The sequence below is a fragment of the Azospirillum sp. B2RO_4 genome (genome assembly GCF_051124815.1).
Taxonomy (GTDB): domain Bacteria; phylum Pseudomonadota; class Alphaproteobacteria; order Azospirillales; family Azospirillaceae; genus Azospirillum.
In genome coordinates, this window is the sequence record NZ_CP118485.1 from 1015613 (window position 1) to 1125844 (window position 110232).

114 protein-coding genes and 2 tRNA genes (1 of these 116 running past the window's edge) are annotated in these 110232 nt (G+C 67.5%); 66 read left to right on the forward strand and 50 right to left on the reverse strand.

Annotated features, from left to right (window positions below):
- Positions 1 to 677: the 5' portion of a DUF502 domain-containing protein gene (locus PWS46_RS04715; RefSeq protein WP_434618704.1), read on the reverse strand. Its footprint begins 61 nt before the window's first position; 677 of the gene's 738 nt are visible here — the first part of the coding sequence; the start codon lies at positions 675 to 677; the stop codon falls past the left edge of the window.
- A gap of 203 nt (positions 678 to 880) precedes the next feature.
- Positions 881 to 1282: a hypothetical protein gene (locus PWS46_RS04720; protein ID WP_434618707.1), complete on the reverse strand. Its 402-nt coding sequence runs from the start codon at positions 1280 to 1282 to the stop codon at positions 881 to 883.
- Between the two features lie 202 nt (positions 1283 to 1484).
- Here PWS46_RS04720 and PWS46_RS04725 point away from each other — a divergent pair, with 202 nt between their 5' ends.
- Entirely contained in the window at positions 1485 to 2231 is a 747-nt protein-coding gene (locus PWS46_RS04725; protein WP_434618710.1) for a Crp/Fnr family transcriptional regulator, read from the forward strand.
- Positions 2232 to 2344: 113 nt separating this feature from the next.
- Here the strand turns inward: PWS46_RS04725 and PWS46_RS04730 are convergent, their stop codons facing one another.
- Together PWS46_RS04730 and PWS46_RS04735 are read right to left on the reverse strand one after the other, a co-directional pair.
- A complete protein-coding gene (locus PWS46_RS04730) occupies positions 2345 to 2542 on the reverse strand; it encodes a hypothetical protein (RefSeq protein ID WP_434618712.1) in 198 nt (65 codons plus the stop codon).
- A 43-nt stretch (positions 2543 to 2585) separates the two neighbouring features.
- A complete protein-coding gene (locus PWS46_RS04735) occupies positions 2586 to 2780 on the reverse strand; it encodes a hypothetical protein (RefSeq protein ID WP_434618715.1) in 195 nt (64 codons plus the stop codon).
- A 239-nt stretch (positions 2781 to 3019) separates the two neighbouring features.
- Here PWS46_RS04735 and hisE point away from each other — a divergent pair, with 239 nt between their 5' ends.
- Positions 3020 to 3493, forward strand: a complete 474-nt coding sequence (gene hisE, locus PWS46_RS04740; protein ID WP_434618718.1) for a phosphoribosyl-ATP diphosphatase — start codon at positions 3020 to 3022, stop codon at positions 3491 to 3493.
- Here hisE and PWS46_RS04745 read toward each other — a convergent pair.
- The gene (locus tag PWS46_RS04745) at positions 3490 to 5184 is read right to left on the reverse strand and encodes a sensor histidine kinase (protein WP_434618721.1); all 1695 of its coding nucleotides are present in this window, start codon (positions 5182 to 5184) and stop codon (positions 3490 to 3492) included. The genes hisE and PWS46_RS04745 overlap by 4 nt on opposite strands.
- Before the next feature lie 478 nt (positions 5185 to 5662).
- Between PWS46_RS04745 and PWS46_RS04750 the strand changes: the two genes are divergently transcribed.
- The 4 genes from PWS46_RS04750 (at position 5663) to PWS46_RS04765 (ending at position 9566) form a co-directional block, all read left to right on the forward strand.
- The gene (locus tag PWS46_RS04750) at positions 5663 to 7423 is read left to right on the forward strand and encodes an ATP-binding response regulator (protein ID WP_434618724.1); all 1761 of its coding nucleotides are present in this window, start codon (positions 5663 to 5665) and stop codon (positions 7421 to 7423) included.
- A gap of 96 nt (positions 7424 to 7519) precedes the next feature.
- On the forward strand, positions 7520 to 8092 hold the full coding sequence (locus tag PWS46_RS04755) for a SiaB family protein kinase (RefSeq protein ID WP_434618727.1): 573 nt from the start codon (positions 7520 to 7522) through the stop codon (positions 8090 to 8092).
- Between the two features lie 23 nt (positions 8093 to 8115).
- The gene (locus tag PWS46_RS04760; RefSeq protein ID WP_434618730.1) at positions 8116 to 8514 is read left to right on the forward strand and encodes a DUF1987 domain-containing protein; all 399 of its coding nucleotides are present in this window, start codon (positions 8116 to 8118) and stop codon (positions 8512 to 8514) included.
- Positions 8511 to 9566, forward strand: coding sequence for a sensor histidine kinase (locus PWS46_RS04765; RefSeq protein WP_434618733.1), 1056 nt, complete (start codon positions 8511 to 8513; stop codon positions 9564 to 9566). The genes PWS46_RS04760 and PWS46_RS04765 overlap by 4 nt, the downstream gene beginning before the upstream one ends.
- Before the next feature lies 1 nt (position 9567).
- Here PWS46_RS04765 and PWS46_RS04770 read toward each other — a convergent pair whose 3' ends face one another.
- The 4 genes from PWS46_RS04770 to ftsH all read right to left on the reverse strand — a co-directional run bounded on the left by PWS46_RS04770 (position 9568) and on the right by ftsH (position 14761).
- Positions 9568 to 10326, reverse strand: coding sequence for a response regulator transcription factor (locus PWS46_RS04770; RefSeq protein ID WP_434618735.1), 759 nt, complete (start codon positions 10324 to 10326; stop codon positions 9568 to 9570).
- Between the two features lie 165 nt (positions 10327 to 10491).
- Complete coding sequence (locus PWS46_RS04775) at positions 10492 to 12078, reverse strand: SpoIIE family protein phosphatase (RefSeq protein WP_434618738.1); 1587 nt, start codon at positions 12076 to 12078, stop codon at positions 10492 to 10494.
- Positions 12075 to 12863, reverse strand: a complete 789-nt coding sequence (locus PWS46_RS04780; RefSeq protein WP_434618741.1) for a substrate-binding periplasmic protein — start codon at positions 12861 to 12863, stop codon at positions 12075 to 12077. The genes PWS46_RS04775 and PWS46_RS04780 overlap by 4 nt, the downstream gene beginning before the upstream one ends.
- Positions 12864 to 12979: 116 nt before the next feature.
- Positions 12980 to 14761 carry an ATP-dependent zinc metalloprotease FtsH gene (ftsH, locus tag PWS46_RS04785; RefSeq protein ID WP_434618744.1) on the reverse strand — a complete coding sequence of 594 codons (1782 nt, stop codon included), beginning with the start codon at positions 14759 to 14761 and terminating at the stop codon, positions 12980 to 12982.
- Positions 14762 to 15029: 268 nt separating this feature from the next.
- Between ftsH and PWS46_RS04790 the strand changes: the two genes are divergently transcribed.
- From PWS46_RS04790 to PWS46_RS04805, 4 genes are all read left to right on the forward strand, one after another.
- Entirely contained in the window at positions 15030 to 15851 is an 822-nt protein-coding gene (locus tag PWS46_RS04790; RefSeq protein WP_295827800.1) for an ABC transporter ATP-binding protein, read from the forward strand.
- 7 nt (positions 15852 to 15858) lie between these two features.
- The gene (locus tag PWS46_RS04795; RefSeq protein WP_434618748.1) at positions 15859 to 16659 is read left to right on the forward strand and encodes an ABC transporter permease; all 801 of its coding nucleotides are present in this window, start codon (positions 15859 to 15861) and stop codon (positions 16657 to 16659) included.
- 21 nt (positions 16660 to 16680) lie between these two features.
- Positions 16681 to 17709 (forward strand): ABC transporter substrate-binding protein, encoded by a 1029-nt coding sequence (locus PWS46_RS04800; RefSeq protein WP_434618751.1) that lies wholly within the window; start codon positions 16681 to 16683, stop codon positions 17707 to 17709.
- Positions 17710 to 17859: 150 nt separating this feature from the next.
- A complete protein-coding gene (locus tag PWS46_RS04805) occupies positions 17860 to 18294 on the forward strand; it encodes an ArsC/Spx/MgsR family protein (RefSeq protein WP_434618754.1) in 435 nt (144 codons plus the stop codon).
- Between the two features lie 6 nt (positions 18295 to 18300).
- Here the strand turns inward: PWS46_RS04805 and PWS46_RS04810 are convergent, their stop codons facing one another.
- Positions 18301 to 18696 carry an acyl-CoA thioesterase gene (locus PWS46_RS04810; RefSeq protein WP_085089201.1) on the reverse strand — a complete coding sequence of 132 codons (396 nt, stop codon included), beginning with the start codon at positions 18694 to 18696 and terminating at the stop codon, positions 18301 to 18303.
- A gap of 108 nt (positions 18697 to 18804) precedes the next feature.
- Between PWS46_RS04810 and parE the strand changes: the two genes are divergently transcribed.
- The 5 genes from parE to PWS46_RS04835 all read left to right on the forward strand — a co-directional run bounded on the left by parE (position 18805) and on the right by PWS46_RS04835 (position 23488).
- Positions 18805 to 20793, forward strand: a complete 1989-nt coding sequence (parE, locus tag PWS46_RS04815; RefSeq protein WP_434618758.1) for a DNA topoisomerase IV subunit B — start codon at positions 18805 to 18807, stop codon at positions 20791 to 20793.
- A gap of 51 nt (positions 20794 to 20844) precedes the next feature.
- Entirely contained in the window at positions 20845 to 21477 is a 633-nt protein-coding gene (locus PWS46_RS04820; RefSeq protein ID WP_434618761.1) for a hypothetical protein, read from the forward strand.
- The gene (locus tag PWS46_RS04825; RefSeq protein ID WP_434618764.1) at positions 21419 to 21913 is read left to right on the forward strand and encodes a hypothetical protein; all 495 of its coding nucleotides are present in this window, start codon (positions 21419 to 21421) and stop codon (positions 21911 to 21913) included. The genes PWS46_RS04820 and PWS46_RS04825 overlap by 59 nt, the downstream gene beginning before the upstream one ends.
- Before the next feature lie 124 nt (positions 21914 to 22037).
- On the forward strand, positions 22038 to 22844 hold the full coding sequence (locus PWS46_RS04830; protein ID WP_434618767.1) for a hypothetical protein: 807 nt from the start codon (positions 22038 to 22040) through the stop codon (positions 22842 to 22844).
- 89 nt (positions 22845 to 22933) lie between these two features.
- A complete protein-coding gene (locus PWS46_RS04835) occupies positions 22934 to 23488 on the forward strand; it encodes a hypothetical protein (RefSeq protein ID WP_434618770.1) in 555 nt (184 codons plus the stop codon).
- Positions 23489 to 23494: 6 nt separating this feature from the next.
- Here PWS46_RS04835 and PWS46_RS04840 read toward each other — a convergent pair whose 3' ends face one another.
- Positions 23495 to 24220 (reverse strand): alpha/beta fold hydrolase, encoded by a 726-nt coding sequence (locus tag PWS46_RS04840; protein WP_434618773.1) that lies wholly within the window; start codon positions 24218 to 24220, stop codon positions 23495 to 23497.
- A gap of 16 nt (positions 24221 to 24236) precedes the next feature.
- On the reverse strand, positions 24237 to 24782 hold the full coding sequence (locus PWS46_RS04845; protein WP_434618776.1) for a hydrolase: 546 nt from the start codon (positions 24780 to 24782) through the stop codon (positions 24237 to 24239).
- A 257-nt stretch (positions 24783 to 25039) separates the two neighbouring features.
- On the opposite strand from PWS46_RS04845, the gene PWS46_RS04850 reads away from it, so the two are divergent.
- Positions 25040 to 26605 carry a DEAD/DEAH box helicase gene (locus PWS46_RS04850; RefSeq protein WP_434618779.1) on the forward strand — a complete coding sequence of 522 codons (1566 nt, stop codon included), beginning with the start codon at positions 25040 to 25042 and terminating at the stop codon, positions 26603 to 26605.
- Positions 26606 to 26609: 4 nt separating this feature from the next.
- Positions 26610 to 26852, forward strand: a complete 243-nt coding sequence (locus PWS46_RS04855; protein WP_085089209.1) for an Lrp/AsnC ligand binding domain-containing protein — start codon at positions 26610 to 26612, stop codon at positions 26850 to 26852.
- A gap of 69 nt (positions 26853 to 26921) precedes the next feature.
- Here the strand turns inward: PWS46_RS04855 and PWS46_RS04860 are convergent, their stop codons facing one another.
- The 3 genes from PWS46_RS04860 to PWS46_RS04870 all read right to left on the reverse strand — a co-directional run bounded on the left by PWS46_RS04860 (position 26922) and on the right by PWS46_RS04870 (position 30268).
- On the reverse strand, positions 26922 to 27341 hold the full coding sequence (locus tag PWS46_RS04860) for a winged helix-turn-helix domain-containing protein (RefSeq protein ID WP_434618783.1): 420 nt from the start codon (positions 27339 to 27341) through the stop codon (positions 26922 to 26924).
- A gap of 17 nt (positions 27342 to 27358) precedes the next feature.
- Positions 27359 to 28486 carry a PLP-dependent cysteine synthase family protein gene (locus PWS46_RS04865; protein WP_434618786.1) on the reverse strand — a complete coding sequence of 376 codons (1128 nt, stop codon included), beginning with the start codon at positions 28484 to 28486 and terminating at the stop codon, positions 27359 to 27361.
- 93 nt (positions 28487 to 28579) lie between these two features.
- Entirely contained in the window at positions 28580 to 30268 is a 1689-nt protein-coding gene (locus PWS46_RS04870; protein ID WP_434618789.1) for a cache domain-containing protein, read from the reverse strand.
- A 234-nt stretch (positions 30269 to 30502) separates the two neighbouring features.
- Between PWS46_RS04870 and PWS46_RS04875 the strand changes: the two genes are divergently transcribed.
- A complete protein-coding gene (locus PWS46_RS04875) occupies positions 30503 to 31234 on the forward strand; it encodes a DUF6065 family protein (protein ID WP_434618792.1) in 732 nt (243 codons plus the stop codon).
- On the opposite strand, the gene gmk is transcribed toward PWS46_RS04875, so the two are convergent.
- Both gmk and PWS46_RS04885 read right to left on the reverse strand, forming a co-directional pair.
- Complete coding sequence (gene gmk, locus PWS46_RS04880; RefSeq protein ID WP_434618795.1) at positions 31235 to 31882, reverse strand: guanylate kinase; 648 nt, start codon at positions 31880 to 31882, stop codon at positions 31235 to 31237. It abuts the gene before it with no gap.
- 22 nt (positions 31883 to 31904) lie between these two features.
- Positions 31905 to 32771: a YicC/YloC family endoribonuclease gene (locus PWS46_RS04885; RefSeq protein WP_434618798.1), complete on the reverse strand. Its 867-nt coding sequence runs from the start codon at positions 32769 to 32771 to the stop codon at positions 31905 to 31907.
- Between the two features lie 142 nt (positions 32772 to 32913).
- Here PWS46_RS04885 and PWS46_RS04890 point away from each other — a divergent pair, with 142 nt between their 5' ends.
- Positions 32914 to 33675 carry an SDR family NAD(P)-dependent oxidoreductase gene (locus PWS46_RS04890; protein ID WP_434618801.1) on the forward strand — a complete coding sequence of 254 codons (762 nt, stop codon included), beginning with the start codon at positions 32914 to 32916 and terminating at the stop codon, positions 33673 to 33675.
- A gap of 218 nt (positions 33676 to 33893) precedes the next feature.
- On the opposite strand, the gene PWS46_RS04895 is transcribed toward PWS46_RS04890, so the two are convergent.
- Positions 33894 to 35180 carry a hypothetical protein gene (locus tag PWS46_RS04895; RefSeq protein ID WP_085089217.1) on the reverse strand — a complete coding sequence of 429 codons (1287 nt, stop codon included), beginning with the start codon at positions 35178 to 35180 and terminating at the stop codon, positions 33894 to 33896.
- A 284-nt stretch (positions 35181 to 35464) separates the two neighbouring features.
- The gene (rnd, locus tag PWS46_RS04900; protein WP_434618805.1) at positions 35465 to 36655 is read right to left on the reverse strand and encodes a ribonuclease D; all 1191 of its coding nucleotides are present in this window, start codon (positions 36653 to 36655) and stop codon (positions 35465 to 35467) included.
- A 343-nt stretch (positions 36656 to 36998) separates the two neighbouring features.
- Here rnd and aspS point away from each other — a divergent pair, with 343 nt between their 5' ends.
- The 16 genes from aspS to gloA all read left to right on the forward strand — a co-directional run bounded on the left by aspS (position 36999) and on the right by gloA (position 53241).
- The gene (gene aspS, locus PWS46_RS04905; protein WP_434618808.1) at positions 36999 to 38825 is read left to right on the forward strand and encodes an aspartate--tRNA ligase; all 1827 of its coding nucleotides are present in this window, start codon (positions 36999 to 37001) and stop codon (positions 38823 to 38825) included.
- Positions 38826 to 39066: 241 nt separating this feature from the next.
- Positions 39067 to 39849: a 30S ribosomal protein S2 gene (gene rpsB / locus PWS46_RS04910; protein WP_109155550.1), complete on the forward strand. Its 783-nt coding sequence runs from the start codon at positions 39067 to 39069 to the stop codon at positions 39847 to 39849.
- Between the two features lie 133 nt (positions 39850 to 39982).
- The gene (tsf, locus tag PWS46_RS04915; protein ID WP_434618811.1) at positions 39983 to 40915 is read left to right on the forward strand and encodes a translation elongation factor Ts; all 933 of its coding nucleotides are present in this window, start codon (positions 39983 to 39985) and stop codon (positions 40913 to 40915) included.
- A 67-nt stretch (positions 40916 to 40982) separates the two neighbouring features.
- A complete protein-coding gene (gene pyrH / locus PWS46_RS04920) occupies positions 40983 to 41738 on the forward strand; it encodes a UMP kinase (protein ID WP_434618814.1) in 756 nt (251 codons plus the stop codon).
- A 40-nt stretch (positions 41739 to 41778) separates the two neighbouring features.
- Positions 41779 to 42300: a ribosome recycling factor gene (gene frr, locus PWS46_RS04925; RefSeq protein WP_432264202.1), complete on the forward strand. Its 522-nt coding sequence runs from the start codon at positions 41779 to 41781 to the stop codon at positions 42298 to 42300.
- 6 nt (positions 42301 to 42306) lie between these two features.
- Positions 42307 to 43047 (forward strand): isoprenyl transferase, encoded by a 741-nt coding sequence (locus PWS46_RS04930; RefSeq protein ID WP_434618816.1) that lies wholly within the window; start codon positions 42307 to 42309, stop codon positions 43045 to 43047.
- Positions 42989 to 43879, forward strand: a complete 891-nt coding sequence (locus PWS46_RS04935; protein WP_434618819.1) for a phosphatidate cytidylyltransferase — start codon at positions 42989 to 42991, stop codon at positions 43877 to 43879. Before PWS46_RS04930 ends, PWS46_RS04935 begins: the two co-directional genes overlap by 59 nt.
- Positions 43870 to 45078 (forward strand): 1-deoxy-D-xylulose-5-phosphate reductoisomerase, encoded by a 1209-nt coding sequence (locus PWS46_RS04940; protein ID WP_434618822.1) that lies wholly within the window; start codon positions 43870 to 43872, stop codon positions 45076 to 45078. The genes PWS46_RS04935 and PWS46_RS04940 overlap by 10 nt, the downstream gene beginning before the upstream one ends.
- 36 nt (positions 45079 to 45114) lie before the next feature.
- Positions 45115 to 46248: an RIP metalloprotease RseP gene (rseP, locus tag PWS46_RS04945; protein WP_434618825.1), complete on the forward strand. Its 1134-nt coding sequence runs from the start codon at positions 45115 to 45117 to the stop codon at positions 46246 to 46248.
- A 27-nt stretch (positions 46249 to 46275) separates the two neighbouring features.
- Positions 46276 to 48615 (forward strand): outer membrane protein assembly factor BamA, encoded by a 2340-nt coding sequence (gene bamA / locus PWS46_RS04950; protein ID WP_434618828.1) that lies wholly within the window; start codon positions 46276 to 46278, stop codon positions 48613 to 48615.
- A 1-nt stretch (position 48616) separates the two neighbouring features.
- Positions 48617 to 49261 (forward strand): OmpH family outer membrane protein, encoded by a 645-nt coding sequence (locus PWS46_RS04955; protein WP_434618831.1) that lies wholly within the window; start codon positions 48617 to 48619, stop codon positions 49259 to 49261.
- A gap of 215 nt (positions 49262 to 49476) precedes the next feature.
- Complete coding sequence (gene fabZ / locus PWS46_RS04960) at positions 49477 to 49959, forward strand: 3-hydroxyacyl-ACP dehydratase FabZ (protein ID WP_085089229.1); 483 nt, start codon at positions 49477 to 49479, stop codon at positions 49957 to 49959.
- A complete protein-coding gene (lpxA, locus tag PWS46_RS04965; protein WP_434618834.1) occupies positions 49956 to 50750 on the forward strand; it encodes an acyl-ACP--UDP-N-acetylglucosamine O-acyltransferase in 795 nt (264 codons plus the stop codon). The genes fabZ and lpxA overlap by 4 nt, the downstream gene beginning before the upstream one ends.
- A gap of 12 nt (positions 50751 to 50762) precedes the next feature.
- Entirely contained in the window at positions 50763 to 51620 is an 858-nt protein-coding gene (locus PWS46_RS04970; RefSeq protein WP_434618837.1) for an LpxI family protein, read from the forward strand.
- A complete protein-coding gene (lpxB, locus tag PWS46_RS04975; protein ID WP_434618840.1) occupies positions 51617 to 52828 on the forward strand; it encodes a lipid-A-disaccharide synthase in 1212 nt (403 codons plus the stop codon). The genes PWS46_RS04970 and lpxB overlap by 4 nt, the downstream gene beginning before the upstream one ends.
- A 17-nt stretch (positions 52829 to 52845) precedes the next feature.
- The gene (gene gloA, locus PWS46_RS04980) at positions 52846 to 53241 is read left to right on the forward strand and encodes a lactoylglutathione lyase (RefSeq protein WP_434618842.1); all 396 of its coding nucleotides are present in this window, start codon (positions 52846 to 52848) and stop codon (positions 53239 to 53241) included.
- 12 nt (positions 53242 to 53253) lie between these two features.
- On the opposite strand, the gene ftrA is transcribed toward gloA, so the two are convergent.
- The gene (gene ftrA, locus PWS46_RS04985; protein ID WP_434618845.1) at positions 53254 to 54312 is read right to left on the reverse strand and encodes a transcriptional regulator FtrA; all 1059 of its coding nucleotides are present in this window, start codon (positions 54310 to 54312) and stop codon (positions 53254 to 53256) included.
- A 59-nt stretch (positions 54313 to 54371) separates the two neighbouring features.
- Here ftrA and PWS46_RS04990 point away from each other — a divergent pair, with 59 nt between their 5' ends.
- Positions 54372 to 54770: a rhodanese-like domain-containing protein gene (locus PWS46_RS04990; protein ID WP_434618848.1), complete on the forward strand. Its 399-nt coding sequence runs from the start codon at positions 54372 to 54374 to the stop codon at positions 54768 to 54770.
- A gap of 9 nt (positions 54771 to 54779) precedes the next feature.
- On the opposite strand, the gene PWS46_RS04995 is transcribed toward PWS46_RS04990, so the two are convergent.
- From PWS46_RS04995 to gltX, 3 genes are all read right to left on the reverse strand, one after another.
- On the reverse strand, positions 54780 to 54953 hold the full coding sequence (locus tag PWS46_RS04995) for a hypothetical protein (RefSeq protein WP_434618850.1): 174 nt from the start codon (positions 54951 to 54953) through the stop codon (positions 54780 to 54782).
- Positions 54954 to 54975: 22 nt separating this feature from the next.
- A complete protein-coding gene (gene gltA, locus PWS46_RS05000; protein WP_149197138.1) occupies positions 54976 to 56289 on the reverse strand; it encodes a citrate synthase in 1314 nt (437 codons plus the stop codon).
- 100 nt (positions 56290 to 56389) lie between these two features.
- Positions 56390 to 57796, reverse strand: a complete 1407-nt coding sequence (gene gltX, locus PWS46_RS05005) for a glutamate--tRNA ligase (RefSeq protein ID WP_434618853.1) — start codon at positions 57794 to 57796, stop codon at positions 56390 to 56392.
- 156 nt (positions 57797 to 57952) lie between these two features.
- On the opposite strand from gltX, the gene PWS46_RS05010 reads away from it, so the two are divergent.
- On the forward strand, positions 57953 to 60106 hold the full coding sequence (locus PWS46_RS05010; protein ID WP_434618856.1) for a ComEC/Rec2 family competence protein: 2154 nt from the start codon (positions 57953 to 57955) through the stop codon (positions 60104 to 60106).
- 147 nt (positions 60107 to 60253) lie between these two features.
- Here the strand turns inward: PWS46_RS05010 and lexA are convergent, their stop codons facing one another.
- The 8 genes from lexA to PWS46_RS05050 all read right to left on the reverse strand — a co-directional run bounded on the left by lexA (position 60254) and on the right by PWS46_RS05050 (position 66395).
- Entirely contained in the window at positions 60254 to 60979 is a 726-nt protein-coding gene (gene lexA / locus PWS46_RS05015) for a transcriptional repressor LexA (RefSeq protein WP_434618859.1), read from the reverse strand.
- Positions 60980 to 61178: 199 nt separating this feature from the next.
- On the reverse strand, positions 61179 to 62408 hold the full coding sequence (locus PWS46_RS05020) for a molybdopterin molybdotransferase MoeA (RefSeq protein WP_434618862.1): 1230 nt from the start codon (positions 62406 to 62408) through the stop codon (positions 61179 to 61181).
- 4 nt (positions 62409 to 62412) lie between these two features.
- Positions 62413 to 62910, reverse strand: coding sequence for a cyclic pyranopterin monophosphate synthase MoaC (gene moaC / locus PWS46_RS05025; protein ID WP_434618865.1), 498 nt, complete (start codon positions 62908 to 62910; stop codon positions 62413 to 62415).
- Complete coding sequence (locus PWS46_RS05030; protein WP_434618868.1) at positions 62907 to 63380, reverse strand: GNAT family N-acetyltransferase; 474 nt, start codon at positions 63378 to 63380, stop codon at positions 62907 to 62909. The genes moaC and PWS46_RS05030 overlap by 4 nt, the downstream gene beginning before the upstream one ends.
- Positions 63381 to 63384: 4 nt before the next feature.
- Positions 63385 to 64188, reverse strand: a complete 804-nt coding sequence (gene trpC, locus PWS46_RS05035) for an indole-3-glycerol phosphate synthase TrpC (protein ID WP_434618870.1) — start codon at positions 64186 to 64188, stop codon at positions 63385 to 63387.
- Positions 64188 to 65222 carry an anthranilate phosphoribosyltransferase gene (gene trpD / locus PWS46_RS05040; RefSeq protein ID WP_434618873.1) on the reverse strand — a complete coding sequence of 345 codons (1035 nt, stop codon included), beginning with the start codon at positions 65220 to 65222 and terminating at the stop codon, positions 64188 to 64190. Before trpD ends, trpC begins: the two co-directional genes overlap by 1 nt.
- Positions 65219 to 65827 (reverse strand): anthranilate synthase component II, encoded by a 609-nt coding sequence (locus PWS46_RS05045; RefSeq protein ID WP_434618876.1) that lies wholly within the window; start codon positions 65825 to 65827, stop codon positions 65219 to 65221. The genes trpD and PWS46_RS05045 overlap by 4 nt, the downstream gene beginning before the upstream one ends.
- A gap of 112 nt (positions 65828 to 65939) precedes the next feature.
- Positions 65940 to 66395 (reverse strand): STY0301 family protein, encoded by a 456-nt coding sequence (locus PWS46_RS05050; RefSeq protein WP_434618879.1) that lies wholly within the window; start codon positions 66393 to 66395, stop codon positions 65940 to 65942.
- A gap of 127 nt (positions 66396 to 66522) precedes the next feature.
- On the opposite strand from PWS46_RS05050, the gene PWS46_RS05055 reads away from it, so the two are divergent.
- The 3 genes from PWS46_RS05055 to PWS46_RS05065 all read left to right on the forward strand — a co-directional run bounded on the left by PWS46_RS05055 (position 66523) and on the right by PWS46_RS05065 (position 68204).
- On the forward strand, positions 66523 to 67650 hold the full coding sequence (locus PWS46_RS05055; RefSeq protein WP_434618881.1) for a divergent polysaccharide deacetylase family protein: 1128 nt from the start codon (positions 66523 to 66525) through the stop codon (positions 67648 to 67650).
- A gap of 27 nt (positions 67651 to 67677) precedes the next feature.
- The gene (locus tag PWS46_RS05060) at positions 67678 to 67884 is read left to right on the forward strand and encodes a heavy-metal-associated domain-containing protein (protein ID WP_109151369.1); all 207 of its coding nucleotides are present in this window, start codon (positions 67678 to 67680) and stop codon (positions 67882 to 67884) included.
- A gap of 89 nt (positions 67885 to 67973) precedes the next feature.
- The gene (locus PWS46_RS05065; RefSeq protein ID WP_434618885.1) at positions 67974 to 68204 is read left to right on the forward strand and encodes an FmdB family zinc ribbon protein; all 231 of its coding nucleotides are present in this window, start codon (positions 67974 to 67976) and stop codon (positions 68202 to 68204) included.
- A 7-nt stretch (positions 68205 to 68211) separates the two neighbouring features.
- Here the strand turns inward: PWS46_RS05065 and PWS46_RS05070 are convergent, their stop codons facing one another.
- The gene (locus PWS46_RS05070; RefSeq protein WP_434618888.1) at positions 68212 to 69018 is read right to left on the reverse strand and encodes an alpha/beta hydrolase; all 807 of its coding nucleotides are present in this window, start codon (positions 69016 to 69018) and stop codon (positions 68212 to 68214) included.
- Positions 69019 to 69184: 166 nt separating this feature from the next.
- Between PWS46_RS05070 and PWS46_RS05075 the strand changes: the two genes are divergently transcribed.
- The 4 genes from PWS46_RS05075 to PWS46_RS05090 are packed head-to-tail and all read left to right on the forward strand — an operon-like array spanning position 69185 to position 72263.
- Positions 69185 to 69646, forward strand: a complete 462-nt coding sequence (locus PWS46_RS05075; protein ID WP_434618891.1) for a cupin domain-containing protein — start codon at positions 69185 to 69187, stop codon at positions 69644 to 69646.
- A complete protein-coding gene (cobU, locus tag PWS46_RS05080) occupies positions 69643 to 70167 on the forward strand; it encodes a bifunctional adenosylcobinamide kinase/adenosylcobinamide-phosphate guanylyltransferase (RefSeq protein WP_434618894.1) in 525 nt (174 codons plus the stop codon). The genes PWS46_RS05075 and cobU overlap by 4 nt, the downstream gene beginning before the upstream one ends.
- The gene (gene cobO / locus PWS46_RS05085; RefSeq protein ID WP_434618897.1) at positions 70164 to 70778 is read left to right on the forward strand and encodes a cob(I)yrinic acid a,c-diamide adenosyltransferase; all 615 of its coding nucleotides are present in this window, start codon (positions 70164 to 70166) and stop codon (positions 70776 to 70778) included. Before cobU ends, cobO begins: the two co-directional genes overlap by 4 nt.
- An 18-nt stretch (positions 70779 to 70796) precedes the next feature.
- The gene (locus PWS46_RS05090; RefSeq protein ID WP_434618900.1) at positions 70797 to 72263 is read left to right on the forward strand and encodes a cobyric acid synthase; all 1467 of its coding nucleotides are present in this window, start codon (positions 70797 to 70799) and stop codon (positions 72261 to 72263) included.
- A 50-nt stretch (positions 72264 to 72313) separates the two neighbouring features.
- On the opposite strand, the gene PWS46_RS05095 is transcribed toward PWS46_RS05090, so the two are convergent.
- The 7 genes from PWS46_RS05095 to PWS46_RS05125 all read right to left on the reverse strand — a co-directional run bounded on the left by PWS46_RS05095 (position 72314) and on the right by PWS46_RS05125 (position 77963).
- Positions 72314 to 72931 carry a GNAT family N-acetyltransferase gene (locus PWS46_RS05095; protein WP_434618903.1) on the reverse strand — a complete coding sequence of 206 codons (618 nt, stop codon included), beginning with the start codon at positions 72929 to 72931 and terminating at the stop codon, positions 72314 to 72316.
- The gene (locus tag PWS46_RS05100) at positions 72907 to 73341 is read right to left on the reverse strand and encodes a GNAT family acetyltransferase (RefSeq protein ID WP_434618906.1); all 435 of its coding nucleotides are present in this window, start codon (positions 73339 to 73341) and stop codon (positions 72907 to 72909) included. The genes PWS46_RS05095 and PWS46_RS05100 overlap by 25 nt, the downstream gene beginning before the upstream one ends.
- Positions 73338 to 74225, reverse strand: coding sequence for a rhodanese-like domain-containing protein (locus PWS46_RS05105; protein ID WP_434618909.1), 888 nt, complete (start codon positions 74223 to 74225; stop codon positions 73338 to 73340). The genes PWS46_RS05100 and PWS46_RS05105 overlap by 4 nt, the downstream gene beginning before the upstream one ends.
- Positions 74226 to 74277: 52 nt before the next feature.
- Positions 74278 to 74985 (reverse strand): alanyl-tRNA editing protein, encoded by a 708-nt coding sequence (locus tag PWS46_RS05110; RefSeq protein WP_434618912.1) that lies wholly within the window; start codon positions 74983 to 74985, stop codon positions 74278 to 74280.
- Between the two features lie 18 nt (positions 74986 to 75003).
- Positions 75004 to 76005 carry a cysteine synthase A gene (locus tag PWS46_RS05115; protein ID WP_109151359.1) on the reverse strand — a complete coding sequence of 334 codons (1002 nt, stop codon included), beginning with the start codon at positions 76003 to 76005 and terminating at the stop codon, positions 75004 to 75006.
- 248 nt (positions 76006 to 76253) lie between these two features.
- Positions 76254 to 76865 (reverse strand): NUDIX domain-containing protein, encoded by a 612-nt coding sequence (locus tag PWS46_RS05120; protein ID WP_434618915.1) that lies wholly within the window; start codon positions 76863 to 76865, stop codon positions 76254 to 76256.
- A 78-nt stretch (positions 76866 to 76943) separates the two neighbouring features.
- Complete coding sequence (locus PWS46_RS05125; protein ID WP_434618918.1) at positions 76944 to 77963, reverse strand: S1C family serine protease; 1020 nt, start codon at positions 77961 to 77963, stop codon at positions 76944 to 76946.
- 241 nt (positions 77964 to 78204) lie between these two features.
- Here PWS46_RS05125 and PWS46_RS05130 point away from each other — a divergent pair, with 241 nt between their 5' ends.
- Together PWS46_RS05130 and PWS46_RS05135 are read left to right on the forward strand one after the other, a co-directional pair.
- Positions 78205 to 78384, forward strand: a complete 180-nt coding sequence (locus tag PWS46_RS05130; RefSeq protein ID WP_434618921.1) for a hypothetical protein — start codon at positions 78205 to 78207, stop codon at positions 78382 to 78384.
- 68 nt (positions 78385 to 78452) lie between these two features.
- Positions 78453 to 78695, forward strand: a complete 243-nt coding sequence (locus PWS46_RS05135; RefSeq protein WP_434618924.1) for a hypothetical protein — start codon at positions 78453 to 78455, stop codon at positions 78693 to 78695.
- Positions 78696 to 78702: 7 nt separating this feature from the next.
- On the opposite strand, the gene PWS46_RS05140 is transcribed toward PWS46_RS05135, so the two are convergent.
- The 3 genes from PWS46_RS05140 to PWS46_RS05150 all read right to left on the reverse strand — a co-directional run bounded on the left by PWS46_RS05140 (position 78703) and on the right by PWS46_RS05150 (position 79597).
- A complete protein-coding gene (locus PWS46_RS05140; RefSeq protein WP_434618927.1) occupies positions 78703 to 78954 on the reverse strand; it encodes a hypothetical protein in 252 nt (83 codons plus the stop codon).
- 262 nt (positions 78955 to 79216) lie between these two features.
- Positions 79217 to 79292: transfer RNA gene (locus PWS46_RS05145), tRNA-Asn, on the reverse strand.
- A 231-nt stretch (positions 79293 to 79523) separates the two neighbouring features.
- Positions 79524 to 79597, reverse strand: a tRNA-Cys gene (locus PWS46_RS05150).
- A 306-nt stretch (positions 79598 to 79903) separates the two neighbouring features.
- Here PWS46_RS05150 and PWS46_RS05155 point away from each other — a divergent pair.
- The 5 genes from PWS46_RS05155 (at position 79904) to PWS46_RS05175 (ending at position 85887) form a co-directional block, all read left to right on the forward strand.
- Complete coding sequence (locus PWS46_RS05155; RefSeq protein ID WP_434618930.1) at positions 79904 to 80560, forward strand: protein-L-isoaspartate O-methyltransferase family protein; 657 nt, start codon at positions 79904 to 79906, stop codon at positions 80558 to 80560.
- A gap of 102 nt (positions 80561 to 80662) precedes the next feature.
- The gene (locus tag PWS46_RS05160; protein WP_085089264.1) at positions 80663 to 80989 is read left to right on the forward strand and encodes a rhodanese-like domain-containing protein; all 327 of its coding nucleotides are present in this window, start codon (positions 80663 to 80665) and stop codon (positions 80987 to 80989) included.
- Between the two features lie 2 nt (positions 80990 to 80991).
- Entirely contained in the window at positions 80992 to 82395 is a 1404-nt protein-coding gene (locus tag PWS46_RS05165) for a TolC family outer membrane protein (RefSeq protein ID WP_434618933.1), read from the forward strand.
- 96 nt (positions 82396 to 82491) lie between these two features.
- Positions 82492 to 83187 carry a DUF2497 domain-containing protein gene (locus PWS46_RS05170; protein ID WP_434618936.1) on the forward strand — a complete coding sequence of 232 codons (696 nt, stop codon included), beginning with the start codon at positions 82492 to 82494 and terminating at the stop codon, positions 83185 to 83187.
- A 51-nt stretch (positions 83188 to 83238) separates the two neighbouring features.
- Positions 83239 to 85887: a valine--tRNA ligase gene (locus PWS46_RS05175; protein WP_434618939.1), complete on the forward strand. Its 2649-nt coding sequence runs from the start codon at positions 83239 to 83241 to the stop codon at positions 85885 to 85887.
- Positions 85888 to 86029: 142 nt separating this feature from the next.
- On the opposite strand, the gene PWS46_RS05180 is transcribed toward PWS46_RS05175, so the two are convergent.
- The 3 genes from PWS46_RS05180 to purM form a co-directional block, all read right to left on the reverse strand.
- On the reverse strand, positions 86030 to 86173 hold the full coding sequence (locus tag PWS46_RS05180) for a hypothetical protein (RefSeq protein ID WP_158282093.1): 144 nt from the start codon (positions 86171 to 86173) through the stop codon (positions 86030 to 86032).
- 125 nt (positions 86174 to 86298) lie between these two features.
- Complete coding sequence (gene purN, locus PWS46_RS05185; protein WP_434618943.1) at positions 86299 to 86952, reverse strand: phosphoribosylglycinamide formyltransferase; 654 nt, start codon at positions 86950 to 86952, stop codon at positions 86299 to 86301.
- Positions 86953 to 86974: 22 nt separating this feature from the next.
- Positions 86975 to 88036: a phosphoribosylformylglycinamidine cyclo-ligase gene (gene purM / locus PWS46_RS05190; protein ID WP_434618946.1), complete on the reverse strand. Its 1062-nt coding sequence runs from the start codon at positions 88034 to 88036 to the stop codon at positions 86975 to 86977.
- A gap of 142 nt (positions 88037 to 88178) precedes the next feature.
- On the opposite strand from purM, the gene PWS46_RS05195 reads away from it, so the two are divergent.
- The 7 genes from PWS46_RS05195 to PWS46_RS05225 all read left to right on the forward strand — a co-directional run bounded on the left by PWS46_RS05195 (position 88179) and on the right by PWS46_RS05225 (position 95578).
- A complete protein-coding gene (locus PWS46_RS05195) occupies positions 88179 to 89519 on the forward strand; it encodes a DUF2066 domain-containing protein (RefSeq protein WP_434618949.1) in 1341 nt (446 codons plus the stop codon).
- Positions 89516 to 90076: a CDP-alcohol phosphatidyltransferase family protein gene (locus PWS46_RS05200; RefSeq protein ID WP_434618952.1), complete on the forward strand. Its 561-nt coding sequence runs from the start codon at positions 89516 to 89518 to the stop codon at positions 90074 to 90076. Before PWS46_RS05195 ends, PWS46_RS05200 begins: the two co-directional genes overlap by 4 nt.
- On the forward strand, positions 90073 to 91140 hold the full coding sequence (locus tag PWS46_RS05205) for an AI-2E family transporter (RefSeq protein ID WP_434618955.1): 1068 nt from the start codon (positions 90073 to 90075) through the stop codon (positions 91138 to 91140). The genes PWS46_RS05200 and PWS46_RS05205 overlap by 4 nt, the downstream gene beginning before the upstream one ends.
- 13 nt (positions 91141 to 91153) lie before the next feature.
- A complete protein-coding gene (locus tag PWS46_RS05210; RefSeq protein ID WP_434618958.1) occupies positions 91154 to 91876 on the forward strand; it encodes an HdaA/DnaA family protein in 723 nt (240 codons plus the stop codon).
- A gap of 22 nt (positions 91877 to 91898) precedes the next feature.
- Positions 91899 to 92678, forward strand: a complete 780-nt coding sequence (locus PWS46_RS05215) for an SDR family oxidoreductase (RefSeq protein WP_434618961.1) — start codon at positions 91899 to 91901, stop codon at positions 92676 to 92678.
- A gap of 231 nt (positions 92679 to 92909) precedes the next feature.
- Positions 92910 to 93392 carry a MarR family winged helix-turn-helix transcriptional regulator gene (locus PWS46_RS05220; protein ID WP_295834647.1) on the forward strand — a complete coding sequence of 161 codons (483 nt, stop codon included), beginning with the start codon at positions 92910 to 92912 and terminating at the stop codon, positions 93390 to 93392.
- A gap of 674 nt (positions 93393 to 94066) precedes the next feature.
- Complete coding sequence (locus PWS46_RS05225; protein WP_434618964.1) at positions 94067 to 95578, forward strand: AAA family ATPase; 1512 nt, start codon at positions 94067 to 94069, stop codon at positions 95576 to 95578.
- A gap of 88 nt (positions 95579 to 95666) precedes the next feature.
- On the opposite strand, the gene hutG is transcribed toward PWS46_RS05225, so the two are convergent.
- Positions 95667 to 96491 (reverse strand): N-formylglutamate deformylase, encoded by an 825-nt coding sequence (gene hutG, locus PWS46_RS05230; protein WP_434618967.1) that lies wholly within the window; start codon positions 96489 to 96491, stop codon positions 95667 to 95669.
- A gap of 368 nt (positions 96492 to 96859) precedes the next feature.
- On the opposite strand from hutG, the gene PWS46_RS05235 reads away from it, so the two are divergent.
- Genes PWS46_RS05235 through PWS46_RS05255 form a run of 5 tightly spaced genes read left to right on the forward strand, consistent with a single transcriptional unit; the run spans position 96860 to position 101991 of the window.
- On the forward strand, positions 96860 to 97375 hold the full coding sequence (locus tag PWS46_RS05235; RefSeq protein ID WP_434618970.1) for a hypothetical protein: 516 nt from the start codon (positions 96860 to 96862) through the stop codon (positions 97373 to 97375).
- Positions 97376 to 97406: 31 nt separating this feature from the next.
- A complete protein-coding gene (locus PWS46_RS05240) occupies positions 97407 to 98639 on the forward strand; it encodes a hypothetical protein (protein WP_434618973.1) in 1233 nt (410 codons plus the stop codon).
- 43 nt (positions 98640 to 98682) lie between these two features.
- The gene (locus tag PWS46_RS05245; RefSeq protein WP_434618976.1) at positions 98683 to 99936 is read left to right on the forward strand and encodes a glycosyltransferase family 4 protein; all 1254 of its coding nucleotides are present in this window, start codon (positions 98683 to 98685) and stop codon (positions 99934 to 99936) included.
- The gene (locus PWS46_RS05250) at positions 99929 to 100933 is read left to right on the forward strand and encodes a hypothetical protein (RefSeq protein WP_434618979.1); all 1005 of its coding nucleotides are present in this window, start codon (positions 99929 to 99931) and stop codon (positions 100931 to 100933) included. Before PWS46_RS05245 ends, PWS46_RS05250 begins: the two co-directional genes overlap by 8 nt.
- Positions 100930 to 101991, forward strand: coding sequence for a glycosyltransferase family 2 protein (locus tag PWS46_RS05255; RefSeq protein ID WP_434618982.1), 1062 nt, complete (start codon positions 100930 to 100932; stop codon positions 101989 to 101991). Before PWS46_RS05250 ends, PWS46_RS05255 begins: the two co-directional genes overlap by 4 nt.
- On the opposite strand, the gene PWS46_RS05260 is transcribed toward PWS46_RS05255, so the two are convergent.
- The 3 genes from PWS46_RS05260 to PWS46_RS05270 all read right to left on the reverse strand — a co-directional run bounded on the left by PWS46_RS05260 (position 101901) and on the right by PWS46_RS05270 (position 106137).
- Entirely contained in the window at positions 101901 to 102368 is a 468-nt protein-coding gene (locus tag PWS46_RS05260; protein WP_085089280.1) for a helix-turn-helix domain-containing protein, read from the reverse strand. The two genes, PWS46_RS05255 and PWS46_RS05260, sit on opposite strands and share 91 nt — an antisense overlap.
- A gap of 134 nt (positions 102369 to 102502) precedes the next feature.
- Positions 102503 to 103297, reverse strand: a complete 795-nt coding sequence (locus tag PWS46_RS05265) for a glycosyltransferase (RefSeq protein WP_434618986.1) — start codon at positions 103295 to 103297, stop codon at positions 102503 to 102505.
- Positions 103294 to 106137 (reverse strand): SLBB domain-containing protein, encoded by a 2844-nt coding sequence (locus PWS46_RS05270; RefSeq protein WP_434618989.1) that lies wholly within the window; start codon positions 106135 to 106137, stop codon positions 103294 to 103296. Before PWS46_RS05270 ends, PWS46_RS05265 begins: the two co-directional genes overlap by 4 nt.
- A 330-nt stretch (positions 106138 to 106467) precedes the next feature.
- Between PWS46_RS05270 and PWS46_RS05275 the strand changes: the two genes are divergently transcribed.
- Together PWS46_RS05275 and PWS46_RS05280 are read left to right on the forward strand one after the other, a co-directional pair.
- The gene (locus tag PWS46_RS05275) at positions 106468 to 107502 is read left to right on the forward strand and encodes a histone deacetylase family protein (RefSeq protein ID WP_434618992.1); all 1035 of its coding nucleotides are present in this window, start codon (positions 106468 to 106470) and stop codon (positions 107500 to 107502) included.
- Positions 107503 to 107594: 92 nt separating this feature from the next.
- Positions 107595 to 108182: a putative metalloprotease CJM1_0395 family protein gene (locus PWS46_RS05280; RefSeq protein ID WP_434619909.1), complete on the forward strand. Its 588-nt coding sequence runs from the start codon at positions 107595 to 107597 to the stop codon at positions 108180 to 108182.
- Between the two features lie 52 nt (positions 108183 to 108234).
- Here PWS46_RS05280 and aguB read toward each other — a convergent pair whose 3' ends face one another.
- Complete coding sequence (gene aguB, locus PWS46_RS05285; protein WP_434618995.1) at positions 108235 to 109143, reverse strand: N-carbamoylputrescine amidase; 909 nt, start codon at positions 109141 to 109143, stop codon at positions 108235 to 108237.
- Between the two features lie 536 nt (positions 109144 to 109679).
- Between aguB and PWS46_RS05290 the strand changes: the two genes are divergently transcribed.
- On the forward strand, positions 109680 to 110195 hold the full coding sequence (locus PWS46_RS05290) for a MarR family winged helix-turn-helix transcriptional regulator (RefSeq protein ID WP_434618998.1): 516 nt from the start codon (positions 109680 to 109682) through the stop codon (positions 110193 to 110195).
- The last annotated feature ends 37 nt before the right edge of the window (positions 110196 to 110232 follow it).

Here is a 110232-nt window from a genome sequence, read left to right on the forward strand (position 1 = left end):
TCCTGGTTGGGGCCATCCTGGCCAGGGTTGGGGCCGGGACCGGACGGCGGCTCCACCAGAGTCGGGCGCCGCTCGGGCGGGACGACGATGCCGCCGGACATCACCAGCTTCAGCCCGTCCTCGACGCTCATGTTCAGCACGGTCACCTCGCGGCGCGGCACCATCGCCAGATAGCCGGCGGTGGGCGGCGCGCAGGGGATGAAGACGTTGACGATGTCGTCCGCCACTCCGGCCAGCTGCAATTGCACCTCCGGATGGGCGCCGCCGGTGATGAAGCCCAGCGACCACACGCCGGGGCGCGGATACTGGATCGCCACCACCTCGCGGAAGGCATTGGACTTCTTGGCCAGCACCGTCTCGAAGATCTGCTTCACCCCGCCATAGACGGAGCGGACGACCGGCATGCGCCCGACCACCCCCTCGCCGACGCCCAGAACCAGGCGTCCGACATAGCCGGCGGTGAAAGCGCCGATCAGGGTGACGGCGACGATGACCACCAGCACGCCGATGCCGGGAATGGAGAAGGGCAGGTAGTTTTCGGGATTGTAGGTGCTGGGGATCAGCGGCCGGATATAGCCGTCGATCAGCGAGACGAACCACCACGCAATATACACGGTGATGGCGATGGGGGCCGTCACCAGGATGCCGGCCAGGAAATAGGCGCGCAGGCGTCCCATGAACCCGATGCCTTCGCGGCGGTGCCGTGACTCCGCCGGCTGGGCCTTGGCAGGCTGGGCCTTCTGGGCTTTCGCCTGACCCTTTCCGGGGACCTTCGGTTCAGTCTGATCTCCGCTCACGCCCGCCCATCCGCCGATCGTCTGTCCGCGCCATAGTGGGGCAAGCGCGGTTCTCTCTCAACTGCCGTTTGGCGGCGGAAGGATCAGCCGACCAGCGATCCGGCGATCACGCACAGCAGGGTAACGGCCCCGGCGATGGCGGCGCCGTCGACATGGTTGGGGAAGGCGCGCCAGAATTCTTCGCGCGACATCGGTTCCGGCGCGTCGAACTCGTCCATCGACAGGCCGGCGGCCATGCTGCCGCAGGTGCGGTCGGCGATGGCGCCGGACAGATGGGCCATGGCGACGGCCAGATAGCAGAACTTCACGAAATCCAGCAGGAAGCCCAGCGTGCTGTTCGCCTCGCCCAGCGGGCTGGCGGTGAATCCGGTGGCGGCGACGGTGCTCGCCATGGCGATGGCCGCGGCGAAGGGGATCAGGGCGACCGACAGCAGCCGTTGCGAATCGACGCGGCGGGCGGTGGGCACGGTGAACAGGCTGGTCATGGTCGGCGCTCCGGCAACGATGAACGGGGGCGGTTGGGGGACGGGTCGGCGAGGCGTCGTTCCCTTCTGCGCGTTCGGCGTTAACGGAGGGTTGACACCGGCCATTGGTCACAGCGCCTTCCACCTTTGCGCAGGTCACGCTATCCTTTGGCGCAACAAACAGTCCGGGGCGGCTCCGGAACTTCCAGTACCGAAGGCCGAAATGAGCAAATCCGACAGTCTGGCCGATGCGCTGCCCGACACCCCGGCCGACCCTCCGGCCGCCGGGCTGGACCGCATCGAATTGCTGCGCCCGCTTTCCGCCGATCAGCGCGCCGCGGTGGCGCGCCAATGCCGCTGGCGCCGCTTCGGTCCCGACGAGCAGTTGATCGACCATTGGGCGGAGACGCGCGACGTTGCCTTCGTGGTGGAGGGGCAGGTGCGGGTGCTCAGCCATTCGGCCGGCGGGCGCGAAATCAGCTTCAGCGATATCGATGCGGGGGAACTGGTGGGGGAGATGTCGGCGTTGGACGGCCGGCCGCGCTCCGCGTCGGTGGTGGCGCTGGAGGAGGGGGCGCTGATCGCCTTCCTGCCGGCGAAGCCCTTCCAGACTCTGGTCACCGTCCATGCGGAACTGGCGATGGCGATGATGCTGCGCCTGTGCGACAAGCTGCGCGGCGCCACCGACCGCATCATGGAACTGTCGACCCTCGGTGCCAACAACCGCGTGCATGCGGAACTGCTGCGGCTTGCCCGGCGCGCGTCGCGGCAGGGCGCGTCCGCGATCATCACGCCGATCCCGGTCCATTCAGACATTGCCGCGCGTGTCAGCACCACCCGCGAGACAGTGGCCCGCGTGTTGAGTGACCTGACCCGTGACGGGATGCTCGAACGCCGCTCCGACGCGCTGGTGGTGCGCGATCTGCCGCGGCTGGAGTTGCTGGTCGAGGATGTCCGCGGCGGCGCCTGAGGCGCAGGCCGAAAGCGGACCTCCAAAAAAGAAAAGGCCGCGGCCGCCCGAATTGTTGGGCTGTGCCGCGGTCGCCTTTCAAACCCTCAGATTTTCTTGTTCTTGCGCTGTGATCAGCGATGCAGAGACTGGAACAGGATCACCGCCGGGGTGGACTTCACCCAATCCGCCAGGAACGCACCGACCGGACGCAGCAGGATGGCGGCGGGAGTGGCTTCCAGCCAGTCGGCGATGAAATCGCGAACCGGGTGCAGCATTTGGGCTTCGCCATGGATGCCGTGGTCGCCGCGATGAAGGCTGAGGATGCTCATGATCGTCTCCGTTGATTGGCGGTGGAAGGCGGCTGGCCGAGCGTCAGCGCTTCAGCAGGCTCAGGATGAAGCCCACCGGGGAGGCGGCGATCCATTCGCGGAGGAAGGCGCCGATCGGGCTGAGGACCAGATAGGCCGGGGTGGCTTCGAACCAGGCCACCGGAAATTCGGCGACCGCGTGCAGGGCGTCGTTCGAAGCGTGGTTGTCGGTGCCGGGCTGGAAAGTGGTGGTGGTCATGATCGTCTCCATCGGGCTGTTGAGGAGACTATATACTGGTATACCCAATGCCAAATACGTTGCCTTTGCATTGCTGAATGCTGCAAAAATTACAGCTATACAGAGATTTCCTTCAGCCAATGGTCGAATCCCAAATCAATCAGTGCTACTGACGATTTCCCGCTACTGGAACTGCTTGGGCAGCTTCGTGACGCCGGTGAAATGTTCGGTCGACCAACCAACGTCTTGACAGCGCCGGATTGAAAAACGATTTCAGGAACATGGTTCAATACATTGGTCCCGATCCGCTCCGCAGCCTGCACGAGGCCGTGCAAACCCTGCGGCGCGAGCCTTCCTCCGTCCCCGAAGCCTCGCGCACGGCAAAGCTGCTGGCTCAGGGCCGGGCCCGCATGGCGCGAAAGGTGGGGGAGGAGGCGATCGAGGTCGCGATCGAGGCGATGCGGGGCGACCGCGGCGCATTGGTGATGGAGGCGGCCGACCTGCTGTATAACCTGGTCGTCCTGCTGGCCGACTTCGACATTTCCCCCGACGAGATTCTGGCTGAGTTGCGGCGGCGCGAACTGGCATTCGGCATCGCAGAGAAGCTTCCGAAGTCCGAAGATCCGGCCGCCGGCCCGGCCAACGGCTCAAACAATGGCTCCACCGGCGGCTCCACCGGCGGAGTGGAGGCCAATGGTCAGAAGACGGGATCCGCCAAACGCTGCAAACGCTAAACGGCCTCGTTCTCCTGCGGGAAGACCAGATCGAACCGTGTGCCGGCCTCCCTGGTGAAATGATACTCGCCGCGTATCTGCCGGGCGAACGCCCGGATCAGGTCCATCCCCATCGACCGCCGCCCGGGGGTGGCGGGATCCTCCGGTTCGGGGGCACCGTTGCCGTCGTCCTGGATCACCAAGTGCAGCGATCCGTTCTCCGCCGTCACCACGATGTCGATGGTGCCGGTGCAGCGGCCGGTGAAGGCATGCTTGAAGGCGTTCGACACCACCTCGTTCAGGATCAGGGCGAAGGGCACCACACGGTTGAGGTCGAGGCTGAGCGGTTCCACCTGATGCCTGATGGTGATCGTCCTGCCCGGACGGCTGTGGAAGCTGCGCAGATGCCCTGCCAACGCTTCGATGAAGCTGTCGAGCGCGACCGCAGATACACCGGTGGCGCGGTAGATCTGCTCGTGGATCAGCCCCATGGTGTTGATGCGGGTCAGCGCCTCGCTGAAGGGCGCCTCCAGTTCCGGCGCGCGTTGCGCCTGCAACTCCAGCAGGCTGAGGATCACCTGCAGATTGTTCTTCACCCTGTGATGGATGTCGCGCAGCAACACCTCCTTGTCCGCCAGCGCCTGGTCGAGGTGCCGGGTGCGTTCGGTGATCCGGTCCTCCAGCGCCTCGTTGGCCCGGTACAATGCCTCCTGCGCCTCGGCGGCCTGACGCGAGCGGTGCAGCGCGATCCCACCCAGCAGCCCAAGCAGTCCCAAAGCCGGGATCGCGAACAGCGCGTAGGGCATCACCCGGTCGCGCCACGCCCTTTCGATGGAGCCGACGTCGGTGCCGTAGACCACATAGATCGGCATGTCCGGCACCTTGCGGCGGGCCATCAGCCGCTCGATCCCGTCGGAGGGCGTTACCGCGTGGAAGACGCCGTTCCTGTCGGGGATCGTGATCAGTTCCGGCAAACGCCCGATGTCGGCGCGGTTCTCCGGGGCGTTCGGCGGGGTCCGGACCAGCACCTCTCCGTCTTCTCGCATCAGCAGGATCACGTCGCTCGACCCTCGGAGGACCGATCTGTAGAAGTCGGCGAAATAGCTGGGCAGGAGAGAGATCTGCGTCACCCCCTGGAACTGGTGGTTCGGCAGCTCCATCCGGCGGCTGAGGGTAAAGAAAACCTCTGAGTTGATCTTGCCCGTCAGACGCGGGCCGACGTGGATGCTGCTGCCTGGGTTCAGAAGGGCGCGGAAATATTCGCGGTCGCTTGCATTGAGCGGGCGTAACGGCCATTCGAAGCTGCTGACCCGGACGCGTCCGCTTTCGTCGGTGATCCAATAGGACTGCACCTCCGGCGTCTGGGACGCCATGGTTTTCAGACGTTCGTGCAGCAGCGGGGAACTGTCGATCCGGTCCCATCCCAGATCGTCGACCATCCATTCCATGTGCGACAGCGTGGAGGCGTGAATGCCAAGGGTCTTGGCCGCATGCTCCTCCAGCACGCGGGCGATGGCGACGCTGCGGACTTCCGCCTCGGTGATCACTTGGGTGCGGTATTGATAGGCCGCAAACACCAGCAGGGCGGCTGTAAGGGCGAGGGCGACCGCCAGCAGCGCGAGAATCGCCGGTGATACGGCCTTGCGTCCCCCACGGACGGTGTCCGGGCGTCCTGCGGCATGTGCATTCTGTTCGAAGCCGGCAGGAATCATCGGGGTGAGGTCGTCCGTTCAGTCGGGCTGGCAGGGCTCAAGAATAGCGCAATGATCGATATCCGTCACTCAACAACCATGTCGTGATAAAACGGCATACAAATTCTCCGAATGGTCGGTGTTTTCCGTATCGCTTCGATTCTGGGCATCGATCCGCGGCCCCACATCGGTGCCGGTTCGGTTGAGCATCCCGGTGAAGCGCAAAGGCGAAACGACCATGGCGGGACCGTCCGGCCGGCACGTCGTGGTCGTCGACGCTTCACACTCTTACTTTCCGGCCATTCCGTTATGCACCATCGTAATAAATCTTTGCATAACATTGGCATCTTCGTACATGACTCTTCGTTCATATGCGACAAATTGAAACGAATGCTGCCAATTTGGCTTATCGGTCTTGGAAGCGGCACCGTACGGTGGTTCCATTGCGGCAGGGCATAGGCAATCGCGCATAGTGTGACGGGGGCGGCGGATGGCGGGGATGGACGGGGGGCTGGACGACGAACTGCTGTTCGGCCCGGAGGACGGCGCCGCGACGGCGGCAAGTTCCCAACGGCCGTCCGGTACGCCCTGGCCCATCCTGGTGGTGGACGACGATCCCCAGGTTCACGCCATGACCGCGGTGCTGCTGCGCGACTTCGACTTCGACGGACGCCCGTTCGAGGTGGTGAGCGCCCTGTCGGCGGAAGAGGCGAAGACGGTCCTTGCCCAGCGGCCCGACCTGCCCGTCGCCCTTCTCGACGTGGTGATGGAGACGGAGGACGCCGGCCTGAAGCTGGTCCGCCACATCAGGGAGGATTTGGGCAACCGCCGCATGCGGATCATCCTGCGTACCGGCCAGCCGGGTCAGGCGCCGGAGCGGGACGTGATCATCGGCTACGACATCAACGACTACAAGGCCAAGAGCGAGCTGACCGCGCAGCGTCTGTTCACCACGCTGGTCAGCAGCCTGCGCGCGTGGCGCGACATCGTGACGATCGAGCGCAACAGGCAGGGGCTGGAACGGATTCTCAGCGCTTCCGCCCCGCTGTTCGAAATGCGGCCGATGCGCGCCTTCGTCGAACGGCTGGTGGAGCAGATCGCCCGCGTCGTCGATCACGGCAGCGCGCCGGCGGTTCTGGCCTGCCGGCCGGTCGACCGCGCCGACGGCAGCCGGACGGTCGCCGTGGTGGCGGGATTGGGTGTCTTTTCCGGCTGCATCGGGCTGCCGGCCGCCGATGTCCTGTCGGCTGGCGCGGTGGCGGAGGTGGCGGACGCCTTGCTGACCCAGCGCAACCTCTATCACGGCGACCGTTGCGTCCTGGTCTTCCGCACGCGCGAGCATGGCGTGACCGTCTTCCGGCTTGAACGGGCGGAGCCCTACACCGCGGACGAGCACCGCCTGCTGGAGCTGTTCTGCAACCGCGTCGCCATCGGTTTCGACAATGTCTGCCTGTACGAGGAACTGGTGGCGCTGAACCAGTCGCTGGAGCAGCGGGTGGAGGAGCGCACGCTGGAGCTGGCCGCCAACCAGAAGGCGCTGATCCTGGTCAAGGAACGGGTGGAGCGGGCGCTGGAGCGCGAACTGCTCGCCCGCGACCGGCAGCGCCAGTTCCTGGGCATGGTCAGCCACGAATTCCGCACGCCGCTCGCCATCATCGACAGCGCGGCGCAGCTGCTGGCGATGCGGGCCGGGCAGGTGGAGCCGGAGATGCTGGAGCGGCTGGCGGTGATCCGCGGCAGCGTGCAGCGCCTGACCGGCCTGATCGATGCCCATCTGACCGACGAGCGGCTGCAGACCAACGCCCTGGTGCTGGAACGGGCCGAGGTCGACCTGCCCGACCTGATCGCCAATGTCGTCCGGCCCTTCCGCGTCGCCTATCCCGACCGTGAATTCCGGATGACCTTGACCGGATTGCCGCGGCGGGCGGAGGTGGACGCCAACCTGATCGCGCTGGTCATGAGCAATCTCGTCAACAACGCCGTCAAATATTCCGGTCCGGGCGAAGCGATCCATCTCCATGGCGACACCGACGGTGCCATGGCGGTGATAGAGGTGACGGACCACGGCCGCGGCATTCCCGAAACGGAGCTTCCGCGCCTGTTCGACCGCTTTTTCCGCGGATCGGGTGCGTCCGGCGTGCCGGGCACCGGCATCGGTCTGCACACGGTGCAGCAGATCGTCCATCTGCATGGCGGCGCCGTCGCGGTCGACAGCACGTTGGGTAAGGGATCGACCTTCCGGGTCGTGCTTCCCGTATGATGCAGCCCGATGTCGCGGCCGCCAAAAGGCCTGAAATCCGAAAGACTATGGCCCTTTCTTATGGGAGATGACATAGTCGGGCGACTCCCGGCACCTGTGGAAGCTCAGGCCACAATCATGCTTGCCCAACAGTATGCGTCGATTAAGCGCGATCTCGACGAAAAGGGGATCGTGTTCTCTTTCAGCGGATACTTGTCGGAGGGGATACTTTACTCCCTCGGCGAAGCACTGCGCGAGAAAATGGCGCTGGAGGAGGCTGATGGCCCCACCATCCGCCGGGTCTTCTCGGTCTTCGTCGAGCAGATGCAGAACATCATCCGCTATTCCGCGGAAAAGATGTCGGGCGGCGCCGGCCGCGCGGTGGAACTCAGCGCCGGCATGGTCACCATCGGGATGGAGGGCGGCAAGGTCTTCATCGTCTGCGGCAATACCGTGCGCAACAGCGAGGTTCCCCGCCTGAGGGAGCGGCTGGATCATCTGAAGAGCCTGGATCGCGACGCCATCAAGACCTATTACCGCGAACAGCTTCGGGAGGAGCCGGACGACGGCAGCCGTGGCGCGACCCTGGGGCTGATCGAGATCGCACGGCGGGCCAGCGACCCCATCGACTATGATTTCGGTGAGATGGATGCGGACCGCAGCTTCTTCTGCCTCAAGGTCCGCGTGTGAGCGGCCGAACCGAGCGATACGCCATGGACAGCCTGACCATCCCCGCCACAGGACGCACGCCGGGCGTCTTCTTCGATTTCGTCGGTGGCCATTTACGCATGACCGGCGAGTCCTATCCCGACGACGTCGCCGGGTTCTTCGGTCCGGTGTTCGAAGCGCTCCGGGGCTTTCTCGACCGTCCGGACGGCGCCGCCATCCGCTTCGACATGGAACTTCTCTATTTCAATAGCTCCAGCGCCAAGGCGCTGATGAACATCTTCCAGATGCTGGAGTCGGTGGCCCGGGGCGGGCGGCCGGTGACGGTGACCTGGTGCGTCGAGGAAAATGACGAGTCGATGCGCGAACTGGGCGAGGACTTCGCCGAGGATTTGCGGCATGTCGTCTTCCAGATGCGGGAGTTGCCCGCCGGCGGGGCCCCGTGACCTTCAACCTCTTCGCCGCGGAGGAGGAGGCGCTTGCCAAGTCCCGCGCGCTGGAGACAAGGCTGGGCGCGCTGGCGCCGGAGTGCCTGCCGGAGTTCCGCGACCTGATCGCCGCCTTCGAACTCAGCACGCGGGAGCAGCAACGCCTCGTGCGGGTCAGCGACCGGCTGCAGGCCCAGCTGAGCGACGCCAACCACGAGCTGGAACGGCGGCGCAGCGAGGCGGAGGCGGCGCTGGACAGACTGCGCGAGGCGCAGGAGGCGATGATCCAGTCGGAAAAGCTGGCCTCGCTCGGCGCGCTGGTCGCCGGCGTCGCCCACGAGATCAACACGCCGGTCGGCATCGCCGTGTCCTGCGCCTCGCATCTGGCCGACGCCACCCTGGCGATGCGCAGGCGGGCCGCCGACGGCGATTTGGGCAAGGCGGAGTTCGCCCGTTACCTCGCGACCGCGACCGACACCACCGACCTGATCCTCGGCAATTGCGAACGGGCGGCGCAACTGATCGCCGGCTTCAAGCAGGTCGCGGTCGACCGCGCCAGCGCCGAGCGGCGCAGCGTCAACCTCGCCGCCTACATCCAGGACACGCTGGTCAGCCTGCAGCCGAAGCTGCGGCCCTCGGGCCACGCGGTCGCGGTGAGCTGCCCGGCCGACCTGGAACTGGACAGCTATCCCGGCGTCCTGTCGCAGATCCTGTCGAATCTGGTGATGAACGCGCTGACCCATGCCTTCGCCGACGGGCGGGCAGGGAACATGGCGATCACGGTCGACTGCCCCGATCCCGACACCGTTCGCCTGTGCTTCACCGACACTGGCCGCGGCATGATCGAGGAGCATCGCGCCAGGGTGTTCGAGCCCTTCTTCACCACCCGGCGCGGCCGTGGCGGCAGTGGGCTGGGGCTGCACATCGTTCACAATCTGGTGGTCGGTGCGCTGATGGGGTCGATTGCCGTCGACAGCGCGCCGGATCGCGGCACCAGCTTCATCCTGCTGTTCCCCCGCCGCACGCCGGATCGGGAGACGGTCGGTCAGGACGCATCGCCCCAGGACTGACTCACCCCTGCGCGGCGCCCACCACCCGGATCGGCGCGGAGAAGACATAACCGACCCCATGCACCGACTTGAGTGGGGCCGGGCCGCCGATGGCGCCCTCCACCTTGTGGCGCAGGCGTCCGACGACGGTGTCGATGGAGCGGTCTTCCGGGTTCCAACGGCGGTTGTAGAGCGCCTGCGAGATCTGGTCGCGCGTCGCCGGCTTGCGGGCCTGGGCGGCCAGCAGGCTGGTCAGCTTCATCTCCATGCTGGTCAGGCTGATGCGGACTCCGGCCGGATTGGTCAGGCTCCATTCCGTGGGGTCCAGCGACCAGCGCGCCTCGTCGGCAGAATCGCCGGCCTCGCTTCCTGCATTCCCGTTGGCGGCCTGGCTCGCCGTTTCCGCGGCGCGCTCGCTCAGCCGGCGCAGCAGCGATTTCACCTGCGCTTCCAGCTCGCGCAACTCGACCGGCTTCACCAGATAGGCGTCGGCGCCAATCTCCAGCCCGACCACGCGGTCGACGGTGGAGCTGCGGGCGGTCACCATGATGATGCCGGCGCCATGGCCATCGCGCAGCCGGGCCGCGATCTTGAACCCGTCCTCGTCCGGCAGGTTCACGTCCAGGATGATGATGGCGGCGCTGCGGTTCCGCAGCAGCCGGTCCAGTTCCGCCCCATCGCGTGCGCCGATCGCATCGAATCCGCAGTTCGACAGATACTCGACCATGTCGGACCGCAGGGAATTCTCGTCTTCGACCACGACGATCGTCGGACCTGCCATGCCGTGCTCTCCCCAGTCGCCACTTCAGCGGGTGCAACATACCTTAGGATGCGTAAAGTTTAAAACAAACTCGACAGGTCTCTGCCATCTCTGATGAGTCGCCGTCACAACCTGTCACAATAAATATCATCTCTGTAACATATTTGAGGGAGAGGGTCAGGAGTTTTACGCGGCGCGGCGGCCGGACCCAGCGCTGGAAACGGCTGCTGCGTCGGTCAGCCGCACGCGGAAGCCGAACAGGGTGATGTCGTCCCGCTGTTCGCGGCTGCCCTGGAACCGGTCCAGCGAGCTTTCCAGGTCGGACTTCAGCCGGTCGAGCGGCCCGTCGCCGCCCCGGCTCAGCAACTGGCGCAGCCTGATTCGGCCGAAGCTGCGCCCGCGCTCGCCACCATTCTGGTCCACCAGCCCGTCGGTGCCGATGAGGAAGGTCTGGCCGGGGCACAAGGCGATGTCGTGGTTGGTGAACGGCAACTCGGCAGCGCCCGGGGCAACGTCCGGCGCAGGCTCGACCTCGGTCGGGCGATAACCCAGGCTGCGGCGGTCGCCGCGCAGTTCCGTCACCTCGCCGCCGGTCACCATCAGCAGTGGAACGCGGGCACCGGCGAAGACCAGCCGTCCTTCGGCCGGACGGATGTGGCACAGCCCGAGGTCGAGACCATTGTCGAAGCAGTCCGTCCCGCTGCGCGCCTTCCCCTCCTGGTGCAGGGCGGCGCGGACCTTGCGGTCGACGGCGGCCAGCACCGCGGCCGGATCGTCGGCTCCCATCTGGTCCAGCGCATTGTTCAGCATCGCGCTGGCGGTCATCGTCATGAAGGCGCCGGGCACGCCATGGCCGGTGCAATCGGCCACGGCAACGACGAAGCCGTCCGCCACCTCGCGGCAGACATAGAAGTCGCCGCTGACCACGTCGCGCGGGCGCCACAGCACGAAATGCTCGGTCAGTCCGGCCGACAGCGCATCGGCCGACGGAAGGATGGCGGACTGGATCAGCTGGGCGTAGTTGATGCTGTCCATGATGGCGCGGTTGGTGGCGGCCAGCGCCTCCGTCCGTTCGCGGACCCGGCTTTCCAGGGTGCTGGTATGGTCCTGCACCGTAGCCGCCATTCGGTTGAAGCCGTCGGCCAGCACGCCGATCTCGTCGTTCCGCCCGGCATCCATGCGGGCGCCATAGTCGCCGCGCGCCATGGCGCTGGCCAGTTGGGTCAGCCGCCGCAGCGGGCGCAGCACCATGCGGTTCAGCGTCAGCCCCAGCGCCGCCATCGCCCCCAGCAGCGACAGCAGCAACAGCCCGGCCACCGGCACCAGCGCGTTCAGCGTCGCCTGCCGCACCTCGGCCGTCGAATAGACGATGCGCAGTTGCCCGACCGTTTGCACCCGTCCTTCGCGCCCATGCAGGACGATGGGGCGCTCGACCGTGATGCGGCCGGCGCCGTCCCCGACCTCTCCCGACGAGGTCTGCGCCAGCGGGTCGTCGCGGTCGGTCTCGAAGACGGCGATGGAGCGGATGGCCGGATCGCGGACGGTCAGCGCCTCGATCATGCGCTCGGCGCTGCGGGTGTCGAGTTCCCAAACCGGGCCGCTCAGCGCGTCGGCCTGGGTGGCGGCGACCAGTTCCGCCCGGTGAAGCAGGTCCTGGTGGCGCTGCCCCTCGACGATCTGCTCGGACAGCAGCATCGCGGCGGCGCCGATGCTCGCCGTCGTCAGCAGGATGGCACCGGCCACCCGCGCCAGCAGGGAGGACCGCCGCCTCACGCGATGATTCCGCTGCGCCGCCATAAGGCTTCCAGCCGTCCGTCGGCCTCCAGCCGGTTCAGCAGCGCATCGAGCCAGCCGGCGGTGACCGCCCGGCCGCGCCGCGTCAGGATGGTGTGCTCGTAAATCTGGTCGGTGCGCTCGGACACCAGGACCTGCCGGGCCAGTTCCGGCTCTCGCTGCAGGAAGCGGGTCAGGAAGGAGCGGGTGACGATGGCGAGGTCGGCGCGGCCGGCGACGACGCTGCGGACATTGCCCTCATGCGTCACGGTGACGCGGGTGTGATGGCGCTGCTCCAGCAGCTTGGGGTCCGCCTCGAACCCGGCGAAGGCGTAGTGATAGCCCAGGCGTCCCAGAATCGACTTGCCGTTCAGGTCGTCGAAATAATGCTGGTCGAGTCCCGGCGCCGCCTTGGCGACGAATACCTCCGCATCGCGCAGGAATGGCCGGGTGGCGTCGACCGGACGATCCTGCCAGCCCCAGTTGAGGCATTCGAAGGCGATCATGTCGAACCGCCCCTGTTCCAGATCGTCATAGCGCCGCTGCGGGGCGGTCCTCACCAAGTCGAACCGGAATTCATTCTGCGCGGTGTTGAACAGGTCCAACAGGTCGCGGGTGACGCCACCGCCCGTCTCGTCGACATAGGGTGGAAACTCATAGGCGCCGACGCGGACGACGGTGGGGGTCGGGTGCGCCGCTGCCGGCCGCAAGGCCAGGAAGGGCAGGGCGGAGAGGACAGGCAGCGCGGTCTTCAGAACCCTGCGGCGGGATAGCGGCCCCGTCATCGCGCCCCTCTCCTGTTACCCCTATTCGCGTAAGGGTCAGTCTACTCCCGTATGCACCCATGCCGCAACGCGGGAGATTTCCTTATTAAGAGAGTTCGCATGAAACCTCCCCGGCCTCAGGCCGCCTCGGTGGCGCGCTCCTGCTCGCGATCGGCCAGTTCGGCGATCTCGCCGCCGCTCAGGGTCTCACGCTCCAGCAGAGCCTGGGCGATGCCGTCCAGCGCGTCGCGGTTGCTGCGCAGCAGGCGGCGGGCATGCTCCATGCCCTCGTCGGTGAGGCGGCGGACCTCCTCGTCGATTCGCCAGGCCGTCCGCTCGGACCGCGCCCCGGGCTCAGCCGCCGCATGGGCGACAAAGCCGATCTCCTCGCTCATCCCCCAGGCGGTGACCATGCGGCGGGCCAGATCGGTGGCGGCGCGGAAGTCGGCCTCGGCCCCGGTGGTGACGTGATCGGGACCGAAGGTCATCTCCTCGGCCGCACGGCCGGCCATGGCGACGGCGATGTCGGCCATCAGCTTGGCGCGCGAGACCGAAACCCGGTCGCCCTCCGGCAGCCGCACCACCATGCCCAGCGCGCCGCCGCGCGGGATGATGGTGGCCTTGTGGATCGGGTCGGCCTGCGGGCAGCGCAAGGACACCAGCGCGTGGCCGGCCTCATGCACCGCGATCAGCCGCCGTTCGTGCGCCGTCAGAGCGAGGCTGCGGCGCTCGGTGCCCATCAGCACGCGGTCCTTGGCCGCCTCGTAATCAGCCATGGTGACGACGACGCGGCCCTGGCGCGCCGCCGACAGCGCCGCCTCGTTGGTCAGGTTGGCAAGCTCGGCGCCGGAGAAGCCCGGCGTGCCGCGCGCCACGGTGCGGGCGCAGACGTCGGGGGCCAGCGTCAGGCGGCCGGCATGGACGCCCAGGATCGCTTCGCGCCCGGCGACGTCGGGCAGGCTGACATGGATATGGCGGTCGAAGCGGCCGGGGCGCAGCACGGCGGGGTCCAGCATCTCCGACCGGTTGGTGGCGGCGATCACCACCACCTCGCCACCCTCGACGATGCCGTCCATCTCGACCAGCAACTGGTTCAGCGTCTGCTCGCGTTCGGAATGGCTGGTCGATTCGCCGCGCTTGCCGGCCAGCGCGTCGATCTCGTCGATGAACAGGATGCAGGGGGCGTTGGCGCGGGCGGTCTTGAACAGGCTACGCACGCGCGCCGCGCCCAGTCCGACGAACATCTCGACGAAATCCGATCCCGACGCGGCGAAGAACGGCACACCGGCCTCGCCCGCCGCCGCCTTGGCCAGCATGGTCTTGCCGGTGCCGGGCGGGCCGACCAGCAGGATGCCCTTCGGCACACGGGCGCCGGCCATGGCGAAGCGGCGCGGGTCCTTCAGGAACTGCACCGTCTCGCGCAGCTCCTCCTTCGCCTCGTCGACGCCGGCCACGTCGGCGAACACCGTGTTGGTGTCCTCCGGCCGCACGCGGGTGGCGCGGCCCATGCCGAAGAACTGCCCGCCGCTCATCAGCAGCCCGCCGATCAGCAGGGCGACCACCACGAAGGGCGCGGCGCGGTCCAGCACGCCCACCGTCTGCGCCATCAGCCCGCCGGGACCCTCTTCGAAGGAGATGGCAACCTTGTGGGCGCGCATCTCCTTCAGCAGGTCGTCGGTCACCGGCATGACGACACGATAGCGGCTGCCGTTGAAGGCAACCGCATGTCCGGTGCCGTTGGCGAAGGTGATGGAGCTGATCTCCCCACGTCCGGCCTGCTCGATCAGCGCGCTGTAGGTGGCCGGCTGCTCGTCCGCCCGCTGGTGGTGATCGTACCAGGCGGCGAAACCGAGCCACGCGGCGAGCAGGGCGGCCAGGACGGCGAGTGCGATCAGCAGGCGTTTCGGCAGCGTGGGCATATCGGCTCCGCGAAGGAAAAAGGACTGGCTTTCGATCTATGCCATAGATGGGGCCATTGATGCTGGACGGCAGGCCATCGCGGCAACCGATAAGGGCCCGCGTCCCTTCTTTGACACCGTAAGCGGTGCGTTTGCGGAATGGCTCCTTTCGGATTCTATGGAGATCTCAAGCGGTTGCCGATAGGCCTCAGTTCGGACAGTATGGCACTCCAACCAAAGCGCATCGCCTGCCGACCCGCACCGCCAAAAAGATAAGGACCATACCGACATGGCCGAGGCCGCCGCGGCGCCCGCCCTTCAGCTGGAAGGCGTGACCTGCACCTTTCCCTCACCCGACGGCCGGGGACGTTCCTACACCGCCGTACAGGGCGCCAGCTTCACCGTCGCCGATGGGGAGTTCGTGTCGATCGTCGGCCCGACAGGCAGCGGCAAATCGACGATGCTGAACGTCGCCGCCGGCCTGCTGAAACCCAGCGAGGGCCGCGCGCTCACCTTCGGGCAGCCGGTGACCGGCATCAATCCCAAGGCCGGTTACATGTTCCAGGCCGAGGCGCTGATGCCCTGGAAGTCGGCGCTCGACAATGTCGCCGCCGGGCTGGAGTTCCGCGGGGTTTCAAAATCCGAGGCGCGGGAGCGTGCCCGGCCCTGGTTGTCGCGCGTCGGGCTGGAGGGGTTCGGCGACCGCTTTCCGCACCAGCTGTCCGGCGGCATGCGCAAGCGCGTGGCGCTGGCCCAGACGCTGATCGTCGATCCCAAGATCATCCTGATGGACGAGCCCTTCTCGGCGCTGGACGTCCAGACCCGCCAGATGATGGAGAACGAACTGCTCGACCTCTGGGCTGCGGACCGCAAGTCGGTGGTCTTCATCACCCACGACCTGGAGGAGGCCATCGCCATGTCCGACCGGGTGCTGGTGCTGTCCGCCGGGCCGGGGTCGCGGCTGATCGGCGAATACCGCATCGACCTGGACCGTCCGCGCGACGTGGCGGAAATCCGCATGACCCCGCGCTTCCTCGCCTTGCACCAGGAGATCTGGGCGCAGCTGCGCGACGAGGTGCTGAAGGGCTACGCCCAGACCAAGCTGCGGTGACGACATCATGAGATCTCACGCAAAACGCCTGCCCAGCCGTCCGGTCATCCTGCTGCTTCAGCTGGGCGTCCTGATCGCCTTCTTCCTGATCTGGCACGTCCTGACCGACACCAAGATCCTCAGCCCCTTCTTCTTCGGCACGCCGGGGGCGGTGTTGGCCCGCACCTGGGGCGACTTCGCCTCGGGCGTCATCTGGTACCATCTCGGTATCACGCTGCTGGAGACGGCGCTGGCCTTCGTCATCGGCACGGTGGCCGGCATCGCCTTCGGCTTCTGGTTCGCCCGCGCGCCGTTGGTCTCCATCGTCTTCGACCCCTACATCAAGGCGGTCAATGCGCTGCCCCGCGTCGTGCTGGCGCCGATCTTCGCGCTGTGGCTCGGGCTCGGCATCTGGTCGAAGGTGGCGCTGGGGGTGACGCTGGTCTTCTTCATCGTCTTCTTCAACGTCTATCAGGGCGTGAAGGAGGTCAGCCCGGTGGTTCTGGCCAACGCCCGCATGCTGGGCGCCAGCTCCCGCGACCTGTTCCGGCACGTCTATCTGCCCTCGGCCCTGTCCTGGGTCTTCTCATCGCTGCACACCGCCGTCGGCTTCGCCATGGTCGGTGCGGTGGTGGGCGAGTATCTGGGCTCCGCCGCCGGGCTCGGATACCGCATCCATCAGGCGGAAGGCGTGTTCGACACCGTCGGCGTCTTCTCCGGAATGCTGGTGCTGACGATCTTCGTCGTCCTGATCGACACCGGCGTAACCATGATCGAGAAGCGGCTTCTGCACTGGCGCCCGCAGGACAACCATGGCGGGCAGCACTGAAACTCAATAGGGAGGCAACCAATGAAATTCAAATCGCTGATCGCGGCCGCCGCGGTCGTCATGACCCTCGGATCGGCCGGACTGGCCGCTGCCCAGCAGAAGCTCGAAAAGACCGACATCAAGATCGCGGTCGGCGGCAAGCCGCTGCTCTATTACCTCCCGCTGACGCTGGCCGAGCGGCTCGGCTACTTCAAGGATGCGGGTCTGAACGTCGAGATCAGCGACTTCGGCGGCGGCTCCAAGAGCCTGCAGGCTCTGGTCGGCGGTTCGGCCGATGTGGTGACCGGCGCCTACGACCACACCATCCAGATGCAGGCCAAGGGCCAGCCCATCGTCGGGGTGACGCAGCTCGGCCGCTATCCCGGCATCGTGCTGGCCGCCGTCAACAAGGCCGGCACCATCAAGTCGGTGAAGGACCTGAAGGGCAAGAAGGTCGGCGTGACCGCCCCCGGCTCCTCCACCAACTTCATGTTGAACTACGTCCTGACCTCCATGGGCATGAAGCCGGACGACGTGTCGGTCATCGGCGTCGGCGGCGGCGCCAGCGCCATCGCCGCGATCAAGCGCGGAGAGATCGACGCCATCGTCAACCTCGACCCGGTCATCAGCCAGGCCGAGGCCGACGGCGACATCACCGTGCTGGCCGACACCCGGACAGCCAAGGGCACGATGGAGGTCTATGGCGGCCCCTATCCCGCCGCCGTGCTCTACACCAAGCCGGACTTCGTGAAGGAGAACCCGAAGACCACCCAGGCGCTGGCCGACGTCTTCGTCCGCACCCTGCTGTGGCTGAACAAGGCCAGCACGGAGGATGTGCTGAAGGTGCTGCCGCCGGAGTATTTCCTCGGCAACAAGGACCTCTACGCCCAGGCATTCGAGCATTCCAAGCCGACCTATTCGCCCGACGGCCGCTTCACCCAGGATGGCGCCGAAGCCGCGCTGAAGGTGCTGAAGGCCTTCGACCCGGCTGTGGCGTCCGCCAACATCGACCTGTCCAAGACCTACACCAACCAGTATGTCGAGGACGCCCTGAAGCGCCTGCAGAAGTGAGCCTGCCGGCCGCTTCGGAATACCCATAGAAAAAATGTGGGCGCGGCAGAATGTCGCGCCCTTTTTCATGCTGCATCGCCGTTAGACTGGACGAAATCGGTCCTGATTGTTCCCCGGATCAGGATCCCCCATCCAGCAGCGGAGTGCCCCATGGCCGAGGTGATTTTCTACGGACTGGCCGGTTGCCCGGCGAACGCCAGGCAGAAGCAGCAACTGACCGCCGCCGGTCACGCGCTGGTCGAACGCGATCTCGCCACCGCAGACCTGACCGCCGCCGATCTCCGCGCCTTCTTCGGCGACAAGGAGGTCGATTCCTGGTTCAACCGACGCGCCGCCGCCGTGAAGTCCGGCGCCGTCAATCCCGCCGCCCTCGACGAATCGTCGGCGCTGGCGGCGATGCTGGCCGACCGCGACCTGATCCGCCGTCCGCTGATCCAGGTCGGCGACCGCCGCGAGGCCGGCTTCGACCCCACCACGCTGCATGGCTGGATCGGCCTGACCTCCGGTGAAAGCTGCGACGACAAGCATGCCCGCGGCCAGTGCGACCATGGCCACCAGCACTTCGTCAAGGCGCCGGCGGCCTGACGCCTCTTACTCCGGCGGCACTTCGCGCGGCTTGCGGTCCTCGCCGATGGCGACGTAGGTGAACACGCCCTCCGTTACCTTGATCGGGTCGGAACCGGAGCGTTCGCGCCGTACCCAGGTCTCGATGCGGACGCGCAGCGAGGTGCGGCCGACCTTCTCGATGCGGGCGAAGCAGCTGACCTCGTCGCCGACGAAGACCGGCTTGTGGAAGGTCATCGCCTCGATTCCGACGGTGGCGACGCGGCCATGGCTGCGCCGCACCGCCACCGTCCCGCCGGCCAAATCCATCTGCGCCAGCAGCCAGCCGCCGAAGATGTCGCCGTTCGGATTGGTGTCCGCCGGCATCGCGATGGCCCGCAGGGCAGGGCCATTGTCGAAGTCGTATGTGTCCGCTGCGCTCATGCTTCCTCCGACGTCACGAAAAATTCCTGCCCCAAAGCCTGTGGCACCGCACTATAAACGGCCCAGGACGCGCTTGCGCACCCCTGACGAAATTCCTATCATCCCGTCATGAGCGATCTTTTCGAGAACACGGCCCCCAAGGCCGACAGCTATTCCGCCCAGGACATCGAGGTTCTGGAGGGGCTGGAGCCTGTCCGGCGCCGGCCGGGCATGTATATCGGCGGTACCGACGACCGTGCGCTGCACCATCTGGTGGCCGAGGTCCTGGACAACGCCATGGACGAGGCGGTGGCCGGTCACGCCAGCCGAATCGACCTGGAGCTGGCCGCCGACTATACGGTGATGGTGCGCGACAACGGGCGCGGCATCCCCATCGACGACCACCCGAAATATCCGGGCAAGTCGGCGTTGGAGGTCATCATGACCACGCTGCACTCCGGCGGCAAATTCTCCAACAAGGTCTACCAGACCTCGGGCGGCCTGCACGGCGTCGGCCTGTCGGTGGTGAACGCCTTGTCGGACCGGCTGACCGTGGAGATCGCCCGCGAAAAGCAGCTCTACGTCCAGGAGTACAGCCGCGGCCTGCCGCAGGGGCCGCTGGCCCATCGCGGCAACGTCAACCGGCGCGGCACCACCATCCGCTTCCACGCCGACCCGGAAATCTTCGGCGAGACCGCTCATTTCGAGCCGCACCGGCTCTACCGGCTGGCGCGCTCCAAGGCCTATCTCTTCCGCGGCGTCGAAATCCGCTGGAGCTGCGACCCGACCCTGCTGTCGGTCGACGCCACCACGCCGGCTTCGGAGACCCTGCATTTCCCCGGCGGGCTTCAGGATTACCTGAACGCCGCGCTGAAGGACCGCAAGACGCTGACGCGGGTACCCTTCGCCGGCGCGCTCGACTTCCCCAACGGCCAGGGCCGGGTGGAGTGGGCGGTGGCGTGGCCCGACGATGACGAGGGCTTCTCGCACACCTACTGCAACACCGTGCCGACTCCGCAGGGCGGCACGCACGAGGCCGGCCTGCGCACCGCGCTGACCCGCGGCCTGAAGGCCTATGGCGAGCTGACGAACAACAAGCGTGCCGGGCAGGTCACCGCCGACGACGTGATGGGCGACGCCTGCGTCCTGCTCTCGGTCTTCATCCGCGAACCGCATTTCCAGGGCCAGACCAAGGAAAAGCTGGTGACGGCGGAGGCGCAGCGCCTCGTCGAGACCGCGGTGAAGGACCATTTCGACCATTGGCTGTCCGGCGACCCGCAGAGCGCCAACGGCCTGCTGGAACGGCTGATCGAAAAGGCCGAGGAGCGGGCGCGCCGCAAGCAGTCCAAGGAGATGACGCGCAAGTCGGCCACCCGCCGCCTGCGCCTGCCCGGCAAACTGGCGGACTGCTCGCGCAACTCTCCCGAGGGCACCGAGCTGTTCCTGGTGGAGGGCGACTCGGCCGGCGGCTCCGCCAAGCAGGCGCGCCAGCGCGAGACCCAGGCCATCCTGCCGCTGCGCGGCAAGATCCTGAACGTCGCCAGCGCGTCGGTCGACAAGATGAAGGCCAACCAGGAGCTGAACGACCTGACCCAGGCGCTGGGTTGCGGCATCGGCAAGGACTTCTCGACCGACAAGCTGCGTTACGAGCGGGTCATCATCATGACCGACGCCGACGTCGACGGCGCCCACATCGCTTCGCTGCTGATGACCTTCTTCTATCGCGAGATGCCGGGCCTGATCCAGGAGGGCCACCTCTATCTCGCTCTGCCGCCGCTCTACCGCCTCAGCCACGGCAACAAGCAGGTGTACGCCCGCGACGACGCCCACAAGGACGAGCTGCTGTCCAAGATGTTCAAGGGCAAGAAGCCCGACATCAGCCGCTTCAAGGGTCTGGGCGAGATGATGCCGGCCCAGCTGCGCGACACGACGATGGACCCGTCCAAGCGTTCGCTCCTGCGCGTGGTCGTCCCCAACGCCGCCGATCCGGAGGAAAAGCCGGAATGCGAGCGCACGCGATCGCTGGTGGAGGATCTGATGGGCAAGCGGCCGGAGCTGCGCTTCAAGTTCATCCAGGACAACGCAAAGTTCGTGAAGGCCGACGACATCGACGTGTGACGGCGACGGACTGAGGCGCGGAGGCGCGAGATCGGCGGAGGCTTCGTGGAGTTGTCGAGGAAGCTGCTCGAACAGGCGTTCGAGATGATGGGTGATCTTGCCGCTCAGGACGGCAAGGTCATAGACATCGCCGTCTATGGCGGATCGTGCCTTCTGCTCGCCGGCAACATCCGCGACGTGACTCGTGATGTCGACGCGGTGTTCCTCAACGAACGCGGCCGCGGCTACGAGCTTGCCGATCTCGTCGGACGTCGTCTCGGCCTTCCCCATGACTGGCTCAATCAGGCGGTGAAGAGCGTTGCTCCGCCGAAGGGCAATCCGCAGCCGAACCTGCTTCCGTTCGGAGAGTATCCAAGAAACGGGCAGATCGGTCTTCGCGTCTATCTGCCGACTCCGGAATACATGCTGGCGATGAAGCTGCTCGCCAACCGGCTCGACGATCCCGAAGGGCTGGCCCGAGACAGACGGGACCTCTATTTTCTGATGGATATCACAGGCTTGGCGACAGCAGAGCAGTTGGCGGAGCTTGTGACGCTTTGCTATCCGCAGGTTCCCGGAACAAATGCGCGCATCGCCGCGAAGATCGAGGATATCGTCCAGGGTTATGCTGCCCGGGGGTGTGAAGATGACCGACGACCTGAACCACCGTCCTGGAACGCTGGCCGAGGCCATCCGACGCTATAAATCCGGACGGCAGACCTTCTCGGTGGCGTTGGGCGAGTTGCTCGACGAATTCTACATGGACGGCGACAAGGGCAGCCGGCTGGCCCGCCTGCAAGATCCTCCTGAGTGCGCTGGCGACAAAGTCTTTGACGCCTATGCCGGCGCGGTCGGCGAACATCTGGTGCGCCGCTGGCATCTCGGCACCCCGCCGGAATGGACCGAGGAACCTTGCCGCTTCCTCCGACGCCCGTGGTTTCCGCCGGGCGTGCAGGCGGAAAAGCCGATCCTTCTGGTCGAAAGCCCGATGGCCTTCCGTCGCAGGATGCTGTTCGTTGAGGCGGAACCTTTGCGGCGGGCGCGAATGCCCCACGACGCGCGATGGTGTGCCTACGAATATCTGCGCACGGGTTTGATGCCGGAAGGGGACAGTGTCGATCCGCTCCCGGACGGCGCATAGACGTGGGTGGAAAATCCCGCAGATTTTTCGCTGTTTTGGAGAAGGTCCCGCCTGGTCTATCATTCGGGCAAGCGCCGTTCCGGGAGACTGTCTCGCGGTCCATGGCCCGTTCCACAGGAAACCCATGCCCCCCTTGGCCAATCCCGGCGCCGACATTTCGGCCGATGCTATCCCGCCCGAAATGGTCGCCGATGCTCTGTCGCCATTGACCCCCTTCGTTACCGACCTCTTCGTTCCCCGCTATCAACCCTGCGAGGTCGGGCGCTGGCGTGTGCAGGTGGCGCCGATCCTGCTCAGTGCCGGCTATTGGAGTCCGGCGCTGATGACGACCGATATGGCTGCCCTGCTGCGGCGCGAGGCCGACGGCGAGTATCGCTGCTGGATGTCGATGACGCCGATGGAGATCGAAAGCCAGGAGATCGGCGTCCGTGCGGCCACCGGCCATACGGTGGTGATGGGTATGGGCATGGGCTGGGCGGCGGTGAACGCGGCCCTGCGGCCGGAGGTGACGCGGGTCACGGTGGTCGAGCTGGATCCCGATGTGATCGAGGTCAACCGCAGCGTCGGCCTGCTCGACCAGCTTCCGGCCGAGGCCGTGGCCAAGATTTCCATCGTCAATGCCGACGCGCTGGAGTTCCGCACCGACGAGCCGGCCGACACGCTGATGACCGACATCTGGCTGCCGATCAACGGCGACGAGCGGATGCAGCAGTCACGGATCATGGCGCGCAACACCGATGCCCGGCGGGTCTATGTATGGGGCCAGGAACTGGTCATCGCCCGCCGTGCCCGCGCACTCGGCCTGGAATTGACGGACGAGAGCGTGGCGCGGATCGTCGCGGAATTCGATCTGCCGCTGATCGGGCCGGAGCTTCCCGACTATCCGTCCCTGATCGGCCGCGCCGCGGACAAATGGCTGAAGGACGTGTGACGCTTTGACCACGCGCCGTGCCGAACCTCTCGTCCGGCGCGGCGTTGCTCCCCATATCGGGAGCAGCGACACCAACGGACGATCTGAAAATGCGCATGCTCCCGCCGCTCGCCGCCCTTGTGCTGGGCGCCTCGACCCTTGCCGCCTGCTCCAACGAGCGGGTGGTGGCGAGCGAGCCGGCCCCGGCCTACACGCGCAGCGAAGTCGCCTATGCGGCGGGCAACCGCGACCTGCGGGTGGTGCTGCACGGCGACCCCTTCGGTCTGCCGCCGGAGCGCTTCGCGGAGAAGGTGCTGCCCCATATGCAGAACCGCGTGATGGGCGTTAAGACCAATCTCACCACCACGCCCAGCGACACGGCGCGACGAGACTACAAGGTGGTTCTGGCCTTCAACGTGGCGCAGAACACGTTGAATTCCGAACTCTGCGCCGACAGGCCCATCCCAACCTCTCCGCCGGGCGGGGCCATCGTCGTGCAGGGGGCGTTCTGCCGGTCGGGTGCCGCGCTGACCTCCGCCACCGGCTGGCTCGACCGGCCGCAGGGGCCGGAAGATCCCGATTTCCGCAGCCTCATCAGCGACATGACCTTCTCGCTGTTCCCCAGCCCGCGGGCAGACCTGCTCTGCAACGGATCCGACTGCTGAACGGGCTCAGTCCCGCAGCAGCCAGTCGCGCATCAGGGCGGTGACCGCCTGCGGCTGCTCCATCGCCGACAGGTGGCCGCAGTCCTCGATCAGCACCAGCCGGGCGCCGGGGATGGCGTCGGCCATCTCCTCATGCAGCGCCGGCGGCGTCAGGATGTCCTGGCGCCCGCAGATCACCAGGGTCGGGCAGCGGATGGCGGCCAGCCCCGGCCGGCTGTCCACCCGGTTGATGATCGCCTCCTGCTCGCGCGCGTAGCCGTCGACGCCGACCCGCTCCATCTGTGCCAGCACGGAGCGGACGAACCCGTCGTCCGCCAGTCGATCCGGATGGATCAGGCGGGGCAGGGCGGCGCGGATCACCTGCCCGTATCGCCCCTGCCGGGCGAGCGCCACCGCCTCGCGCCGGGTGGCGGTCGCCTCCGCCGTATCGGCCCGGGCGTTGGTGTCGAGCAAAGCCAGCCGCTCCACCCGCTCCGGCGCGCGGCGCAGGATCTCCAGCGCGACATAGCCGCCCATCGACAGGCCGGCGACGGCGAAGCGCTCCGGCGCCTGGGCCAGCACCTTGTCGGCCATCGCAGCGATGGTCGCGCAGTCGGCAAGTTCGATCACCTGCGGGTCGGCGACGTCGCCGAGATGCCGGACCTGATGGTTCCACAGCGCCGCGTCCAGCGGCATGCCGGGCAGCAGGATCAGGGCAGGGCGGCCGGTGGAGCCTGTAGAATTGACGGACATGGGGCTTCTCCTGCGCCTACTTGACCAGCGCGCTGACGACCTTGAAGACCGGCGTGCCGGCCCGTTCCATCCACTCGAACAGCACCATCTCGGTGGTGACGATGGTTACGCCGGCGGCACGCATCCGCTCCAGCGCCATGGCGTGGTTGGCGGGGGTGCGCGACGATGCCGCGTCGGCCACCAGATAGACGGCATGTCCCTGCTGGCGCAGCCCCAGCGCGGTCTGCATCACGCAGACATGCGCCTCCGTCCCGCACAGCACGATCTGTCGGCGGTTCAGGGCTTCCACCGCCGCATTGAAGGCCGGCTCCCCGGTGCTGCCGAAGGTGATCTTCTCGATCACCGGCGTGCCTTCCGGCAGATGGGCGCGCACCGCCTCCACCGTCGGCCCCAGGCCGCGCGGATACTGCTCGGTCACCAGCACCGGCACCGACAGGGCGGCGGCGCCCTTCAGCAGCATCGCGGCGTTGCGGACGACGCGCTCGGAGTCGTGGATGGCCGGCAGCAGCCGCTCCTGCACATCCACCACCACCAGCACCGATTCCTGGGCACGAAGAATCATCAAATGCTCTCGACCGTTCCATTTGAAGCGGACAGCCCCCCATTGGGGCGCCGGCAGGCGCCGCGACTCGCGGTACTGCCGGAGAACAGCCTAGCGCAGGGCGCCGATTTCGCCAACGCGGCGTGTTTTCGCGCCGATTTTCGGTTTCGGAACATCGGATCTATTGACATGCGGCTTTGACTTCCTATTCTTCGGCCTCATCCAGGCATCGGGCGTTGAACGCTCGATTTCCGCACTCCAGAACAGAAACAGGTTGGATGCTTTTTTCGGAACTTGGGCTTGGCCCTGACGTCCTGCGCGCCATCGAGGACAAGGGTTACACCCAACCGACGCCCATTCAGGAACAGGCAATTCCCTGTGTCCTGCAACGCCGCGACGTGCTGGGCTGCGCGCAGACGGGCACCGGCAAGACGGCGAGCTTCACCTTGCCCATGATCGACATCCTGGCGTCGGGCCGTGCCCGCGCGCGGATGCCGCGGTCGCTGATCCTGGAGCCGACGCGCGAGCTGGCGGCCCAGGTGTCGGAAAGCTTCGAGACCTACGGCAAGTACCACAAGCTCAGCATGGCGCTGCTGATCGGCGGCGAGACCTTCACCGAACAGGTGAAGAAGCTCGATCGCGGCGTGGATGTGCTGATCGCGACTCCGGGTCGTCTCATCGACCTGTTCGAGCGCGGCAACATCATGCTGAACGACATCAAGGTCTTCGTCATCGACGAGGCCGACCGCATGCTCGACATGGGCTTTATCCCGGACATCGAGCGCATCGTCAGCAAGCTGCCGAAGAACCGCCAGACCCTGTTCTTCTCGGCGACCATGCCGCCGGAAATCCGTCGTCTGGCCGATGCCTTCCTGACCCAGCCGCTTGAGATCAGCGTCGCTCCGCCCGCCTCGCCGGCGGAGACGGTCACCCAGGCGCTGGCTCTGGTCCACGAGATGGACAAGCGCAAGGCGCTGCGCCACCTGCTGCAGACCGAGGACGTCAAGAACGCCTTCATCTTCTGCAACCGCAAGCGCGACATCGCGGTCCTGCAGAAGTCGCTGGAGCGCCACGGCTTCAATGTCGGCGCGCTGCACGGCGACATGGTCCAGTCCAAGCGCACCGAGACGCTGGAGCGGTTCAAGCAGGGCGAGATCACGCTGCTGGTCTGCTCCGACGTCGCCGCCCGCGGCATCGACGTCCAGGGCCTCAGCCACGTCTTCAATTTCGACGTGCCTCTGACCCCCGACGACTATGTCCACCGGATCGGTCGCACCGGCCGCGCCGGCAAGCAGGGTCGCGCCTTCATGCTGGCCACGCCGGACGACACGAAACTGGTCGGCGCCATCACGCGCCTCATCAAGCGGGAGATTCCCATGATCGCCATCGACGGCCTGGAGACGGCCGAGTTCGGCGAGGAAGACGGCAGCTCCCGCGGGCGTGGCCGCGGCCGTGGCGGCCGTGGTGCCAAGCCGGAAGGCCGTTCGGAAGGCCGTCCGCCCCGTGGCGGCCGTGACGAGCGCGCCCCGCGTGAGGAGGCCGCCGCTCCCCGCGAGGAGCGTGCCGCTCGCGAAGAGCGTCCGGCCCGTGAAGAGCGCCCGATGCGCGAGGACCGTCCGGTTCGGGAGGAGCGTCAGCCCCGCGAATCGCTGGCCGCCGCCGAATCCCGCCGCAGCAACGAGCCGCGCCGCGACCGTGATCGCGACCGCCGCCGCCGCCGTGACGACGATGACGACGACGTGCCGGTGATCGGCTTCGGCGATCACATGCCGGCCTTCATGCTGCGCTCGGCCCGCCCGCGTCCGTCCAGCGAAGCCTCGACCGACCCGTCGCAGGAGGGCTGAGCCCGTGCAGACCATCTTCGTCATGGTCAAATGCGACCTCGGTCGCGCCTATGAAGTCGCCGATCAGGCCGTGCAGCTGATCGAACAGGTGTCGGAGGTGCATTCCATCTCCGGCCAGTATGATCTGCTGATGAAGTGCTACCTGAAGCAGGACGACGACATCGGCCGTTTCGTGACGGAGCATGTGCAGACCCTTCCCGGCGTCCGCGACACCTTTACGCTGATTGCGTACAAGGCGTTTGCATAAATCCAGGATGGCTTCGAATGACAAAAGGCCGGGCGCAATGCCCGGCCTTTTTCGTTTCACGACGTCGCTCTACCTGCCCGGTCCGCACCCCGGCCCCACCCCCGGATCGCCGGCGAAACTCCCGTCGTCCACCTGCTTGTCCGCGCCGTAATCCGGATTGATCCCCGCCGCCAGTGCCGCCAGCCGGTGGGCAGTCGCCACATGCGCCTCGCGCTCGACCGCGCGGTAATGGTCGATCACCTGTTCGCCGAATTCGGTCAGCACCGTGCCGCCGCCATGCTTGCCGCCGACCGCCGCACTCACCACCGGTTCGCGGAAGATGCGGTTCAGGTCGTCCACCAGCAGCCATGCCCGCCGATAGGACATCCCCAGCGCCCGCCCGGCGGCGGAGATCGATCCGGTCTCGCGGATCCGCTCCAGCAGGGCGATCTTGCCGGGACCGATCGAGCCGCCGGTCTCGAAATCGATGCGGATCCGCATGCGGGTCATGGCGGCCGGCCTCCCGGTCAGCGCCCGGCCGTTTCCAGCCCGTCGCCGCTCCAGGCGCCGGTCCGGAAGAAGCCGTCGATCCGCTCGCACCACGGGTCGATGTCCAGCCCGTTCGCCTCAAGCCAATCGCGGTTGAAGTAGGTCCCCATATAGCGCTCGCCGGGGTCGCAGATCAGGGTGGCGACGCTGCCTTGCCGGCCCTCGCGCATCATCTCGGCGATCAGTTCGATGGAGCCCACCAGATTGGTGCCGGTGGAGCCGCCGCAGGCGCGGCCCAGCCGCTCGCGCAGGACCCAGACGGCGGCGATGCTGGCGGCGTCGGGCACGCGGATCATCCGGTCGATCACCGTCGGCTGGAAGGATGGCTCCACCGTCGGCCGCCCGATGCCTTCGATGCCGGACCCCCGTCCGACGCCGGCCTTCGGGTCGTTGTCGCGGAATCCGGCGAAGAAGGCCGAATGCTCAGGATCGGCGACGCACACCCGCGTCGGCAGCCGTCGATAGCGGACATAGCGCCCGAAGGTGGCGGAGGTGCCGCCGGTGCCGGCGCCGCAGACGATCCAGTCCGGCACCGGATGCGGTTCCTGGGCCAGCTGATCGAAGATCGACTGGGCGATGTTGTTGTTTCCGCGCCAGTCGGTGGCGCGCTCGGCATAGGTGAACTGGTCCATGAAATGGCCGTCGCACTCGCGGGCCAGCCGCTGCGCCTCGGCACAGACCTCCGACGCGCGCTCCACCATATGGCAGCGGCCGCCATAGAACTCGATCTGCGCGATCTTGGCCGGCGAGGTGTTGCGCGGCACCACGGCGACGAAGGGCAGCTCCAGCAGTTGCGCGAAATAGGCCTCCGACACCGCCGTCGATCCCGACGACGCCTCGATCACCGTCGTGCCCTCGCGCACCCAGCCGTTGCAGATGGCGTAGAGGAACAGGGACCGCGCCAGCCGGTGCTTCAGGCTGCCGGTGGGGTGGGTCGATTCGTCCTTCAGGTACAGCGTGATCCCCTGCGCCGCCGGGATCGGCAGCCGCAGCAGGTGGGTGTCGGCCGAGCGGTTCACGTCCGCCTCGATTCGGCGCAGCGCCTCGTCGAGCCAGCCCCGGCGGGCGACGGTCGGGGCGGTTGCGGCGGGGGAGGGGATGGTCATGGCATATATCCGGCGATTGGCTGACCCCATCCATAGCGCGGATTGTTGCCGAATGCATCCGGCGCCGCACCCATTTCCCGCCGCAACAGACGGTCAGCCCTGGCGGATGCGGGCGACGAAGGCCGACACTTCGCCCAGCATGCGGTCGGCGCGCTCGCCCACCGTTCGGGCCGCGGCGGCGACCTCGGCGGAGGCCTGCCCGGTGGCGGTGGCGTGGCTGCACACGAGGTTCAGGCTGTCGGACACCGAGCTGACGCCCTGCGCCGCCTCGTTGACGTTGCGGCTGATGTCGCGGGTCGCCGCCCCCTGTTCCTCGATTGCGGCGGAGATGCTGGACGCGACGCTGTTCACCGTCTCGATGGCGCCGCCGACCCCGCGCATCGCCTCCACCACCGACGAGGTGGCGTCGGTCATGGCGGCGATCTGCGCCTGCACGTCGTCGGTGGCCTTGGCGGTCTGGTTTGCCAGGTTCTTCACCTCGCTGGCGACCACGGCGAAGCCCTTGCCGGCCTCGCCGGCGCGGGCGGCCTCGATGGTGGCGTTCAGGGCCAGCAGGTTTGTCTGCTCGGCGATGGAGCGGATCAGATCGACCACCTCCACCGTGCGCCGGGCGACTCCGTCCAACTGCTCGATCAGGGCGTAGGTGCGGCGCACATCCTCCACCGCGCGGGCCGAGCCGGTGGTCGATTCGGCGATCTGCTGGGCGATCTCGCGGATGGAAGCGGCCAGTTGCTCGGTTGCACCCGCCACCGCCTGGACATTGCCGGAGGTCGTCCCGGCGGCGCGGGCGGCGCCGTCCATCAGCCGGGTGGTCTGTTCCGCCCCGCTGCTCATCGCGCCCGATGTGTGGGTCAGCTGCCCGGCCGACTCGGCGACCGAACGGACCAGGGCGCCGACCGTGCTTTCGAACTCGTCGGCCAGCCGCTTCATGGTGGCGCGGCGGGCCTCATCGGCCTCCCGTTCCAGCGCGGCATGGCGGCGGCGCAGATCCTCCGCCTCGATGGCGCTGAGACGCAGGGTTTCCACCGAGCGGGCCAGCGCCCCCACCTCGTCGGGGCGGTCGGTGCCGGCGACCTGGGCGGCGAGATCGCCCTTGGCGATTCGGCCGGTGGCGGCGGCGATGCCGTCCAGCCCCTTGCCGATGCGCGACACCAGCTGGAAACCGAACAGCCCGAGAACCAGCGCCGCCGCCAGCGTCACCGCCAGCGTGTTGATCAGCGTGCTGCGGAAAGCGGCATCGACGTCGTCGATATAGACGCCGGTGCCGATCATCCAGCCCCACGGCTCATAGATCGCGGCATAGGCCAGCTTCGGAAACGGTTCGGTGCCGCCGGCCTTGGGGAAGTTGTAGATCAGCGTGCCGTCGCCGCTGCGCGCCGAGTCGATCAGCCCGCGAATCACCAGAACGCCGTTGCTGTCCTTGAAATCGGCCAGTTTGCGGGTGCCTTCCAGGTCGGGACGGACACCATGGAACACGTTGGTGCCGTCGAACTCGTACCCGAACATGTATTCGTTGCCGAAGAAGCGCAGGGCACGCAGCGCGGCCTTGGCGCGGGCCTGCGCCTCTTCCCGGCTGAACTCGCCCTTCGCGGCGCGCGCGTCGTAGGACTTCATGAGCGACAGCGAGGTCTGCACCACCGCCTGGATCGAGTTGCGGTATCCCTCGACCATGGTCTCGCGCTTCGACGTCGCGGACCAGATTCCGGCCACCAGGATGGTGGCGAGGAACAGCCCCTGAAGGATCAGGAGCTTCGCCTTGATGCTGTTGAGTTTGGTGAACATTGCCCAGCCCCACACGATGCGCGCGCCACCACGGCCGTCGCCTGCAGACACGGCATAGTGCGCCTCGCTAATTGATCTAACGCTAATACGAAGTGTGCCACATACTGGAGTACTTCGCGACTGCGCAATCTCTAACGTGGGCCTAGGAATAATCCGGATGGAAAGGCGGCCGGTTGTGACCATCGCCAGCCTCCGGGTTACACCTGATGGCGAAGTCTGGCAGGATGCGGCGCTATGACGCTGATCGCTTATCCGCTCTCGGGCGCGTTGCCCGACATCCGCCCGGCCCGTCCGACCCGCGACTGGATCGACTCCCTGCCGGAGCAGTACGGCTATCGCTGCCTGCCGCTGAACATTGCCAGCATGCATGGATGGGAGGTCTGCTGCCCCGTGCGGGTGACGGCGGTGTGGGACGGCGGAGTCGGCGTCGAGGCCATCACCGTCACCGCGGAGGAGCCGCATCCCCTGCTGCCCGCCAGCCATTTCGGCAGCGGCGTGCTGACCTTCCACGTCGCCGCGCTGTTCCGCACGCCGCAGGGCGTCAACCTGATGGTGACCGGCCCACTGAACCATCCGAAGCACGGCATCATGGGCCTGTCGGGGATCATCGAGACCGACTGGTCGCCCTATCCCTTCACCATGAACTGGAAATTCACCGCGCCCGGCGTACCGGTGACCTGGGAGAAGGGCGAACCCTTCGCCCATCTGATGCCGGTCCAGCGCGGATTGGTTGAAAGCCTGACGCCGGAGGTCCGCGACCTCGACAGCGATCCGGAGACGGCGGCCCAGTACCGCGCCTGGGCGGCCTCGCGCAGCCAGTTCAACAGCGACCTGCAGACGCCGGGCAGCGCCGCGGCGCAGGAACGCTGGCAGAAGGGCTACTACCGCGGCAAGCAGCCCGACGGCACGGACGGCCCGCCCGGCCATGAGATCAAGGTCCGGGCGAAACCGTTTCCGAACAGATAGTTACAGCGTGTCCTGAATGCTGCGCACGAACTCCGGCAGGCCGACCTGACGGCGGCGGCGCAGCCGTTCGGCGTGCAGGATCGACTCGACCGCGTTGATGCTCTCGTTCACGTCGCTGTTGACGATGACGTAGTCGTATTCTGGCCAATGGCTGATCTCGTTGGACGCCTTCGCCATGCGGTTGGCGATGACCTCCTCCGAATCCTGGCCCCGGCCGCGCAGGCGGCGTTCCAGTTCGCTGACCGACGGCGGCAGGACGAAGACGCTGACCAGATCGTCGCGGGCGTTCTGCGCCAACTGCTGCGCGCCCTGCCAGTCGATGGCGAACAGCACGTCGCGCCCGGCGCCCAGCGCATCCTCCACCGCCACCCGCGGGGTGCCATAGCAGTTGCCGAAGACGCGGGCATGCTCCAGCAAGTCGCCCGTCTCCGCCATGTGGTCGAAGCGCTGCTGGTCGATGAAGTAATAATCCAGCCCTTCGGCCTCGCCGGGACGCATCGGCCGGGTCGTCACCGACACCGACATGGTGATGCCGGCATCGCGCTCAAGCAGGCCGCGGGCGATGGTGGTCTTGCCGGCACCCGACGGGGAGGACAGCACCAGCATCAGGCCGCGCCGGTGGATCAGGGAGGTGTTGGTCGGAGCCATGGCGCTCACTCGCTGTTGCCGGTTATTCGATGTTCTGGACCTGCTCGCGAAGCTGCTCGATGGAGGCTTTCAGCGACAGGCCGATGCGGGTCAGTTCGACGTCCGCCGATTTGGAGCAGAGCGTGTTGGCCTCGCGGTTGAACTCCTGACACAGGAAATCGAACCGCCGGCCGATGGCCCCGCCTTCCGCCATCAGGTCGCGCGCGGCCTGGATGTGGGCACGCAGCCGGTCCAATTCCTCGCGCACATCGGCCTTGCCGATCAGGATCGCCGCCTCCTGCGCCAGCCGGTCCTCCGACAGGGCGGGGAAGGAGCCGAGGATCGCGGCGACCTGGGCGCGCAGCTTCTCGCGCAGCGCCTCCGGCTGGGTGGAGGCGCAGGCAGAGGCCGCCTCGACCAGCCGGGCAATCTCGTCGAGATGGCCGTTCAGCACCTCGGCGATGCGGGCACCCTCGGCGAGGCGGTTGACCACCAGCTGGTCGACCAGCTTGGCCAGCTCGCCCTTAAGCACCGATTCGACGCGCTCGCGGGCCTCGGTCTCGTCCTCTTCCACCGGCTCGATGATGCCGCGGACCGCCAGCAGCGAATCCAGCCGGGGCGGTGCGGCGCCGGCCCCCTCGATCTCCCGTGCGATCTCCAAGACCTGCGCCAGGAGTTCGCGGTTGATGCGCAACTGCGACACCGCCTGGGCGCGGTTGACGGTCAAAGTCAGGTTGACGTTGCCGCGGGCCAGCCGCTTCGGCAGCTCCGCGCGCGCCACCGCCTCGACGCTGTCGAAGCCCGACGGCAGGCGGCAGCGCAGATCCAGGCTGCGGCCATTGACGCTCTTGGCCTCGAAGGTCCAGGAATAGCCGTCGCCGTGCCCGTCGACGCGCGCGAAACCGGTCATGCTGGCAATGACGGGGCGATGGGCTGGCAAAGGCGGCCTCTTTTGAAAAGCGGTGTCGATATGTGTCGTGCTTATAAACGCGACACCAACCTACAACAAGCTTCCGCGCCATGCGGCAGCCCACGAACAGGGCAGGAACTCCATGAAGCAGCCGCGGTCCATCGTCATTACCGGCGCTTCCAGCGGCATCGGCGAGGCCCTGGCTGTCCTTTACGCCGCGCCGGGTACGGCCCTCGCGCTGACCGGCCGCGACTCCGCGAGGCTGGAGGCGGTGGCCCAGCGCTGCCGCGCCGCCGGCGCCCAGGTGGAGACGGCGTTGATCGACGTGGCCGACCGCACCGCCATGGCGGGTTGGCTGGCGCAGGTGGATGCCGGAACGCCGGTCGACCTGCTGATCGCCAATGCCGGCATGTCGGCCGGCACCGGCGATGGCGGTGAGACGGAGGAGCAGGCCCGGCGCATCCTGGCGGTCAACATCGACGGCGTGCTGAACAGCATCCATCCGCTGCTTCCGGCCATGCGGGCGCGCCGACGCGGCCAGATCGCCATCATGGCGTCCCTGGCGGGATTCCGCGGCCTTCCCGGCGCGCCGGCCTATTGCGCCAGCAAGGCGATGGTCCGGGTCTATGGCGAGGCGTTGCGTGGCGATCTGGCGGGGGAGGGGGTCGGCGTGTCGGTGATCTGCCCCGGCTTCGTCAAAAGCCGGATGACTGCGGTGAACCGCTTCCCCATGCCCTTCCTGATGGAAACCGATGCGGCCGTCCGCGTCATCCGCCGTGGGCTGGAGCGCAACAGGGCGCGAATCGCCTTTCCCTGGCCGATGATGGCCGCCGTCTGGCTGCTGGCCCTGCTGCCGCCTGCCTGGACCGACGGTCTGCTGCGGCAGGCGCCGCGCAAACCCTAGGTCCCTGCCCTTGGCGGTCAGTTCAACGGCAGCCTATGTGCCGGTGCGTCGAGCCCTGTGAAGTACCGAAGCCTCCTCAGCGGTCATTCCCGCGAAGGCGGGAATCCAGTCTGTTCAGGCGCTTACATCGGAAACTCTGGTTCCCCGCCTCCGCGGGGATGACGTCCGAGAAAGTGCGACTCCGGTATGGGCAGGCGCCGCGCAAGGCGTGAGCGGCGTCAATCCACCTTGGCGTGCGCGATGGCCTCGCGGACGCTGACGCCCTTGCGCATGATGTTGTCGACCGCGCGGCCTTGGACCAGATTGATCCCCATCTTGTGGGCATAGACCAGGCTGGTCACGCTGTCGCAGCGCGCCAGGATGAACTTGCAGCGATCCTGCTCGGCGATGCGGTCGCGGAAATACTTCTCGAACTGCGGGTCCATCTCCAGCATGTCGTTGGACCAGAAGATCTTGGCATAGTCGGCGTTCAGATATTCCAGATCGAAATTCGTCACCCAGAACGGGTTCAGACCGTCCACCGCGATCTGATAGCGGCGGTCCTGCGCGAACTCCACCACCTCGTTGAACAGCGACAGATTCTCGATCAGGTCGCCTTTCGACACCTCCAGCACCACCTGACCGCGGAAGTCGATCGGCAGCCGTTCATCGAACTTGACGAAGCCGGTGGAGATGACGGTCGACAGGTTGATGTTGATGCCGATCCGCCGCCCGCGCATGAAGCTCAGTCCATGGTTCAGGGCTCGCAGAACCGACTGGTCGAGATTGGCGGTGAAGTAGTTGAACAGCCATTTGTTGGCGGTGATGTCGTAATCGGGGCAGAGACGTTCCTGCAGCAGCTTGATGGAGATGTAGAGTTCATAATACTCCATCTCCGCATCGCCGCCGCCGATGTTGGCGATGCCCTGGTTGAACAGGAAGGGCGACAGGTCGAACATCTGCATGGAGCGTTCGAGCTTGCCCAACTCCTCCAGCGTGATCGGCGGCTTGGTCTCGGTGACGTGCTGCCCGGTCTCGTTCGCCTGCAGTTCTTCGATGAAACGGATGACGTTGATGAAGTTCAACGCCAGTTCCATGATCGAATAGAGCGAGTATTCCTTGTAGGGATTCGGCCCGGTCAGCGTCGTCTTCGACAGGAAGACCTGCTCCACCGTCTGGCAGACGTCGGTGACGCCCGTCAGCTTCAGCCCCTTGTAGAGGATGATGACGTCGCCGTTGGAGATGTTGAAGGACTGCAGATAGGAGGCCTTGGTCGCCAGTTCCTGGATGATGGAGCGGACCATCATCTGGCTGGTCGGATCGCGATCCTTCAGCAGCGACAGGTGCATGTGGATCAGCCGCATGCCCTGCAGTTCGTTCTTCGCCGACCGCAGCAGGTTCAGGAGCTTGTCGTTGTCAAAATCCGGCTTCTGGTCCTTGGCGGCGGCGACGGCGGCCTGCTTTTCCGTGGTGGAAAGCCGGACACGGTCCCGTCCAACCGGTGGTCTGCCGCCAAACCTGCTCATACCTTGCTCACTCCCACAACAAGCGTCGCGCCTGCCAACCACCCATGTCTTCGGCCGCTCGTTGTTCGGCAGCCTTCTGCTTTCCGTCTGGGCGTTTCCACCCGGCCGATTCCGGCGTTTCGCACACCGGCCGGGCATGCCCGGTCCGTCCGATCATACGAAGCCGAACCGATCTTAACGGTAACTTTCTTTAAAAAGCCCTTAAGGCTAAAGTCCGGGCGCAGGAGGCACCCGGACCGCCGCAAAAGGCGCCGCAATCATCGAAGCGACGCCATCCGAAAAGGTCAAGTTTCGGATTCGGCCGAATCGGTCGTCTGGCGCGGTTCGCCAGCAGGAACGATGCGGACGCGACGATCTATGACCGCAAGTCCGATCTTTCCGTGCTTCAGAGCCAGCGCATCATTGCCGAACAGTTCGCGCCGCCAGCCCTGCATCGCCGGAATCTCTGCGCGATCATCGGCCGCCAGGGACTCCAGATCGGCCGAGGACGCCACCAGCTTCGCCGCGACATTGTTCTCGTCGCACTTCATCTTCAAAAGCACGCGCAGCAACTCGACGATCGGTTGCAGTCCGGGCGGCGGTTCCTCGCGCGGTTCGACGCGGGGCAGGGCGCTGTCCGGCAGGTCCAGCCCGGCCTGCACCGCGGCCAGCACGTCGGAGCCCTGGCGCCCTTCGGCGAAGCCGCGGCCCAGACCGCGGGTGCGGGCGAGATCGTCGACGGTGGTCGGCGCGTGGGCGGCGATCTCCAGCAGCGCCTCGTCGCGCAGAACGCGGGAACGCGGCTGGTCGCGGCGCTGGGCCTCGCGCTCGCGCCACGCCGCCAATTCTTTCAACACGGCCATGAAGCGCGGCTTGTTGGTCCGCACCTTCAGCCGCATGTAGGAGCTTTCCGGATCGACCTGATAGGTGGCCGGGTCGGTCAGGATCGCCATCTCCTCTTCCAGCCAGTGCGAACGGCCGGAACGGGCGAGGCGGCGCTTCAGCTTCTCATAGGCCGGGCGCAGGTGGATGACGTCGGACAGGGCGTAGGTCAGCTGCCGGTCGGTCAGTGGGCGGTGCGACCAGTCGGTGAAGCGGCTGGACTTGTCGATGCGGGCGCCGGCCAGCTTGGTCACCAGCGTCTCGTAGCCGACGCTCTCGCCGAAGCCGCAGACCATCGCCGCGACCTGGGTATCGAACAGCGGATGCGGGATCTGGCCGGACAGATGCCAGAATATCTCCACATCCTGCCGGGCGGCGTGGAACACCTTCAGTACCGACGGGTCGCTCATCAGCGCGAACAGCGGCGCCAGGTCGATGCCCTCGGCCAGCGGGTCGATGGCGACCGCGCCGTCGGGCCCGCCGACCTGCACGAGGCACAGTTGCGGCCAATAGGTCTTTTCCCGCAGGAACTCGGTGTCGACCGTGATGTACTCGGTCCCTGCCAGCGACTGACAGAAGGCCTGAAGGGCGTCGGTTGTCGTGATGAGCGTCATGGTTGCTTCATACACGACCGAACGGGTGCTTGAAAGTCCGCCGACGCGCGGAGCCGATGCGCGTTGCAAAAGGGCATGCCGGCCGGGCAGGCGGGCGGATTTTCCCGCTCCGCTTATCCCACGGCCCCGGCGGTGTTAAACTGGGCTCCGGCGGACGGACTGCCGGCGGATGGAACGGTTGAACAGGGTGGCCCAGGATGTTTCATACCGTTTCAAACGTTCCATCCGGGCTCCCGCCGCACTGCACCGCACCCTATCGCGGCTTGACTTTCGCGCGCGTCCGGTGTGGTGTGTCGAACCGCTTTTTCCGCCGGAATCCGCCCTTTTCAAGGTGTTTCGACCCATGCACCCCTACCGCACGCACACCTGCGGCCAGCTTCGTGAAGAGAATGCCGGTGAAACCGTCCGCCTGTCGGGCTGGATGAACCGGAAGCGCGACCATGGACAGCTGCTGTTCATCGACCTGCGCGACCATTACGGCCTGACGCAGTGCGTGGTCGATACCTCCAACCCGGCCTTCGAGGTCGCCAACCGGCTGAAGCTGGAATCGGTCATCACCGTCACCGGCAAGGTGGTGAAGCGCACGGCCGAGACCATCAACGACAAGCTGCCCACCGGCCGCATCGAACTGCAGATCGCCGAGCTGACCGTTGAAGGCGAGGCGGAGCAGATCCCGCTGCAGGTCAACCAGGACACCGACGCCGGCGAGGACGTGCGCCTGCGTTACCGCTTCCTCGACCTGCGCCGCGAGCGCATCCACGAGAACATCATGCTGCGGTCGCGCGTGATCGCCTCGGCGCGCCGCCGCATGATCGACCAGGGCTTTACCGAGTTCCAGACGCCGATCCTCACCGCCTCCTCGCCCGAGGGCGCGCGCGACTATCTGGTGCCGAGCCGCAACCATCCCGGCAAGTTCTACGCCCTGCCGCAGGCGCCGCAGCAGTTCAAGCAGCTGCTGATGGTCGCCGGCTTCGACCGCTACTTCCAGATCGCTCCCTGTTTCCGCGACGAGGACGCCCGCGCCGACCGCAGCCCGGGCGAGTTCTACCAGCTCGATTTCGAGATGTCCTTCGTCACCCAGGAAGACGTCTTCGCCGCCATCGAGCCGGTGCTGCACGGCATCTTCGACGAGTTCGGCGGTTTCCGCCGCGAGTCGAAGCCGGTCATCGACGGCCTGCCGTTCCGCCGCATCTCCTTTGCCGAATCGATGCTGAAGTACGGCAACGACAAGCCGGACCTGCGCAACCCCCTGGTCATCACCGACGTGACCGAGGTGTTCAAGCGCGACGACGTCGAATTCCGCGCCTTCAAGCAGACGCTTGAGAAGGGTGGCGTCGTCCGCGCCATCCGCGCTCCGAAGGTCTCCGACCGTCCGCGCAGCTTCTTCGACAAGCTGAACGATTGGGCTCGCGGTCTCGGCGCTCCAGGCCTCGGCTACATCGTCATGGAAGCCGGCGGCGGCAAGGGTCCGATCGCCAAGTTCGTGCCGGAAGCCGCACAGGCCGCCTTGCGCGACCTGGCCGGTCTTGAGGACGGCGACGCCATCTTCTTCGTCTGCGATCAGGCAGGCCCGGCGGCCAAGCTGGCCGGCCTCGCCCGCACCCGCATCGGCGAGGAGCTGGACCTGATCGAGAAGAACGCCTTCCGCTTCTGCTGGATCGTCGACTTCCCGATGTACGAGCTGGACGAGGAGACCAACAAGGTCATCTTCAGCCACAACCCGTTCTCCATGCCCCAGGGCGGCCTGAAGGCGCTGGAGACGATGAACCCGCTCGACATCAAGGCCTATCAGTACGACATCGTCTGCAACGGCGTGGAGCTGTCGTCCGGCGCCATCCGTAACCATCTGCCGGAAGTGATGTACAAGGCTTTCGAGATTGCCGGCTATCCGCCGGAGGAACTGGAAGCCCGATTCGGCGGCATGCTGAGCGCGTTCAAGCTGGGCGCACCGCCGCACGGCGGTTCGGCTCCGGGCATCGACCGCATCGTCATGCTGCTGGCCGACGAGCCGAACATCCGCGAAGTCATCGCCTTCCCGCTGAACCAGCGGGCCGAAGACCTTCTGATGCAGGCCCCGGCGCCGGTCGACACCGCCCGCCTGCGGGAGCTGCACCTGAAGCTCGACCTGCCGAAGCCGAAGGTCGCCGCGCCGTCCGCGCCGCAGGCGTAAAGGAACTTTCGCCGGTCTTTGGCGGTTTGGTGAAAAGGCCATCCGGACGCTGGTCCGGGTGGCCTTTTTCCTTGTCAACATGCGCGTGCGGGGCTATGTAAGCGCCGTCGTCAAAACCTCACGCGGGCTGGCGGACCCTCGGTTTTACTCCGATGGCCCGATCCGGTGTCTTCAGCCATGGTTTCCATGCGCCGTCGACAATGCCCGCGGCGGAGCAACCGGAAAAAGGGATTTTTTCCACATGACCATGCCCACCTTCACCATGCGCCAGCTGCTGGAAGCCGGTGTCCACTTCGGTCACCACACCCGCCGCTGGAACCCGAAGATGAACCAGTACATCTTCGGCGTGCGCAATGGCGTGCACATCATCGACCTCGAGCAGACCGTCCCGATGCTGCACCGCGCCCTGCAGGCCGTGCGTGACGTCGTCGCCGGCGGTGGCCGCGTCCTGTTCGTCGGCACCAAGCGCCAGGCCCAGGAGCGCATCGCCGAGGCTGCCGCCAAGTGCGGCCAGTACTACGTCAACCACCGCTGGCTCGGCGGCATGCTGACCAACTGGAAGACGATCTCCCAGTCGATCAAGCGCCTGCGCGAGATGGAAGAGCGTCTGGGCGGCGACACCTCGGGCCTGACCAAGCGCGAAGTGCTGGAGCTGACCCGCGAGCGCGACAAGCTGGAGCGTGCGCTGGGCGGCATCAAGGAGATGGGCGGCCTGCCGGACGTCATCTTCATCATCGACACCAACAAGGAGTCGATCGCGGTCAAGGAAGCCAACAAGCTGGGCATCCCGGTCATCGCGGTCCTCGACAGCAACTCCGATCCGGACGGCGTGGCCTTCCCGATCCCCGGCAACGACGACGCCCTGCGCGCCATCGAGCTGTACTGCGACCTGACGGTCGGCGCCGTGCTTGACGGCCTGCAGGCCGAGATGAGCGCCGCCGGCATCGACGTCGGCGCCGCCGAGGACGCCCCGGCCGAACAGCTGCCGGAGGAAGAGACCGCCGCCGAGACCGCCCAGGCCTGACCCTGACGGTTCAAGGGCAGCCGGGCCTTATGACCTATGGCCCGGCTGCCTTTTTTATGGGTTGCCACCCGTTTTGACTTTGTGACTCAATCCGATCCGCCTGCCGGATCGCTTGGAAGGAAGAGGGCGCAACATGGCCGAGATTACCGCCTCGCTCGTCAAGGAACTGCGCGAGAAGACCGGCGCGGGCATGATGGACTGCAAGAAGGCGCTGAACGAGACGCAGGGCGACCTCGAGGGCGCCGTCGACTGGCTGCGCAAGAAGGGCCTCGCCGCCGCTGCGAAGAAGTCGGGCCGCGTCGCCGCCGAGGGTCTGGTCGCCGTCGCCACCGCCGGCACCAAAGGTGCGGTCGTCGAGGTGAACGCCGAGACCGACTTCGTGGCCCGCAACGACAAGTTCCAGGCGTTCGCCGCCAAGGCCGCCGAGCTGGCCCTGACCACCGCCGGCGACGTCGAGACGCTGAAGGCCGCGACTTATCCGGGCACCTCGCACACCGCCCAGGACGAGCTGACCAGCCTGATCGCCACCGTCGGCGAGAACATGAACCTGCGCCGCGCCGTTACCCTGTCGGTTTCGGCCGGTGTCGTCGTCAGCTATGTCCACTCGGCCATCGCGCCGGGCCTGGGCAAGATCGGCGTCCTGGTCGCCCTGGAGTCGACCGGCGACACGGCCAAGCTGGCCGATCTCGGCAAGCAGATCGCCATGCACATTGCCGCCGCCCGTCCGGATGCGCTGGACATCGCCGATGTCGACAGCTCGTCGCTGGAGCGTGAGCGCAGCGTGCTGGCCGAGCAGGCCCGCGCTTCGGGCAAGCCGGAGAACATCATCGAGAAGATGGTCGAAGGCCGCGTCCGAAAGTACTACGAGGAAGTCTGCCTGCTGGAGCAGACCTACGTGATCGACGGCGAGACCAAGGTCCGCAAGGTGGTGGAGAACGCCGCCAAGGACGTTGGCGCTCCGGTCAAGGTGACGGCCTTCACCCGCTTCGCGCTGGGCGAGGGCATCGAGAAGGCCCAGTCGGACTTCGCCGCCGAAGTCGCCGCCGCCGCCGGCGGTCAGGGCTGAGACCGCTAAGGTCGAACGCTTAAGGTCCGCGAGCCGAATTCTGAAACAGCAAGGGAGCGTTCCCCCCATGGTCGAATCCACCGGGACCACCGCACCGACCGAGGACGTCCGCTACAAGCGCGTCCTCCTCAAGGTGTCGGGCGAGGCGCTGATGGGTCAGCGCGACTATGGTCTGGACCCGGAGATGGTGAACCGCATCGCCAACGAGGTGAAGGCGGTCATCGCACTCGGCGTCCAGGTCTGTCTGGTCATCGGCGGGGGGAACATCTTCCGGGGTGTGAAGGGTGCGGCGAACGGTATGGAGCGTGCCTCGGCCGACTATATCGGCATGCTCGCCACCGTGATGAACGCGCTCTCGATGCAGAGCGCGCTCGAACGGATGGGCGTCAGCACGCGGGTGCAGTCGGCCATCCCCATGTCGACGGTCTGCGAGCCCTACATCCGGCGCCGCGCCGTCCGTCACATGGAAAAGGGCCGGGTGGTGATCTTCGCCGCCGGCACCGGCAACCCCTTCTTCACCACCGACACCGCCGCGGCGCTGCGCGCCTCCGAAATGGGCTGTGACGGTCTGCTGAAGGGGACGCAGGTCGACGGCGTCTATACCGCCGATCCGAAGAAGGATCCGTCGGCCCAGCACTACGAACGCCTTACCTACATGGACGTCCTGACCAAGGATCTGCAGGTGATGGACGCTTCGGCGATCGCGCTGTCGCGCGAGAACCACATTCCCATTCTGGTCTTCTCGATCCACACGCCCGGCGCCTTCGCCGAAGTGATGCAGGGCCGTGGCAAGCACACCATCATAACGGAAGAAAGGGAGTAGGCCCGTGGCTGCGCCCGACCTATCGGATCTGAAGCGCCGCATGGAAGGCGCGCTTGAGTCGTTTCGCAAGGAACTGGGCGGTCTGCGTACCGGCCGCGCCTCGTCCAATCTGCTCGAACCGGTGATGGTGGAGGCCTATGGCAGCCGCATGCACCTGCGCGAGGTCGCGACGGTTTCCGTACCGGAGCCCCGCCTGATCTCGGTGCAGGTGTGGGACCGCGGCATGACCAAGGCGGTCGAGAAGGCCATCCGCGACAGCGGGCTGGGCCTGAACCCGCAGGCCGAGGGGCAGGTCATCCGCGTGCCGCTGCCCGACTTGACGCAGGAGCGCCGCGCCGAACTGGCGAAAGTCGCGCACAAGTACGCCGAGCAGTGCCGCGTCGCCATCCGCAACATCCGTCGCGACGGCATGGACGGCCTGAAGAAGGCCGAGAAGGCCAGCGAGATCACCCAGGACGAACACAAGGTCCAGGCGGACAAGGTGCAAGTGCTGACCGATCAGCACATCAAGCTGGTCGACGACTCGCTTGCGCAAAAAGAAAAGGAAATCATGCAGGTCTGATCCGGAATGCGCGACGCGGACGACAACCGGTCCAACACGGCCCCAGGGCATGTCGCCATCATCATGGATGGCAACGGGCGCTGGGCCAAGGCGCGCGGCCTGCCGCGCACCGCCGGTCACAAGAAGGGCGTGGACGCCGTCCGCCGCACCGTGGAAGCGGCGCGCGAACTTGGCATCGGCACTCTGACGATCTTCAGCTTCTCCTCGGAGAACTGGCGCCGGCCGGAGGAAGAGGTCAGCGACCTGATGGGTCTGCTGCGCTTCTACCTGCGCAGCGAGGTTGCCGAACTGCACCGGGCGGGCGTCCGCCTGCGGGTGATCGGTGACCGTACGCGACTGTCGGAGGACATCAACCGGCTGATCGACAATGCCGAGGGTCTGACCCGCGACAACAAGGTCATGACGCTCGTGGTCGCGCTCAGCTACGGATCGCGCCTGGAGATCGTCCATGCCGCCCGCCGGTTGGCGGAAGAGGTCGCCGCAGGACGTCTGAAGCCCGAGGCGATCGACGAAGACGCGCTGTCGGCGCGGCTCTACACGGCCGATATTCCGGACCCCGACCTGATCATCCGCACCAGCGGCGAGAAGCGGATCAGCAATTTCCTGCTGTGGCAGGCGGCCTATGCCGAGCTGGTCTTCGTCGATACGCTCTGGCCCGATTTCACCAAGCGCGATCTGGAGGCGGCGATTGAAGAGTTCCACCGACGGGAACGCCGCTTCGGCGCCACCACCGCCGGGTCGCGCTGACACGCCGGCTTCATCCGACGTGCCGGCCAAGCCATCCAAGGCAGGGGACCTCAAGGTTCGCGTGCTGTCGGCACTGGTCATGGCGCCGGTCGTGCTGGGCGCCGTCTGGATTGGCGGCTGGGTGTTCCATGCCCTGATCGCCTTCGGATCGGTGATCGCTGTGTCCGAATGGACCAGCATCGTCCCCAGCGCCCGCCGTCTGCCGGCCCGCATCATGGCGGCGGCCGGCATCGTCGTTGCGTTGATGGCGCAGATCGCCGCCGGCCCGGCCGCCGGTTTGGGAGCGGCTGCAGCCTTCGCCGTTCTGACAGCCATCATCGGCGGCGGCAGCGACCGCAACCTGCTCGGGTTTGGCGTCTTCTATGTCGCTGTCGGCATGGCCGGCCTGACGTGGCTGCGCGATCTGCCGGATGCGGGGCTGTCGCTCTTCCTGTTCGTTCTCATTGCCATCTGGGCGACCGACATCGGCGCCTATGCCGCGGGCCGCAGCATCGGCGGGCCTAAGCTGGCGCCGCGCATCAGCCCGAAGAAGACCTGGGCCGGCCTGATCGGCGGCATGGCCTCGTCGGCCCTGTTCGGCTGGCTGGTGGCTCTGGCCTTCGGAGCGGCGCGCCCGGACATCGCTTTGGCGGTGGGCGCTGCCGTCGCCGTGGTCGGGCAGGCCGGTGACCTGTTCGAATCGGCGGTCAAGCGGCGCTACAATGTGAAGGACAGCGGCCAGCTCATTCCCGGGCATGGCGGCATCCTCGACCGCATCGACGGGCTTCTGGCCGCGGCCCCGGTGCTGGCCCTGTTTCACGCGGCCGTTGGATCGGTTCTGTCATGGTGGTGAAAGCGGGAGCGGGGCCTGATGCGCCGCGCAGCGTAACGATTCTCGGGTCTACGGGCTCGGTCGGGACGCAGACCGTGGATCTGGTCTCCCGCGATCCGGATCGTTTTCCGGTGGAGGCGCTGACCGCCAATCGCAACGTCGCGCTGCTGGCCCGTCAGGCCCGGCAGTTGAACGCCCGCTTGGCGGTGGTCGCCGATCCGGCCGCCTATGCCGAGTTGAAGAGCCTGCTCTCCGGCACCGGCATCGAGGTCGCCGCCGGGTCCGAAGCGGTTGCCGCCGCGGCGGAGCGTCCGGCCGACTGGGTGATGGCTGCCATCGTCGGCGCCGCAGGTTTGGAGCCGACGCTCGCCGCCGTGCGGCGTGGCGCCATCGTCGCCTTCGCCAACAAGGAGGTCCTGGTCTGCGCCGGCGCCTTGATGATGGAGGAGGTGAAGGCCCACGGCGCGACGCTGCTGCCGGTCGACAGCGAACATTCCGCCATCTATCAGGTCTTCGATTTCGACCGCACCGAAAGCGTCGCCCGTCTGATCCTGACGGCGTCCGGCGGTCCCTTCCGCACCAGGGATCGCGCCTTCATGGCCGCTGCCACGCGGGAACAGGCGGTCGCCCATCCGACCTGGGACATGGGCGCCAAGATTTCGGTGGACAGCGCCACGATGATGAACAAGGGGCTGGAACTGATCGAAGCCCACTTCCTGTTCGGCGTCCCGGAAGAGCGTATCGACGTGCTGGTCCACCCGCAGTCCGTCATCCATTCGCTGGTCGAATATGTCGACGGCTCGGTCCTGGCGCAGCTCGGCACACCCGACATGCGCACGCCGATCGCCTACGCGCTCGGCTGGCCCGCCCGCATCGCCACGCCGGCCGAGCGGCTCGATCTGGTCAAGGCGGCGACGCTGACCTTCGAGGCCCCCGATCCCGTGCGTTTCCCCGCACTTCGGCTGGCCCGGGCCGCCTTGCAAAGCGGGGGGGGCGCTCCTACTATACTCAGTGCCGCCAACGAGGTGGCCGTCCAGGCGTTTCTCGACCGTCGGATCGGCTTCCTCGACATCGAACGGATCGTCGAGGAGACGTTGACGGCGTTGCCCCACCGCCCGCTGCGCGATCTCGCCGCCGTGCGGGAGGCCGACGCGGACGCAAGGCGGGATGCCGCCGGACGCGTTGAGGCCATCGGTGCGACGGCGGTTGGCAGCCGATGATCCGCGTTCGAGGCGCTGGAAGGCGCAAGGGTTGATATGGACGTTATCGGCGGTTTCTGGACCTCGGTGCTGGCCTTTCTGCTGGTCCTCACCGTGCTCGTCTTCGTGCACGAGCTTGGTCACTATCTGATCGCGCGCCGCAACGGTGTGCGGATCGAGACCTTCTCCATCGGCTTCGGACCGGAGCTGTTCGGCTTCACCGACCGGGCGGGCACCCGCTGGAAGTTCAGCGCGCTGCCGCTCGGCGGCTACGTCAAGATGTTCGGCGATGCCGATCCGGCCAGCACGCCGGGCGCCCATCTGACCGCCATGTCGGCGGAGGAGCGCGCGGTGTCCTTCCACCACAAGCGGGTGGGGCAGCGTGCGGCGATCGTCGCAGCCGGGCCGATCGCGAATTTCGTATTCTCCATCGTCGTTCTTTCCCTGCTGTTCATGACCGCCGGCCAATCCTTCACCCCGCCGGACGTCGGCGGCATTCAGCCCGGCAGCGCGGCGGAACGGGCGGGCATCCAACCGGGTGACCTGATCCTGTCGGTCGACGGCACCGGGGTTCAACGATTCGAGGAAATCCGGCAGATCGTTTCGATCCGCCCGGGCGAACCTCTCGCCATCGAACTGAAGCGCGATGGGCGGGTGATGACCCTGACCGCCACACCGGAGTCGCAGACCGTCACCGACCGACTCGGCAACGCTCACCAGATCGGCCTGCTCGGGATCAGCCGCGGCAGCGTCGGTATGATGCGTCACGACCCCCTGACTGCGGTCTGGCAGGCGGGACGTGAAGTCGCAGGCATGATCACCGGCACCTTCACCGCATTGGGCCAGATGGTCCAGGGATCGCGCGGGACGGAGGAGTTGGGCGGGCCGCTGCGCATCGCCCAGATGTCGGGCGAGGTCGCGCAATCCGGCTGGTATCCGCTGGTCTGGTTCATGACTTTCCTGTCGGTGAACCTGGGACTGATCAACCTGTTTCCGGTTCCGATGCTGGACGGCGGCCACCTGCTTTTTTACGGCATCGAAAAGCTGCTCGGCCGGCCGCTTGGAGCGCGAGCGCAAGAATACGGTTTCCGAATTGGATTGGCCTTGGTATTAACGCTCATGGTCTTCGCCACGTGGAACGACCTTGTTCAACTGCGCGTGGTCGATTTCTTCCGGGGACTGGTTTCCTAAAGCCAGCCCCTTGCCAGGGAGCGTGATTTGCCGGTGTCGAGCAAAGTTCTGGTGGCGGGCCTGATGGCCGGCTGCGCCATGACGACGGTGTCTGTCGCCCTCGCCCAAACCGCCGCCTCGCCCGGGCGGGCGCCGGCGGTCACCGGGTCCACGGTCACCCAGGTGTTCAGTGGCGGTACGGTGCGCGACATCCGGGTCGAAGGCACCCAGCGCATCGAACCCTCCACGGTCCGCTCCTACCTGACCGTTCAGCCCGGCGACCCCTTCGATCCCGACCGGATCGACCAGTCGCTGAAGTCGCTGTTCAACACCGGTCTGTTTGCCGACGTCGTGCTGAAGCGCGAGGGCGATACGCTGGTGGTCACGGTGGCGGAGAACCCGATCATCAACCGCATCGCGTTCGAGGGCAACCGGCGCATCGAGAAGGACACGCTGGAGAAGGAAATCCAGCTGCGTCCGCGTGTCGTCTATACCCGGACGCGGGTCCAGTCCGACGTTCAGCGCATCCAGGAAATTTACCGGCGGCAAGGCCGCTTTGGCGCGACGGTCGAGCCGAAGATCATCCAACTCGACCAGAATCGCGTCGATCTGGTGTTCGAGATCAATGAAGGCGTGCGCACCGGCGTGCGCGGCATCACCTTCATCGGCAACGAGCATTTCTCGGACGGAACTCTGCGCGAGAACATCCAGACCAAGGAATCGGCCTGGTGGCGGTTCCTGTCGTCGGATGACAATTACGATCCGGACCGCCTAAACTACGATCGCGACCTGCTGCGCCGCTTCTACCTGAAGGAAGGCTATGCCGATTTCCGCGTCGTGTCGGCGGTGGCCGAACTGACTCCGGACAAATCGGATTTCTTCATCACCTTCACCATCGAGGAAGGTGAGCGCTACAAGTTCGGCAAGGTCGATATCAAGACATCGCTGAAGCAGCTCGACCCCACGGTTCTGCAGAACAGCGTCACCACCACCGAAGGCGACTGGTACAACGCCCAGAAGGTGGAAGACACCATCACGAAGCTGACCAACGCGGTCGGCGACCTGCAGTACGCCTTCGTCGACGTCCGTCCGCGGATTTCGCGCAACCGCGAAACCCACACCATTGACATCACCTACGAGATCAACGAGGGGCCGCGCACCTTTGTCGATCGCATCGATATCTCCGGCAACGTCCGGACGCTCGACAAGGTGATTCGCCGCGAGATGCTGCTGTCCGAAGGCGACCCCTTCAACGCGTCGAAGCTGAAGCGGTCGGAACAGCGCATCAAGGACCTCGGCTTCTTCGAGCGTGTGAACATCACGACGTCCGAGAGCAGCGCGCCGGATCGCACCGTCGTCAACGTCGACGTGGCAGAGCAATCCACCGGTGAAATCTCCATCGGTGCGGGCTTCTCGACCTCCGACGGCCCCTTGGGCGACTTCTCGATCCGTGAGCGTAATCTTCTCGGTCGTGGCCAGGATCTGCGTCTGGGCGCCACGCTGTCCGGCCGGCGCCAGCTGTACGATATCTCCTTCACGGAGCCGTACTTCATGGACCGCGACCTGTCGGCCGGTGTCGACATTTTCCGGACGCGCTACAACTACCAGGACGAAAGCTCGTTCAACGAAAAGAACACCGGCTTCGCCCTGCGCCTCGGCTATCCGCTGACCGAGCGTCTGCGCCAGCGCGTTTACTATCAGCTGCAGGACACGCTGATCGAGGAAGTGCCGACCACCGCGTCGAAGTACATCCAGGAGCAGCGCGGTGAGCGTTTGACCTCGCTGATCGGCCAGGAGCTGACCTACGACGTCCGCAACAGCAAGCTGACGCCGACCGAGGGGTACTTCGTCCGCCTGACCAACGACATCGCGGGTCTCGGTGGGTCGGTGCGCTTCCTGCGGAACAAGCTGGCTGCCGGCTACTACGTGCCGCTCGGCGAAGATCAGTGGGTGCTCAGCACCACCGGCGAAATCGGCTACATCCACGGCCTCGGCAAGAAGGTCGATCTTGGCGACCGCTTCTTCATCGGCGGCGACACCCTGCGCGGCTTCAACACCGCCGGCATCGGTCCGCGGGATATTTCGACCGGCGACGCTCTGGGCGGTACGCGCTATGCCCGCGCCTCGGTGGAAATGAGCTTCCCCTTCGGCCTGCCGGAGGAATTCGGTCTGCTCGGCCATGCCTTCACCGATGTCGGCACGCTGGGAAAGGTCGATATCAGCGATCCGAACGTCAAGGATGACGAGAGCATCCGCGTTTCCATCGGCACCGGCGTGTCGTGGAAGTCGCCGTTCGGCCCCATCCGGCTCGATGTCGCCCTGCCGATCCGCAAGGAAGGCTACGACAAGAAAGAGCTTATCCGTTTCAGCTTCGGAACCAGGTTCTAAGATGCAATCCACCTTGTCGAAGACGCCGTTCCGCGTCGCCGCCCTGTCGGCCGTTACGGCTGCCGGTCTCATCTTCGCCGCGACCTCGGCCATGGCCCAGGCGGCTCCGGCCCAATCGGCGCCCAAGACCGACGCCCCGAAGGCCGATGTGCCGGGTCCGGGTGCGGAGCTTAAGGCGCCGGTCATTGCCGTGATCGACGTCCAGAAGATCATGCAGGAATCCGCCGCGTCGAAGGGCATTACCAAGTCCTTCGAATCGCTGCGCGATTCCTACCAGAAGGAAATTTCCGCGCTGGAGGACAAGCTCCGGAAGAACGAGGACGAGCTGCGCAAGCAGCAGACCGTCCTGTCGCCGGAAGCTCTCGCCAACAAGCGCCGCGATTTCGAAAAGCAGGTCGCAGACGTGCAGAAGACGGTGCAGAACCGCAAGCGTGCTCTGGAGACCAGCCTGAACGAAGCGATGGCCGTCGTTCACAAGACGATGGTCGAGGTGGTCGCCGACATCTCGCGCGAGCGCGGGGCGAACCTCGTTCTGGCCCGCCAGCAGTTCGTTCTGGTCGACACGCAGCTCGACGTCACCGACGCGGTGATGGAGCGCGTGAACAAGAAGCTGCCCCAGGTTGCGCTGAACGTTCCCAAGCAGTGATGCCTGTCTGAACAGGGCCGTCGCCATCCCGAGCGGGGACGGTGGCGGCCCTGTCCCGTTTCCGGGTTCGGCGGTTGCGGTCGCCGCGGAAATGGGGCAAGAAGGCGGAGCAAACAATAAGGCACCGGTGTTCCCAATTGGGGCGACGGTGCCCATTTCCCTGAAACGGGGAATGCTGAACTCTATCGGTTGGTGGAAAGGCGGGCGGCCGGGCAATGGACGTGACGGCGGACAACAACGCGCAAAGCAATAAGATCGACGACATCGACATCACGCGGATCATGAAGATGATCCCGCATCGCTACCCGATCCTGATGATCGACCGGGTGATCGATGTGACCCTGGGCGAAGGCGCCACGGGCGTGAAGAATGTCACGATCAACGAGCCTTTCTTCCAGGGCCATTTCCCGTCGCGCCCGGTCATGCCCGGCGTGCTGATCATCGAGGCGATGGCCCAGACCTCCGCCGTGCTGGTCGTGGCGACCCTGGGTCCCGACGCCGAAGGCAAGCTGGTCTATTTCATGACCGTCGACGAGGCTCGATTCCGCCGCCCCGTCACCCCCGGCGACACCATCCACATCCACGTCACCAAGCAGCGTCAGCGCGCCAACGTGTGGAAGTTCAAGGGCGAGGCCAAGGTCAACGGCGTCCTCGTCGCTGAAGCCGTCTATTCCGCCATGATCCTGGACGAAAAATGACCGTTTCCATCCATCCGTCCGCCATCGTCGATCCTGCGGCCAAGCTGGGGGAGGGGGTCGACATCGGCCCCTTCTGCGTCGTCGGTCCCGACGTCACTCTGGGCGACGGCGTTCGGCTGGTTTCGCATGTTGCGGTCGACGGGCGCACCACGATAGGCGCGGAAACCGTCATCTATCCCTTCGCGTCCATCGGACACCGGCCGCAGGATCTGAAGTTCCATGGCGAGCCGTCGGAGCTCGTCATCGGTGCGCGCAACCAGATTCGCGAACATGTGACGATGAACCCGGGCACCGAGGGTGGCGGCATGATCACCCGCGTCGGTGACGATGGGCTGTTCATGATGGGCTCGCATGTGGCCCATGACTGCATCGTCGGCGACCACGTCATCATGGCGAACAACGCCACCCTGGGCGGACACGTCACGCTGGGCGACTATGTCATCATCGGCGGGCTGTCGGCGGTACGCCAGTTCGTGCGCATCGGCTCCCACGCCATGATCGGCGGTATGTCGGGCGTCGAGAACGACGTGATTCCCTTTGGCTTGGTCATGGGAGACCGCGCCCGTCTGGCGGGCTTGAATCTTGTCGGACTGGAGCGCCGCGGCTTCAAGAAGGACGACATCCACGCTCTGCGTGCGGCCTACCGCATGTTGTTCGGCCCGGAAGGCACTTTCGCCGAACGGGTTGAAGAGGTCGGCCGTGACTTCGGAGAACGGGCGCTGATTTCGGATGTTCTCTCCTTCATCCGGGCCAAGGAAGCCCGGTCTCTCTGCCAGCCGCGCGAGAGCTGAGGCGAACGGCCGATGGCCGACATCAAACAGGACACCGGATCGCCGGCAGCGGGTCCGAAGCTGGCGATCCTGGCCGGCGGCGGAACGCTTCCGGCCAGGATCGCCAATGCGGTGCGCGGGCAGGGACGAGAGGTCTTTATCGTCGCCTTCGACGGACACACCGATCCCGAGACGGTTGCCGGGGTGCCCCATGTCTGGAGCCGCTTCGGCGCCGCCGGCACGATCCTGCGGCGTCTGCACGAGGAACGCGTGGGAGAGGTCGTTCTCGCCGGCCCTGTCAAGCGTCCCTCTTTCACCGAATTGATGCCGGATTGGCGCACCGCGCGTTTCCTTGCCCGTGTCGGCACCCGTGCACTCGGTGATGACGGCCTGCTCCGCGCCGTCGTGCGGGAGGTCGAGGAGGATGGATTCCGAGTGGTCGGATTGCATGATCTGCTGAAGGATCTGCTGACTGTCATCGGACCGGTCGGCCGCCTCGTACCCGATGCGGACACCGAACGGGACATTGCCCGTGCGGTCGAAGTTGCCCGCGCCATGGGGGCGATGGATGTAGGGCAGGGGGCGGTGGTCCAGCAGGGCATTGTTCTGGCAGTCGAGGCGATCGAGGGAACCGATGCGATGCTTGATCGCTGTGCCGCATTGGCACGTCCGGGACCCGGCGGCGTTCTGGTCAAGGTAAAGAAGCCGAAGCAGGATCGCCGCATCGACCTGCCCACCATGGGGGTCACCACGGTGGAGAAGGCTGCGGCGGCCGGTCTGCGCGGGATTGCGGTCGAGGCTGGAGGAAGCCTGCTGGTGGACCGACCTGCGGTGGCTGAGGCTGCGGATCGCCTTGGCCTGTTCGTTGTCGGCATCGAGATTCCGCAATGAACGAAGCGAATGCGGCCGACAGCGGTCCGACACTGTTCCTGATCGCCGGCGAGCCGTCAGGCGACGCGTTGGGCGCCCGGCTGATGGCTGCGGCCAAGCGGTTGACCGGCGGAAAGGTGAGGTTCGTCGGCATCGGCGGAGAGAAGATGACGGCGGAGGGGTTGATCAGCCTCTTTCCCATGTCGGAACTGACCCTGTTCGGCATCTTCGAACTGCTGCCGCACCTGCCGAACCTGATCCGCCGCATTGACCAGACGGTCGCGGAGATCATACGTATACGTCCGGACGCAGTGGTCGGCATCGACTCGCCGGGCTTCACCGTGCGCGTGGCAAAGAAGGTGCGTGCGGCGGCACCCTCCATTCCCCTGATCCACTACGTCGCACCGACGGTCTGGGCCTGGAAGCCGAAGCGCGCGGCGAAATATGCGGCCATCTACGATCATCTGCTTGCCGTGCTTCCCTTCGAGCCACCCTATTTCGAGAGGGAAGGGCTGGCCTGTACCTTCGTCGGTCATTCCGTGGTCGAGGGCGGGGCGGGGAAGGGCGACGGTGCCGGCTTCCGTGAACGTCACGGGATCGCACCGGAAGACCGCGTGGTCGCGGTTCTTCCCGGCAGCCGCAAAGGAGAGGTTTCGCGGCTGCTGCCGGATTTCCGTGCAACGCTTGAGCGATTGCAACCCTCCCACCCAAACTTGGTGGCGGTGGTGCCGACGGTTGCCACGGTTCGCCACCGGGTGGCCGCCGCCATCACCGACTGGCCGGTGCGAACCGTGCTGGTGGAAGGCGACGCCGAGAAATATGATGCCTTTGCCGCGGCGGAGGCGGCACTCGCCGCGTCCGGTACCGTTTCTCTGGAGTTGGCTCTTGCGCGGCTGCCGGCGGTCATCGCCTATCGGCTGAACCCGGTCACGGTCGCGCTCTATCGGCGGCTGATTCGGGTGAAGTACGTCAACCTCGTCAACCTGATGCTTGATCGGATGCTGGTTCCGGAACTGCTGCAGCAGGATTGCCGGCCGGACAAACTGGCGGCCGAACTGGGCCGCCTGCTCGACGATCCGGCGGCACGTCAGGCGCAGATCGACGGCGTGGTTGAGGTGGCCCGCTGGCTGGGGCAAGGCGATACGCCACCCAGCGAACGGGCAGCCCGCACCATCCTGGACGTCGTTGCGGAGCAACGCCTGAACAGGCCCCAAGCGGTCAAACCCTGAATGGGAGAACAGAGACCATGAGTGAATTCCGCCTGCTGCACACGATGCTGCGCGTGCTGGACCTGGAGAAGTCGTTGGACTTCTATACCCGACTGCTCGGCATGAAGCTGCTGCGTCGCAACGACTATGAGGGCGGTCGCTTCACCCTTGCCTTCGTCGGCTATGGTGACGAGTCCGATTCCGCCGTTCTGGAACTGACCCATAACTGGGATCAGAAGGAGCCGTACGAGATCGGCACTGCCTATGGTCACATTGCACTTGGCGTGCCGGACATCTATGGCACCTGCGAGAAGCTGGCGGCCGAAGGTGTCAAGATCCCGCGTCCGCCGGGCCCGATGAAGCATGGCACGACCGTGATCGCATTCATCGAGGACCCCGACGGCTACAAGGTCGAGCTGATCGAGCGGAAGTGACGGGCCGTTCGGTCAAAGGTCATGAGGAGGGGCGTGGCTGGCGACGGCTGCGCCCTTTTTTATTGGTGCGGGCCCGGTCACGCGGCGGAAGCGTTCGCGATAGTTGGCGGGGCTGAGTCCAAGTCGGCGCCGGAAATGGTGACGGAGTGTCGCGGCGGACCCGAAGCCGGTCAGGGTCGCCACCTCCTCCACCGGCAGGCTGCTCGTTTCCAGAAGGTCACGGGCTCGCCCCAGCCGCTCGGTCAGCAGCCAGTCACCTGGCGTTGTTCCGGTCAGGGACTGGAATCGGCGCAGGAAGGTGCGGACACTCATCCCGGCCTGCGATGCCATGCCGGACAGGCTATGTTCCTCCGCCAGCCTTTCCCGCAAATGATCGAGCAGGGGAGCCAAGCGGGCTCCTTCGCGGGATGTGGGCACCGGCATTTCAATGAATTGCGCCTGTCCGCCCTCGCGGTGGGGCTGGACGACCAGGCGGCGGGCGACGCTGTTGGCCGCCTCCGGTCCGAAATCGCGGCGAACCAGATGCAGACAGAGGTCGATGCCGGCGGCACTGCCGGCCGAGGTCAGGATGTTGCCTTCATCGACGTACAGAACGTCGGGCATCACCCGGATATCGGGGTAGAGTTCACCGAGCGTTGCCGCATATCGCCAATGCGTGGTCGCCCGGCGTCCGTTCAGGAGCCCGGTGGCGGCGAGAACGAACGCGCCGGAGCAGATTGAGAGGATGCGCGCTCCGCGCTCGTCGGCCCGGCGCAACGCGGAGATCAGGTCGCCTGGTACCGGTTCCCGTGCGCCGCGCCATCCCGGAATGACGATGATGTCGGCCTGATCGAGCAGCTCGAGCCCGCCATCGGCTTCGACGCGGATGCCGCCCACCGCGCGCAACGGTCCGGCATCCAGTGCAGCGACCGCGAAGCGGTACCAGTCCGGCCCAAGTTCAGGTCGCGACAGGCCGAACACCTCGACGGCGACGCCGAATTCGAAGGTGCAGAGACCATCATAGGCGAGGGCTACGACCAGCGGGGATGTGGCGATTGGCATGATCTGTACGATAGCTGGCGATTGCGCCACTTTCCAGCGGCAGTCGCGATTGGAATGATGTGGTCATCACTTCCAGCAACGAGGACCCCATGCCCAATCTCGTTACCGAAATTGCTCCTGCGCCGTCGGAAATCGCGGCAGATCATTTTGCCAAACGGCTATCGCTGGAGACGGACTGCTGGGACGTTCACGAGACACTGAAATCGGGAACCCCGGAATTCATCCTGCTCGACGTGCGTGGACCGGCAGCATTCGCGCGTGGGCACGTACCGGGAGCCTTGAACCTGCCGCATGGCAAGATCACCGGGCGGCGGATGGCGGATTGGCCGGACGGCACACTGTTCGTGGTCTATTGCGCCGGACCCCACTGCAATGGGGCGGACCGCGCCGCCTTGAAACTGGCGAGGATAGGGCGGCCGGTCAAGCTGATGATCGGCGGCGTTACGGGGTGGATCGACGAGGGCTTCGCACTGGTGTGCGATAACTGAGGCATCGCCTCAGATGAAGACGATCCCGGCGATCAGCGCCAGGATCAGCAGATAGACGATCAGCCGGCGGACGCGCCAGCCAAATGGCGCCCGGTTGTCGTTGGCCGGCGGGCGCAGACGCACCCGCCGGGCCGGAACGATGTACGCAGTCGGGTCCTGGGCGGCTCCATTGGAGCCGCCCATTCCGATATGGGCTGTGGGCCGGTTAGCCACGCTCGGCCAGCGGCACGAACGGCCGCTTGGTGTCGCCGGTGTAGAGCTGACGCGGACGGCCGATCTTCTGCACCGGGTCCTCGATCATCTCCTTCCACTGGCTGATCCAGCCAACGGTGCGGGCCAGCGCGAACAGCACGGTGAACATGCTGGTCGGGAAGCCCATCGCCTTCAGGATGATGCCCGAGTAGAAGTCGACGTTCGGATAGAGCTTCTTCTCGATGAAGTACTCGTCCGACAGGGCGATCTTCTCCAGTTCCATCGCGATGTCCAGCAGCGGCTCGTCCTTGATGCCGAGCTCGCCGAGGACTTCGTGGCAGGTCTGGCGCATGACCTGGGCGCGCGGGTCGTAGTTCTTGTAGACCCGGTGACCGAAGCCCATCAGGCGGAAGTTGTCGTTCTTGTCCTTGGCGCGGCGGACGAACTCGGGGATGCGATCCACCGAGCCGATCTCTTCCAGCATCTTCAGCACGGCTTCGTTCGCACCGCCATGGGCCGGACCCCACAGCGAGGCGATGCCGGCGGCGATGCAGGCGAACGGGTTGGCGCCCGACGAGCCGGCCAGACGGACGGTCGAGGTCGAGGCGTTCTGCTCGTGATCGGCATGCAGGATGAAGATCTTGTCCATCGCCTTGGACAGGATCGGGTTGACCTTGAACGGCTCGCAGGGCGTGCCGAAGGTCATGTAGAGGAAGTTTTCCGCATACGACAGGTCGTTGCGCGGATACATGAAGGGCTGGCCGGTCGAATACTTGTAGGCCATGGCCGCAATCGTCGGCATCTTGGCGATCAGGCGGTGAGCGGCGATCTTGCGCGCCTGCGGATCGTTGATGTCCAGCGAGTCGTGGTAGAAGGCCGACAGGGCGCCGACGACACCGCACATGATCGCCATCGGGTGGGCGTCACGGCGGAAGCCGCTGTAGAACTTGGTCAGCTGCTCGTGCACCATCGAGTGGCGGCGCAGGATGTTCTCGAACTCCGTGCGCTCGGCCGCCGTCGGCAGATGGTTGTTGAGCAGGAGGAAGCAGACTTCCGGGAAGGTCGAATGCTCGGCCAGCTCATCGATGGCGTAGCCGCGGTGCAGCAGCACACCCTCGTCGCCGTCGATGTAGGTGATGCCCGACTCGCAGCTGCCCGTGGAGGTGAAGCCTGGATCGTAGGTGAAATAGCCGGTCGCGGCGTAGAGCTTGCGGATGTCGATCACGCTCGGCCCGACGCTGCCGTGCATGATCGGCATCGTGACCTGCTTGCCCGTCTTATTGTCGATGAGGGTTACGGTGTCCTTGCCGTCCTCAGTCTGGGTCATCTCGGCACGTCCTTATCGTTGAGGGTCGGGCTTGGCGCCCTTTTTTCGTCGGCGCAGCATAGTTCCAAGGCTGCCCGATGGCAACGCACGGAAGTGACCATTATGCTGCACCCGCTGCATCGCGGATGCGAGAAAGCGTCGCTTCGCGGCCCAGCAGTTCGGCCACTTCGAATATCGGCGGCGACACCGTCGAGCCGGTCAGCGCGGCGCGCAACGGCTGCGCCACCTTGCCCAGCTTCTCGCCCCGCGCCTCGGCGAAGGCGCGGACCTGCGATTCCAGCGCGGCAGCGGTGAAGTCCGGCTCTTCGGCGAAGGCTGCCGCCAGTTCTTTCAACAGATTGCGGCCCTTCTCGTCCAGCAGGGCGGTTGCTTTTTCGTCATAGCTGAGCGGTTGCGGCGCGACATAGAAGCGCGCGCTCTGCGCCAGATCGACCACGGTGCGGGCGCGCTGCTTCAGGCCGTTCATTGCCCGCGTCAGAAGGTCGCGTTCGGCGTCGCTCAGGCTGCGCCCGAGTTCCGCCTCCAGGCGCGGGGCGATCAGGCTGACCAGCCGGTCGTCGTCGGCAAGCCGCATGTAATGTGCATTCAGATTCTCGAGCTTGGCGAAGTCGAAGCGCGACGGCGAGCGGCCGATGTTCTCCAGGTTGAACCACTCGATGGCCTGTTCGGTCGAGATGATCTCGTCGTCGCCGTGCGACCAGCCGAGCCGCAGCAGATAGTTGCGAACCGCCTCCGGCAGATAGCCCATGTCGCGATAGGCGTCGACGCCCAGCGCCCCGTGCCGCTTGGACAGCTTGGCGCCGTCGGGGCCGTGGATCAGCGGGATATGGCCGAAGCGCGGCAGCTCCCAGCCCATGGCGTTGAAGATCTGGATCTGGCGGAAGGTGTTGGTCAGATGGTCGTCCCCACGGATCACATGAGTGACGTTCATGTCGTGGTCGTCCACCACCACCGCCAGCAGATAGGTCGGCGTGCCGTCGGCGCGCAGCAGGATCAGGTCGTCAAGCTGGGCGTTCTGCACCGTCACCTCGCCCTGGACGAGGTCGTTCAGGACGGTCTGGCCCTCCTGCGGCGCCTTCAGCCGGATCACCGGCGCCACACCCGGAGGGGCATCGGACTCGGGACGGTCGCGCCAGCGGCCGTCATAGCGCATCGGTTGCCCGGCGGCCTTCTGGGCCGCGCGCATCTCCTCCAACTCCGCAGGGCTGCAATAGCAGCGATAGGCCTTGCCGGCGGCCAGCATCTGGTGCGCCACCTCGGCATGACGGTCCTTGCGTTCGAACTGGCTGACTGCATCGCCGTCCCAGTCCAGACCCAGCCACTGCAGCCCGTCCAGGATGGCGTCGACCGCCGCCTGGGTCGAGCGTTGCCGGTCGGTGTCTTCGATCCGCAGCAGGAACTTGCCGCCGGTGTTGCGGGCGTACAGCCAGTTGAACAGGGCGGTGCGGCCACCGCCGATGTGCAGAAAGCCGGTCGGCGACGGAGCGAAGCGGGTGACGACGGTCATCGGTCTCTCAATTTCCGGTTCGGCGCTGGTATGATGCGCCGGTGGTTCGACACCGTGGTTTAACACAGCCACCCGGCTTGGAGGCAATGCGATGCGTGCATGGACGGTCGTTGAAGGGCCCGCAGGCGGCATCGCTGCGCCGGGAGCCCATTGTCGGTGACGACCGCCGGCTGGCCGGAGGAAGAGGCGGACGACCCACCGGCACTCGGCGGACGGTGGCGGCGCCTGTTGGCGCGCGTGTGGGAGCGACTCGCCGCATGGGCCGGGTCGGAGGGGGAGCGTTGGGTTCTGTGGCTGCCCGTCGCCTTCGGGGCAGGGGTATCGCTGTATTTCGGGTTGCGGCAGGAGCCTGTCTGGTGGGGCGGGCTTGCGGCGGTCGGCGCGGCGACGGTGCTGCTGCTGGCGGTGCGGCGCTGGTTCGCATTGGCCGGAGTGGCGATGGCTCTGCTGATGGTGGCGGCCGGATTTCTGGTGGCGCAGGCGCATACGATCCGCATGGCGGCGCCGGTCCTGACCCGAAGCATAGCCGGCGCCACCGTCATCGGCCGGGTGATGGCGGTTGAGCGGCGGCCGGGGGCGGTGCGGATCACATTGCGCGAGGCGACGGTCAGCAGGCTGGCACCGGAGCGGACACCGGCCGCGCTGAGAATCCGCCTGTCCGACCGCAATCCCGCGCCCGCTCCGGGATCGGTGGTTCGTCTGCGGGCGACGCTGCTGCCGCCGCAAGCTCCGGCCGAACCCGGCGCCTTCGACTTCCAGCGGCGGGCCTGGTTCATGGGGCTGGGCGGGACCGGATTCGCCACGGGGGCGGTGGAGCAGGTGGAGGCGCCGCCGGTCACGGGATGGAGCACGGTGTCCATCGCCTTCGAGCGGGCGCGGGGAGCCATCGCCGAGCGGGTTGCGGCGGCGATCGGCGACCCGGTGGAGGCGAGCGTCACCACCGCGCTGCTGAACGGGGAGGAGTTCGGCATTCCCGAGGCGACGCTGGACGACTTCCGCAACAGCGGGCTGGCGCATCTGCTGTCGATCTCCGGACTGCATGTCGGCATCGCGGCGGGCATCCTGTTCTATGTGGTGCGGGCGCTGCTGGCGGCGGTGCCCTATATCGCGCTGCGGTGGCCGATCAAGAAGATCGCGGCGCTGTTCGGCATTCTGTCGGCGCTTGCCTACACCCTGCTGGTCGGGGCGCCGCTGCCGACGGTGCGGTCGGTGCTGATGACCGGGATGGTGATGGGAGCGATCATGCTGGACCGCCATCCGCTGAGCATGCGGCTGGTCGCCTTCGCCGGGCTGGTCACCATCGCCATGGACCCGGAGGGAATGCTGGGGCCGAGCTTCCAGATGTCGTTCGCGGCGGTGGTGGCGCTGATCGCGGCGTTCGAGCGCGGCAGCGTCAGGCTGGCGGAATGGCGGCGCGACGCGGGATGGTTTGGGCGCGGGGTGTTCTATGTCGGCGGGATCCTGCTGACCAGCGTGGTGGCGACGCTGGCGACCTTACCCTTCTCGCTCTTCCACTTTCAGCAGATCGCTTTTTATGGAGTGCTGTCGAATCTGATCGCGATTCCGATCACCTCCTTCTGGGTCATGCCGTGGAGCCTGATCGCCTACGCGCTGCTGCCGTTCGGGCTGGAGGCACCGGCGCTGATCGCCATGAATTGGGGCGACCGCGCGGTGATCTGGACCGCGGAGTTCTTCGGCCGGCTGCCTTGGGCATCGCTGACGGTGCCGGCGATGCCGATGGAGGGATTCGCGGCGCTGGTGGCGGGCGGGCTCTGGCTGAGCATTTGGACGCAGCGTTGGCGGTGGCTGGGAATGCTGCCGATCCTGGCGGGGTTGATCTCGCCGATGCTGGTGGAGCGGCCCGACGTGCTGGTGTCCGGGGATGGCGCCGTCGCGGCGGTGAGGCTGCCGGATGGGCGGCTCAGTGCCTCGGTGAAGAGTGGCGGACGGGTGACCGGAACCTGGCGGGAGCGGGATGGGGAGCGGACGGCGGCGGACCCCTGGCCGGCGGCTGGGGGATGGAGCGAGGGAGAGCGGTCGCTCAGTTGCGATGCACTGGGGTGTTTGTACCAAGTGCGGGGGAGGACAGTGGCCCTGCCGCGGCTGCCGGACGCGCTGGACGAGGACTGCGGAGCGGTGGATGCGGTGGTGACGGCGGCGGTGGCGCGGGGGTGCTGGGCCGGATTGGTGGTCGACCGCTGGGCGTTGCGGCATGAAGGGGCGCATACGCTGACGGTGACGGCCGGGGGTGTCCGGGTGGAGACGGTGCGGGGGCTTAGGGGCGATCGGCCCTGGACAGGGGGGAGGTGAGAGATGCTGTTGCCCCCTCCCTATCCCTCCCCCGCACTCGGCCGGCCAAAGGCCGGTCCGATCGCGGGAGAGGGAACTCCGCTGCTCTGCCGCTCACTCCCTCTCCCACCGAAGGTGGGGGAGGGTTGGGGAGGGGTCAACAAGGACTCAGTACTTGCGGACGAGTCCGACCAGCTTGCCCTGCACGCGGACGCGGTCGGCGCCGAAGATGCGGGTTTCGTAGGCGGCGTTGGCGGGTTCCAGAGCCACCGTGTTGCCCTTGCGGCGCAGGCGCTTCAGCGTCACCTCGCCCTCATCGACCAGGGCGACGACGATGGTGCCGTTCTCCGCCGCGTCGCAGCGCTGGATGATGATGGTGTCGTGGTCGAGAATGCCGGCCTCGATCATCGAGTCGCCGGAAACCTCCAGCGCGTAATGGTCGCCGGCGGTCAGCATCGAGGCGGGGATGTCGACGAAGGCGCTGTTGTCGCGCAGGGCCTCGATCGGCGTGCCGGCGGCGATGCGGCCGTAGAGCGGAAGCTGAACGGTCTCGTTGGCGGCGGCGGGCGTCGCGGCGGAAGGCGTGGTGTCGCGGCCGGCGAAGGCGAAATCGCCCTTGATGACGTTCGGCTGGAACTTCGGCTTGGGCGCTGCGGTGCGGCCGCGGGCGGCGTCAAGGCCCTCGGGCAGGCGGAGAACCTCCAGCGCACGGGCGCGGTGCGGCAGGCGGCGGATGAAGCCGCGTTCCTCAAGTCCGGTGATGAGGCGATGGATGCCCGACTTGGACTTCAGCCCCAGGGCGTCCTTCATCTCGTCGAACGACGGCGAGACACCGCCCTGGCCGAGCCGTTCGTGGATGAACAGCAGCAATTCGTGCTGCTTGCGCGTGAGCATTGATGCCTCCCGGCCGTCGCCAGACTGAAGATGGAACAAAAACCAAACGTTGCCTCCATGTTCTAGTTTGGTTCCTGCCGCGCGTCAAGCCCTCCGTCGGCTTCTTTTAGAACTTGAATGGAACATTTGGAACAGCATGGAACAGTTTTCGGGGTGCTGTTCAACTGTTCAATCCGCCTTCGGGGCCCTGTCGCCAAGTCTAGATGCTGAGCGCTCCATCGGTCAAAGAAAGCACGGTCACCATGGCGCCGGCCGGTTCCGGATCGGCGTTGGGCGGGCGGGGGATCAGGCAGTCGGCCTGGGCGTAGAGCGTGGTGATGGCGCTGTCCTGCCGGGCGAAGGGCGTGACGGTCAGAACGCCGTCGGGGCCGGCCGCGAGCGTGGCGCGCAGATATTCCTCGCGCCGGTCGTTGGCCTTCAGTGCTGTGGTCAGGCGGGCGCGCAGCGGCGGACGGTCGTCCTCGGGCGGCAGGCCCTGCAGCAGGCGCAGGATCGGGCGCAGGAACAGGACGCCGGTGACGCCGGTGGACACCGGATTGCCGGGCAGGCCCAGCAGCGGCACCGATCCGGCCCGGCCGAACATCAGCGCCTTGCCCGGCCGCATCGCCACGGTCTGCACCTCAAGCGCCACGCCGCGTTCGGCCAGCACGTCGCGCACGAAATCGTAGTCGCCATGGGCGGCACCGCCGGTGGTGACCAGCAGGTCGCAGCCGGCGGCGCCTTTCGCCAGGGCCGCCACACTCTCCGGTGTATCTTTCGCAACGCCGAGATTGTGGGCGAGACCGCCCTGGGCGGTCACCAGGGCGCAGAGGCCGAGGGCGTTGGTGCTGACGATCTGGCTCGGCCCCAGCGGGTCGCCGGGCAGAGCGATCTCGTCGCCGGTGGCGAGGATGGCGATCCGCGGACGGCGATGGACCGAGAGCCAGGGCACATTGCCGCCGGCGGCCAACGCGATGTCGCGCGCGGTCAGGCGCCGGCCCTTCGGCAGAAGCTCCTGCCCCAACGTGAAGTCGAAGCCGGCCTGCCGGACGAAGCGGCCGGCGAAAACGGCGCGGCCGACTTGGACGGTGTCGTCGTCGGCGCTGCAATCCTCCTGCATCACCACGGCATCGGCGCCGTCCGGCAGGGGCGCGCCGGTGAAGATACGCACCGCCTCACCGGGGCCGACGCTGCCGCCGAACGCATGGCCGGCGGAGGATTCGCCGATGCGGTGCAGGGGGACGGGTGCCTCGGCGGTCGCGGCCGCGATGTCGGCGGCGCGCACTGCCCAGCCGTCCATGGCGGCGGCGTGGAAGGGCGGCTGGGTCAGCCGGGCGGTTACCGGTTCGGCCAGCACGCGGCCGAGCGCGTCGGGCAGGGCGACGGTCTCCGCCGGCAGAGGAGCGAAGGCCGACAGGATGCGGGCGCGCGCCTCGGCGACGGAGATCATCGGGTTATGCTCCTGAGGATGGGGCGGTGGACGCACCCCATTCCCCGCTCTTGCCGCCGGCCTTGTGCAGCAGGCGGACGTCGGTGATGGTCATGCCGCGGTCCACCGCCTTGCACATGTCGTAGACGGTCAGCGCCGCGACGGTGACGGCGGTCAGCGCCTCCATCTCCACGCCGGTCTGGCCCTTCAGCTTGCAGGTGGCGGTTACGTCCACCGCGTTGCGGGCGGGATCGCAGGAGAGGTCGACCTTGACCGAGGTCAGCATCAGCGGATGGCACAGCGGGATCAGGTCCGGCGTGCGCTTGGCTCCCATGATGCCGGACAGCCGGGCGACCGACAGAACGTCGCCCTTCTTCACCCCGCCCTGCATGATCAGCGCCAGGGTTTCCGGCTGCATCAGCACGGTGGCGGCGGCGGTGGCGGTGCGTTCGGTCTCCGCCTTGTCGGAGACGTCGACCATCACCGCCTTGCCCTCGGCGTCGAAATGGGTGAAGCCGGTCATCGCACGGTCTCCAGAAGCGGTTTTTCCATGAAGACGCTGACGCCGTTTTCCGTATAGCAGGCGTAGGGGCCGCGGTCGGTGAAGCCGGCCTTGCGGTAGAGCGCCAGCGCCTCGTGCTGGTGGATGCCGGATTCGAGCAGGAGGGCTGTCAGCGCCTCCGCCCGCGCCTGTTCCTCCAGCCGCGCCAGCAGCCGGTCGCCGATCCGATGGCCGCGTGCGTCGGGATCGACATACATGCGCTTGACCTCGCCATAGCCGGCCGGATCGACGCGGAGTGCGGCGCAGCCGACCGGAACGCCGTCCTTGCGGGCGACGAAGAAGCGGACGTCCGGCGCCTCCAGGGAGTCGATGTCCAGCAAATGGCAGGTGTCCGCCGGATATAGGTCCAGCAGATAGCGGTCGAGCGCCGCCACCAGCGAGATCACCGCATCCTGGCGCGGGCTTTCCGCGGCTATGGCGATGTCCGGCATGGCGTCACACCGGCGCCAGCAGGGCGCGGGTGGCGGCGGTCACGTCTGCCTGCCGCATCAGCGATTCGCCGACCAGGAAGCAGCGCGCCCCGACCTTCGCCATGCGGGCCAGATCGGCGGGGGTGTAGAGCCCGCTTTCCGCCACCAGCATGCGGTCGGCCGGGACGTCGGCCGCCAGTTCCTCCGTCGTCGCGATGTCGACGGCGAGAGTCTTGAGGTTGCGGTTGTTGACGCCCAACAGCGGCGTCTTCAGCAGCAGCGCGCGGTCCAACTCGGCGCGGTCATGAACCTCGACCAGCACGTCCAGGCCCTGCGCAATGGCGGCATCCTCGATCTCCGCCGCCTGGGCGTCGGACAGCGAGGCCATGATGATGAGGATGCAGTCGGCGCCCAGCGCGCGGGCCTCCACGATCTGATAGGGATCGACCATGAAGTCCTTGCGCAGCACCGGCAGATCGACCGCGGCGCGGGCGGCGACCAGATACTCGTCCCTGCCCTGGAAATAGGGCTCGTCGGTCAGCACCGACAGGCAGGTCGCCCCGCCCTCGCGATAGGCGCGGGCGAGGGCCGGCGGGTCGAAGTCGGCGCGGATCAGGCCCTTGGACGGGCTGGCCTTCTTGATCTCGGCGATCAGGCCGTAGCGCCCGGCCTCCACCGCCGCGCCAAGCGCCCGGATGAAGCCGCGCGGCGGGTTGGTCGCGTTGGCGGCCTTGGCGGCGGCCTCGACCTCCGACAGCGGCCGGGCGGCCTTGCGGGAGGCGACCAGCGCGCGCTTGTCGTCGTTGATGCGGGTCAGAACGTCGCTCATCAGGCCACCGCCTCGTTGGTGATGGCGACCAGCCGGCGCAGGCGGTCGCGGGCGCCGCCGCTGTCGATGGCGTCGGCGGCCATCGCCACGCCGTCCTTCAGCGTCGCGGCCTTGCCGGCCACATGCAGGGCGGCGGCGGCGTTCAGCAGCACGATGTCACGGTAGGGGCTGCGCACCCCGTCGAACAGGGCGTGGATCGCCTCGGCGTTGACCTGGGCGTCGCCGCCCTTCAGGTCCTCGATGCGGGCGATGGGCAGGCCGGCATCCTCCGGCGTCACCTCGAACACCGTCACCTCGCCGTCCTTCAACTGGGCGACGGTGGTGGGGCCGGTGGTGGTGATCTCGTCCAGCCCGTCGGAGCCGTGGACGACCCAGGCGGCCTCCGACCCCAGCCGTTTCAGCACCTGGGCCAGCGGCTCCACCCACTGCTTGGAGAAGACGCCGAGCACCTGCCGCCTGGCCGTCGCCGGGTTGGCAAGCGGACCCAGCAGGTTGAAGACGGTGCGGGTGCCGAGCTCGACACGGGTCGGGCCGACGTTGCGCATGGCGAGGTGGTGGCGCGGCGCCATCAGGAAGGCGATCCGGGCATCCCACAGCGCCTTGCGCACCAGCGCGAAGTCGCAGTCGAGGTTGACGCCAAGCGACCCCAGCACGTCGGCCGCGCCGGACTTGGACGAAATCGCACGGTTGCCGTGCTTGGCGACCGGCACGCCGCAGGACGACACCACCAGCGCCGCCGCGGTGGATATGTTGTAGGTGCCGGCGCCATCGCCGCCGGTGCCGCAGGTGTCGATGGTGCCGGGAGGCGCCTCGACCGGGATCGCCTTGGCGCGCATGACGCGGGCGGCGCCGGTGATTTCGTCCACCGTTTCGCCGCGGACGCGCAGCGCCATCAGGAAGCCGCCCATCTGCGACGGGGTGGCGTTGCCGGACATGATGATGTCGAAGGCGAAGCCGGCCTCGGCCTCGGTCAGTGCGGCGCCGGTGGCGACCTTGCCCAGGATGGCCTTCATGTCGGACAGATCGCCGCTCATGCCGCGTTCTCCAGGCCCGCGCTTTCCGGGCGGGGATTGGTCAGATCCAGGAAGTTCTGCAGGATCTTGTGGCCGTGTTCGCTCTCGATGCTCTCGGGATGGAACTGCACGCCGTGGATCGGCAGCTCGCGGTGGGCCAGCGCCATGATGAGGCCGTCGGCGGTCTCGCCGGTCACTTCCAGGCAGGCGGGCAGCGTCTCGCGCTCGACGATCAGCGAATGGTAGCGGGTGGCGCGGAACGGGCTGGGCAGGCCGGCGAGCACGCCACGGCCCTCATGCCGGATATTGTCGACCTTGCCGTGCATCGGGACCGGCGCGCGGATCACCCGGCCGCCGAAGGACTGGCCGATCGACTGGTGGCCCAGGCAGACGCCCAACAGCGGCAGGCGGGCCTTGGCGGCGGCGTCGATCAGCGGCAGACAGATGCCGGCGCGGTCGGGATCGCAGGGGCCGGGGGACAGCACGATGCCGTCGGGGCGCAGGGCCATCGCCTCGTCCACCGTCAGCGCGTCGTTGCGGCGGACCTGCACGTCGGCGCCAAGCTCGCCCAGGTAATGGACGAGGTTGTAGGTAAAGCTGTCGTAGTTATCGATGAGCAGCAGCATGCGCCTTCCGCCTTCCACCTGACCGTCGGGGCCGTTCCGGCCCTGTTCCAACGACCGACACCCTAGCGGCTGAGGGGGCGGATTTCCAGCCTCCGCGCAGAACTTCGCCGCTTCACCGGCAGTCGAGCTGCGGCGGGGTCTTCGGGTCGTCCAGCACGGTGCCGCGGATGTCGGTCTCCAGCGTCAGGGTGCAGCGGCGGATGTGGCGCGGCAGGTCGGCGGCAAGCGTCGCCTGGGTGTCGCGGTAGCGGCAGACCAGGAAGACGTTCCGTCGCCGGGCGCCGGTGAACTCCCACACCTGGACGATGCTGCGGCCGCGCCGGACCTCGCGGTCGGGGGCCAGGGTGGCGGGCGAGGCGCTGGTCATTTCGCTGGCGCGGTCGCCCTCGATCAGGGTGATGCCGGCAAAGCCATGGCTGTCGCGGCCGGGGTAGGGCGACCAGCCGCCGGGGGCGTCGGGCTGCGCCTGGACCGTCAGGCTGGCCGGGCATTGCAGACCGCCGGCGGCCTGCGCCGGGGCGGCGGCGGCGCTCAGCAGAAGGGCTGCGGTAACAATGATGGGACGCATCGGGCGAACTCTTCAGGGTGGGCTTGGCCGGGTGGGCGCCGGAGGCTTGCCGCCCCGGCCTTTTGCACCGTTTGGGCGGTTGCGGCGGCGGCGGCGGGGTGCCACTGTGCGCCGCCCCGGACGCAGGATGGACATCGTCACCATGGCCCGCAAGGCGCCTTTGAAAGTCCGCAAAACGTCGCTTCCCCCCTTTCTGTCGAACCCCTTCGTTCTGGCCCTGGCCGCGGTCGCCGCGGTGTTCGCCGTGGCGATGGGCGTCGCCACGCTGACCGGTGGACGATCGGGCGGCGAACGGGCGCAGCAGGCGCCGGTTCAGCAGGCCGCGGTGCCGCCCGCGCCTCCCCCGGCGCCGGCGCCGCCGGCGGTGAAGGCGGAACCACCGGTCCAGCACGCCGCTGAGGGGCCGGAACATGCGGTGCCGGAAAAGCCGGCGCAGGATAAGGCCGATGCGCGTCCGCCCGCCACGACGGTGGCGATGCTGCCGCCTCCGGCGCCCCCGGCCCAGCCGCCGGTGCAGGCCCCGAGCGGCAATGCCGCGCTGTGGCGCAAGAACGCCCTGCCGGCCGACGTGCCGCCGGGCCGGCCGATCATCGCCATCGTCATCGACGACATGGGACTGGACCGCAAACGCTCGGCGCGGATGGCCGGGCTGCACGGTCCGTTGACCCTGTCCTGGCTGCCCTATGCCCGCGACCTGTCGGCCCAATCGAAGGCGGCGCGGGCCAATGGGCATGAGCTGATGCTGCACATGCCGATGGAGCCCAGCGTCAAGGCCGATCCGGGGCCGAACGCCCTGCTGGTCTCGCTGGACAAGGGCGAGATCGTTAAGCGGTTCCGCGCGGCGCTCGACAGCTTCGACGGCTATGTCGGGGTGAACAACCATATGGGCAGCCGCTTCACCGCCGACCGGGCGGCGCTGGCCCCGGTGCTGACGGAGCTGCACCGCCGCGGGCTGCTGTGGCTGGACAGCCGGACGACGCCCAACAGCGCCGGAATCGGGCTCGCGAAGGAGCTGAAGATGCCCTGGGTCGGCCGCGACATCTTCCTCGACAACGAGGAGACGGTGGCGGCGGTGAAGGCCCAGCTTGCCAAGACGGAACAGGTGGCAAAGCGGCAGGGCTATGCCGTCGCCATCGGCCACCCCCATGATGCGACAATCGACGCCCTGGCGTCCTGGCTGCCGGATGTGCAAAAGCGTGGCTTCGTTCTTGTCCCGGTCAGCGCGGTGGTGCGGACGCACCATGCCGGCGGCTGACCCGACCGAAAGGGGAGCCCCGTGACGATGGCCGATGCATACAAGGTGGATGGAATGACCTGCGGCGGCTGCGCCCGCTCCGTTTCCAACGCGATCACCAAGGCGGCCCCCGATGCCGCGGTGACCGTCGACCTCGCCACCGGCACCGTACTGGTCGATGGCGGCGTGCCGGCCGATGTGGTGCGGCAGGCGGTCGAAGCGGCCGGCTTTGATTTCGGCGGGGCGGCGGCCTGACCGATTCTGGTGCGGCGCAACAAAACCATTTTAATAATATGGATATTGCGGCATGCTCGGGACGATGCGATCCGTTCCGCGAGGGTGCGATGCCGCTCTATTCCTATCGCTGCAAGGCCTGCGACCATGGGTTCGAGACCCTGGTGCGCTCTGGTGAGACTCCCGCCTGCCCGTCCTGTGGCAGCGCCGATTTGAACCGCCAGATGTCGAACGTGGCGCCGGAGGGAAAGTCCGGCGCCATCGTCCAGTCCGCCCGCCGGATGGCGGCGAAAGAGGGACATTTCAGCAACTATTCCCGGTCGGAGCGGCCGAAGGGATAGGGCCGACTCAGGCGACTTCGGCGGTCACCGTCGCGGCGATCCACGCCTCTACCCGCTCGGCAGCCGATTGCCAGTCCTGCTCCAGCATCATCGCGTGGCCCATGCCCGGCATGAACACCGGCTGCGTTCCCAGCGCCGCGGCGGTGGCGACCACCTCGGCGCGGGGGAACAGCAGGTCTTCCTCCGCGCCCATCACCAGCATCGGCCTGTCGCGCGGCGGCAGGACGGGGAAGGGGATCCAGCCGCCGATGTCCAGCAGCACGCGGCGCGATTCCTCCTGCAGGTCGCTCTCGTACTTGGCGGCTTCGGCGCGCGGCATCTTGTCGGAGAACATGGCGCGGCGGATGGCGTCGGGGTCGATCGCCTTCTCGCCGAAGGTCATCAGCATCGACATCTGCTGGAACACGTAGGGCGAGCGCCAGGCCAGCCCCATGGTGGAGGACAGCAGGCCGTAGGGCGGGGCGGACGCCATCAGCACGCCGGCGGGAAACCGGCGCTTCGCCAGCGCGCGCTGCACCACCATGCCGCCCATGGAATGGCCGATCAGCACCGGCGGGGAGGAGAGACGATCCGCCGCCTCCAGCACGTCGTCGACGTAATCGGCGATGCCGAAATCATGCAGCCGGTCGCGCCCCTCGCTGTTGCCATGGCCGCGCAGTGAGACGGCATGGGCTTCCCACCCGCGCGACGCGAACCAGGGCAGGAACTTGGCATCCCAGATCCAGGCGCCGCTGAAGGCGCCGTGGACGAACAGGAGCGGCGGCGCTTTCGGCGTGCCGGCAGGGCGGCGGCTGATGATTTCCAGGGTCGACATCGCATCGCAGGTTGTTGTTTTGCATTGCAATAAGCATGGTGGGCGAACAGGCGGCTGTCCAGCCGCGGGACGGGCAACCCTGCCCTGTAAGGGGACTTGAGCCGTTTGACGGCGCCGGTGCGGTTTGCGACAGTCCGGACCCGCACTGCAGCACCGGAGACCGCCCGTGCCGAACCCCCCGGTCCTTGATCCCGCGACGCTGGCCGCCGAAACCGGCGCCACCGACTATCCGCAGCCGTTCCGGGCGCAGGTCGCCGGGAGACACCGGGTCGTGCTGGGCGATCCGCTGGGCCTCAGCAATTTCGGCGTCAACCTGACCCGGCTGGCGCCCGGCGCCTCGTCGGCTCTCCGCCACTGGCACAGCAAACAGGACGAGTTCGTCTATGTGGTGGAGGGGGAGCTGACGCTGGTGACCGATGCCGGCGAGACGCTGTTGACCGCCGGCATGTGCGCCGGCTTCCCGCATGGAGTCGCCGACGGACACCGGCTGATCAACCGCGGCGACCGTCCGGCCAGCTATCTGGAGGTCGGCGACCGCAGCGCCGGCGACGAGATCGACTATTCCGACGAGGACATGGTCTGGCGCGACGGCGCCTATCGGCATCGCGACGGAACGCCCTGGAAATGAGCGCCGATCTGACGCTGGTGCTGGGCGGCGCGCGGTCGGGCAAGAGCCGCTATGCCGAGGGGCTGGTGACGGCGCTTGGCGGACCGCGCGTCTATATCGCCACCTCGCAGGTGTGGGATTCGGAGATGGCGGAGCGGGTGGCGAAGCATCGCGACGACCGCGGCCCGGACTGGACGACGGTGGAGGAGCCGCGCGATCTGATCGGGGTCCTGCGTGCCCATGCCGCCGAGGGCACCGGCATCCTGGTCGATTGCCTGACCCTGTGGCTGACCAACCTGATGATGGCGGAGGCCGACATCGCGGCGGAGAGCGCGGCGCTGGTGGAGCTTCTGCCGACGCTGCCGGGCCGGGTGGTCCTGGTCTCCAACGAGGTCGGGATGGGCATCGTGCCCGACAACGCACTGGCCCGCCGCTTCCGCGACCATGCCGGGCGCCTGCACCAATCCATCGCGGCCGTGGCGCCGCGGGTCGTGCTGACCGTCGCCGGTCTGCCGATGTTCGTGAAGGGGACTCCCGTATGACTGCCGATACCGACGAGATCAACCGCCGCCACGCCGAGAAGATGAAGCGGCGCAAGGCGTTGCAGGAGCGGGCGCTCGCCTCCAAGATTGTGGAGAAGGGCCTGCTGATGGTCCACACCGGCAAGGGCAAGGGCAAGTCCACCGCCGCCTTCGGCCTGATGATGCGCGCCGTCGGCCACGGCATGCGGGTGGGCATGGTGCAGTTCGTCAAGGGCGCCTGGTCCACCGGCGAGACGGTGGCGCTGGAGCGTTTCGAGGATCTGGTCGATTTCCACACGATGGGCGAAGGCTTCACCTGGGACACCCAGGACCGTGCCCGCGACATCGCCGCCGCCGAGGCCGCCTGGGCCAAGGCCAAGGAGCTGATGGCCGACCCGCGCTATCGCCTGATCGTGCTGGACGAGCTGAACATCGTGCTGCGCATGGACTATCTGCCGCTGGACGAGGTGCTGGCGACGCTGGCCGCCCGCCGGCCGGACCTGCATGTCTGCATCACCGGCCGCAACGCCAAGCCGGAGCTGATCGCCGCCGCCGACCTCGTCACCGAGATGACGCTGGTCAAGCACCCGTTCGAGGCCGGGGTGAAGGCCCAGGCCGGCATCGAGTTCTGAGCCATGCAATCTCGGGCCATGCGGTCTCGCGCGATCATGCTGCAGGGCACCGGCTCCGATGTCGGCAAGTCGCTGCTGGTGGCCGGGCTGTGCCGGGCGCTGGTGCGGCGCGGGCTGACCGTCCGGCCGTTCAAGCCGCAGAACATGTCCAACAACGCGGCGGTCACGGCCGACGGCGGCGAGATCGGCCGCGCCCAGGCACTGCAGGCGCGGGCCTGCGGCGTGGCGCCCAGCGTCCACATGAACCCGGTGCTGCTGAAGCCGCAGTCGGACGTGGGAAGCCAAGTGGTGGTGCGCGGCGTGGTGGTCGGCACCGCGCGGGCCGCCGACTATCAGGCGCGCAAGCGCGAACTGCTGGGCACCGTGCTCGACAGTTTCGAGCAGCTGCGGGGCCAGGCCGACATCGTGGTGGTGGAGGGCGCCGGCAGCCCGGCGGAGGTCAATCTGCGGGCCGGCGACATCGCCAACATGGGCTTCGCAACGGCCGCCGACGTGCCGGTCTTGCTGGTCGGCGACATCGACCGCGGCGGCGTGATCGCCAGTCTGGTCGGCACCCACGCACTTCTACCAAGATCTGAACAGGACCGTATTAAGGGCTTTCTCATCAACAAGTTCCGCGGCGATGTTCGCCTGTTCGATGAAGGGCTGCGGATCATCGAGAACCATACCGGATGGCGCGGGTTCGGCGTGGTGCCCTGGCTGCACGAGGCGGCGACCCTGCCGGCGGAGGATGCGGTGGCGCTCGACCGGCCGCGAAGGGCCGGTGACGGGGCGCTGCGCGTGGCGGTGCCGATGCTGCCGCACATCGCCAACTTCGACGATTTCGATCCGCTGGCACAGGAGCCGGGGGTCGCGCTGACCATGGTGCGTGCGGGCCAGCCGCTGCCGGGCGATGCCGATCTGGTGATCCTGCCCGGCACCAAGACGACGATCGCCGACCTCGCCTTCCTGCGGGCTCAGGGCTGGGACGTCGACCTGCTGGCGCATTGGCGGCGTGGCGGGCGCGTGCTGGGAATCTGCGGCGGCTATCAGATGCTGGGCCGGCGCATCGCCGATCCGGACGGCATTGAGGGACCGCCGGGTGAGGCCGCGGGGCTCGGCCTGCTGGATGTCGAGACGGTGCTGAAAGGGCCGAAGGTGCTGGAGGAGGCTCGCGGCACGGAGCGCCGCAGCGGCGCGGCGGTGGCGGGCTACGAGATGCATATGGGCCGCACCGAGGGACCGGACCGGGCGCGGCCGATGCTGGAGCTTGCCGGCGGTGTGACGGACGGCGCGGAGTCGGCGGACGGGCGGGTTGCCGGCTGCTATATGCACGGTCTGTTCGGCGCAGACGGTTTCCGTGCGGCCTATCTGCGCCGGCTGGGCGGCGACGGGTCGGAACTGGCCTATGGCGTGGCGGTGGAGCGGGCGCTGGACGCCGTTGCCGACCGGCTGGAAGCCGCGGTCGATGTGGATGGGCTGCTGGCGGTCGCGGAGGGCGCGTAACGGTTCGGCTGGGAAGACTGGGCGGCGGAGTGTCGCCGCCCTCTCTCAACTTACCGGGCCAGCGGAATATGGTCCCCGGCGCTGCGCGGCAGCACGCCGTCCAGGCGCGGGTCGCGGACCTCGCGGGCGACATGGCGGGTGGGGACGAACCCCATGCTCTGGTAGAGCGGCAGCGCCTTCGGATGGTCGAAGGTGCAGGTGTTGACGACCAGCTTTGTCGCGCCGCCGTCCCACGCCTTGCGGATGATGGTGTCGAGCAGCCAGGGACCGAGCTTGTGGCCGATGAAATCGGGGATCAGGCCGAAATAGGAAAGATCGGTCTCCTGCGTCCGCCGGTCCAATTCGCCATAGCCGGCGGGCGTGCCGTCGACATACAGCACCCAGACCTCCACCAGCGGATCGTGGATCGACCGCTCCAGCTCCTTGCGCGGCATACGGCGGCGTTCGTGCCACAGCCAGGGTTCGCCCACCGTGTCGTACAGGTGCCGATAGAAGGACCATGTCGGCGGATTGGCCCGCACCAGGGAGAGGTTGCCGGCCGGCTGGCGCACGGGCGCATGCGTCGGCGGCGCCTTCATCTCCAGATAGGTGACGATCACCGGCAGGAGGCCGGGCCGGCTGGCGGCGGGTACGGCGGGGCGGGTCAGGGAGAAGGGTTGGTCAGCCATTTCTGCATCATCGTGACGGGCGATCTGGCATAGCCCAGCCTTTCATAGAAGGCCAGCACCCGTTGGTTGGTCTCGCGGACGAGAAGCTGGACCTTCGGCATGCCGGCGGCGGTGAGCCAGTCCTCGGCCTCCGCCACCATGCGCCGGCCGAGCCCCCGTCCCTGCAAAGCCGGATCGACGGCGACGTAATAGATCCAGCCGCGATGGCCGTCCTGCCCGACCATGGCGGTGGCGACGAGTCGGTCATCCGCGACTGCCGCCAGCACGGTCGAACTGGTCTTGGACAGGGCCAGCGCGAAGTCCGCCGCCGGGTCGTTCCACGGCACCACCAGCCCGCAGGCGGTCCACAGCGCCACGACGGCGTCGCAGTCCTCCCCCGTACAGGGCCGGACGGTGAAAGGGCCGGTCACGGTTGCCGCGGCCCGGTTTCCAGCGGCAGATCCTCGCGCAGGCCCCATTCCGCCCAGGAGCCGTCATAGATCGCCACATCCGCCTTGCCGGCGGTGGCGAGGCCGAGCGCGATGACGCAGGCGGTGATGCCGCTGCCGCAGGAGGCGACGACCGGCCGGTCGAGCTCCAACCCGGCGGCGCGTGCCTTCGCGGCGATGGCGTCCGGCGGCAGCAGGGTCTTGGACTCGGCGTCGATCAGGTCGGTGTGGGGCAGGTTGAAGCTGCCGGGAATTCGTCCGCTGCGCCGGCCGGGCCAGGGCTCCGCCACCGCTCCTTCGAAGCGCGGTTGGGCGCGGGCGTCGGTCACCTGATCGGCGCGCGCGTCGATGTTGGCGAGAATCTGATCGGCGCTGCGGATCAACTCCGGCCGCTTGCGCGCGGTGAAGGCTGCCGGCTCGACCGGGGCGGCCTCGCCCGATTCGGTCGGGCGGCCCTCGGCCAGCCATTTCGGCAGGCCGCCATCCAGCACCGCAACCCGGTCGAAGCCGAACAGGCGGAACAGCCACCAGACGCGGGCCGCCGCAGTGGCCATGCCGGCGCTGTCATAGACCACCACGGTGTCGCCGTCGCCGATGCCGAGCGCGCCGATCTTCGTGGCGAAGGTCGCTTCGTCGGGAGCCATATGGGGCAGGGGGGCGGTGTCCGGCGCCGCGACCTCGTCGACGTCGCACAGCCGGGCGCCGGGGATGCGGCAGGCGGCGAAGTCCGCCCGGATGTCGCGCTTCAGGGCCGGCATGTGCCAGGACCCGTCGAGGATCTTCAGGCCGGGCCGGCCCAGGTTGCGGCCAAGCCAGTCGGTGGAGACGACGGGGCCGGTCAGCGGGTCCACGGTGCTGTCGCTCATTTTGCGCGTCCTTGAAAAGGAATCTATCGGGCGGAAGATCGGGGTGACGGGCTCAGTCCTTCAGCGCGATGACGACGCGCCGGTTCTGCTTGCCCTTGTTCTCGATCTTCGTCACCTCGATTCCGCCGATCTCGCCGGTGCGGGCGACATGGGTGCCGCCGCAGGGCTGCAGATCGACGCCCTCGACATTCAGCAGGCGCACTCGGCCGCTGCCGGTCGGCGGCTTCACCGACATGGTACGCACCAACTCCGGCTGCGCCGCCATCTCCTCGTCGGAGATCCAGCGGGTGCCGACCGGCGTGTCGGCGGCGATCAGCCGGTTCACCGCCTCGGCGATGGCATCCTTGTCCAGGGCTTCAGCGGGGACGTTGAAGTCGAGCCGGCTCTTGTCCGCGCCGATCTGGCCGCCGGTGACCGACCCCGGCACCACCGCGCACAGCAGGTGCAAAGCGGTGTGCATGCGCATGTGACGATAGCGGCGGTCCCAGTCGATCTCCGCCTCCACCGCGGTGCCGGGGCCGGGCAACTCCTGCCCTTCTTCCGGCACATGGATGACGTCGTCGGGGCCGCCGTCGCCCTTCACTGTGTCCTTGATGCGGACTTCGAACCCGTCGAAGCGCAGGACCCCGCTGTCGCCCGGCTGGCCGCCGCCGGTCGGGTAGAAGACGGTGCGGTCGAGCCGGATGCCGCGGTCGTCCACCGCCGTGACGGTGGCGACGCAGTTGCGGGCGTAGGCGTCCTCGCGGAAAAGCGCGTCCATATCCCCCCTCGAAGAGAATCAGGCCAGCCAGTCTGGCACAGGAAGATTCTTCTCACGGAGGAAGTCAGGATTGAAGAGCTTCGATTGGTAACGCTGCCCCCCGTCGCACAGGATGGTCACCACCGTGTGCCCGGGGCCGAGGTCGCGCGCCACCCGCATCGCCGCGGCGATGTTGATGCCCGACGAGCCGCCCAGCACCAGACCCTGGGTCTTGATCAGGTCGAAGATGATCGGCAGTGCTTCTTCATCCGGAATCTGCAGGGCATCGTCGATCGGCGCCTGTTCCAGGTTGGCGGTGATTCGGCCCTGGCCGATGCCTTCGGTGATGGAGCTGCCTTCCGACTTCAGCTCGCCCTTGGTGTAGTAGCTGAACAGGGCGGCACCCATCGGGTCGGCCAGCGTGATGCGGATGTTCGGGTTCCGCTCCTTCAGAGCCATGGCGATGCCGGCCAGCGTGCCGCCGCTGCCCACCGCGCAGGTGAAGGCATCTACCTTGCCGCCGGTCTGCTCCCAGATCTCCGGGCCGGTGGTGGTGCGGTGGCCTTCGCGGTTGGCGGTGTTGTCGAACTGGTTGGCCCACACGACGCCGTTCGGCTCCGTCTTCGCCAGTTCCTCGGCCAGCCGGCCGGAATAGCGGACGTAGTTGTCGGGGTTGGAATAGGGAACCGCCGGAACCAGCCGCAGGTCGGCGCCGATCAGGCGCAGCATGTCCTTCTTTTCCTGGCTCTGCGTCTCCGGCATCACGATGACGGTGCGATAGCCGAGCGCGTTGCCGACCAGCGCCAGCCCGATGCCGGTGTTGCCGGCCGTGCCCTCGACGATGGTGCCGCCGGGCCGCAGCAGGCCGCGCTTTTCCGCGTCGCGCACGATGGCGAGAGCCGCGCGGTCCTTGACCGATCCGCCCGGGTTCAGGAACTCCGCCTTACCCAGGATCTCGCAGCCCGTCGCCTTCGATGGCCCTTCCAGGCGAATCAGCGGCGTGTTGCCGATGGCGCCGATAAAGCCGTTGCGGATGTCCAAGACGGGTACTCCCAAGGTCAGGTGTGGATTGCTGACGATACTATCAGGTCGGGGAGCCGCGGATTCAAGGTGACGGTGTGAAATGCTGCATTGAACGGCAGTGAAGTGTAAAATTTGCTGAGTGCATGCTTCGATGGCCCCCTCCCTAACCCTCCCCCGCTTCGCGGGAGAGGGAACTGCCGCTGTATTGCGAAATTCCCCTCTCCCGCGAAGCGGGGGAGGGAGGGGGCAACCCGCACCTGCCACACTCACCCCTGACCGAGCCAGCGCTTGCGCAAGCCCTCGCGGTGGCGGGCGAGCCAGCCGACGGCGATGATGGCGACGGAGTTGCGCAGGCGGTTCTCGTCCATCAGGCGGATCGCCTCGTCGGCCGGCAGTGCGAAAATCCGGATGTCCTCATGCTCCTCCTCCAGGCCGCCGGTCGCGGCGAGGTTGCGGCTGTCGACCCGGCCGCAGAAGACGGTGACGACCTCGGTGAAGGCGCCGGGGCTGACATAGTAATCGCAGATCGGCTCGATCTCGCGGATGGTGCAGCCGGCCTCCTCCAGCGATTCGCGGCGGGCGACGTCCTCCGGGCTCTCGCCCTCGCCGACCATCCCGGCGACGATCTCCGTCATCCAGGCCGGGCCGCCGGCCGCGGCCGAGCCGACACGGAACTGCTCGATCATCACCACGCTGTCGAGATCGGGATCGTACAGCAGCACGCCCACCGCCGCGCCGCGGTCGCACACCTCGCGCGGCGGCAGCACGTCGGTCCAGGTTCCGTCGAACTTCTTGTGGCGCAGGCGGTAGACGTCGATGGTGAGGAAGCCCTTGTAGGGGGTCTTCTTGTCGACGATCTCGATATCGGGATGGTTCATGGTCGGCGCGGTCCCACGGATGGCTGTTTGCGACAGGGTGCTACGCCGCCGCGCCCACCACAAGCGCAGGTGCTGGCGTCACAGCGTCGGGTTCAGCCTCAGGAAGCGCACGCGGTCGGCCGAGGTCACCGGGACGGGGGTCAGGGTGGCGCCGCGAATCACCTCCAGCGGGACGACGACGCCGGCCGGCCCCAGGCCCCAGAGCTTGCGGTAGAAATCCGCCAGTCCACTGAAGCGCTGGCCGCCGACGCCAACGATCCAGTCGCCCGGACGCAGGCCGGCCGACTCGGCGGGACTGCGCGGCGATACCCGCTCCACCATCAGCCGGCCCAACTCCTCGCGCAGGGTAACGCCCAGCCACGGACGGGCCGGCTCCTGGCGGCGGCCGTAGGCGAGCAGGTCTGCGAGGATCGGCTCCAGCGCCGACACCGGGACGAACATGTTGCCGGGCAGGCCGCGGCCCTCCACCGCCTCCATCACCAGCAGCGATCCGATGCCGACCAGCCGGCCCTCGCGGTCGATCAACGCGGCGCCGTTGAAGGAGCGGATCGGCGGGAAGGTGAACAGAGCCTCGTCCAGCAGATATTCCCAATAGCCGGCGAACTCGCGCTTGCTGACCAGCTTCACGGCGGTGGCGCTGCGATTCTCACCGCCGCTGAGCGCCAGCAGCGTGTCGCCTTCCTTCACCGCGTCGGCGTTCGCCAGCCGCAGCCAGGGGGCCGTGAACCCCAACTCCGCCCGCAGCAGGCCGAAGCCGCTGACGGGATCGTAGGCGATCATGCTGGCGGGATAGCTGCGCCCGTCGGCGGCGGTGACCTCGATCTGCGAGGCCTCCATCACCGTATAGCCGATGGTCAGGATCAGGCCGGACCCGTCGATGACGACGCCGCTGCCCGCGCGGTCGGTTCCCAGCGTGCGTGCGCTCTGGCTGTCCGGCGGCACGACGGCGCTGATGCCGACGACGGAGCGGACGACGCGATCCGGATCGAGTTGCCCGGACTCCGCTGCCCGCGCGCTGCCTGCGCCAAGCTGAATGCCGACAAGAAGGAGAATGGCGGCCGCCAACCGCGGCCCGACCGGTGCAGAGACAACCCGCATGACGCCGCACTCCCGCGCAAGGCAGGGCCAAGGGCACCCCGTTGTCGCGCGGCCCTGTCCGTCGCGACTCGGATGACACTGACATGACATTGCGCGCGAGTCGCGGCTCATCAAGCCGCTGCCGGGCACCGGCCGCGACTTTGAGGGAGGAAACATACCGCCGCCGGCCGGTGTTGTCCTGTCGGAGACCGGAAATCGGCCCGGACAATGAACCCGGACAATGAAAAGGAAAGGCGACAGCATGCCCATCAACAGCGAACAGGAACTGGAACAGGCCGTGCAGGAATTCCAGCGCCTGACCGACGCTCCGGATGGCTCGGAGGACGGACGCCGCCGCAGTGTTCTGGACGCCGACATCAAGGCGTATTACGCCAGATGCGCCGACACGATGCGGCCGGGCAAGCCGCCCTCCACCGCCTGACGGCGGACGGGAGCGGGTCCGGGTGGCCGGCCGGCAGAATCGGCCATAAGGAAGGAGACCGGTCCGCGATGAAGCGACTCGACACCTGCTACACCTGCCGCTTCTGGGAGGGGCAGGGGCTCCGCCAGCGCGGGCCGAAGGGGACCTGCCGGCGCTATCCGCCGGTGGTGACGCCGCGCAGCCCCGAAGGCGATTTTCCCATCACGCTGTCCACCGACTGGTGCGGGGAATGGAAACGGGTGGCTGTCGCCGCGGTCGGTGGCGATCCGTCGGACTCCGGCGATACCATCTATGACGATCTGGTGGAGTAGGACCGCCTCACCGCGGGTGGGGCGGGATCACCAGGACCGGGGTGTTCTCGTAGGCCTGCGGGAGGTTGTCGGTGGCCGGACCGTCCCAATCGGTGCTGAAAGCCAACAGGGCGACCAGCACGGCCGCCAGGAACAGCAGGATCGCGGTGACGCAATCCACCGTCCGCACCGGATGGTCGTCGGGATCGGGCGAACCGCGGCCGGTTCCGTCGACCGGCGGAGCGGTGCGAAGACGTTCTGAGTGGAATGGAATAAGCACGGCGATCCTCCATGGCTGGAGACGCCCGGTCCAAGACTGGGTCCGGATTGTTATCAAGTCTAACGCCGTGCGGCCGGGTGCGGCATTTCGCTTCCGGCAAATCAGGATCGTCTTTTGGGACTAGTTCTTGTCCCATTGGGCGACCGTCGGTCCTAGCCCGACTGCTTTAAACCGAATTCGGTTTCTTAACCGCCACAGTCAAGGCGCAATGATGCCGAAAGAAGAAAAGGCCGGATGCGTGTGGCATCCGGCCTTTTCGATCTGGCTCCCGGTGCTGGACTCGAACCAGCGACAAGCGGATTAACAGTCCGCTGCTCTACCAACTGAGCTAACCGGGATCGGTGACTGACCTTTCGGCCGCCGCCGTTGTTGGCGTGGCGGGTGTATAGCCGAACCATCCGGCCCTGCCAAGCCAATTCCGACAGGAAAATGAATTTTCTTAGCCCAGGGCTCGGGAGGGCGGGGGAAGGACGATCCGCCAATGAAAACAAGGCCCAAACGCAAAAAGCCCCGCCGGGGGCGGGGCTGCGTTCGGACCATATGGTCGTCTGCTGTACTGTCGTCAGGTATGGAGGCACGGGCGGGAATCGAACCCACGTACACGGATTTGCAGTCCGCTGCATCACCACTCTGCCACCGCGCCATCCTGACCGGCACCGGCGCGCCGTTTCCGGTGCGCCCTCGGTGTGGAGCGGTGGTATAGCGGCCCGGAACGGAGCGGTCAAGGCGAATGGTGACGATTTTTGAACATCGTTCGCCGGGTCGCCCGAAGCCGATCCGGGCGGCGGTTTCCCCACCCGTTTTCCCGACACCCGGCAAAGGCCGGACGCCTGATCGCTCGTGGCGTTGTGTTCGCCAGGCCTTTGCGGCTATATACCGCCATGGCAGGAAGCCGTTCGCTGTTCGGCTTGGTGCCGGTGTCGTCACAACACATCAATAAGCGACCGCCATGACCGATTTCGCCGCCGCACGCTATTTCATGGTCGAGGGACAGATCCGCCCCAACAAGGTGACCGATCAACGTCTCGTCGATGTCCTGTCGGAGCTTCCGCGCGAAGCCTTCGTTCCTGAGACGGCGCGCGGCGTCGCTTATGTCGATGACGACCTCCCCATCGGCAAGGGCCGTTTCCTGCTGGAACCGATGGTCTTCGCCCGCATGCTGCAGGCCGTCGCCGTGCAGGAGACCGACCGAGTGCTCGATGTCGGCGCCGCCGGCGGCTACTCCACCGCGGTGCTGGGCCGTCTCGCCTCGTCGGTGGTCGGCCTCGATTGCGACGAGGGGCTGACCGCCGCCGCGACCGCTGCGCTGGCCGGGCAGGGCATCACCAATGCCAAGGCCGTCACCGGCCAACTGGCGGAGGGGTACGCCCAAAACGCCCCTTACGATGTCATCGTCGTCGAAGGTACCGTGCCGGAGGTGCCGGCGGCGCTGACCGAGCAGCTGGCGGAAGGCGGACGTCTCGTCGCCATCGTCCAGGGCAAGGGCGCCGTCGGAGAGGTCCGCCTGTTCCAGCGGGCTGCCGGCGTGGTGTCGAGCCGCATCCTGTTCGAGGCCCAGCCGCATGCGCTGCCGGGCTTCGAGAAGAAGGCGTCCTTCGTGTTCTGACCGGATTCGCCGGTTGGACAGGTCTTGAACTGAACCGTGCAGTTTACCTCTGCGCGGTTCTGCGCTACCGTCGCCGTCGCCCTTGCACGAAAGTGAGCACCCATGGCCGCGCCGTTTGAGATCGAGGTGGAAGAACTGGACCGCCGCCGCAAGGCCGGTGACGATCCGGTCGTCCTCGACGTGCGCGAGCCGTGGGAGTTTGCGCTGTGCGCCATCGACGACAGCCTGCACATCCCGATGAACGGGCTTCCCGGCCGGGTGGACGAGCTGCCGAAGGATCGCGACATCGTCGTCGTGTGCCATCACGGTGGCCGCAGCGCGCAGGTCACCATGTGGCTGCGTTCCAGGGGCTTCGACCGCGCCATCAACCTGGATGGCGGTGTCGATGCCTGGGCGCGCCGAATCGACCCGAACATGAAGGTCTACTGAACATGACCGTGCGAAGCCGTTTTGCGCGCCGCTGGCTGCTGGCGACGGCCCTGACCCTGACCGCCACGATGGGCACAGCAGTGACCGGCGGTGGTACGGCCCAGGCGCAGTCCCTGGAACAGGCCCTCGCCCAGGCCTATGCCAACAACCCGACCATCGGCGCCCAGCGCGCCCGTCTGCGTGCCGTCGACGAAGGCGTGCCGCAGGCGCTGTCCGGCTACCGCCCGACCGCCCGCGTGACCGCCGGGATCTCCCGCTCGATGGGCAACAGCAAGTATGACGGCGGCTCGACGGGGTCCGAAGCCAATCCCAAGAGCGTCGGCGTCACCGCCACCCAGCCGATCTACGACGCCACCGTCGCCCCGGCCGTCCGCCGTGCCGAACGGCTGGTCGAGGCGCAGCGCGCCACCCTGATCGCGTCGGAACAGTCGGTGCTGCTGGCCGCCGCCCAGGCCTATCTGGACATCGTCCAGAACCAGGCCATCCTGCAGCTGCAGATGAACAACGAGCAGGTTCTGCGCCGTCAGCTGGACGCCGCCCGCGACCGCTTCCGCGTCGGCGAATACACCCGCACCGACGTCAGCCAGTCCGAGTCGCGCCTGTCGGCCGCCATCGCCTCGAAGATCTCGGCCGAAGGCACGCTGCGCGCCTCGCGCGCGACCTACGAGCGTCTGGTCGGATCGGCTCCGGGCGAGCTGAAGGCGCCGAAGCCGGCCTTCCGCCTGCCGAAGAACCTGGACGAACTGGTCGAGCTGGCCCGCGCCAACAACCCGAACGTCCTGTCCGCCTCCTACACCGAAGCGGCGCAGCGCGAGGCGGTGGATCAGCAGTACGGCCGCCTGCTGCCGTCGGTGAACCTGTCGGCCTCCGGCAGCCGCACCTATGATCCCGGCCGCTCCTCCGGCATCGACCTGAACCGCTCCGACAGCGCGCAGATCACCGCCCAGGTGACCATCCCGCTCTATCAGGCCGGCCAGCCCGAAGCCCTGGTCCGCGAGGCCAAGCAGACGGCCAATCAGGCCCGCCTGCAGATCGAGGAGGCCCGCCGTCAGGTGACCGAATCGGCGGTCAGCGCCTGGCAGGCCCTGCAGACCGCGCGCGCCAGCATCGAGTCCTACTCGGCGCAGATCAAGGCGGCGCAGATCGCCCTGGAAGGCGTCCGGCAGGAGGCGCAGGTCGGCTCGCGCACCGTGCTCGACGTGCTGAACCAGGAACAGGAACTGCTGAACGCCCGCGTCTTCCTGGTCCGCGCCCAGCACGACGAGATGGTGGCGGCCTTCAATGTTCTGGCGTCCAGCGGACAGTTGACCGCCGACCGGCTCAACCTGCCGGTCCAGAAATACGACCCGCAAGCGAATTACGACAAGACGCGGGGCAAGTGGTTCGGAACTTCGGTGACCGAATGAACGAGACGGCCCGCGAAAGCGGGCCGTTTTTGTATTATGGCTTTTTTGTCAGCCCTGCCCTAGGTTTGGGTCAGGTTGACGTCTCGGGTTGCCACGATGAGCGATAAGGGCCAGCAAGAACCTTCGATGGAGGAAATCCTCGCCTCCATCCGGCGGATCATTTCCGAGGACGGCGAGCCTGCCAAATCGGAAACCCAGGCGCCTTCGCCGCCTCCTCCGCCGCCACCCCCTCCGCCGCCGCCCCCGCCACCCCCTCCGGTGGACGAGGACGACGACGATGTCCTGGAACTGACCCAGATGGTGGAGGACGAGCCGGACGACCGGCCCGACTTCGGCCAGCCGGAACCCGATCCGTGGCCGGAGGAACCGGCTTTTCCGGAACCGCCTCCTCCTCCGCCGCCCCCGCCCCGCTGGGACGAGCCGGAGCCCGAGCCGATGCCTCCGCCGCGTCCCGCCGCCCGGCGGCCGGCGCCGGTGTTCGACGATTTCGAGGATGACGAGCCGCCGCCGCCGCCGCGTCCGCGCCGCCGCTCGGTCGATCCCGATGACGGGCTGATTTCCCGCCGGACGGCGGAGGATGCCTCGCACCACCTGACCCATCTGGCGCGCGAGTTGGGCGACGACCTGTCCATCGGCCCGATGCCCATCGGCATCCGCACGGTGGAAGAGGTCGTGCGCGAACTGCTGAAGCCGCTGTTGAAGGAATGGCTGGACGAGAATCTGCCGACGGTGGTCGAGCGCCTCGTACAGCAGGAGATCGACCGCATGATCCGGCGGTCGCAGAAATTCTGATCCTGAGTTTTTATGCCCCGGTTGAGACGTTCCTAGCGAAAGTTCGTGGTGATGTTGGAAAAGACGTACCGGCCCGCCGAGGTCGAGGAGAAGCACTACCGCCTGTGGGAAGAGTCGGGCGCCTTCGCCGCCAAGCCGCAGGGGAACGGCAAGCCCTACACCATCATGATGCCGCCGCCGAACGTCACCGGCAGCCTGCACATGGGCCATGCGCTGACCTTCACCATCCAGGACGTGCTGACCCGCTACAACCGCATGCGCGGCCGTGACGCGCTGTGGCAGCCGGGGACCGACCATGCAGGCATCGCCACCCAGATGGTGGTGGAGCGCAATCTGGCGAAGGACGGCAAGACCCGCCACGATTTCGGCCGCGACGCCTTCATCGACAAGGTGTGGGAATGGAAGGCCGAATCGGGCGGCACCATCACCCGCCAGCTGCGCCGGCTGGGCGCCTCGCCGGACTGGCCGCGCGAGCGTTTCACCATGGACGACGGGCTGAGCCGCGCCGTCCGCAAGGTGTTCGTGGAACTGCACCGCCAGGGCCTGATCTACAAGGACAAGCGGCTGGTCAACTGGGACCCGAAGCTGCACACCGCGATCTCCGACCTCGAGGTCGAGCAGAAGGAGATCAAGGGCAACCTCTGGCACTTCCGCTATCCCATCGACGGGGAGGAGGGCCGCTTCATCGTCGTCGCCACCACCCGTCCGGAAACCATGCTGGGCGACACCGGCGTCGCCGTGCATCCGGAGGATGAGCGCTACAAGGACCTGATCGGCAAGATGGTCCGCCTGCCGCTGGTCGGCCGGCTGATCCCGATCGTCGGCGACGAATATGCCGATCCGGAGACCGGCTCGGGTGCGGTGAAGATCACGCCGGCCCACGACTTCAACGACTTCGAGGTCGGCAAGCGCTGTGGCCTCGAACAGATCAACATCATGGACCGCGACGCCCGGCTGAACGACAACGTTCCCGAGGCCTATCGCGGGCTCGACCGCTACGAGGCGCGCAAGAAGGTCGTCGCCGAGCTGGAGGCGCTGGAGCTTCTGGAGAAGATCGAGCCGCACACCCACATGGTTCCGCACGGCGACCGTTCCGGCGTCGCCATCGAGCCGTGGCTGACCGACCAGTGGTATGTCGACGCTGCGACCCTGGCCAAGCCGGCGATCGAGGCAGTGGAGACCGGCAAGACGGTGTTCGTGCCCAAGCAGTGGGAGAACACCTATTTCGAATGGATGCGCAACATCCAGCCCTGGTGCATCAGCCGCCAGATCTGGTGGGGCCATCAGATTCCGGCCTGGTACGGCCCGGACGGCACCTTCTTCGTCGAGGAGACGGAGGAGGAGGCGCGCGCCGCCGCCAGGACGCATTACGGTCAAGACGTCGAGTTGACGCGCGATGCCGACGTGCTCGACACCTGGTTCTCGTCGGCGCTGTGGCCGTTCTCGACGCTCGGCTGGCCCGATCAGACACCGGAGCTTGACCGCTATTACCCGACCGACGTGCTGGTGACCGGCTTCGACATCATCTTCTTCTGGGTCGCCCGGATGATGATGATGGGCCTGCACTTCATGAAGGATGTGCCCTTCCGCACCGTCTACATCCATGCCCTTGTCCGCGACGAGAAGGGCCAGAAGATGTCGAAGTCGAAGGGCAACGTCATCGATCCGCTGGAAATCATCGACCAGTACGGCACCGACGCGCTGCGCTTCACCCTGTCGGCGATGGCGGCGCAGGGCCGCGACATCAAGCTGGCGGTGAACCGGGTCGAGGGCTACCGCAACTTCGCCACCAAGCTGTGGAACGCCGCCCGCTATTGCCAGATGAACGGCTGCGAGCCGGTCGCCGGCTATCGTCCGGTCGGGCTGACGCAGACGGTCAACCGCTGGATCGTCGGCGCGCTGGCCGATGCGGCGAAGAAGGTCGCCGAGTCGATCGACGCCTACAAGTTCAACGAGGCCGCCGGTGCCGCCTACCAGTTCACCTGGGGCACCTTCTGCGACTGGTACATGGAGTTCACCAAGCCGATCCTCGCCGGGTCGGACGAGGCGGCGAAGGCCGAGACGCGGGCGACCACCGCCTGGGTTCTCGACCAGATCCTGCACATCCTGCACCCGCTGATGCCCTTCATCACCGAAGAGCTGTGGGAGCAGCTGTCGCCGGCGCGCGGCAACCGCCTGATTTCGGCGGAATGGCCCGAGTTCGCCGCCGACGTCATCGATCCGGCCTCGCGCGACGAGATGGATTGGGTGGTGCGGCTTATCTCCTCGGTTCGCTCCATGCGTTCGGAGATGAACGTTCCGCCGGCGGCGCAGATCGAGCTGAAGCTGAAGGATCCGAACGCGGTCAGCCTGAAGCGGCTGGACACCCACCGCGACCTGATCCTGCGCATGGCCCGCCTGTCGAACGTCGAGCCGCTGCAGGGCGACGTGCCGAAGAGCAGCGTTCAGGCGGTGCTGGACGAGACCACGCTGGTGCTGCCGCTGGAAGGCATCGTCGATCTCGACAAGGAGAAGGCGCGGCTGTCCAAGGAGATCGACAAGCTGGCGGGGGAGATCAAGAAGATCGACGCCAAGCTGTCGAACGAGCAGTTCGTCGCCAAGGCTCCGGAAGAGGTGATCGAGGAGCAGCGCGACCGCCGCGAGGCCGCCGATCAGGCCCGCGACAAGCTGCAGAAGGCGCTGGAGATGTTGGCGGGGTGAGTTGTGGGGCAGACACACTTGCCCCCACCCTAACCCTCCCCCGCCGGGCGGGGGAGGGGACTGGTGCTGATACGGGAAATAGGCGGCAGTCCCTCCCCTGCGAAGCGGGGGAGGATAGGTGGGGGTCTAACTTCGCACGCCGCTAAAGCGTAAAGATCGCCAGCAGCACCAGCACCGCGATGACCCCGGCGATGCTGAGCTTCATGAACTTGGTGAAGGCGATCCAATTCGCCTGATGTGCGCGGACGGTCTCTTCACTGACCGGGTTCGGACTGACGGCCGCCATATCGATCAACCCTCCAACAGTTTCTTTTGCCCGCAATTTTTGACGCGGTCGCACGGAAAGGCAACAGATTCCGAGCGGAACCGTCAACTATGCCGGAAGAAGGATGATCGGAAGGACGAGCGTGCTTACAGCGGCGGGTTGACCACGGCCGCAAGCTCCGGAACCGGGCCGTCGATCCGCACCAGATCACCATCGACTCGGGCGCGGCCTTCGGCGATCAGACGGACGGCGTGCGGGTAGAGACGATGCTCCGAGTCCAGCACGCGGTCGGCCAGACGGTGGGCGTCGTCACCGGGTAGGACCGGAACGGCGGCCTGGGCGACGATCGGGCCTTCGTCCATCTCCGGCCGCACGTAATGCACGGTGCAGCCATGGAAGCGAACGCCGGTGTCCAGCGCCCGCTGATGGGTGTCCAGCCCCTTGAAGGAGGGCAGCAGCGACGGGTGGATGTTGATGAGCGCGTTGTGCCACTGCCCGACGAACCAGGGCGAAAGCAGGCGCATGAATCCGGCAAGGCACACCAGTTCGACACCCGACGCGCGCAGGGTGGCGTCCATCGCCGCTTCGAAGGCCGGCTTGTCGCCGGGATAATCGCGGTGGCTGACCACCGCGGTGGCGATGCCGGCCTTGGCCGCCCGCTCCAGACCGAAGGCATCGGCCTTGTTGGACAGGACCAGGGCGATCTCGGCCGGGAAACCGGGCGCGGCGCAGGCGTCGATCAACGCCTGCAGATTGCTGCCGCGCCCCGAGATCAGGACGCCGAGCTTCAACTTGCTCATCTAAACTATCCTTAGGCGTCCCTTACGCGGTCCAGGCCGCGTCCATGCCATTGACGGTCACGCGGGCGTCGCCGTCCTTCAGGGCGGTGACGGTGCCGACGGTGTAGACCGTCTCGCCGCCCTCGCGCAGGATGTCGATGGCCTCGTCCGCCTTGTCGGCGGGAACCACGACGACCATGCCGAGGCCGACATTGAAGGTGCGTGCCATCTCGAACGGGGCGATGCCGCCAGTCTTCATCAGCCAGGAGAAGACGGGGGGCAGGGTCCAGGTCGAGGCGTCGAGCACCACACCCAGCCCGTCCGGCAGGACGCGCGGAATGTTCTCGATCAGGCCGCCGCCGGTGATGTGGGCCATGGCACGGACCGTGCCGGCGCGCACCGCCTTCAGCGTGCTCTTCACATAGATGCGGGTCGGCGTCAGCAGCGCCTCGCCCAGCGTCTTCGAGGCATCCCACGGGCAGGCGGCGTCGTAGCCGAGGCCCGACTTCTCCACCAGCTTGCGCACCAGCGAATAGCCGTTGGAATGCACGCCGGTCGAGGCGAGGCCGAGAACGACGTCACCGGCCTGGACGGTGGAACCGGTCAGGGCATGCTGGCGTTCCACAGCACCGACGGAGAAACCCGCGAGGTCGTAATCGCCTTCCGAATACATGCCCGGCATCTCGGCGGTCTCGCCGCCGACCAGGGCGCAGCCGGCCTGACGGCAGCCTTCGGCGATGCCGGCGACGATGTCGCGGCCAGCGGCCACGTCGAGCTTGCCGGTGGCGTAGTAATCCAGGAACAGCAGCGGCTCGGCGCCCTGCACGACCAGATCGTTGACGCACATGGCGACGAGGTCGATGCCGACCGTGTCGTGACGGTTGGCGAGAATCGCCACCTTCAGCTTGGTGCCGACGCCGTCGGTCGTCGCGACCAGAAGCGGATCCTGGTAGCCGGCGGCGCGCAGATCGAACAGCGCGCCGAAACCGCCCAGGCCCGCGTCGGAGCCGGAGCGCGCGGTGGAGCGGGCAAGGGGCTTGATCGCTTCGACAAGCGCGTTGCCCGCGTCGATGTCCACACCGGCCTGCTTGTAGGCGTCGGACATGTTATAGGACTGGGTGCTGATGGTATCCTCGCTTGGGCTGAGCTATATACCGGGCCTTGGGCTCGGGCCGAACATACTCGAATCGGAAGGCTTTGCAATGCTCCACCGCCGCCGCGCGCCGCTCCTCGCCGGTCTTGCTGCCATGTCCACCGCTCTGGTCCTGACCATGACCGGGCCGGCGGGGGCGCAGACCGGTTCCCTGCCGCCGGCCGCCGTCTCGTCCGCCGCCGATCCCTTCGCCGTGTCCGGCGTGCAGGTCGACATCAGCGGCGGCAACCCGACCACCATCCGCGATCAGGCGATCCGCGAGGCGCAGGCCAAGGCCTGGGCCGAACTGTACCGGCGCCTCGTTCCCGGCGGCGGCAATCCGCCGCGCCTGTCGGACAATGAGATCGCCAGGATGGTCCAGGGCTTCGAGATCGACGAGGAGAAGGTGTCGGCCAGCCGCTATGTCGGCGCCATCACCGTGCGTTTCCGCCCCAACGCGGTGCGCGACGCGCTCGGCCAGAGCGGTGGCGCCGCCCAGTATGTCGAGCCGCCGTCGCGTCCCTTCGTCATCCTGCCGGTGACCCAGGTCGACGGCCGCACCATCCTGTGGCAGGACCGCACCCCCTGGCGCGCGGCCTGGGAGGCGCGGCAGCCCGCCGCCGCCCTGGTGCCGCTGGTGGTGCCGGACGGCGAGTTGTCCGACGCCCAGGCGATCAGCGGCGAGGACGCCATCGCCGGCAACTCCGACGCGCTCGCCCGCATCGCGCAGGCCTATAAGGCCGGCGGAGTCGTGGTCGCCCGCACCGATCTGCCGGCGAACGGTCCCGACCCGGCGCGCGGCCTGACGGTGGACGTCACCCGCTATGGGCTGGACGGCAACCGCGAGAACCAGACGGTGCAGGTGAAGGGCGGCGGCAGTGCCGACGAACTGCTGAACCGCGCGGTCGCTGCGGTCGGCACCCAGATCGACGATTCTTGGCGTCGCGAGCACACCACCGCCACCGGACCGGAGCAGAACACCATCGTCAGCGTGCCGCTGACCGCGGTGAACGACTGGGTGGAGACGCGCAAGCGGCTGTCCGCGGTGCCCGCGGTGAGCCGCAACAGCCTGATTTCTATCAGCCGCAACGAGGCGCTCGTCACCCTGACCTATCGTGGCGATCCCGAACAGCTGGCCCAGGCGCTCGCCCGCCAGGATCTCGGATTCGCGCGGTCGGTCGCCCAGCCCGCCGCCGCACCCGCCGGCTATCCGCCGGCCTATCCGGGGGTGCCGTTGCCGGTGCAGTCGGCCGACTGGCAGCTGACCCTGCTGCCGCGCGGGTCGGGTGCGGCGTCGGCCGGTGCCGTCCCCGCGAGCGCCTCGCCGATGGCGTCGCCGACCTCGCTGGCGCCGTCGGCGCCGATGGGCGCCGGCACCATGGGTGCCGGTGCTCCGGCCACCATGGGCGCACCGCCGCGCAACCTGGGCACGCTGCCGGCCAAGAGCCTGCCGTGAGCGTTCCCAACATCATCACGTTCCTGCGCATCGTGGCGGTTCCGGCCGCGATGTACATGATCCTGACCGGCAACATGGAGTGGGCCTTCGCCCTGTTCGTCGCCGCCGGTCTGTCCGATGCGCTGGACGGCGCCATCGCCCGCATGTTCCGCGCGCGTACGGTGCTGGGCGGCTATCTCGATCCGCTGGCCGACAAGGCGCTGATCGTCGGGGTGTATGTGGCGCTGGCCTGGGTCGGGGCGATCCCGCTGTGGCTGGCAATGATGGTGGTGTTCCGCGACATCATGATCATCGGCGGCGTCATCCTGCTGTTCACGCTGAAGGAGACGCTGGCGATGCAGCCGCTCTACGTCAGCAAGGTGAACACGGTGGTGCAGATCGCGCTGGCCGCCGCGATTCTGGCGCCGCCGGCGCTGGGGCTGCCGGAGGTTCACCTGTACGGCTGGGAACTGGTCGATGTGCTGGTGTACGCCTGCACGGTGACGACGGTGCTATCCGGCGTTCTGTACGCGCGGCGCGGCGCCTTGCTGTTCAACCGGCTCGGCGGCGTTCCGTGACGGCGGCCAAGCAGCTCCGCTTCTGGCTGATCGGGCTGGGGCTGTTCGTCCTGGCGCTGTGGCTGCTGTCGGACATGCTGCTGCCCTTCGTGGTCGGGTTGGCCATCGCCTATCTGCTCGACCCGGCGGTCGACCGGCTGGAGGCGGCGCGGCTGCCGCGCTGGCTCGGCACCACGGTGGTGCTGCTGGGCTTCGTCCTGGTCATGGTGCTGGTGGCGCTTCTCCTGCTGCCGCTGGTGCAGGGGCAGGTCTCCCACTTGCTGGAGGTCCTGCCGACCTACGCGGCGCTGGTGAAGGAGCGGCTGATACCGGCGCTCGACCGCTTCATCCACCGCCTGCCGGCCGACGATGTCGAGCGACTGCGCGCTGCCGCCGGCACCTATGCCGGGGAGGTGGCGGGGCTGGTCGGCCGCATCGTCACCCGCATCCTGTCGGGCGGGCTGGCGCTGTTCGACATTGTGACGCTGATGTTCATCACGCCCATCGTCGCCTTCTACATGATGCGCGACTGGGACCTGATGGTGGGCAAGGTCGATTCGTGGCTGCCGCGCCAGCATGCCGAGACGGTGCGCGAGCAGGCGCGGGAGGTGAACGTCACCCTGTCCGGATTCGTGCGCGGGCAGGCGATGGTCTGCGTCGTGCTGGGCGTCTTCTATGCGCTGGCGCTGTCGGCGGCCGGGCTGGATTTCGGGCTGGTGATCGGCCTGCTCGCCGGTCTTCTGTCCTTCATCCCCTATGTCGGCAGCCTGTTTGGTTTCGTCGCCAGCACCGGTCTTGCCCTGCTGCAATTCGACGAGCTTTGGCGGGTCGCCATCGTCATCGGCATCTTCCTGTTCGGGCAGGCGGTGGAAGGAAACGTCCTGACGCCGAAGCTGGTGGGCGACAAGGTCGGGCTGCATGCGGTCTGGGTGATGTTCGCGCTGCTGGCCGGCGGCAGCCTGTTCGGCTTCGTCGGCGTGCTGCTGGCGGTGCCGGTGGCCGCGGTGATCGGCGTGTTGACCCGCTTCGCATTGCGACAGTATCTCTCGAGCCCGTACTACCGCGGCACCGACGCGGAACGCTGATGGGTGTGTCCGCATGAGCTTGCCGGCGCAGATACCGCTCGACCTCGGGCACCGGACGGCGATGGGCTGCGAGGATTTCCTCGTGGCGCCCAGCAACGCCGACGCCGTGGCGTGGCTGGACCGCTGGCCGTCCTGGCCGGCCCCGGCACTGACCCTGTTCGGCCCCGCCGGCTGCGGGAAGACCCATCTGTCGCAGGTCTGGCGCGCCCGCAGCCACGCGGTGGTGATCCGGGCCGAGCTGCTCGACTCGGCGGCACCGCCCACGCTTCTTGCCCCCGCGAACGCCGTGGTGGTGGAGGACGCCGACGCCGTCGCCGGCAAGCCGGAGCGGGAAGAGGCGCTGTTCCACCTCTACAACCTCGCCCGCGAGCAGCAGGGCCATCTGCTGCTGTTGTCGCGCAAGGCGCCGTCGCGCTGGCGCACCCGGCTGCCCGACCTGCGCTCGCGCCTCAAGGGCGCGCCGGCGGTTGAGGTCAGGCCGCCAGACGACGCGCTGCTGGCCGCGGTGCTGGTCAAGCTGTTCGCCGATCGCCAGTTGCGGCCGGGGATGGAGGTCATCACCTATCTGCTGGCGCGGATGGAACGGTCGCTCGATTTCGCCCGCCGGCTGGTGGCGGCTCTGGACCATGCGTCGCTGGCCGCCCATCGTGGCGTGACCGTGCCGCTGGCGCGCGAAGTCCTTTCGGATCTGCAACGGACGGAACCGCAACGATCCGGTTCCAAAACAACCCTCTAGTTCCATAAGGGAAGAGACGACCATGGATTTGGGTATCGCCGGCCGCCACGCCATCGTCTGCGCCGCCAGTAAGGGGCTGGGCCGCGCCTGCGCCTTCGCGCTGGCCCGCGAAGGCGTTCACGTCACCCTGACCGCCCGCAATGCCGAGGCCCTGGAGGCGACCGCCGAGGAGATCCGCAAGGCCACCGGCGTCACCGTCACCACCGCCCCCGGCGACATTGCGACGGAAGAGGGCCGGGCCGCGGCGCTGGCCGCCTGTCCGGAACCGGACATCCTTGTCAACAATGCCGGCGGTCCGCCGCCGGGCGATTTCCACGAGTGGGACCGCGACGACTGGATTCGCGCGCTGGACGCCAACATGCTGGCGCCGATCTTCCTGATCAAGGCGACGGTGGACGGCATGATCTCCCGCCGCTTCGGCCGGATCGTCAACATCACGTCGGCCGCGGTGAAGGCGCCGATCCCGATTCTCGGCCTGTCGAACGGCGCGCGCACCGGCCTGACCGGCTTCGTCGCCGGCCTGTCGCGGCAGACGGTGAAGCACAACGTCACCATCAACAACCTGCTGCCCGGCCCCTTCGAGACCGACCGCCTGCGCAAGACCATGGAAGGTGGCGCCAAGGCCGCCGGGCGCAGCATTGACGAAGAGATGGATCTGCGCCGCAAGACGAACCCGTCCGGCCGATTCGGCGATCCGGAGGAATTCGGGGCCGCCTGCGCTTTTCTCTGTGCCGCCAAGTCCGGTTTCATGACCGGCCAGAACATCCTTCTGGACGGCGGAGCCTTTCCCGGCACGCTGTAAACTGCGGTATCAGGAGACGGGCCACCGCCGCGTCTCAAGTTTGTCCCTCCAATTCGCTACAAAATCCGCCCATCGTCACAGGCCATTAAGAAACGGCGACGGGAAGGGGTGCGCAATCACCGCTTCCCCGGTCCGCCGGTCGGCAGGCACCGGAAGGTGCCGCGCCAACCGGATAACGGCGTTTGCAGAGCACTGGTGCTTTCGCAGGCCACTGGCACAGGAATGATGAGCATGCAGCAGAGTGTGGCGGCCCCCGCGGTCTACACCGACCTTGGCCGCGTCATGGAAAGCATCACCCGGCGCTTTCTCGACGTGCTTCGGATGGAACTGGCCCGCATCGGCGTGACCGACCTCAGCCCGACGCAGGCGCTGATGCTGCTGCACATCGGCACCGAGGAGCTTTCCGTCCGCGACCTGCTGGAACGCGGCTATTACCTCGGCTCCAATGCCTCCTACAATCTGAAGCATCTGGTGGAGGCGGGCTATGTCGACCGCAGCCCTTCCCAGCGCGACCGCCGGGCCGCCCGGCTCAAGCTGTCCGACCAGGGGCTGGCGACCTGCGAGGCATTGAAGAAGTTGGAGGCGATGCGCGCCGACAGCCTGCTGCGCACCGACAGTGACGGTGCCGATTTCGAGACCACCTACCGCACGCTGCGCCGGCTGGAACGCGCCTGGACCGACCTGATCCGCTATGACGACGCCGATCCGTCCTGACGCTCGAGGCTTCAAACTCCACGCTTTCGACACGTAACTTTCTGACCGCCTGTCCGTTCGATCTGTGTCCGGAATGGAACACCAGAGTCCATAACAGGAACATAGACGGAACTGTGCAGTTGCCGTTCCGTGTCCGTTCTGGTAGCTCTATCAGAACAAGACGCGAACAATGGAGGGTGGCATGTCGGTTTTGGCTTTCCTGCGTGAGTGCGTGACTCTCGCCCTGTTCCTGGCGGTGCTTTATGGCTGGGCCACGGTCGGGCCGATCCTGATCGGGTGAGGACCGTCGAAGCGGCCACTATGCGTTCCGGCGCAGGGCGGGGCGGCGGTGCCCTTCGGAAGTGATCTCCGAATGGGGGATGCCGCGTCGGTATAATATCCGAAATCCCAGCCCACACTGGCCGGCGCAACGCTTACATCGGGAACACGCGGAACCGTCCCTGGCCCACCAGAGAAGCCGAAAGGGGGCCGGTTCCGCGAACGCCGACAACGCGTGGGGATTGGGACGGATGCGGAATTTCTTTCGAAAGCGTCGATCGGCCGCCGTGGCGGACGAGCGGCTGCCGGCTGCCGGCGCTGCCGGCCTGGGTAGTCCCGGCATCACCGGCGGGGGTCTCGGGTCCGGTCCATTGACCGGTGGACCCGGCATGAACAGCGGCATGACGACGGGGAGCATGAACGGACCGGGAGCTGGCGGCTTCTCCAACGCGCCGGGCCGGCCGGGGGGGCTCCATCTGCGTCCGGTGGACGCCAACGCGGGCGGCAATCCCGTCGGCGGCCCCATCGGCAGCCGGGCCGGTTTCGAGGCGATGCGTGGTCCCGTCGCCCCGCGTCTGCCCGACGTCATCGACAACGAGGCCACCGGCGACCGCCGCGGCCATATGTTCCCGCAGCCCGGCGGGGACGATGCCGGCGGCGAGCATGACCTGCCGCGCTTCACCATGTCGGTCAATGGCGGCTACCGCGGCGGCTTCGGTGCCAATGGCGGCGCCAACGCGCCGGCGATGCTGAAGGGACTGACGCCGGAGCTGAACGGCCTCCTGCGCGAAGCCTTCACCCCGACCCGACCGAAGCAACAGCTGAACGGCCTGTTCATCGGCCGCAACGACACCCTGCGCCGCATCATCTCGGCCATCGAGGAGGAGCGGGCGCACGTCATCCTCTATGGCGACCGCGGCCGTGGAAAGACCTCCGTCGCCAACGCGATCGAGAAGATCGCCGGGCAGGCGGGCTATCTGTCGCTGAAGCTGACCTGCAGCGGCGAGCTGAGCTTCGAGGACATCTTCCGGCACTTCCTGAAGAAGATCCCCTCGACCTATTACCGTTCGGCGCTCGACAACCCGTTCGCGGCGCGGCGCAACTTCGCCAGCTTCAACGAGCTGCTGCCGGAGGGAACCTTCAGCGTCACCGAACTGAACGAGGTGCTGTCGGGCATCCACGCCACCCATGTGCTGCTGATCCTCGACGAGTACGACCGCGTCACCGACGAGGATTTCCGCAACAAGCTGGCGGAGCTGTTCAAGAACCTGACCGACAGCTCGATCCCCGTCACCCTGCTGGTGGTCGGCGTCGCCGAGAATCTCGACCAGCTGCTGGGCAAGCATCCGTCGATCCAGCGCTCCCTGGTGCCGGTGCATCTGCCGCTGATGACGGATCAGGAGATCGGCCGCCTGATCCAGGCGGGGGCGCAGAATGCCGGCATCGAGTTCGCCCCCGACGTGGTGCGGCGGATCGCCGAGTTCGTGCGTGGCCTGCCTTACTACGCGCAACTTCTGGGCCTGCACGCAGCGCGCAGCGCCGTCAGCCGCGGCAGCAAGCTGGTGGAGCGGCCGGATCTCGGCTATGCGGTCGCCCGCTGCCTGCAGGAGGCAGAACGCGGCATCGTCGAAAGCTATGCCCGCGCGCTGGCCGCCGACCGCCGGGCCGAACTGGAGGATGCGCTGCTGGCGGCGGCGCTGTGCCCGGCCGATGCCTATGGCGTGTTCGATCCCAACGATCTGGCGGGCGACAGCGGCGAGCTGCCGAGCGCCGCGACGCTCGACCTGCTGAAGCGCCTGACGCGGGAAGACCATGGCGGCATCCTGGCCCCGGTGGTGGAGCCCGGACTGGAACGCTACCGCTTCCGCAACCAGATGATGCGCCAATATGTCCTGATGCGTCAGGCCAGCGAGCGCGGCCAGATCTGATCCATCCCCGATCAGGCCGTCCTTCGGCCCTTCCCCGGCGACGGGGAAGGGCCACTCTTTGGTGCGGCGGATTGGCGACGGGAGGGCTTTACAGGAATGCCGCCCGCCGTTGCCCGCTGGCCTTCTGCCACGCCCATTCGACGACGACGCTCAGCAGCCGTTCCAGCGACGGCTTCACCTCCGCCGCCAGATCTGGGCGGAACTGATAGGGTGCGTCCTCGTCCATATAGGTGGACTGGGTCAGTTCCAGCTGGATGGCGTGGATGTTCTCTTCCGGCTGGCCGTAGCTGCGGATGATGAAGCCGCCGCGCAGGCGGCCGTTCAGCGCGGCCGAATAGCGCTCCGACGCCGACAGCACGTTCATCAGCCGGACGACCAGCGGCTGGGCGGTGCTGCTGCCGTCACCGGTGCCCAGGTTGAAGTCGGGCAGGGTGCCGTCGAAAAAGCGGGGCACCCGGCTGCGCACCGAATGGGCATCGAACAGGACGGCGACGCCGTATCGGTCGCGGAGCGCACGCAGTTCGCTGCGCAGCTGCTCGTGATAGGGACGCCAATAGGCGCCGACGCGCCGGTCGATTTCCGTTTGGTCGGGCTCGTGGCCCGTCTGATAGATCGACTGACGGTCGAAGGTGGTCAGCGGGCAGATTTCGGTCGGATCGAGGCCCGGCTGAGCCATGGCACCGTCGGGGTCGCGATTCAGATCCACCACGTAACGCGAGCACAGCGCGGTCAGGAAACCGATTCCGAGCGCGGGGGCGAAGTGGTACAACCGGTCCAGGTGGCGGTCGACGTCGGGCTGGGCCAGCCCGTGCTCAGTCATCGTGGCTGCGATGTCCGGCGGAATCATGGTCCCGACATGCGGAATGCTGAGCAGGACCGGGGTTTCACCCGGCTGGAAGCGAAAGGTTTCCATGGCTCGTCTCGTCATCGGAACGGCTTGCGCGGGACTGTGTGCAGTGCGGCACGGACAGTCCCGGGACTATGGAGTGCGGTGCCGCATTCCGTCAAACAGATTGCGTTTTTTTGAAAGTACCGGGGAGGTGTGCCGTGGGAAACCTGTCCTTACGCGTCTGTATTCCGCGAGCATCCCGGCGAATTGCCGGTTGACCGCGGGCCGCGCTTGCCGGAGACTTTCGCGCAATCGGCGACCACCCGGCAGAAGGGGGCGCCCCGCACCGGACAAAGCTGTTCCCTGGCGACCGGACGAAAGACTTCCACAACACACGGCGCCCCGATTTCGCAGCCCCGGTGACGAAGCAACGCAGCAGGGGAGAAGCGACCATGAACACCGCCACCCGTTTTGGTGCGGCCCTGGGCACGGCCTTGCCCGGCCGGCGCCAGATTCTGTTGCCGCTCGCACTTGCGCCCGTTGCCGGCTGGGCTGTGTGGGCCGCCGGATCGGCGGATGCGCCGATCCATCCCGTCGGCCCCTTCCACCTGCCGCTGGACGAAACCACGGCGATCTGGCGCGATTTGGGCACCGTGCGGTTCGGCGGCCTTGCCGGCAACCCGCAATTCCCGGTGAAGGTCTCGGCACTGGACGGCCGGCCGGTCACCGTCCGTGGATTCATGGTTCCGCTGACCGACGGCGCCACCCACAACCGCTTCATCCTGTCTGCCAATCCGCTGGGATGTCCCGCTTGCGAGAATCCGGGGCCGGCGACCATGATGCATGTCCACACCGCCATCGCCCTGCCGGCGACGCGGGAACCGCTGACACTGACCGGCACGCTGCGCCTGCGCCCGCAGGAAGGGCTGTTCTACCGCCTGGACCGCGCCGAGCAGCGCTGGGCCTGAGGCCGGCAGGCTCTCCGTCCGGAGTCCGGCCGTGACGGTCGGGGCCGGCAGACACGGCGCGCTGACGATGATGGCGGCCCTGCTGCTCTATGGCGGCCTCAGCGTGCCGGCGCCGCCCGCCTTGCGCGGGGTCGAACTGTCGATCGGCCTGCTGATCCTGGCCGCCGTCGGCTGGAAATGGCCGCTGGCGGTGGCGAGCGGCCATGCATTGCGGGCGCGGTCGGACATACCGCCGTCGGAAATGCGCTGGATGCCGCCGGCGGTCGCCGCGTTCGCCTGGCTGCTGTGGGTGCCGCTGCTGCGCGGGGCGGCGCTTGGGTGGGAAGCGGCCGACATCCTGCGCGACGTCGTGCCGCTGGTCTTTCTGTTTCTTCCCGTGCTTCTGGTGCCGGCGCTGCGGCGCGGCGGAGATTGGGCGGTGCGTGCGCTGGCGGGCGGGTTGGCCGTGGCCGGTCTGCTGCTGGCCTTGCGCTGGTGGCGGCAGGCGGATTGGGGTTTCGGCGCCATCGGCCGGCGGGCGATGGCCGATGGCGGCGTCTATCTGCTCAATGCGCCGTCGGTTCTGTTCGCCGCGGTGCTGCTGCCGGCGCTTGCGCTGTCGCTGGTGGCCGTCGGCGGCCGTATCCGGTACTGGATGGCGGCGATTCCCTGTGCCGCCGGTGGTGCGCTTTGCCTGGGGGCACTGGCCGGCGCGGTCCATCGCACCGCTCTGGGGTTGGCGGTGCTGTCGCTCGCCCTGACCGCGCTGTGGTGGGCGCGGCGGCGGCCGTGGCTGGCCTTGCCGCTGCTGCTGGGATTCGGCCTGCTGGCGATGGCCGGTGGCGACGGCCTGGCCGGCGCTTGGCAGCAGGCGGCGGAGAAGACGCGGCTGACCGGCGCCAATGCCCGCTGGGAGGAGGCCGCGGCGGTGATCGACCATGCCGTCGCCACGCCCTGGGCCCTGCTGTTCGGCGATGGTTGGGGAGCCCGGATCGCCAATCCGGCAGTGGGCGGCTGGCGGGTCAGCTACACCCACACGCTGGCCAGCTACAGCCTGCTGAAGACCGGTCTTTTCGGCATGATGGCGCTGGGGGCCTATCTGGCGGCGCTGGTCCGGCCCTGGTGCCGGCTGCTGAAGGCCGATCCGCCGTTGGCCCTTGCGGTGGCGCCGCCCCTGCTGATGGCGCTCTGCCTCCACACCAGTTTCAAGTATCTCGACACCGGCGTCATCCTGTCGCTGATGCTCGTGGCGGCGGAGTGCAGGAAGGGGTTGTCGGCGCCCTAGTGGATCTGCATACTTTCGCGTGCAATTCCCGCAACGGTGCGCCGTGACGTTCGATCCGCCGTCAATCCTGTTCGTCAACCGGGTGTTCCCGCCGGACCGCGGGGCGACCGGCCGTTGCCTGTCGGACCTTTCCGGCCGTATGGCGGCTGCAGGCTGGCGGGTGACGGTGGTTGCGGACGGCGAGCGGTCGGATGGCCGCGCCCCCGCCGGCGTCACGCTTTGCAGGACCGGCGGCAGCGTTGCGGCAGGGGAGAAGACAGGGGAGCGGCCGGATGCGCGCGCCTACCTCGATTCGCTGTGCCGACTGACCGGCCGGGCACTCCGCCTGCCGCGCCACGACCTCGTGGTGACGATGACCGACCCACCCCTGCTGGCGCTGGCCGGTCCGGTCCTGGCCGCCCGGCATGGGGCGGCGTCGCTGCACTGGTGCCAGGACCTGTATCCGGACCTGCTGCCGGTTCTGGGCGTACGGTTGCCGGCGATCCTCCGGCGGATGGCCGGAAACGGCATGGCACGCGCCCTGCGCCGGCAGGACGGGGTGGTCGCCATCGGGCGCTGCATGCGCGAGCGCATCCTGGCGGCCGGGGTGCCGGCGGACAGGGTGACTCTGCTGCCGAACTGGCCCGATCCGGCGATCCACCCGCTGCCGAAGGCGGGCAATGGATTCCGCCGGTCGCTGGGACTTGTGGAGGGCGACGGACGTTTCCTGGTGGCCTATTGCGGGACGCTCGGGCTTGCCCATCCGATGCAAGGTGTTCTGGAGGCCGCGGCCCGGCTGCAGGACAGCGATCCCTCCGTGCTTTTCCTGCTGGTCGGGGAGGGGAGGGGATTCGCCGCGGTGGAGGAGGCTGCGCGCGACCGGGGCTTGCGCAACCTGCGCCGGCTTCCCTGGCAGCCGGCCGGGCAGCTGGCAGAGTGCCTGTCCGCCGCCGATCTGCATCTGGTGGCGATGGACCCGGCGGCGGAGGGGATGCTGGTACCGAGCAAGCTGGCCGGGGTGCAGGCGGCGGGGCGCCCCTGCCTGTTCCTGGGGCCGGCGGGAAGCGAGGCGGCGACCAGGGTCGCAGGCTGCGGTCTGGTGATCGATCCGTTCGACGGTTCGGCCATTGCCGACGCGGTGCGCGCCTATGCCGCAGATCCCGGCCGGTGCGCGGCGGAGGGAGCGCGCGCGGCCCGGCAGTCGGCCGCCTGGACCGCCGATCGGGCCGCCGCGGCCTTCGCCGGGCTGGCCCAACGCCTCGTGGCGGAACGCAGGCTTGCCCGGCCGGTGATGGGAAGGGCGCTGCCCCATGCCTGACGGCGTCATCTCACCAGCCCAACGCCACCAAACCGCGCCGCAGGCTCTGACTCTGGTCCTACCGGCGTCGGGCGGGGAGGGCGATCTGCGCGCCTTCGTTCGCACCCTGCGGACGGGGTGGCGCTGGCTGCTGGCGGGTTGGCTGGGCGGGCTGGCGCTGGCGATTGCCGGATTGTGGGCGGTGACGCCGGCCTACACTGCGGCGATGGTCATCGGGCCGACGGCGCGTGTCGGATCGGCCGCGATGGGGGCCCGGGTGCCGACGCTGAACGGCCGCGATTCCGCCGCCGTCGCCGAACCCGGTGCAGGAGACGAATCGCTGTCGGACTTTGCCCGCTATCTGGAACTGTTGGGATCGGGGCCGGTTGCCGAGCGTCTGGCGCGCGATCCCGACATCCTGCGTGCCCTGTTCCCCGACCGCTGGGATGCGGAGGCAGGGTGCTGGCGTCCGCCGCCGGGGCTGCTGCCGATGGTGAAGCGGGCATTGCTGGCGCTGGTCGGACGCCAGGACTGGGTGGAGCCGGACGGCGACCGCGTGGCGCGCGCGCTGCGCGAACGGCTGGTGGTCGACATGCTGCGGTCGGGACCGATGCGGCGCATCACCGTCCGCCACGCCGACCGGGCGACGGCTATCGATCTGCTGGGGCGGATCGCCGGGGCAACCGATGCTCATCTGCGGGCGGAGGCAGCCCGGCGCAGCGCCGCGCAGATCGCCCACATCAAGCTCCGGCTCGGCGCCGTCACCGTGGCGGAGCACCGGCAGGCCCTGAGCGACCTGCTGCTCGATCAGGAACGGGTGGCGATGATGATCGGCGTCGACCTGCCCTTCGCCGCCGACCTGATCCAGCCGCCGGCCGCCGGCGCCCTGCCGGACTGGCCGAACCCAGCCGTCGTGGTGCCGCTGGCCGGGCTGGTCGGGCTGGTCGCCGCCGCCTTCGGCCTGTCGGCCCGCCACGCGCTGATGGACCACGGCATCGGCGTGGAGGCGGCGTCATGACTGCTACACCGGTCTCCGGCATTCCGGTCTCTGTGGTGGTGATGACGCGCAACGAGGCGGCGAATCTGCCCGTCTGCCTGCCGTCGCTCGCCCGCTTTGCCGAGTGCTTCGTGGTCGATAGCGGCAGCGTCGACGGAACGCCGGACATTGCCCGGTCGCACGGCGCGCGGCTGGTGCCCTTCCGCTGGAATGGCCGCTATCCCAAGAAGAAGCAGTGGTGCCTGGATACTCTGCCCTTTGCCCATGACTGGGTTCTGTTCGTCGATGCCGACGAACGGCCGACGGTGGAACTGGTGGAGGAAATCGCTCGCCTGATGGCGGACTCCCCGGCCGATGGACCGCGCCATGCCGCCTATTGGATCGACGGCCGGCCGGTCGTCCGCGGCCGGGCCCTGCGGTTCGGCTGCTGGAACCGCAAACTGGCTCTGATCGACCGCCGGCGAGTGCGATTTCCCGAACAACCCGACCTGGATGTCGCATCCATGTGGGAGGTGGAAGGGCATTACCAGCCGCAGGTTGCCGGCACGACCGGCCGGCTGCGCCAGCCGATGGACCATGACGACGCCAAGCCGCTCTCGGCCTGGTTCGACCGGCACAACCGCTATTCCGACTGGGAGGCGGCCTTGCGTGCCGACGGCCGGATGGAGCGGCTGATCGACGGCGAACTGGAGGCCGGCGCCGGGCCCTTCCCGGGCCTGTCCGGTCTAACCGGCCGGCGTGCGCAGAAACGGCTGTTCCACCGCTTGCCCGGCCGGCCGCTCTGGGCCTTCCTGCACGCTTATGTGCTGCGTCTCGGCGTCCTTGACGGCGCAAGGGGGCTCGACCACGCGCTGGCGCGCGCGTTCTACTACTGGCAGGTCGGCGTGAAGATGCGCTCGGCCGCACAGGCGCGGGATTCGGCCGTTCGCTTTCCGCCGGTCGGCAGCTCGCCCGGTCGTCCTCCGTCCGTTCGTTCCGGAAGCGAGGCTTACTCTTCGAGTAAGGCGATGCGGTCGCCGCCCAGCGCCTTCAGCAGGTCGAAGGTGCGCTTGCGCACGCCCGGATCCTCGATCCGGTAATAGGCCCGGACCAGCTCCAGCGTCTCGCGGCGCGCCATCGATTCGAATTCGTCCGTCTCGCTCATGCTCTCGGCAGGGGATTCGGCGGTGATCTGGTCGGGCGACGGCATGTCGTCGAAGAAGTAGCTGACCGGCACGCCCAGGACCTGCGAAAGGTTGTAAAGGCGGCTGGCGCTGATGCGGTTCGACCCGCGCTCGTACTTCTGCAGCTGCTGGAAGGTAATCCCGACCGCCTCGCCCAGCTTTTCCTGACTCAGGCCGAGCAGGGTGCGGCGAAGCCGCAGGCGGGCGCCGACATGGATGTCGATGGGGTTGGGACCTTCGCCGCGGCGCGACAGGGTATGGGCAGGGGCGAGTTTGGTCTTGGTCGCGCTCATAAGTCGTACCTCGAAGGGAAAGCCGGAGGGAAGGCGCCGCGAGAATGCTTAGTTCAGAAAGTAAATTCTATGCAACCATTTGTGCGTATCAATGGCCCGTTCGGGTGGAAGTGGGAGGACGTGAGCAAAAGACGTTATGTTTCCGGGCACCGGAAACGTAATTTCGCGTATGCTGAGGGAAAATGATGACGCACTGCCAGCGCGACTCGCTGAGCCGTGGCGACCGCGGCTGTGCTCACCGGACCACAGCGGTAATGGTGCCGGCGAATCGCGTCCTGCTCCCGCCGGCCGGCGGTGGCGTCGCGTTGTGACAGGCCGCCAGGTGCGAAAAGGCAGACGGGCCAGCGCAGCCGCACCGCCTCGCCGCGGCCGAGAACGGCCAGCGTGAAGGCGTAATCGGCGGCGATCCGATAGTTGGAGTCGAAGCGAAGGTCTGCCAGTGCGGAAACCCGGTAGATCATGGCCTGATGGTGGGTGAACATACCCAGCGGCGCCCAGCGGTGTGACCGGGCGCGCTTCAGGAGGATACGTCCGTCCCCCTGCCGCTCCAGCGCATCGCCGTAGAGCAGGGCGCAGTCGGAGTGCCGGGCAATGGCCTCGAGCAAACGCTCCGCGCTGTCCGCCGCCGCCAGTCTGTCGCCGGCGTTCAGAAACAGGATGTGGCTGCAGTCCAGCCGACGGGCGGTGTCGAGCAGGTCGTTCATCGCGTCATACAGCCCCGAGTCGGGGCACGACCGCCACCAGATGGGAAACTCGGCATGGGCCGCCAACCACTCCGCGGTTCCGTCGGTGGAGGCGCCGTCGGCCACCAGCCAGACGACATCGCGACTCAGCTGACCGCGCAGACTGTCACAGGTGTCGGCCAGCCCGGTGCGGTCGTTGCGGACGACGGTCAGGATGGCGAGGCGGGGAGGGGTGGGGGCCGTCATCGCGTGATCACCGAGATCGAGGCGGCGGTGATCGCCAACTGGCTCAGGATGTTGCCGACTGCCTTGGTGGCGTCCAGCCCGTCGAAGGGGCGCGGATCGCGGGGCACCACCAGGATCGAACCCGGCGGTATAGCGTCCACCCGGTGGTTCCAGGAGGACAGCGCCAGCGGCCGGGCCCGCCCGTCGGGCAGGACCAGGAAGCTGCGCCCGGTGTCGGCATCGCGGGTGGTGCCGCCGGCCTCGCCGAGATAATCCTCCGCCGTCTTGCCGCTGACGAACTGTGCGGCGGTGGGGTGCAGCACCTCGCCGGAGACCGCCACGGTCAACGGCCGTTTGGGGATCAGGATGCGGTCGTCGGGCTCCAGCAGCGGGTCCAGTTCCGGCCGGCCGCGCAGGACGGCGGGGTCCGCCTCGACCACCACGCGGCCGAGCGGTTCGGCGCCGCGTAGTTGGGCCGCGAGTTGGCGTGCCAGCGCCACATTCTCCGCCTTTACCGGTTCCCCCCTCTCCACCTCCAGCGCCAGCGTCCGTTCCAGCTCGCGCGCCTGCCGCTGGAACTGCTCCTTCTCGCGCCGGCGCTCGCTCTCGCGGGTCAAGACCGCCCCGGCGGGATAGGCGTCGTCCAGCAGGCCGCCGGCCCGCGCGATCAGCGAGGACAGCGTCTCGCCGCGGCCGATGTCGTAGCGGCCGGGACGGCGTACCGCCCCTTCGATGGCCACGGCGCGCGATTCCAGCGCCTGCGGTCGCGGATTGATCCGCAGCGCATCGCCGGGGCCGACAAATCGCCCGCCGTCGCGGGAAAGATCGACGCTGCTGCGTGTGCCGTCGGCGGCCGTCAGTTCCGCCACCGCCGGGTCGGCATCGGCGGACAGCCCGCCCGCCGCCGCGACAAGTGCCGACAGCGGCGTACGGTCGGCGACCGGGTAGCCGCCGGGATCGCGCACCGCGCCGCGCACCTGCACCGTCCGCTCGCCGATCACCGCGACGATGGCGGGATCGAGCAGGGCCGCCAGCATCGGCGGCTCGCTTTCACCGTCCGCCTTGGCGTCGGCCACTGTTTCGGCGGGCTTTTCCAGGCTGCGGATGTCGTCGGCGGCGAACAGGTGGATGCGGTCGCCGTCGGCCAGCCCGCGATCCGCCCGCCCGGCGGCGACCTCCTGCGGAGAGAAGGGCAGATAGAGCCGGGTCAGGGTCCGCCGGTCGTATCGCTCGACGATGCCCAGCAGCGGATAGATGTCGCGCTTCAGCAGCTTGCCGTTGGCCAGCGCCTTGCGCAATGTGGTTCCGGCCGCCAGCCGGCGGGTGCCGGGGTGGCGGACATGGCCGATCAGCTCGTACTGCGGCGCGTCCGACTCGATGATGGTCTCGCGGGCGCCGGCGCTTTCCGCCCCATCGGATGCGGTATCGGCCACGGGATAGAAGCCGGGGCGCGGCACGCCAGTCAGGCGCAGAACCGAATGGCGCAGGGCCAGCGGCAGCAGGTCGGGCACCGCGGCGAACAGCGGCGGACAGGGCGTGCGGGCGCCGGTCAGCGTGACGGCGGCGCGGGCCTGCGGTCCGGTGGCGAGCGGACCGTCCGGTTCCGCCGCCAGGGTTCTGGCGAGCGCGACCAGTCCGGGGCAGGCATCCTGCGGCGGCTGTCGGTCGCCGCGCAGAATGGTCAGCACAGGCTCCGAGGTCAGGAAATCGACGTCCGCCGTCCCCAGCACATAGAGCGTGTCGCCTTCGGCCAATCCGCGGCGGTCCCTGCCATTCAGGACGGCCGACAGGGAGACCGGCCGCAGGGCGCGCGCACCGGTGGTGGGGACGGTGCTTTCCAGGGCGGCGAAGGGCAGATAGGGATCGGGACGCAGATCCGTGCGGGAAAGCAGTCCGGGCAACGTCTCCGCCCGGGTCCAGGCACGCGGGCCGGGACGCAGGACATGCCCCACCAGCCGCACCTCGCCGCGACGGTCCTCGCGCCGTGGGGCGAGCAGCAGCAGGTCGCCGTCGCCGAAGCGCCTGGCATCGCCATCCGCGACTTCCTCCGTCGTCTCCTCGCCGGCGGGGCCGATGCCGAATCGGAGCAGCCTTCCCTGGCCGGGCCGCAGCGGGCCGCCGGCAAGGTCGCGTAACTCCGCCGCCGACAGCGGGCCGCCGCCGGGCGGAAGTTCGTAGATCCCCGGCCGTTTCACCGGGCCGGCAACGGCGACCGTGGCGCCCAGCGGCGGCACGAACAGGCGGTCACCATCGCGCAGCGGCATGTCCGCATTGCCGGGGGCACCGGCGATCTGCAGAGCATAAAGGTCGACGGTGACGCCGCCGCCCGCCCGCATCAGACGGACGGCGCGCAGGCTGCCGCCGCGTTCCACCCCACCGGCCGCGGACAGCGCGTCCAGAACGGTGGCGAAGGCGCTGATCTCCTGCCGGCCGGGCCGACGGACCGCACCGGTGACCAGAACGCCGATCCGCCGCACCTCCGCCAGCGAAGCGAAGGCGTCGGTGTTGGGCCAGGTGGCGGCAGTGGCGGCGGCAAGGTCCCGCCGCAGGGCATCCAGCGTCAGGCCGGCGGCGGTCAGCGGGCGCAGGTCGTCCACCACCAACTGGCCGTTGCGGTCGACGGTGAAGCGTTTGCTGAAGGATTTCTGGCCGCGCAGGGTCACCAGAACGGCGTCACCGGTGTTCAGCACGTAATCGCCCTGAATGGCGCCGGGTGCGGTGTCGATCCTTTCCGTGGCGTCCGCGGCGGGGGCGAACAGGTCGTAGCCGAACTGGCGCAGCGGCTCGCCGGCGCGGGACGAGAAGGCAGCTTCGAGGGGAGAGGCGGAAGTGTCCGCGGCGTGTTCGGGAGATTGCGACAATGGCTGGTCAGTTCGCGTCGGCCCGGCGGCCAACACGGCGAACGCCCACAGAATCGGCGCCGCCCCCGGCACCAGTCGGGCGAATATCCTGCACACAGCAGCAAGCATCGATGTCCAACAACCCAATCCGCCACCCGCACAGCGCGAGCGACAGGCAATGAACACTATTGCGTGTATTCGGCCGAAAGGCAATGGTCCGCGTCCGGGTCGCCATGCAAAAGGCCATCATCCGCCGCCGCTCCGGCGGGTCTATGATGGGACGGACATGTGCCGGCCTGGACAGCTTCCCGGCGGCGGAACAGTCTTGGAACAATCAGGGAAACCAGTGGCGTGATCGTCATTCACAGCGAAGAGCACCGGCTGCAGGCCGGCCGGTCCGAACTCAACGACGGCCAACTCGTCCCCTGTTACGAGAAGCCGGCCCGCGCCGACATCGTCCGGGCGCGGCTCGAGGCGGTGGGGCTGGGTCCGATCGTGGAACCCACCCGCTACGGCCTCGCCCCGCTGCAACGGGTGCATGACGCCGGTTATCTCGCCTTTCTGCAGACCGCCTGGGACGATTGGGTGAAGGAACATGGCGCCGACATCGACGCGCTGCCGCTGAACTGGGTGGCGCCGGGCATGTCGCGGCGCCGGGTGCCGCGCTCCATCGACGGGCGACTCGGCTTCTATTCCTTCGATGCCGGCACGCCGATCACCGCCGGCACCTGGCGGGCCGCCACCGCCGCCGCCGACAGCGCGTTGACCGGCGCCGACCGCCTGCAGGCCGGCGACCACAGCGCCTTCGCGCTGTGCCGTCCGCCCGGACACCATGCCGGCCATGCCTTCTACGGCGGCTATTGCTTTCTGAACAACGCGGCGATTGCAGCGCAGTCGCTGCGCGACGGCGGGGCCACGCGGGTGGCGGTGCTGGACGTCGACTATCACCACGGCAACGGCACGCAGGAGATCTTCTGGGAGCGCGGCGACGTGCTGTTCGTGTCGATCCATGCCGATCCGGCCGACGAATTCCCCTATTTCTGCGGCCATGCCGACGAGACCGGGGCCGGGGCGGGGGAGGGGGCAAACCTGAACCTGACCTTGCCCTGGGGGACCGATTGGGACGGCTATGCCCAGGCGCTGGCCGCCGCGACGGCCCGCATCCGCGCCTTCGGCGCCGATGCGCTGGTGCTGTCGCTGGGGGCGGACACCTATGGCGGCGACCCGATCTCCCGCTTCCGCCTGCTGTCGGAGGATTTCCTGCGCATGGGCGCGGGCATCGCCGCCATCGGCCTGCCGACCCTGTTCGTCATGGAGGGTGGCTATGCCGTCGACGACCTCGGCGTGAATGTGGCCAACGTCCTGACCGGCTTCGAGCAGGGCTGAGCGGGGGCAGCGCAGCCCGATGGCGGTCGCACCGTTGCCGGTGCGGCCGAATCGTCCTAAATTGAAGGGAAGTTCGACCTCTTTTCTTGAGGATGCGGGCGGTGGCTGCCGATCTCTCCATCACCAGCCCGTCCATCGGGACCTTTGCCGCCCAGCGCAGCCAGCCGCTGCGGCGGGACGGGAAGGATTTGTCCGTCGGGAAGGATGGTGCCGGAGGGAAGAGCCAGGGCGGCTCCACCGACACCGTCACCCTGTCCGACGCGGCGCAGCAGCAGGTCCAGAAGCTCAAGCAGGCCGACACCAGCGTCCGCCAGCACGAGGCGGCGCATCAGGCGGCCGGCGGCGCCCAGGCCGGCGGCGCCTCCTTCACCTTCACCCGCGGGCCGGACGGCAAGAACTACGCCACCGCCGGCGAGGTGCCGATCGACGTCAGCCCTGAATCGGAACCGGCCGCCACCATCGCCAAGATGGAGCAGGTGAAGGCCGCAGCCCTTGCGCCGGCCGACCCGTCGCCGCAGGATCTTCGTGTCGCGGCCCAGGCGGACGCCGCGAAGCTGCAGGCCCAGTCGGAACAGCGCCGGCAGGGTGGGGACACCGCCTCCGGACGCGCTGCTGCAGCCTATGGCGCGGCGCAGGCCCTGGGCAATTCCGCCGGAGCGGGGAGGGGGCTGACGGTCTGACGCCGCGCGGCGTCGACACCGCTCTTCCGCAGCTCCTCCCCGTCCGACCCGATCAGCGACGCGGAGTCGTCTCGCCGTCCAGCGTCAGCAAGGCGCCGTACAGCTCCGGACGGCGGTCGCGGAAGACGCCCCAGGAGGCGCGCTGTGCCGCGATCCGGTCGAGGTCGAAGGTGGCGGTCAGGATCGTCCGGCTCTCACGGTCGGCCTGTGCCACGATCTCCCCCTGCGGCCCGGCGATGAAGGAGGAGCCGTAGAAGGTCAGCGCGCAGCTTTCCCCCTGCTCCACCCCGACGCGGTTGGAGGCGACCAGCGGCATCAGGTTGGCGCCGGCATGGCCCTGCATCACCCGCGTCCAATGGCCCTGGCTGTCGATGGCCGAATCCTGCGGCTCCGAACCGATGGCGGTCGGATAGAGCAGGATCTCCGCCCCCTTCAGCGCCATGACGCGGGCGGTCTCCGGGAACCACTGGTCCCAGCAGATGGCGCAGCCGACGGTGGCGTAGCGGGTCTTGAACACCGGGATCCCGGTGTCGCCGGGGCTGAAATAGAACTTTTCCTGATAGCCGGGGCCGTCGGGGATGTGGGACTTGCGGTAGACGCCCAGCAGGCTTCCGTCGGCATCGACCATGGCCATCGAGTTGTAATAGGCGTTGCGCGCCTTCTCGAAGAAACTGACGGGAATCACCACCGACAGCTCGCGGGCCAGGGCCTGCATGCGCCCGATCACCGAATGCCCCTCGGCGGGAGCGGCCAGTTCGAACAGCGACTGCTTCTGGTCCTTGCAGAAATAGGGGGTCTCGAACAGCTCCTGCGGCAGGATGATCTGCGCGCCCTTGCCGGCGGCCTCGCGAATCAGCGATTCGACGCCGTCGACGTTGGCGGCACGGTCCCAGCTGCAGGCCATCTGGGTGGCGGCGACGGTGACGGTACGGGACGAGGGAACGGTCGTCGAAGCAGTCATTGCGGGTTCGGTGCTCCTGTGGAAGACGGTTCGAGAGGTGTGTGACCAAAGGCCGCGGCAGATACAAGCCGTCCGAAAGGATTTATCAACAATTTAGCGGAAAGTTCATATTTCCGGGGCGGTGCTGTACGAACCACCAAATAAAAACGATCCAATCGGTAATCATAATGTCGAGCATCATATGCGGATATGGTGCCTCCACGCGGCGCCAGAAAGATGGGCGTGACACAAGGCGGCTATGCGAAGAGTCCAGAGAGGCGTTCTGTTTTAACCGGCAACGATTCGGCCGCGAGAGGGTGACATATCATTGCATGTCGAAGGTCACGGGCCGCGCAATTGATTTGCGCTTTGCACACAACACGTTATGATTGGATGACGCAGCCATGCCCATTCGTGTCAAGGTGGTGTTACCAGACAGGCATGGGCCGGACGGACAGGATGCCGCAGCGTCGCCTCGACAGGTGACTGCCCGGCGGTCGGGACCGGTCGGCGTGGATGGTTGCGGGCACGGGAACGACGGCAGAGAGATTGTCGGTATGGAGGCGTCTGTCAAGGGGTGGGGGCCGGAACGCCCCGGCGAGTCGGAGGACGCGGCCGGTTCGGCCGACGGTGCCTTATCGTTCGTCGTCCGGGAAGTGAACCGCGCCTTCGCCCGTGCCCTGCAGACGCGCATCGCGCGGTCTGGGGTCAGCATGGGTCAATGGTTCTTCCTGCGCGCCCTGTGGGAGGAGGACGGCCTGACCCAGCGGGAGTTGAGCCACCGCGTCGGCATGATGGAGCCGACCACCGTCACCGCGGTCAACGTGATGGAGGCGCAGGGACTCGTCCAGCGCGTCCGCAACAGCCACGACCGCCGCAAGATGAACGTCTTCCTGACCGACAAGGGCCGGGCACTGCGCGAGACGATGATGCCCAGCGCGTCCGAGATCGCCCAGATCGCCATCGACGGCATCGCCCCGGCGGAACTGGACGTGACGCTGGACGTGCTGCGCCGCGTCGGCGCCAACCTGAACGCTGCATGCGCCGCTGCCCGCGAGAGCGAGGAAGGGTAGGGCCGTCGGCGGCAGGCGGCCTTCCGCCCGGGGCGGA

Coding starts and splice junctions, on each gene's coding strand:
- PWS46_RS04760 (WP_434618730.1), top strand. CDS start 8,116: ATGGACAGCCTGACCATCCCCGCCACAGGACGCACGCCGGGCGTCTTC.
- PWS46_RS05260 (WP_085089280.1), bottom strand. CDS start 102,368: ATGAGCGCGACCAAGACCAAACTCGCCCCTGCCCATACCCTGTCGCGC.
- PWS46_RS05210 (WP_434618958.1), top strand. CDS start 91,154: ATGAGCTTGCCGGCGCAGATACCGCTCGACCTCGGGCACCGGACGGCG.
- PWS46_RS05280 (WP_434619909.1), top strand. CDS start 107,595: ATGCGGGCGGTGGCTGCCGATCTCTCCATCACCAGCCCGTCCATCGGG.
- PWS46_RS04940 (WP_434618822.1), top strand. CDS start 43,870: ATGGTGGTGAAAGCGGGAGCGGGGCCTGATGCGCCGCGCAGCGTAACG.
- PWS46_RS05120 (WP_434618915.1), bottom strand. CDS start 76,865: ATGAACCATCCCGATATCGAGATCGTCGACAAGAAGACCCCCTACAAG.
- PWS46_RS05220 (WP_295834647.1), top strand. CDS start 92,910: ATGCAGCAGAGTGTGGCGGCCCCCGCGGTCTACACCGACCTTGGCCGC.
- hutG (WP_434618967.1), bottom strand. CDS start 96,491: ATGGAAACCTTTCGCTTCCAGCCGGGTGAAACCCCGGTCCTGCTCAGC.
- PWS46_RS05290 (WP_434618998.1), top strand. CDS start 109,680: ATGGAGGCGTCTGTCAAGGGGTGGGGGCCGGAACGCCCCGGCGAGTCG.
- PWS46_RS05095 (WP_434618903.1), bottom strand. CDS start 72,931: ATGGCTGACCAACCCTTCTCCCTGACCCGCCCCGCCGTACCCGCCGCC.
- PWS46_RS05130 (WP_434618921.1), top strand. CDS start 78,205: ATGCCCATCAACAGCGAACAGGAACTGGAACAGGCCGTGCAGGAATTC.
- PWS46_RS05030 (WP_434618868.1), bottom strand. CDS start 63,380: ATGCCGGACATCGCCATAGCCGCGGAAAGCCCGCGCCAGGATGCGGTG.
- PWS46_RS04930 (WP_434618816.1), top strand. CDS start 42,307: ATGCGCGACGCGGACGACAACCGGTCCAACACGGCCCCAGGGCATGTC.
- PWS46_RS05165 (WP_434618933.1), top strand. CDS start 80,992: ATGACCGTGCGAAGCCGTTTTGCGCGCCGCTGGCTGCTGGCGACGGCC.
- fabZ (WP_085089229.1), top strand. CDS start 49,477: ATGGACGTGACGGCGGACAACAACGCGCAAAGCAATAAGATCGACGAC.
- PWS46_RS04830 (WP_434618767.1), top strand. CDS start 22,038: ATGCCCCCCTTGGCCAATCCCGGCGCCGACATTTCGGCCGATGCTATC.
- PWS46_RS04995 (WP_434618850.1), bottom strand. CDS start 54,953: ATGGGCGGCTCCAATGGAGCCGCCCAGGACCCGACTGCGTACATCGTT.
- PWS46_RS04780 (WP_434618741.1), bottom strand. CDS start 12,863: ATGACGGGGCCGCTATCCCGCCGCAGGGTTCTGAAGACCGCGCTGCCT.
- PWS46_RS05215 (WP_434618961.1), top strand. CDS start 91,899: ATGGATTTGGGTATCGCCGGCCGCCACGCCATCGTCTGCGCCGCCAGT.
- PWS46_RS04845 (WP_434618776.1), bottom strand. CDS start 24,782: ATGATTCTTCGTGCCCAGGAATCGGTGCTGGTGGTGGTGGATGTGCAG.
- PWS46_RS05020 (WP_434618862.1), bottom strand. CDS start 62,408: ATGATCTCCGTCGCCGAGGCGCGCGCCCGCATCCTGTCGGCCTTCGCT.
- PWS46_RS04720 (WP_434618707.1), bottom strand. CDS start 1,282: ATGACCAGCCTGTTCACCGTGCCCACCGCCCGCCGCGTCGATTCGCAA.
- lexA (WP_434618859.1), bottom strand. CDS start 60,979: ATGCTCACGCGCAAGCAGCACGAATTGCTGCTGTTCATCCACGAACGG.
- PWS46_RS04850 (WP_434618779.1), top strand. CDS start 25,040: ATGCTTTTTTCGGAACTTGGGCTTGGCCCTGACGTCCTGCGCGCCATC.
- cobO (WP_434618897.1), top strand. CDS start 70,164: ATGACTGCCGATACCGACGAGATCAACCGCCGCCACGCCGAGAAGATG.
- PWS46_RS04835 (WP_434618770.1), top strand. CDS start 22,934: ATGCGCATGCTCCCGCCGCTCGCCGCCCTTGTGCTGGGCGCCTCGACC.
- PWS46_RS04805 (WP_434618754.1), top strand. CDS start 17,860: ATGGCCGAGGTGATTTTCTACGGACTGGCCGGTTGCCCGGCGAACGCC.
- cobU (WP_434618894.1), top strand. CDS start 69,643: ATGAGCGCCGATCTGACGCTGGTGCTGGGCGGCGCGCGGTCGGGCAAG.
- gltA (WP_149197138.1), bottom strand. CDS start 56,289: ATGACCCAGACTGAGGACGGCAAGGACACCGTAACCCTCATCGACAAT.
- PWS46_RS05125 (WP_434618918.1), bottom strand. CDS start 77,963: ATGCGGGTTGTCTCTGCACCGGTCGGGCCGCGGTTGGCGGCCGCCATT.
- gmk (WP_434618795.1), bottom strand. CDS start 31,882: ATGGCTCCGACCAACACCTCCCTGATCCACCGGCGCGGCCTGATGCTG.
- lpxA (WP_434618834.1), top strand. CDS start 49,956: ATGACCGTTTCCATCCATCCGTCCGCCATCGTCGATCCTGCGGCCAAG.
- PWS46_RS05105 (WP_434618909.1), bottom strand. CDS start 74,225: ATGAGCGACAGCACCGTGGACCCGCTGACCGGCCCCGTCGTCTCCACC.
- PWS46_RS04790 (WP_295827800.1), top strand. CDS start 15,030: ATGGCCGAGGCCGCCGCGGCGCCCGCCCTTCAGCTGGAAGGCGTGACC.
- gloA (WP_434618842.1), top strand. CDS start 52,846: ATGAGTGAATTCCGCCTGCTGCACACGATGCTGCGCGTGCTGGACCTG.
- trpC (WP_434618870.1), bottom strand. CDS start 64,188: ATGAGCGACGTTCTGACCCGCATCAACGACGACAAGCGCGCGCTGGTC.
- PWS46_RS04735 (WP_434618715.1), bottom strand. CDS start 2,780: ATGACCACCACCACTTTCCAGCCCGGCACCGACAACCACGCTTCGAAC.
- PWS46_RS05160 (WP_085089264.1), top strand. CDS start 80,663: ATGGCCGCGCCGTTTGAGATCGAGGTGGAAGAACTGGACCGCCGCCGC.
- PWS46_RS05135 (WP_434618924.1), top strand. CDS start 78,453: ATGAAGCGACTCGACACCTGCTACACCTGCCGCTTCTGGGAGGGGCAG.
- PWS46_RS04745 (WP_434618721.1), bottom strand. CDS start 5,184: ATGATTCCTGCCGGCTTCGAACAGAATGCACATGCCGCAGGACGCCCG.
- PWS46_RS05255 (WP_434618982.1), top strand. CDS start 100,930: ATGACTGCTACACCGGTCTCCGGCATTCCGGTCTCTGTGGTGGTGATG.
- PWS46_RS05155 (WP_434618930.1), top strand. CDS start 79,904: ATGACCGATTTCGCCGCCGCACGCTATTTCATGGTCGAGGGACAGATC.
- PWS46_RS05070 (WP_434618888.1), bottom strand. CDS start 69,018: ATGTCGACCCTGGAAATCATCAGCCGCCGCCCTGCCGGCACGCCGAAA.
- parE (WP_434618758.1), top strand. CDS start 18,805: ATGAGCGATCTTTTCGAGAACACGGCCCCCAAGGCCGACAGCTATTCC.
- PWS46_RS04725 (WP_434618710.1), top strand. CDS start 1,485: ATGAGCAAATCCGACAGTCTGGCCGATGCGCTGCCCGACACCCCGGCC.
- PWS46_RS04870 (WP_434618789.1), bottom strand. CDS start 30,268: ATGTTCACCAAACTCAACAGCATCAAGGCGAAGCTCCTGATCCTTCAG.
- PWS46_RS05090 (WP_434618900.1), top strand. CDS start 70,797: ATGCGGTCTCGCGCGATCATGCTGCAGGGCACCGGCTCCGATGTCGGC.
- moaC (WP_434618865.1), bottom strand. CDS start 62,910: ATGACCGGCTTCACCCATTTCGACGCCGAGGGCAAGGCGGTGATGGTC.
- PWS46_RS05265 (WP_434618986.1), bottom strand. CDS start 103,297: ATGACGGCCCCCACCCCTCCCCGCCTCGCCATCCTGACCGTCGTCCGC.
- PWS46_RS05050 (WP_434618879.1), bottom strand. CDS start 66,395: ATGCGTCCCATCATTGTTACCGCAGCCCTTCTGCTGAGCGCCGCCGCC.
- PWS46_RS05180 (WP_158282093.1), bottom strand. CDS start 86,173: ATGGCGGCCGTCAGTCCGAACCCGGTCAGTGAAGAGACCGTCCGCGCA.
- PWS46_RS04860 (WP_434618783.1), bottom strand. CDS start 27,341: ATGACCCGCATGCGGATCCGCATCGATTTCGAGACCGGCGGCTCGATC.
- frr (WP_432264202.1), top strand. CDS start 41,779: ATGGAAGGCGCGCTTGAGTCGTTTCGCAAGGAACTGGGCGGTCTGCGT.
- PWS46_RS05170 (WP_434618936.1), top strand. CDS start 82,492: ATGAGCGATAAGGGCCAGCAAGAACCTTCGATGGAGGAAATCCTCGCC.
- PWS46_RS04800 (WP_434618751.1), top strand. CDS start 16,681: ATGAAATTCAAATCGCTGATCGCGGCCGCCGCGGTCGTCATGACCCTC.
- PWS46_RS04750 (WP_434618724.1), top strand. CDS start 5,663: ATGGACGGGGGGCTGGACGACGAACTGCTGTTCGGCCCGGAGGACGGC.
- tsf (WP_434618811.1), top strand. CDS start 39,983: ATGGCCGAGATTACCGCCTCGCTCGTCAAGGAACTGCGCGAGAAGACC.
- PWS46_RS04840 (WP_434618773.1), bottom strand. CDS start 24,220: ATGTCCGTCAATTCTACAGGCTCCACCGGCCGCCCTGCCCTGATCCTG.
- PWS46_RS04730 (WP_434618712.1), bottom strand. CDS start 2,542: ATGAGCATCCTCAGCCTTCATCGCGGCGACCACGGCATCCATGGCGAA.
- PWS46_RS05225 (WP_434618964.1), top strand. CDS start 94,067: ATGAACGGACCGGGAGCTGGCGGCTTCTCCAACGCGCCGGGCCGGCCG.
- ftsH (WP_434618744.1), bottom strand. CDS start 14,761: ATGCCCACGCTGCCGAAACGCCTGCTGATCGCACTCGCCGTCCTGGCC.
- PWS46_RS04970 (WP_434618837.1), top strand. CDS start 50,763: ATGGCCGACATCAAACAGGACACCGGATCGCCGGCAGCGGGTCCGAAG.
- trpD (WP_434618873.1), bottom strand. CDS start 65,222: ATGAGCGGCGATCTGTCCGACATGAAGGCCATCCTGGGCAAGGTCGCC.
- PWS46_RS04890 (WP_434618801.1), top strand. CDS start 32,914: ATGAAGCAGCCGCGGTCCATCGTCATTACCGGCGCTTCCAGCGGCATC.
- PWS46_RS05045 (WP_434618876.1), bottom strand. CDS start 65,827: ATGCTGCTGCTCATCGATAACTACGACAGCTTTACCTACAACCTCGTC.
- PWS46_RS04990 (WP_434618848.1), top strand. CDS start 54,372: ATGCCCAATCTCGTTACCGAAATTGCTCCTGCGCCGTCGGAAATCGCG.
- PWS46_RS04895 (WP_085089217.1), bottom strand. CDS start 35,180: ATGAGCAGGTTTGGCGGCAGACCACCGGTTGGACGGGACCGTGTCCGG.
- PWS46_RS04955 (WP_434618831.1), top strand. CDS start 48,617: ATGCAATCCACCTTGTCGAAGACGCCGTTCCGCGTCGCCGCCCTGTCG.
- PWS46_RS05195 (WP_434618949.1), top strand. CDS start 88,179: ATGTCCACCGCTCTGGTCCTGACCATGACCGGGCCGGCGGGGGCGCAG.
- PWS46_RS04795 (WP_434618748.1), top strand. CDS start 15,859: ATGAGATCTCACGCAAAACGCCTGCCCAGCCGTCCGGTCATCCTGCTG.
- purM (WP_434618946.1), bottom strand. CDS start 88,036: ATGTCCGACGCCTACAAGCAGGCCGGTGTGGACATCGACGCGGGCAAC.
- PWS46_RS05065 (WP_434618885.1), top strand. CDS start 67,974: ATGCCGCTCTATTCCTATCGCTGCAAGGCCTGCGACCATGGGTTCGAG.
- PWS46_RS05110 (WP_434618912.1), bottom strand. CDS start 74,985: ATGGACGCGCTTTTCCGCGAGGACGCCTACGCCCGCAACTGCGTCGCC.
- aguB (WP_434618995.1), bottom strand. CDS start 109,143: ATGACTGCTTCGACGACCGTTCCCTCGTCCCGTACCGTCACCGTCGCC.
- rnd (WP_434618805.1), bottom strand. CDS start 36,655: ATGACGCTCATCACGACAACCGACGCCCTTCAGGCCTTCTGTCAGTCG.
- PWS46_RS04875 (WP_434618792.1), top strand. CDS start 30,503: ATGACGCTGATCGCTTATCCGCTCTCGGGCGCGTTGCCCGACATCCGC.
- PWS46_RS05055 (WP_434618881.1), top strand. CDS start 66,523: ATGGACATCGTCACCATGGCCCGCAAGGCGCCTTTGAAAGTCCGCAAA.
- PWS46_RS05175 (WP_434618939.1), top strand. CDS start 83,239: ATGTTGGAAAAGACGTACCGGCCCGCCGAGGTCGAGGAGAAGCACTAC.
- PWS46_RS05235 (WP_434618970.1), top strand. CDS start 96,860: ATGAACACCGCCACCCGTTTTGGTGCGGCCCTGGGCACGGCCTTGCCC.
- gltX (WP_434618853.1), bottom strand. CDS start 57,796: ATGACCGTCGTCACCCGCTTCGCTCCGTCGCCGACCGGCTTTCTGCAC.
- PWS46_RS05060 (WP_109151369.1), top strand. CDS start 67,678: ATGGCCGATGCATACAAGGTGGATGGAATGACCTGCGGCGGCTGCGCC.
- PWS46_RS04810 (WP_085089201.1), bottom strand. CDS start 18,696: ATGAGCGCAGCGGACACATACGACTTCGACAATGGCCCTGCCCTGCGG.
- rseP (WP_434618825.1), top strand. CDS start 45,115: ATGGACGTTATCGGCGGTTTCTGGACCTCGGTGCTGGCCTTTCTGCTG.
- rpsB (WP_109155550.1), top strand. CDS start 39,067: ATGACCATGCCCACCTTCACCATGCGCCAGCTGCTGGAAGCCGGTGTC.
- purN (WP_434618943.1), bottom strand. CDS start 86,952: ATGAGCAAGTTGAAGCTCGGCGTCCTGATCTCGGGGCGCGGCAGCAAT.
- pyrH (WP_434618814.1), top strand. CDS start 40,983: ATGGTCGAATCCACCGGGACCACCGCACCGACCGAGGACGTCCGCTAC.
- lpxB (WP_434618840.1), top strand. CDS start 51,617: ATGAACGAAGCGAATGCGGCCGACAGCGGTCCGACACTGTTCCTGATC.
- aspS (WP_434618808.1), top strand. CDS start 36,999: ATGCACCCCTACCGCACGCACACCTGCGGCCAGCTTCGTGAAGAGAAT.
- PWS46_RS04865 (WP_434618786.1), bottom strand. CDS start 28,486: ATGACCATCCCCTCCCCCGCCGCAACCGCCCCGACCGTCGCCCGCCGG.
- PWS46_RS05250 (WP_434618979.1), top strand. CDS start 99,929: ATGCCTGACGGCGTCATCTCACCAGCCCAACGCCACCAAACCGCGCCG.
- PWS46_RS04825 (WP_434618764.1), top strand. CDS start 21,419: ATGACCGACGACCTGAACCACCGTCCTGGAACGCTGGCCGAGGCCATC.
- PWS46_RS04885 (WP_434618798.1), bottom strand. CDS start 32,771: ATGACCGGTTTCGCGCGCGTCGACGGGCACGGCGACGGCTATTCCTGG.
- PWS46_RS04770 (WP_434618735.1), bottom strand. CDS start 10,326: ATGGCAGGTCCGACGATCGTCGTGGTCGAAGACGAGAATTCCCTGCGG.